We start from the raw sequence: 115,343 nt of genomic DNA, 5'->3' as shown, positions 1-115,343 counted from the left end.
AAAGACACTTGATTACATATTGGTGAAGGTAAAAGATTGGACAGCGCAAGATGAAGCTCGTTACCAGCTCGGTAGCTTAGGTATGAAGGCGATGGAAAATATAAAAGTAGATGGATTCTTGCAGTTTACTTTGAAATCATTTATGAATATTGTAGATGAAGATAAAATTGGCGGCATTTTGCAGAAGTTTATCATTAGTAATATTAACAGCTTACAAGAGGCTGATAATAGCACAAGACAACTTATATTAGCGAAGATTCGTCAAGAAATTATCAATGTAAAAGAAAATGAAGCCTTATTACAGGAATTAGAAAATTGGAAAGAAAAGTGGATTGCGAATTGGAATGCTACTGACAAAATAAAAGAGATGCTAGAGCAAGTACAACAAAGAGCAGTTGCTTTTGTAAATAATGAAGAATTTGCTGATAAATATGTTATTCCATTTTTACAAAAACAAATGAACAAAATAAAAGAAGATGAACAAACTGTTCAAAAAATAGAGGAGTGGTTACAAAAGCAAGTTGTTACACTTGTGGAAAAGAACCATTCGAAAATCGGTAAGCTTGTACAAGAAAATCTTGATAAGTTAGATGATAAAACGTTAATCGAAATGATTGAAAATAATGTCGGTAAAGATTTACAGTGGATCCGAGTAAACGGGGCGGTTTGCGGATTTATGATTGGATTAGTGTTAGAAGGAATTAAAGCGATTATATGAGAAAAACCTTCCGCAATTGCGGAAGGTTTTTTATTTTTCGAGAACACTCATATTCAAATTATAAGCTTTCTCAATATTTAACTTGTACGTCCCATTTCCAGTTTTAATCGAATTTTTATACCAATGTTCTTGGTTGTTTAATTCTGGATGTTCTTCTGAAGAAGTATTTTCGTTTTTCGTTAAATCTTCTACTTGTTCCCAAGGTGTGCTTCCATGTGTTTCTTTTTGATTTGTTACTGCTGTTAAAGATACATCACTCTCTTGTGCAAGATGGACAGACACTCTTGAGCTTTCCTGTACAAACCAATTATTTTGTAATTGACCTGGATAAAGAGATAGTTCGTTATTTGAAGCACGGATTTCCACATTTTTATTTTGCGGAAGAACAAGCGTTGGTTTCACCTGTGGTGCTGAATTAAATAACGTATGCTGAACAGGTAATGATTTTAAAGTGATATACATCGTTTCTCCAGCCGTTTGAACTGAAAGGAAATCATCTTGTTTTAAATTGAGTTTTTCATTTGCTTTCGTCGTCATTTCATAAGTTCCCAAAAGGTGAATTTGATTTGTATTATTTCCCTCTATCGTTAGAGGCTGATGACCTGCATCTACTACGATTTTTTTGATAGATTCAGGTATATCAAATTGTCCGTCTGGAATATTACTCGTTTGCCTCGTTGTGTTAATAGAGTGACGAACTTCTTCTAGTAATCCAGTTGATAATAAACAGTAAAAAGCAATTCCGACGCTTCCTAAAACACCGATAAAGAAAATACTAAAAATATCATATTTAATAAATGATTGTTCCTTCTTAGAAAATAGAAGGTATAGTAAAACTTCAGCTCCAAGTATGATAAGTAAAACTGGCCACCATGCAGTTAGTGTATCTAATACTTGAATTCCTTTTACGACTGAAAATAGTAAAAAGCATCCTAACGATATAATAGAAAGACCCATTGAGAATGTTCCAACACGCCAAGTCCTCATTCGCTTGTCCCACCTTTGTTTTCTTTATTTCCAAGTAACAATTTAAAGCCGCCGCCAATTAAAAGGAGTGCAACGATAGATGTCTGGAAATAGCGATAATATAGTTCACTAAGATGAATATTAAATATAGTTACAAAATAATCATTCAAAATAGGAAGGACTGTTTGATTTAATAAATAATAACCACCGAGTGTAATTAATCCGATACCGATCCATCTTTGATGATTTATAAAATAATCGATAATGGGTTCGTCTTGTACTCGTTCTTTTCCGTATTTTGCTGTTTGCTGTAACGCATCAAAAAAGCTATAGAACCAAATGATTGGTACTAAAAATAAAAACGCAGAAAGTCTTAATAAGTCGAGTAAATAAATAGATAGTAAAAAGGCTGCCATAAGCTGAAGACCACGGCGTTGTAAACCTAAATACATATGACCTGCTCCAGGGAACATCGCTAAAATAGAAGCAAATGTTTTACTTTTCTTTCCTTGCTCTCGATGTTCTTCAAACTCTTCGAAAATAGTACGATCATCTAGTTGCTCGCCACGTTCTTTTTTCTGGAGTTGCTGAACAACATCGAAGAAATTGTAAATCCATAAAACAGGTAATGTAATAAGGAAGATAAGAAAACTTTCTTGCGATGTTAAAAGTGCAACGAAAATAATCATACTTCCGATTCCTGTGCAAGCTACTAAAAACGTAAGACCACGTTGCATAAGTCCTAATTGGAAATGGCCAAGTCCAGGGATGATAGATAGGAGAATGATATAAAATCGTTCGCTCTCTTTAGAGGAATTTATCAATTCTCCAGCTTCTTGTTTTTTCGTTTGTTTTATAATGGTGATAACTAAATCTAGTAAGTTAATTACCCATAGAACAGCTAGTAAAAATAGAGAAAGAAAAGCAATATCACGTTCTCTTACTACTATGGTACAGAATACTGCAAAGGAGAATAGAAATAAAGATCCTCCGCTATATAAAATAAACCGTCCTAGCTTTTTTAAGTATAAATGTCCAAGCCCAGGAATTAGCCCTAATACAAGTGCTAAAAAGGGATTTTTATTCATGCTTTGAACCTCCGTCCTTTTTCGATGTGTCTACCGATTTGTTTACAATTTGTTGTGAAATAGAAGACTCGTTATGTTTTGAAGATTTCTCTAAATTTGATGTCGCTGTAAAAATATACTGAAATAAACCACTTACCATAAAAATAATTGTAGCCGCAGTCGCAATTATGTAATGAATGATCGTGCGCTTTAGTGAGGTTGTTTTTATATTTTCATTAGACTGTAGCGTTTCAAAATTAATTTGCGTCATAACTTCGTTCGTAAATGAATCATCATTTATCATTGGAAGGTTTTCATGTTGTTCATCAATACTTTCCATATAAAGTGTTAAACAATGATCACATTCGTAAAGATGTTCTTCCATAGATTCACGTTCATTGCCTTCTATAAAAGCTAATGTATAATTGCGCCAATCTTCTTTTGAATAATGCATCATAGAAACTCTTCCTCCTTCCAATGTTTTTTAATCCATTTTCGTGCCCGATACAGTTTCATTTCAACTGTTTTCACTTCGATGTTTTCCTGTAAAGCAATTTCTTGATAGCTTTTTTCTTCTAAGTAATGTGCGAGAACGACGTCACGGTAATTTTCCGGAAGTTCTCTCAGTTTTTGAGCGATGAGTGATTTTTGCTCTTTCGTCAATAATAAATCCTCAATATTATGAGAGGATTTTATATTTCCCTCAGTTTCTTTACATAAGGAGAGTTCTTCGTTTTCTCTAGCTTTCTTCCTCTTATAATCAATAGCGTGATTGGTGGCAATACGCGCCATCCACGTTTTTAATCCGCGAAATTGATAATTAGGGAGAGAGGCGTGAATTTTTACGAATACTTCTTGTGTAACATCTTTCGCATCTTCTTCATGTCTTAAAATAGAAAAGATAACTTGGAAAATATAATGACGATATGTTTGCACAAGGATACGAAAAGCATGTTCGCTTCCTTGTTGTGCTTTTTCAATTAATTGTTTTTCCTCAATGGGTCTCTCCCTCCTTTTTGACGCATTCTATTATATAGACGTAAAGAATGATAAGTCACCCTACACATTTTATAAAAAAAGAATAATATATTTTTTGTAGGAGAGCTAGATGAAAAAAGGTGTGAAAAAATGGTAAAGAGAAGTATATAATGAGCAAGTGGGAAATGTTACACGTAGAAAGGATGTGAATGTTAGTAGGAGGAAGGTCCATACTAACAAACATGAAAATTACAATATTGATAGCAGATGATAACTCTTTTATTAGAGAGGGCATGAAAATTATTTTAAATACATACGAAGAGTTTGAAGTAGTAGATACAGTAAATGATGGGAAGGAAGCAGTGGAGTATTGCAAAAAGAACGACGTTGATATCGCTCTATTAGATGTTCGCATGCCAAATATGAACGGGGTAGAGGCGACGAAATTCATTTGTGAAGAGACGAAAACAAAACCGCTTATTTTAACGACGTTTGATGATGATGAATATATTTTGGATGCAGTAAAAAACGGAGCTAAAGGTTATTTATTAAAAAATAACGATCCGGAGCGGATTCGTGATGCGATAAAAGGAGTATATAACGGTCAAACTGTTATGCAAGATGTTGTCCTCGATAAAATTAAGTCTAATTTAATGGAAAGTAAAGAGGAAGAATGTAAAATTGATAAGAGTCTTTTCACAGAAAGGGAGCTTAGTATTATCGCATTAATTGCAAAAGGTTTCTCAAATAAAGAAATTTCGAAACAGCTTTTTATATCTGAGGGAACAATTGCAAATTATATTACGTCAGTTTTAGGGAAAACTGGACTTGAACATCGCACACAAATTGCGATTTATTACTTAACAGGGAAAGTAGATTAATGATATGGAATTTTGGTTAACTGTAAGTAAATTAATTGTCTTTTTATATATTGTGTTTAGTTATATTTACGCAAATGTAGCAAATTTACCGTGGGTTATATTTACTTTACTTATTTACCTCTCTGTAAACGTAATGATTTCTATATTTAAAAAAGATACGTATAAAAAAATATTAATCTGTATGTCCATTGGCGTAGTTATGTTATTTACATGGAGGATTCATCCATTTTTTATTTTGTTTTTACCTTTGAACTTATACGAAATTATATTCTATTACATAGAAAAGAATTGGCCACGCTTTGTCATTATGATGCTCCCAATTACAATTGCAGATGAAAGTATTCGAATGACTTATGGATTAATTGTTGCATTTTCTTTTCTCGTTTTAACTATTGCAGATCGATATATATCGCGTGTAGTAAAGCTTGAATCGCAAAATGATAAGATGCGAAAAGATATGCAACGACTTACGAAAAGCTTACATGAAAATAAAGAGTACATAAGACAATCAGAATACACGTTTAAGCTAGAAGAGAGAAATCGGTTATCACAAGAAATTCATGATAAAATTGGCCACTCGATGACGGGTGCATTAATTCAAATGGAAGCAGCAAAAAGGTTAATGGAAATAGATAAAGAAAAATCTGCGGAGTTATTACAAAATGCAATTCACATTTCAAAAGATGGAATTGAAAGTATTCGCATTACATTAAAAAATATGAAGCCACCAACTGAGCAAATTGGCATTCATCGTATGAAATTATTCATAGAGGAATTTGCCGGTAAGAATGATGTGAATATTCCTTTTGTATACAAAGGGAACTTAGATATGATTTCTCCCATTCAGTGGAAAATTATCGGTGAGAATGTTACAGAAGCACTAACAAATGCAATGAAATATGCTGATGCGACAGTCATTTCTATAGATATTCATGTACTTAACAAGATGGTAAAGGTACAAGTGAAGGATAACGGAAAAGGGGTAGCTCTTGTTAAAAAAGGTCTCGGTATTATGGGGATGGAGGAGCGAACGGCGTCTGTAAACGGAAAAATTATTGTAGATGGGACAAGTGGTTTTTCAGTAACGATGTTGTTGCCAATATAAAGAGAATGGTACGAGGATGAACCATCTCATATGAAAAAAGTGAATATTCTCATGTGAAAAGAATGAACTTCTGCACTGAGCAGGTTCATTCTTTTTGTTTATACTAAAAGCAGAGAAACCGAAATAGGGGTGAAAATGATGAATACATTAGAAATTAAAAATTTAACGAAAAAATTTGGTGATTTCATCGCAGTTGATAATATGTCTTTATCTATTAAAGAAGGAGAAATATTTGGCTTTTTAGGATCAAATGGTGCTGGTAAGAGTACAACGATAAATATGATTGCTGGTTTGTTAAGAAGTAATGAAGGTGAAATTAGCATACTAGGAAAAAATATAAAGAAACATAATCGATTTGCAAAGATGAATATCGGTATTGTTCCACAAGATATTGCGATTTATGAAGAGTTAACTGCCTATGAAAATGTGAAATTCTTTGCTGGATTGTACGGATTACGAGGAGCTGAATTAAAAGCTAGGGTAGAGGAAGCTCTTCAATTTGTAGGACTTAGTGATAAACAGAAAAGCTATCCGAAGAACTTTTCTGGTGGGATGAAAAGAAGATTAAATATTGCTTGTGCAATTGCACATAGACCGAAGTTAATTATTATGGATGAACCGACAGTTGGAATTGATCCGCAGTCAAGGAACTATATTCTTCAGTCTGTCCGGAAGTTAAATGAAATGGGAAGCACTATTATTTACACGAGCCACTACATGGAAGAAGTAGAAGAGATTTGTACGAAAATCGCAATTGTCGACCACGGTAAAGTGATTGCAGAAGGTACGAAAGAACAGTTAAAAGCGATTATTACAGATACGAAAGATATTTGGATTGAAGTGAAGTCAGTAGAAAATTTAGATGTAGAAAAGTTAAAAGAGATAAACGGTGTGAAAGCTGTTCAGATTGAAGAGAACGTAATCAAGGTAAACTCGGATGCAGGATTAAATAATTTAAATCAAATTATTCAGCATTTCATTAATCATGACATTGAAATTCGTTCGTTAGAGGAGCAGGCTCCAAACTTAGAAACAGTATTTCTTACGTTAACCGGAAGAAACTTACGAGATAAATAAAAGGTAAATGAAGAAAAGGTAAAGGGAGGTTCATCAATTGAACATCTTCAATATTGCAATTATGCATATTAAAAGAGATTTCAGAGACGTAAGAACTTTAGTTTTTATGTTAGCATTTCCGATTGTGCTTATGCTTGTGTTAGGAACAGCGTTAACCAACGCATTTAATAGTGATAGTCATTCGATTAAAGATATACAAGTGCTATATAAAGATGAAGCGAGTAGCACGTTTTCTCAATCATTTGAAGCATTTACGAAAGAAGTGGATAAATCAGGTATTCATTTTAAAAAAGCTTCCGAAGGTATAGATGGGAAAGAAGAAGTGAAGAAAAATAAATATGCTGCTTATGTAGAGTTAAATAAAGATGGTGCAAAATTTTACGGAAGTGACAAAAGTAGTATTGAGGGGAGTATTGTGGAAGGAATGCTTACAACATTTGTTGATAAGTACAATGTAGCGGTCGAAGTTGCAAAAGTAGATCCTACTAAGGTGAGCACAGTTATTTCAAACGGAAATCATAATGATTATATAAAAGAAACATCCTTACAAGCTGCGAAAAAACCAGGTTCTATGGATTACTATGCGGTTGTAATGACAACGATGATTGCACTATATGCTGCGATGGGAGCGAGTTCTTTAATTCGAGGAGAACGAATACGTAAAACAGGAGATCGTCTCATTGCTGCACCTATAAGTAAAGCTGAAATATTCATTGGAAAAGTACTTGGTAGCCTAGTAGCAAATGCCCTGTGCATATTACTCGTCATGTTATTTAGTAAATTTGTTTTTCAAGCGAATTGGGGCGACCATCTTGGAATCATATTTCTTATTTTATTAACACAAGTCTTTCTAGCAATTAGCTTCGGTTTAGGAATCGGATATATTACGAAAACAGCTGAAGCGTCTAGGGCAATTATTATGGTTGTTGTGCAATTAGCTTCTATTTTTGGAGGTGCATATTTCGTAATAGAAGAAAATTTCGTTACGAATTTATCACCATTAACTTGGGCAAATACAGCTGTTATGAAAATTATTTATGCAAATGATGTAGGGGCAGCATTATCAGTCATTTCTTTAAACCTTGGAATTTCAGCACTCTTTTTATTAATTGCAATTATTGCATTACGTAGACGGGAGGGGCTATAGTATGAAGGATATTTTATGGCTCATACAAAAAACGTTATCTGTGCTTTTGAAAAATAAAAAAAGTTTACTCATTATAATTAGCTTGCCGATAATAGGGACGCTCATTTCCTTCTCGATATATGGAAATGCAGGGCAAGGAACGTTAAATATCGGGATTGTAAATAAAGAAAATGAGCCGATAACAAATGATACGATAAAGTTTTTAGAAGGATTAAATCATGTGAATGTGAGTAAGGTTAAGGAGTCTGAAGTAGAAGATAAACTCACTTCCAAAAAACTTGATGGAGTTATTACATTGGATTCTGGTTTTTCAAAAAGTGTTCGAGAAGGGAAACCAGAGCATATTGAAATTTCATCGATTAAAGGTGATCAAGTAACAGGATTTATAAAATCATATTTATATAATTATATTGATAATATAGCAGCTATTAGTAAAGTAGCAGGAACAGATCAAAGTACATTCGACAATATGTACGCAGGGTATCAAAAAGGTTCATTTAAAATGAAAACTGAGACGCTAGAAGATACTTCGAAAAATAAAGATATGACAAATCAAACGATGGGTTACCTTATTATGTTTATGCTGTTTTCAGCAGCTAACTTATCAGGTCATATTTTAAAAGAAAAAGAGAATAGAACGTACTTTAGACTATTATCAACGCCGATAGATGGGAAGAAGTTCATATTATCTAATGTCGGGGTAAATATGATAATACTAACAGTACAAATTTTGATTACAATCCTATTCCTGACGAATGTTTTTCATACGGATATCAATATGTCTTTCATAGTGATGATGGGCGTACTAATGCTATTTGCATTAATCGCAATTGGAATATCATTAGTCCTTGTAGCTTTTTCGAAAAACTCAGCATCGGCAAATGCGATGCAAAATATGATCATTGTACCAACATGCTTACTTGCGGGATGTTATTTCCCATATGATATTATGCCAAGTGCAGTACAAAAAGTAGCTAATTTTCTTCCACAGCGCTGGTTGTTAGATACGATATCAAAACTACAGCAAGGAATTCCATTCTCTGAGTTGTATTTAAACATTTTAATTTTATTCGCTTTCGCGATTGCATTCTTCTTAATTGCGATTTATAAGTTTGGAAGAAATAATGATGCGAGGAATTTTGTTTAATGTGAAAAGGATGTGACGTTAAGTCACATCCTTTTTTGTATGAAGCATGAAATCTAAACTTGAATGACAAAATAGAAAGGTGGAAAGAAAATGATCGGAAGGAAATCAAAATGATTAAAAAAATATTGCGAGTTACTTCTATTGCTATTGCTATTTTCGTTTTTATTTTAATATGGATGCATATCGATGTTACCTTAGGTAGGAAAATGGAAGCTGGGAAAAACATGCCGACAGAGTATGCGCCTCATTATAGTGACTTTCAATTATATGTAGAAGGGAAGCCTTTTTATAAACAATTATTTACTGATATAAGAGAAGCTAAAAGCTCCATCTACACTTATTTCTTCATTTTGTCGGATGATAAAAGTAGCCATACTTTTTTAAACTTATTAAAAGAGAAGGCAAAAGAAGGATTAAACGTCTATTTATCAGTTGATCGCATGAATGATTTATCATTTGAAAGAAAGGTGATAAATGAATTGCGGGAAAGTGGTGTACATTTTACATATAGTAGAAAACCTACATTACCATTCGGATTTTATTCACTTCACCATCGTAATCATCGCCGTATTACGACGATTGATGGAGAAATTGGCTATACAGGCGGATTTAATATAGGAGATGAGTACTTAGGGAAAGATAAGCGATTTGGATATTGGCGTGATTATCATGTGCGGCTTAAAGGAGAAGGAGCAAAAGATTTAGAACAGCAATTCGCTTTAGATTGGAAACGAGATACGAAAGAAGAGATAAAGAGGAGTACGAATAAAGCTAGTAAAGGGAATACATTACATACTATGACTAGTTACAATGGGCATTACGTTGCTGAAAAATATATAGAGCTCATAAAACAAGCTCAGCACTCCATTGTAATTGCAACACCGTATTTTATAGCGAAAAATAAAGAATCTATGAATGCTTTAATCGCGGCGCAAAAGCGTGGTGTTACAGTAAAAATACTTTGGTCATATAAACCGGATCTACCTCTTATAAAAGAAGCGGCGTATCCATACATACGTCAAGCTGTTAATAATGGGATTACTGTATATGGTTATAAAAAAGGAATGTTCCATGGTAAATTAATGCTTATTGATAATGAATTAACCGTTATTGGTACAACAAACTTTACTTCGCGTAGCTTCAATATAAATGATGAAATGAATTTTTATATTTATGGTGGTCCTATTGTAGGACAAGTTAATAAGGCGTTAACAGAGGATTTTCATGATTCGAAAGAAATGACGAAAGAGTTTTTTGAAAAGTTATCTTTTTGGGAGCGTTGTAAGGAGAAAGTGGCAGGATTGGTTGACTTCTATTTGTGATGATGAATTAGGAAAGGGTGCCTACAAAAGGCACCCTTTTTGGTGGGGAATTATTATTTTTCATGCACCAGCATCGTAACATCATCATTGATCAACGTCCCCACATGTTCGCCTAAACATATTTTCTTCATGACCCCAGGCTCATCAAAGTTAAAGACATGCGTTGGTAAATTGTAGTCTCTGGCAAGCAGTAATGCCGCTTGATCCATGACTTGTATATTTTGTCTAACGACATCATTATAGTTTAGTTTGCTGTACATTTTTGCTGATTTATTATGCTTTGGATCACTTGTAAAGACGCCATCTACCCCTTGTTTTGCGACTAATATGGCATCACTATTCATCTCGATGGCTCTTTGTACACTTGGATAATCTGTTGTCACGAACGGTTGGCCGTTTCCGCCTCCAAAGATAACGATATAGCCGTTATCTAAATGGTGGACTGCACGCAAGCGAATGTATGGTTCAGCTACTGCATTAAATGGAATGGAAGTCATAACGCGTACTTCTCTATTTGTTTTACTTGTTAAAACACCGCGAAGCATTAAGCTGTTAATGATTGTACCTAACGTACCGATATTATCAGCTTCCACGCGATCGATTCCCCATTCTTCAGCTAGATGCCCCCTAAAAATGTTACCGCCACCGATGACGATGGATACTTCGATACCTAAATCAACAATAGATAAAATTTCGTTTGCGATATGTTCTAATCGTTTGGAGTTAAAGCTATTTCCAGTTTGATCGGCAAGTGCACCGCCGCTTAATTTAATTAAGACACGTTTATATGGTCTCATAACAATTCCCCCTATATAGATCGCAATAAAAAAGGAACAAAGGCGAATGCCTTTGTTCCTTTTTAAGAAAATGAAAAAGAAAAGAAGAAGATAGGACGAATTGCTTTGTATAGTTTTTCATAACATCCACTCCTTTTCATTTTGATTTGTTTTAAGTATATATCTTTTTGATTATACGAAACAATCTGATTACTTATCAAGTTTATTTTATCGTTTTTTAACAAAATGGTGTCAATGAAAAAAAGAAGAAAAATATTTGAATTTTTTGTGACGAACTTGTAGGTTTTTGTATGATTTTGTAGGTTCGCTTATAAGATGTGTGAGTAGCTTTTATAAATTCAAATTGAAAGCGTTCGCATGAAGGGGATGAACATAAATGAAAAAATTCGGATTGGCAACACAAATTTTTGTCGCGCTTGTTTTAGGGATTGTAGTAGGGGCAGTCTTTTATGGCAATAAAACAGCGATTTCTTATATCACACCAATTGGGGATATATTTATTCACTTAATTAAGATGATTGTAGTACCAATTGTTATTTCAGCATTAATTGTTGCGGTAGCTGGTGTAGGAGATATGAAAAAGCTTGGGAAACTGGGCGGTAAGACAATTCTTTATTTCGAAATTATTACGACGATTGCTATTTTAATGGGATTACTTGCAGCGAATATATTCCAACCAGGTACTGGTGTTGATATGAGTAATTTACAGCAAAGTGATATTTCTTCTTATAAACAAACAGCAGATGCAACGGAGAAGAAAGGTTTTGCTGAGACAATTGTTCACATTGTACCGAAAAACGTATTTGAATCGATTGCACAAGGTGACCTATTACCGATTATATTCTTCTCAGTATTATTCGGCTTAGGAGTTGCGGCAATTGGGGAAAAAGGAAAGCCTGTTTTTAACTTCTTTGAAGGCGTACTCGAAGCAATGTTTTGGGTTACAAATCAAGTTATGAAATTTGCACCATTTGGTGTATTCGCATTAATTGCCGTTACAGTTGCAAAATTTGGTGTAGCAACATTACTTCCGCTAGGAAAACTAGTGCTAGCTGTATACGTAACTGTTATACTATTCGTTGTGATTGTATTAGGTATTAATGCACGAATGGTTGGAGTAAACATTTTTACATTAATAAAAATTTTAAAAGAAGAACTGATTCTTTCGTTTACGACAGCAAGTTCAGAAGCTGTTTTACCTAATATAATGAGAAAAATGGAAGAGTTCGGTTGTCCAAAGGCAGTTGCCTCTTTCGTAATTCCGACAGGTTATACATTTAACTTGACTGGATCGGCTATTTATCAAGCGTTAGCGGCATTGTTTGTTGCCCAAATGTACGGTGTGCACATGTCACTGACAGAGCAAATAACGTTATTATTCGTTCTCATGTTAACATCCAAAGGTATGGCGGGAGTTCCAGGTGCATCGTTCGTTGTTGTATTAGCAACGTTAGGTTCAATGGGGTTACCACTAGAAGGTATCGCGTTAATTGCGGGAATTGACCGCATTTTAGATATGATTCGCTCATCTGTCAATGTATTAGGGAATGCATTAGCGGCCATTGTTATGTCGAAGTGGGAAGGCGAATTCGATAATGAGAAAGCAAAACAATATGTAGAAACAGTCAAAGAAACAAAAGCAGCATAAGAAATCGTTAAGGAGTGAATAATCATGGCAACATTAACTGAAGTTAAAAATGGTGTTCGAATTGAAAAAGATTTTTTAGGTGAAAAAGAAGTACCAAACTATGCATACTACGGCGTACAAACGATGCGTGCAGTTGAAAACTTCCCGATTACAGGATACAAAATCCATGAAGGCTTAATTAGAGCGTTCGCAATTGTAAAAAAAGCAGCAGCACTTGCGAATACAGATGTAGGAAGATTGGAATTGAACAAGGGTGGCGCAATCGCAGAGGCTGCTCAAGAAATTCTTGATGGAAAATGGCATGATCATTTCATCGTAGATCCAATTCAGGGCGGAGCAGGTACTTCAATGAACATGAATGCAAATGAAGTCATTGCCAATCGTGCTCTTGAATTATTAGGAATGGAAAAGGGAGACTATCACTATATTAGTCCAAATAGTCATGTAAACATGGCGCAATCAACAAACGATGCATTCCCAACAGCGATTCATATCGCTACATTAAACGCATTAGAAGGTTTATTACAAACGATGGGTTATATGCACGATGTATTTGAATTAAAAGCAGAACAGTTCGATCATGTGATTAAAATGGGTCGTACACATTTACAAGATGCTGTGCCAATTCGTCTTGGACAAGAGTTTAAAGCATACTCTCGTGTACTTGAACGTGATATGAAACGAATTCAGCAATCACGTCAACACTTATATGAAGTGAACATGGGAGCAACTGCAGTTGGTACAGGCTTAAATGCAGATCCAGAATATATTGAAGCAGTTGTAAAACATTTAGCTGCAATCAGTGAATTACCGCTAGTTGGTGCAGAAGATTTAGTGGATGCGACACAAAATACGGATGCTTATACTGAAGTATCTGCAGCACTTAAAGTATGTATGATGAATATGTCTAAAATTGCGAATGACCTTCGCTTAATGGCATCAGGTCCACGTGTTGGTTTAGCAGAAATTATGTTACCAGCTCGTCAGCCAGGTTCATCTATTATGCCAGGGAAAGTAAACCCTGTTATGCCAGAAGTTATTAACCAAATTGCGTTCCAAGTAATTGGTAATGACCATACAATTTGCCTTGCTTCAGAAGCAGGACAATTGGAATTAAACGTTATGGAACCAGTACTTGTTTTCAACTTACTGCAATCAATTAGCATTATGAATAACGGTTTCCGTGCCTTTACAGATAATTGCTTAAAAGGAATTGAAGCGAATGAAGATCGCTTAAAAGAGTATGTTGAGAAAAGTGTAGGAATTATTACAGCCGTGAACCCTCATATCGGTTATGAAGCTGCAGCTCGCGTTGCGAAAGAAGCAATCGCGACAGGGCAATCCGTTCGAGAACTTTGTGTGAAAAATGGTGTACTGTCACAAGAAGACTTAGAGTTAATTCTAGATCCATTCGAAATGACACATCCAGGGATTGCAGGAGCAACTCTTTTAAAGAAAAATTAAAAGAAGAGGGGGGACAAGCCCCTCTTTTTTGTTTACAATATAGAAATGCTATATGAATAGAGGTAGGGATGTTATGAGCAAGTTTACAGTAGCTTCTAATGGTGCATTAGAAACAACATTAAGAGGAGCAGAAGTATTATCAACACCACTTTTAAATAAAGGGGTAGCCTTCACACAAAATGAAAGAGAAGAGTTAGGTTTAAAAGGGTTATTACCGCCAGCGGTTTTAACGTTAGAAGAACAGGCACGCCGAGCATACGAACAATTTAGTTCGCAGCCGGATGATTTATTAAAGAATGTATACTTAACTGCGTTACATGATCGAAATGAAGTATTATTTTATCGTATATTAACAGATCATTTACGTGAAATGTTACCGATTGTATATACACCAACTGTCGGTGTAGCAATTCAAAGGTATAGTCATGAATATCGTAAACCACGTGGTATTTACTTATCAATTAACGACCCATCAGGTATTGAAGAAGCGTTTGCCAATATCGGTGCAACAGCTGAAAATATTGATTTAGTCGTTGTAACAGATGGAGAAGGTATATTAGGAATTGGTGATTGGGGTGTTGGCGGTATTAATATCGCAATCGGAAAATTAGCTGTTTACACTGCCGCAGTTGGAATCGATCCTAGCCGCGTATTACCGGTAATTTTAGATGTAGGTACAAACCGTGAGGAACTATTAAACAATCCATTTTATATTGGAAATCGTCACCCTCGTATAACAGGTGAAGCTTACGATGAATTTATTGATACGTTTGTACAAGCGGTAAATAAACAATTCCCGAAAGCACTTTTACATTGGGAAGACTTTAGCTCTCGTAACGCACGAAAAATTTTAGATAAATACCGTCATGACGTTTGTACGTTTAATGATGATATTCAAGGTACAGGTGCAGTTTCACTTGCGGCAGTATTATCGGCAGTGAAAGCTTCTGGTGTACCGCTAAGTGAACACCGCGTTGTTGTATTTGGTGCTGGTACGGCTGGAATCGGTATCGCAGATCAAGTTAGAGATGCGATGGTCCGCGTAGGTGTATCTGAAGAAGAATCATATAAGCGTTTCTGGTGTATTGATCGTAACGGGTTAGTTACAGATAATATGGAAGATCTTCTTGATTTCCAAATTCCGTACGCAAGAAAAGAAGCAGAAGTAAGTGAGTGGAAAGAAAATGATGTGATCGGACTTGCTGAAGTTGTGAAACATGTAAAACCGACAATTTTAATTGGTACATCTACTGTTGCAGGTGCATTTAAAGAAGAGATTATTAAAGAAATGGCTTCTCACGTAGAAAGACCAATCATTTTACCAATGTCGAATCCGACGCCACTTGCTGAAGCAAAACCAGCAGATTTAATCGAGTGGACAGAAGGAAGAGCGTTAGTTGCAACAGGAAGTCCATTTGAACCAGTTACATATAACGGTGTAACGTATGTGATTGGACAATCAAATAATGCACTTATTTTCCCAGGGCTTGGTCTTGGAACAATTGTAGTACGAGCAAGCGTCATGACGGATGGAATGTTCGCAGCGGCTGCTGAAGCAGTTGCAAGTATGGTAGATACAAGTCAGCCAGGAGCACCTATTTTACCAGAGGTCGAAGAATTACGTAATATCTCAGAAATGGTTGCAATTGAAGTAGCGAAAGTTGCAGTTGCAGAAGGTGTTGCAAGAGTGAACTTAAGTGATAACGATATCAAGATGGCAGTGAAAGAAGCAATGTGGAAGCCAGAGTATCGCCAAATAAAAGCGGTAGAAAAGGTTAGAATATAGAAAAAAAGCCCGTTTATAACAATAAGCGGGCTTTCGCTTTTACTACTGAAAAAAGTATAGGAAGTGTCACCTTTGAATTGGAATCAATTATGGAAGAAAGATATGTCCCTTTTAATTATATTAATGGTCGTTGTTCCGATTGCTGGGGAGCTGAACTTTCATCCCTTTAATGATACGTTTCGAGTTAGCTTCGGTACACCGCTATTCTTCTTTTTATTATTATTTTTAAGAAGAGTACCAGCAGGAGTTGCAGGTATTCTTGTTGGTATATCTGTAGTCTTATTTCGAGTATGTCTTGACTGGATCATGCAAGGTTCATTTCATATGACAGAATCATTTTATTTGCGTTATCCTGTGTTCTTCTATTATTTTATTTATGGCAGTCTTTTTTCGCTTTGCAGGGTAAATAAGTTCCACCAGAAACCAATCATTATTGGATGCCTTGGAATTTCAATTGAAATTGTTGCAAGTATGTCAGAACTTGCGTTTTATCACATGTTAGTACTCGGTACAACAATAACGATTTCTGAAGTAAATAAACTTATTATTATTGCTATTTTTCGTAGTTTCTTTGCACTTGGTTTTTTAAATATGATGAATTTATATGAAACGAAATTAAAAGAATCGCAAGTTCGAAAAGAAAATGAAAATATGTTAATGCATCTTTCTAATTTATATGTGGAATCTGTTCATTTGAAAAAGACGTTACAAAATGCGGAGTTAATTACACAAGAAGCATATCAACTATATCGAAATTTACAAGTAAACGCTGATTCAAGTAGTAAAACAGCATTGAAAATAGCAGGGGAAGTGCATGAAATAAAAAAGGATAATCAAAGGATATTTGCAGGATTATCTAAACTGTTATTAGATAAAAATGTGGCTGAATATGTAGAAGGACATGAGTTAGCAGAAATGATTGTTAGAATAAATGAAAAGTATGCTGAAATGCTAGCAAAGGATATACGTTTTTCTAAACATATAGAAGGTGAGCATGCTGCATACCACGTGTATACAGTTCTATCAATTTTTAACAATTTAGTTTCGAATGCAGTTGAAGCAATTGAAGATAAAGGTGTCGTTATTATTAAGCTATATAAAAGAGATCAACATATATTTTTTGAAGTAATTGACGATGGGCCTGGTATTGCACAAAAGTATAAGAAATTAGTATTTAAGCCAGGATTTACTTCCAAGTATGATCAAACGGGAACGCCGTCAACTGGTATTGGGCTTTCTTACATAAATGAAATGGTAACAGAGCTAGGCGGAGAAGTCAGATTAGAAGACCGAGAAAATAAAAGAGGATGTAAGTTTATCGTTTGTTTACCGGAGGGTAGTTTAAAGCGGGAAGGGGAATAGATTTGTTTTATTATATCGTAGACGATGATGAAGTTTTTCGTTCAATGCTTTCGCAAATTATTGAAGATGGAGATCTTGGAGAAGTAATTGGTGAGGCGGATGACGGAGCTTTTATTGAAGCGGATCAACTAAATTTTAAAAAAGTAGATATTTTATTTATTGATTTGTTGATGCCGATGAGGGACGGAATTGAAACAGTTCGTCACATTGCGTCAACTTTCACGGGGAAAATTATTATGATTTCTCAAGTGGAATCGAAGCAGCTTATAGGTGAGGCATATACACTTGGTGTAGAATATTATATTACAAAACCATTAAACAAAATCGAAGTTGTATCTGTTGTACGCAAAGTGATAGAGCGTATTAGATTGGAGCGTTCTATACATGATATTCAAAAATCATTGAATAACGTGTTTCAGTGGGAAAAACCGCAATTGCGTACTGAACCAGTACAAGAAGGAAAAAAGATAGGGGATTTAGGGCGCTTTTTACTATCAGAACTCGGTATTGCGGGAGAGAATGGAAGTAAAGATTTACTTAGTATGCTGGAATATTTATATGGTCAAGAAAAGGCACAGACATTTGACTTTGGCTTTCCTGCGTTAAAAGAAATTTTTCATCATATTACGATAAGGAAATTAGGGGATATAGCTTTAGAGGCGGATATTGATAAAGAGAAAAAAGCGTCTGAACAAAGAGTACGTCGAGCTATTTATCAGTCGTTAAATCATTTGGCTTCTTTAGGACTAACAGACTTTTCAAATCCAAAATTTGAAAGCTATGCTCCAAAATTTTTCGATTTCACTGTAGTTAGAAAACGGATGACAGAAATGACGAAAGATGAACTTGCATCTTCTGGTCATACGCGAATTAATACAAAGAAGTTTATTCAAGTGTTGTATTTTGAGGCGAAGAGGTTGATGGAGATAGAGTGAAGAAGATGCTTATAAATAAGCATCTTTTTTGTTAAATCAACATTTTATATTTTCTCGTGGAGCATGTAAAATGTTAAGTAAGAGAAAATGGTTTTATATTAAGGAAGTGTCAAAGCGATGAGTTTCACATTGAATAAATCGATTATTAAAGAAGTGTGCGGAGAGACCTCATATAAAAGAGGTGAAGCCTATTATAAATCAAATAAAGTGATAATAAATCATTATGATGAAAATAAAGAAATTTGCGAGGCGACAGTAAAAGGGAACGAGGATTTCCAGGTTACAGTAGAAAAAGCTAAAAAGGGTGATGTTGTTGCAAAATGTAGTTGTCCTTCATTAGCGTCTTTTCAAACGTACTGTCAACATGTTGCAGCAGTATTAATACAAATAAACTATAATCAACAAACAGGTGGAATGAGCTCCACTAGTAACAGAAATGATCAATTGACAAGTGGTATGTTTCAGCTGTTTGCAGACAAACCACTGAGGCCAAAAAGTAAACAATACCGTTTTGATACACGTGAAATATTAGATGTTGAGTTTATATGTACACCAGTAGCTACGAGAAGTGGTGGTGCTCTTCTTGGAATTCAATTGAAACTTGCCAAGGTGTATTTCATAAATCATATTAGAGAGTTTCTTTCTAAGGTGGAGAAAAGAGAGTCTTTTCATTGTTCAAATGAATTTACATATACACCAGATGTACATAGTTTTAAACAAGAAACGGATGCAATTATTCAGCAGCTCATTAAAATGTATCATAACGAAAAAATGTATGAGGATGCGCTAGAAGTACATGCGAAACAAGATGAAAGTATGATATTTATACCACCAGCTTCATGGAAAGATATGCTCTCTTCACTTTCTAAAGTTGAATATGTACAGCTGAAACAAAATAAACAACTGTTTCAGGGATTACAAGTTTCAAAAGGTTTGTTGCCGTTACACTTTGAATTTACGAAGGGAAATAATGGCGGATTTACACTTCATATAGATGGTCTAAATCGTGTACAAGTTATGGATATGTATAACAATGCACTTTATGGTGGGAAATTATATCACTTACACATTGAAGATTGTATGCGACTTATTGAATTACAAAAGATGATGAGTCGCTCAAATAGTAATCAGTTTTATATTCCAGAAAGTAAGATGGAACATTTCGTCGCGAAAGTTGTACCAGGATTAATGAAGCTCGGAACGGTACACATTGATGAAGTAATATCGGATCGTGTTGAAACACCTTCGCTAAAAGCGAAATTGTATTTAGACCGCGTGAAAAATCGCTTATTAGCAGGTCTTGAATTTCACTATGGGAACGTCATGATTAATCCGCTAGAAGAGGATGGACAGCCGTCTGTTTTTAATCGTGATGAGAAAAAAGAAAAAGAGATTTTAGACATTATGAGTGAAAGTGCCTTTGCAAAAACAGAAGGCGGTTACTTTATGCATAATGAAGAAGCTGAGTATAACTTTTTATATCACGTCGTGCCAACATTAAAAGGTTTAGTTAATATTTATGCGACGACAGCAATCAAATTGCGAATTAGTAAAGGGGATGCAGTTCCTCTTATTAGAGTGAGAAGAAAAGAAAGAATTGATTGGTTGTCATTTCGTTTTGATATAAAAGGAATACCAGAAGCAGAAATTAAAGGTGTATTAGCGGCCCTTGAAGAGAAACGTAAATATTATCGATTGGCGAACGGTTCGTTTTTGTCGCTAGAGAGTAAAGAGTTTAATGAAATTAATCAGTTTATAAAAGAATCAGGTATTCGGAAAGAATTTTTACATGGAGAAGAGGTAAATGTTCCGCTTATTCGGAGTGTAAAATGGATGAACGGACTTCACGAAGGCAATGTTTTAAGTTTGGATGATTCAGTTCAAGAGTTAGTAGAAAACATTCAAAACCCGAAAAAATTAAAGTTTGCTGTGCCAAATACTTTAAATGCAGAAATGAGAAAGTATCAAGTATATGGGTTCGAATGGATGAAAACACTTGCTCATTACCGTTTTGGCGGTATTTTAGCAGATGATATGGGACTTGGAAAAACGTTGCAAAGCATTGCTTTTATAGATTCTGTTTTGACTGAGATTCGAGAAAAGAAACTGCCAATATTAGTCGTTTCACCATCATCTCTTGTTTATAATTGGTTTAGTGAATTGAAAAAATTCGCCCCGCATATTAGAGCAGTTATTGCAGATGGAAACCAAGCAGAGCGCCGGAAAATTTTGAAAGATATAACGGAATTTGATGTCGTAATCACGTCATATCCATTACTGAGAAGAGATATAAGATTATATGCAAGACCATTTCATACACTATTTCTTGATGAAGCACAGGCGTTTAAAAACCCTACAACGCAAACGGCAAGAGCTGTGAAAACAATTCAAGCTGAATACCGTTTCGGACTAACTGGTACACCTGTAGAAAATTCATTAGAAGAGCTATGGTCTATCTTCCATGTCGTCTTCCCGGAATTATTACCAGGAAGAAAAGAGTTCGGTGATTTAAGGCGTGAAGATATAGCGAAGCGAGTGAAACCATTCGTATTAAGACGATTAAAAGGGGACGTATTAAATGAGTTGCCAGAGAAAATAGAGCACTTACAATCATCGGAGTTATTACCCGATCAAAAGAGTCTCTATGCTGCTTATTTAGCGAAGTTAAGGGAAGAAACGTTAAAGCATTTAGACAAAGACACGTTACGTAAAAATAAAATTAGAATTTTAGCTGGTTTAACGAGATTGCGACAAATTTGTTGTCATCCCGCTTTATTTGTTGATGATTACAAAGGAAGTTCAGCTAAATTTGAACAACTGTTAGAGATTTTAGAGGAATGTAGAAGTACAGGGAAGAGAATATTAATTTTTTCTCAATTTACGAAGATGCTTTCCATTATTGGTCGTGAGTTAAATCGACAAGCAATTCCATACTTTTATTTAGACGGGAGTACACCAACGCAGGATCGTGTAGAGCTGTGCGATCGGTTTAACGAAGGAGAAGGAGATCTATTTCTCATTTCTTTAAAAGCTGGTGGTACCGGACTTAATTTAACTGGTGCAGATACAGTAATATTATATGATTTATGGTGGAATCCAGCTGTTGAACAACAAGCGGCCGATAGGGCGTATCGAATGGGACAAAAAAATACAGTGCAAGTTATAAAGCTAGTAGCTCAGGGAACAATTGAGGAGAAAATGCATGAACTGCAAGAAAGTAAGAAAAATTTAATCGCTGAAGTGATTGAGCCGGGAGAAGAGAAATTGTCCTCAATCACAGAGGAAGAAATTCGAGATATTTTAATGATTTAATATAAAAAAGCTATGCCTTCAAATTTATGAGGGCATAGCTTTTTTGTTGTAATAATTATATTTTGTTTTGTACAAAGTAAAGAAATCAAATGTTATTTAAATTACTTCTTTGTACCTTTACTTTTGTATGGTTTGGCAGCTGCCTTTTTCTTTGCACTTGATTGCCAACGGTTCCATCCTTTACTTCCTGTACCTTGTCCTACACCTTTTTTCGGTTTTGCTTTCGTTTTACTCATATGATCACTCCGTTATATAAAAATCTTATTTGATAATAGTCAATGATTTAGAAAATACTCTTTATAAATGACTATGATTGCTTTAAGTAAAAATAAACTGCTTGAATGCTATAGTATAACATGAATTTGCAAGTAAACTGAAAGGAATTATAAAGAAAATGAAAATAATAAGAAATACTGCAGATTCTATATTCCGAACGATCACATTAATTGTTGTGTATACGTTAGTTTCGGTCAGTGAAACATTTTTTGGATTGACGAGGCAGAAAAAGTAAAGATGTTAAATTAACAACAATCAATAAAGCCGTAAAATAAAGAATTGAAAAACATTTTAAAACTTTTTGTTGACTTTCTTTATTTTTTGTATAGAATAATCATTAATAAAATGTTTCAGAGATGTGACAACAAAACGACTATGAAAGGACGAGTAGTAGTAGGACGTAGTTTAAGCGAGTCAGGGGTGGTGTGAGCCTGATACGAAGCCTATTATGAAGAACCTCCTGGAGTTGCTAACCGAAATCCTTTATAGGAAAGTAGACTTAGCCGGGAACTTCGCCGTTACAAGAAGAACAGTATCGAGATATTTCATCTCCGTATTGTATAAGTGAGCAACCTCTGTTGCTAATTTGGGTGGTACCGCGGAACCAAAGCCTTTCGTCCCAGTTTTTTGGGAAAGAAGGGCTTTTTTTGTTGGCTTCTTTTCACAACATCCAAACATTTTAGGAGGAAACCACCATGTATCAATCATTAATGACAGTAAGAGAGACTCAAATCGCAATTAAGGAAGTTAAAACATTCTTCGAGGACCAATTAGCAAAACGCCTTGAACTATTCCGCGTATCTGCACCATTATTCGTAACGAAAAAATCAGGATTAAACGATCACCTAAACGGTGTAGAACGTCCAATTGAATTTGATATGTTACATTCAGGAGAAGAATTAGAAATTGTTCATTCACTAGCGAAATGGAAACGATTTGCATTACATGAATACGGATATGAAGCTGGTGAAGGTTTATATACAAACATGAACGCGATTCGTCGTGATGAAGAACTTGATGCAACGCATTCCATTTATGTTGACCAATGGGATTGGGAAAAAATCGTTCAAAAAGAATGGCGTACTGTTGAATACTTACAAAAAACAGTACAAACAATTTATGGAATATTCAAAGATTTAGAAGATCACTTATTTGAAAAATATCCGTTCCTTGGAAAGTATTTACCGGAAGAAATTGTTTTCGTTACTTCTCAAGAATTAGAAGATAAATATCCAGAATTAACACCGAAAGATCGTGAACATGCAATTGCAAAAGAACACGGTGCAGTCTTCATTATCGGAATTGGTGATGCACTTCGTTCAGGTGAAAAGCATGACGGACGCGCAGCTGATTATGACGATTGGAAATTAAACGGTGACATTTTATTCTGGCACCCAGTACTACAATCTTCATTTGAGTTATCATCAATGGGAATTCGTGTTGATAGTAAATCGCTTGATGAGCAGTTAACGAAAACTGGTGAAGACTTCAAACGTGAGTATGATTTCCATAAAGGTATATTAGAAGACGTACTACCATTAACAATCGGCGGTGGCATTGGACAATCAAGAATGTGCATGTACTTCTTACGTAAAGCACATATCGGTGAAGTTCAATCTTCTGTATGGCCTGACGATTTACGTGCAGCTTGTAAAAAAGAAAACATTCATCTGTTTTAATAGAAGTGAGGGAATAGCTTAAATATAGAGCTATTCCCTCTTTTTTAAATTGTGTAAACGAATGGTTTACAGAGAGTTTTACTAATGGTTTCTTTCATTTATATCTCTTTTTATGTAATAATTTGTTAAAGGAGGGGACGTTATGAGCATAGGAAAGCAGCTAAAAAAACTACGAGAATCAAAGGGATTTTCGCAAGAGGATGTTGCTAAAAAGATTGGTGTGACGAGGCAAGCAGTGTACAAATGGGAAAATGATAAAAGTTATCCTGATATGGATAATCTAATTTTACTAAGCGAAATGTACAATGTTACGCTTGATGAGTTAATAAAAGGGAAACAGAATATTAAAGAAAAAATACATATTGATGAAGAAGATGAGGATTTTGAGAAAGAGAATGATTTTGGTTTTTATATTGGGTTTGGATTGCTAATTATGAGTGCATTCATTGATTATGAAGGAATACAAGTATTTGTATTAGGAGTTGCACTATTCATGATGGTTTTTTATTCGAATGTGAAGAAAGTTATTTTGAATGAATATAGATCGTTTTTTCAAGAGAAAGAGCGAAAAGATATATGTGATAAAAAGTGAGAAGAGTTAGTTATATTTCCTAGGAAAGGGTATAACGAATATTTTCATTGTATTATAATGATTTTGGGATATCGGTAATATGAAAGCTATTTGGGTAGATCCTTGAAATCTATATGTAAAATGATAATAAAGTTATTTAATTTTAAAAGCTCAAACAAGCATAACCCCGTTCTAAAGCTAGGACGGGGTTCAAAATATAATAATAAAATCGCTTAAGAGTCTACGTTTTATTCAATGATAGTGCCTTTTTATAAAACGTCACTTGCTTATTTATTACCGAGTTCTTCCGCTAAACCGATTAAAATCCCTTCGACTCCACGAATGTAGCAGAGACGATACGAGTTCTCGTACTGAACTACTTCGCCAACGAGCTCTGCACCATGCTTAGTGAGTCTGGATACCATTTCGTCAATATCTTGAACGGTGAACATGACGCGTAGATAACCGAGGGCGTTTACAGGAGCTTTTCGGTGATCTGCTATAGTAGGAGGGGTGAGAAATCGCGAAAGTTCAATTCGGCTGTGGCCATCTGGAGTGACCATCATAGCAATCTCTACGCACTGAGAACCGAGTCCAGTTACGCGACCAGCCCATTCACCTTCGACATTGGCTCGACCTTCGAGATTCAAGCCAATCTCCCCAAAGAAAGAGATTGCGTCATCAAGGGATTCTACAACGATGCTGACATTGTCCATTCGTAGTAATTTGTTTTTTGCCATAGTCTTATCTCCTTATGTATAAAAGTTCATTATTTAATCATCCTCATAATTATACTACTAAGTAGTTACAAATTCCTTTCAGTCAAAAACACCTTGTCACAGTATAGGAAAAATTGACAAGGTGTTTTTTTATATGTCATATAGCATCTTGTTAACGAACAGCTTTTATTTAATAGGAAGGAAGTAGATTAATATGATTTTTTTATAAGTGTTACTGAGCATATCAAATTAGCTCATTTGCACTAAAGGCTCAATTTTCGCCATAAATGATTGATGCAGTGCCTCAACACCTGTTACTAAATGAAGGCGGTCAATAACGACAGACACTTTAATTTCTGATGTACTTACCATTTTAATATGAATATCTTCTTCTTTTAAAGTAGTAAACATATTTGCAGCGACACCAGGGTTAGATACCATGCCAGATCCTACGATTGATACTTTTGCTAAATGATTTTCATATTCTACTGCTTCATAGTGAAGTGCCTCTTGATTTTGTTCCAATACTTCTAATGTTTCTCTTAAATCATTAGAATGGATGGAGAAGGAGAGATGAACAGTTCCTTCATTTGTAATACTTTGAATGATGATATCTACATTAATATGTGCCGCTGCTAATGTAGAGAAAACAGTTGAAAGTGAACCTTGTTCTAATCCTTTCACTGTGATGCGTGTAATATTATCTTCAAATGCAATACCTTTAACGATTGATTGTTGTTCCATGTTACATTCTCCTTTTACAATTGTTCCGTTTTCTTGTTCCATACTTGAGCGAACTTCTAAAATGACATTATGATTTTTAGCAAACTCAACAGCACGCGGGTGTAATACACCAGCACCGAGGTTTGCAAGTTCTAACATTTCGTCATAAGAAATTTCATCTAATTTATAAGCATCTTTTACAACTCGTGGATCCGTCGTATATACGCCGGTCACATCTGTGTAAATATCACATTTTTTTGCGTTTAGTGCAGCAGCTAATGCGACAGCAGTTGTATCAGAACCGCCTCGTCCAAGCGTTGTAATTTCAAAATCTTCACTGACTCCTTGGAAACCAGCTACAATAACAATCGTGCCTTTAGTAAGATAAGACTGAATTCGATCTGTATTAATTTCAGTAATCCGTGCACTACTATGTACAGATTCTGTCGTAATACCAGCTTGCCATCCTGTTAATGAAATCGCGTTATACCCTTTTGCTTGTAGTGCCATCGTTAATAATGAAATAGTTACTTGCTCTCCTGTCGATAGAAGTATATCCATTTCGCGTTTACTTGGATTTTCTGTAATTGCGTTAGCAAGTGCGACAAGTTCATCCGTGCTTTTTCCCATTGCTGAAACGACAGAGACAACGCTATGACCTCGTTCATATTCTTCAATAATTAAATTTGCTACATGTTGAATGCGCTCGACGCTCCCGACAGAAGTGCCACCAAATTTTTGAACAATTGTTTCCATTGCAAATTCCTTCTTTCGTCTATTTTTAAGAATAGATTAGGAAATATATAGATCCCAATACTCCTGTAGTTACCAGAAAGACAAACAAAAAACACCATCTCAAATAAGTGAGGATGGTGCTGTTACAGGAAAAGGGAAACAGAAAACGGAGCTAATAAAAAAACCGCCAAAAAAGGAATATCATAAAAAATGATATCTCTTTTTTGTAGATAGCTCTTCATACATACACGTCTGTACATATGACAGTTCTGTTTCTATTCGAAAACAGCCCCAATTGATAAATGCAGAGAAATTTATCAATTTCGGCAATACTTCCTTTCATCTAAGTTCATAGACATCTCTGTGTCTCCATTAGAATACTCATAAGTATTGCAACCTCTATCTCACGTTTTAGGCGAGAGTGTTTGATTTATGAAGTTGTTGGTAACATTTGTTTTATAATAATTTAAATTTTTCGGGGAATCAAGTGTTTTATATATATTTTAAAAATTCTTTCTTTTTTCTGAGGAAGTTTGTGAAAAATGTAGCAAAATAAATTCATTGCATGTACATTAAACTTATAGTGCATAGGAGGTGGGGAGAATGAAAAGGAAACAGCCTATTTATGTTGCGACAAAAATGAACACGACGATGGGGAAATTATGGGAATATATGCAAGAACCAGATATACATACAGAGTGGGATGCTCGCTTTACTGAAATTTCGTATTTAGAGAAAAAAGAAGGAGAACCACAGAAGTTTTTGTATAAAACAAAGATTGGATTTGGGTTTGAAATAGCTGGAGAAGGGGAATCAATAGGTGAAATAAGAAAAGATATTTTAATGCAGTTATGCAATTGGATGGAAACGAAAATGAAATTGTAGATTATTTTGGCGAACCACATTTACTCGTTTCTACACTGCATTTTCATATCGATGAGTTAGGGGCAATGCATATTTCTTCAAAGAAACAATGGTTTTATATGTTTGGAAGAAAAATGCCGTTACCAAAATTTTTGTATGGTGAAGCAAAAATTGTTGAAAGTTATGATGCAACACTACAGTGTTTTCGAATTCATGTACAAGTACGAAACCCGTTAATTGGCTCGCTTTTTTCATATAAGGGAACATTTGTGGAAAGGAAATAAACGATATGAAAAATATAATATTTGGGCTTGCTTGTTATGTTGTTTTTCTAATATATGAGTGGTCGAATATAAATCCTGTTGAAGCAATTATATTATTATCTGTTTTATTATTTATACCAATGTCACTTTGTATTAGTGATAAAAGAAAAAGAGATGGATCGTATTTATTATTTTATAAATTCGTATCGTTTTTATATCCAATCGCAGCAATTTGTGCAATGCTAGCTTTCGTCACAAATTACAATGTATTTGCGCTAGTTTGGTTTGTATATACAGGAATTGTTGCGTTATTTGGTGTAAGTAGATTGCTAGAAAGAGGATGGAAGCCGTTAGAAGAGATCGCCATAGATAGTGCGTTTATTTATTTGTTTTTAGGTGGTTTTTGGTTTTTTGCTTCAGTAGCAAAACTTTCAATTATGCATTTTAGCTCTGACATTGTTTTACTCACAGCAGCGCATTTTCATTATTCGGCGTTTCTATTGCCATTATCAGCTGGTTTAACAGGGAGAAAAAGAGAAAAGAGAAGTAAAGTATATGATGCTATTATGTTTATCATCATGATTTCACCAATGACAGTTGCAATAGGAATTACATACTCGAGAATATTTGAATTTTTTGCAGTGCTCCTATATTTATGTGCGATTTATGGATATGGATTTTACGTTTGGAGAGCAAAATTTAATGCTATCAGTGCAAAGATTCTTTTAATCGTTTCGTCTAGTACACTCATGGTTACAATTATGTTCTCACTTATATACTCATACGGGAATTTGAAGCATGTAATGACGATTACAATTGCTCAAATGGTTTGGATTCACGGTGTTGTCAACGGAATTGGAGTAGCGTTACCGGCATTTGTCGGCTGGATGATCGAAAAGAGTGTTCCGAATTATAAATACTATGGGAAACCAATGAGTAAATTAAGAGGAAGTGTGGCAATTGGTGAGGCTTTTTTATATAGCGGCAATTTAGTAGGCAGTAAGGAATACAACGGTTTAGTTGATCAAATAACTGATTTTCATAGTGAGTCATTTGACGTGACGAAGGTACCTTTAAGTATTATTCGTTTTTATGAAAATACAACAGAGTATGAGTTGCAATCAAATATTAAATGGGCTCGTTGGTTCCGCCTATTTGCATTTTGTTATGAGAAAATGAGCAAGCATGTAGGACAAATACATTTAGGAATGGGCGACAAGTGGGAAACGATGCATGGCTCTATCATTGGTGTAATGGATGAGGAAGATGGAAGAGAGAATGTAAGGGCTTGGCTAAGGAAAAATGAAGCAGGTGAATCTATTTTTGTAGCTCTTTATTCAAAGCATACAGATAAGGATGAGACATATATGAATATCGCCTTGCCTTTACCTTATTCGAATATGACTGGTATTTTGAGGCTATGTAATGATAATCATGATTTAATCATTACTAGTAAGTTAAGAGAAAATGGCCAGGGAGATGAGGGGATTTATTTACATACTCGGTTCTTAACAATCCGTTTACCGTTAGCAGAGACTTTCATCATTACAGAGGGTAAGGATAAAATGTTAACAGCTCATCATAGCATGTGGCTATTTGGACTTGAATTTTTACATATTCATTATAAGATTGAAAAAATTGCACAGAAGTAAGAAAGGCTTGGATGGGTTTCCAAGCTTTTTTATGTATGGGTAATTGTCATAGAAATTTGTTTATTTAGCTCATTATCCCAAACACGTTGAATTTCAAAAGTGCCTGTTTCAAAAAATAATGGGAATCTTTCTTTAAACCAAGTTTGCATAGGTAGCTTTAGTGCTGTATCGATTGGTATCCATAAGAAAGAATAAGCCCTAAAGAAATTAGGACTTATTCTTCATTAAATACAAATGTTTGTTTCATTTTTTTACCTTCATTTACCGGATGGCCGTTATAAGAGAAATTCTTTTCTTCCCAAGTGATCACAACCTTAAAATTATGACTATTAAAGTCTAATGGGAATACCATGTAGTCAAAGCTTGTATGACTTTTAGAAATATTTTCATTAGGTGTAGTAGGTTTAAAGGTAGCTTTAGAGGTAGGATTGTTATCAAGTATTTCCACAGATACATTTGATACATCATGACCGATGTTTTTTACGAGTAAACTATACGTATCAAATACACCTTGTTTTGGCTGGATTGCTTGCTTGTTTGGATTATGGGATTTATCAATTTCGACATACCATTGTTTAGACTTTGACGCAATCGGCAGTGACTGAAATGTGTAAGCACTAGCTTGCATTGGTAGTGCTAAACATATAAGCGTAAAGAGAGTTAATATTTTTCGTTTCATTTTTTTTAGAGCTCCCATTCTTTAATGGATTTACTTGTTATTATCTTCTTTTTACGAGTTAATATACCATATAATGTAAAGTGGTTGTTGTGAGTAGTGAATCAAAATCTTATTCACTACTCTTATAGCTAGCATAATTACGTATGAAGTAAGAAAGAATAAATTTGTTTTTTCTATACTTAGATTACTGCCCTTTTTAAAAGGGCTATTTTTACGTTTTAACAAAAAGAATATACTAAGAATTCAGTATAAATTATTTATTTTAATGTAGTTAAATGTGCTTGTATATGTGAAATTAGAGAGGGAAGCTGTGTAGAGATGTTTCTACACAGCTATTTAGGATATGAAAAAATTACCAAAAATATGTTAAAATAACATTGTCATACAACAAGGGGGATTTGTTTTATGGAAAATGGACATCTTGCTAAAGTAGACTTAACGAAAAAAATTGAATCAAAATCTCAGTACAATAAGAAATTAGAAAAATATCAAAGGCGCTTATTAGCATTAAAACAAATTTTGAAAGAAGAAAAAATCGCGGTTATGCTTGTTATGGAAGGATGGGATGCGGCTGGTAAAGGTGGGGCAATTAAGCGGGTGACGGAACATCTTGACCCACGTGGGTTCCAAGTAGATCCAATTGGAGCGCCTGCACCTCATGAAAAACGTTACCATTATTTGCAACGTTTCTGGCGTAAAATTCCACAGTACGGGCAAATTACTATTTTTGATCGCTCATGGTACGGTCGTGTGTTAGTTGAGCGTGTTGAAGGTTTTGCTACAAAGGAAGAGTGGATGAGAGCATATGATGAGATTAATGATTTTGAAAAACGACTAACAGATGACCATTACATAATAGGGAAGTTCTTCTATCATATAAGTAAAGAGGAACAGTTAAAGAGATTTAAAGATAGAGAGAAAAATCCTTTGAAAAGATGGAAAATTACAGACGAAGATTGGCGTAATCGTGAAAAATGGGATGAATATGTTGAAGCAATGGAAGACATGTTTGAAAAAACAAGTAAGCCAAATGCGAAGTGGCATATTATTGAAAGTAACGATAAATTGTATGCCCGTGTGAAAACGTTAAAAATCATTATTTCATTCATTGAGGATTATTTCTTAGAACATGGTATAGAATTGCCTTCTTATTATTATGAAATGAAAGAGGATATTGAAGTTTTGCAAGATGTAGGTGTTAAAGAGTAAAAAAGAAAATGGTCCTGTGAATTGGTGAAACCAAATTATGGGGCTTTTTTATTTAGAAACATTTTACAATTAACAGAATAAGGTATATAATCAATAATCATATTAACATTGTTAATATGATTATTGATTATATACTATGTGGGGGTTTTACTTTGAAGGGAAGAGATGTTGTTTTAGGTTTATTAATGGAAAAGGAATTGTCTGGTTACGATATTAAAATTGTGTTTGAAGACGTATTTACTCATTTTTTTGATGGAAGTTTTGGAATGATTTATCCAACGTTACGACAATTGGAGAATGAAGGGAAAATAAAAAAAGAGGTTGTCATGCAAGAGGGAAAACCGAATAAGAAAATGTACTTTATTACAGATGAGGGGCGTGAAGAATTTTATCAATACATGCAGACACCTGTAGAGAAGGATGTTTTACGTTCGGATTTTTTAATGAGAATGTATTTTGGTAACTATAGTGATGATGTAACAATAAAAAAATGGATTAAAGATGAAATTGAAAGAAAAGAAGCGTACATTGCAGATCTTCGATTGAAATATGAAAAGTGGAGAGTAGGTATTACTTTCGTCGAAGAAATTTCACTAGATGTAGGTATTGCATCGTATAGTGCACAAGTGGAGACTTTGAAGAAAAAATTAGAAGAGTTAGAGGCGAAAGAAAACAATAAAACAGAAGAATGAAAAACGCGTTCACAATAAATAAAGGGGTATATAAAGATGGAGCAATCAAAGGGTATTAAGATTGTCTTTTTAATGTGTCTAGGTATCTTTCTTTGTATGATTGATACGACAATTATGAATATAGCTTTACCGGCAATACAATCGAGTGTAAATACTTCGTTAGAAAAGATGTCTTGGGTATTAAATGTTTATACAATGACGATTGCAGTACTTGCCATTCCGTTAGGGCGGATAGCTGATATCTTTGGAAAAGCAAAGATGTATATTCTTGGTCTGGTGATTTTTGGTGGTGGATCGGTACTTTGCGCTTTTGCTAATACAGGTGATTTTCTTATTTTTTCTCGTTTTATACAAAGTATTGGGGCAGCGATTTTATTTCCAACAAGTATGGTAATTGGTGTATCAGCTATGCCATTAGCTAAAAGGCATGTTGCGCTTGCGATTTTAGGAGTAACACAAGGATTGTCAGCTGCTATGGGACCAGTAATAGGTGGAATTATTACGCAAAATTTAGGATGGAGATGGGTGTTCTTCGTTAATGTTCCGGTTTGTATAATAGGAATCGTGTTATGTTGCATCATGCTACAAATAAAAAATGAAGAACGTATTATTTCAAAAATAGATTGGATAGGACTACTATTAAGTAGCACAGCAATTTTTTCATTTACTCTCATATTAGTAAAAGGTAATACATGGGGATGGCAAAGTAATATTGCTTTGTCTTGTTATGCAATTAGCACTATTTCTCTTATTCTATTTGTTTTAGTAGAACGAAAGATTCATAATCCAATGGTGAATTTAAAGTTATTTCAAGATCGAATGTTTGTCGGAGCGTCTATCGTTGTTATATTAAGTAATTTATTTTTAATTGGAGTTACTGTATTGCTTCCAACGTTCTTGACGAAACTACAAGGTCGAACGGAAATTGAAGCGGCTTTTTTAGTGACACCTATTTCAGCAATGATATTTTTTGTCTCACCAGTTGCAGCAACTTTAATTAAAAAACTCGGAAAAGTAACTATTATTTTGTCAGGATTTCTTATTATGGGGCTTTCCTACTATTGGTTGCAAATGATTGATGTGCATTCAACAAATATAGAAATTATTATTCCATGTATGATATTAGGTGTTGGATATGGTTTAGTAGTGGGGCCAATTACAGTTTTAAGTGCGTCTTCGTTTGAAGGAGAATTGTTAACTGCTTCTCAAAGTGTTGTATCAATGTTACGACAAGTCGGAATTGTATTGGCAGTCGCAATATTTGTCTCTAACTTAACTCACAATTTAACTGTAAATAAAGAAAAAGTATATCGTTATGCAGAAGAAAAGGTGCGTACTATTCATGTGAATAGTACTGAGCAAACTGAAATTTTACAAATGACTAAAGAGAAAATAGAGAATCAAAGTTTAGAGTCGAATATAAATAAGAAACAAAATGCAATGACAATGGGATTAAGTAAAGAGAAAAAGGAAGAATTGATTCGCGACAAGACGGATGAAATATTAAGAAAAGTTCCAGTAGAATATAGAGATGTAAAAAGAGAAGAAGTTATGAGGCAAGTGACAAAAGAAGTTGAAAAACAAGAGGAAAGTATAAAGAAAGAGGTACTCACATTTTCAAATGATGTGAATCATTATGCCAAGAATCAGATGGCTATGAGTTTTACAGATTTATATAAAGCAAGTGTGCCAATTATTTTAATTTGTGCTTTCGTAAGTTTGTTGTTTTGGGAAGGGAAAGCTTTGAGTAAAAAGAGAAGGGGAAGATTAGTAGAAGAAGCGTAAAGAAAAACAGGCTATAGCAGCCTGTTTTTTTCATTGTTTTCTCCTTGCATATTGTGAATAGTAGTATTTTTAATATAGCATGGGATAAGTCGAGTATGATTAGAAAGTTTTTTAGAATGAAAGGAAGGAATGGAAAATGCCATTGAATATGTAACGTTATACATAGTACATTAACAAGAGGGATTAATTTTAAAAGGAGGATGGGGAATTGCTAGATAAGGCAGGGGCTTTAATAGATAATCATGTGTACACAGAAGAAGAGCAACAAAAACTATACAAACGAACGTTAATAATCGTCAGCATTTCACAAATGTTTGGCGGTGCAGGACTAGCTGCTGGTATTACAGTGGGAGCACTTCTTGCGCAGCAAATGCTTGGAACAGATGCATTTGCAGGATTACCAACTGCTATGTTTACATTAGGATCGGCATTCGCAGCTTTCATAGTAGGGAAGCTTTCGCAACGATATGGACGCCGGATAGGTCTTGCAACAGGGTTTATAGTAGGCGGATTTGGAGCAATTGGTGTTGTAATGGCAGCTTTAACAAATAGTATTATTCTTTTACTTATTTCTTTACTTATATATGGTGCCGGTACAGCCACGAATCTACAAGCTCGTTATGCAGGTACAGATTTAGCAGATAAGAAGCAGAGAGCAACGGCTGTTAGTATTACGATGGTAATGACGACTTTCGGTGCAGTTGCAGGACCAAATTTAGTAGGGGTAATGGGAAGTTTTGCTCATTCAATTGGAGTTCCTAAACTTGCAGGTCCGTTCATACTATCGGCAGCAGCATTTATACTGGCGGGTCTAGTTCTTTTTGTTATGCTTCGTCCAGATCCTTTGATTATTGCTAACATAATAGAAAGATATAAACAGGAACATACATATAAAGGACAACCAATAACAGAAGAAGCGAAAGAAAATAAACGAGGTATTACAGTTGGAGCAATCGTAATGATACTTACGCAAATAGTGATGGTTGCGATTATGACGATGACGCCAGTTCATATGGGACACCACGGTCACGGTTTAAGTGCAGTAGGACTTGTGATAGGTTTTCATGTAGGTGCAATGTATCTTCCATCTCTCGTTACAGGAATGTTAATTGATAAAATTGGCCGAACTACAATGAGCATAGCTGGTGGAGTGATTTTACTTGCAGCGGGTGTCATAGCTGCGACAGCGCCAAGTGATTCTTTATTATTATTAATCGTTGCTCTGTCTTTACTTGGGCTAGGATGGAACCTCGGATTGATAAGTGGTACAGCACAAATCGTTGATTCCACAACACCGTCTACACGTGCTAAAACACAAGGGAAAATAGATGTTTTTATTGCGCTAGCTGGAGCTTCTGGTGGAGCAATGTCAGGTATGGTAGTAGCGAATTCAAGTTATGCGGCATTGTCATTGGCTGGAGGGGTGTTAGCGTTATTACTTATTCCTGTTGTGATATGGTCTCGAAAAGGGGCAAGAAATTAAATGAAAAAGAGGTTCTAGTTACTGACTAGAGCCTCTTTTTATACACTTAAATTAAATTCCACTCTACAATAAGCCCTAAATACGTAAGTCCGCCACCAAATCCGTATAGTAAAAGTGTGTCTCCGTTATTTAATTTCCCTTCTTTTATAGCTAAATTTAAAGCGAGTGGAATGGTGACTGAAGAGGTATTCCCCATATATTCCACGCTCGTTAATGTTTTTTGTATTGGAATTTGAGATTTTTCGCAAATAGATTCGATCATTCGTAAGTTAGCGCTGTGGGGTATGAACCAGTCTATATCATCTACTTGCATATTTACGGTATGTAATAAATTTTTTATGCCTTTTGGTACTGTGCGTGTTGCCCATTTATATACTTCTCTTCCATTTTGAACGATTTTTTCATTTGTTTGCAGTGGTGTGCCATTCATAGTAGTAGATAAGTTTGTTCTATATAGATGAATGCCGCCATCACCGTTTGTTCCCATGTGAGCAGCGATAAAGCTTTGGGTGTTTTCATCTCTTTCTAATAAAATAGCTCCAGCACCATCACCGAATAAAATACAGGTCGTTCTATCGGTATAATCAGTAACTTTAGATAATGTCTCTGTCGCTACGACAAGTACTTTTTCATGTGATCCAGAAGTGATTAAGCTATTACCGATGTGTAGTCCATATGTAAAACCAGCACAAGTTGCATTTAAATCAAAAGCTAGTGTATGAGGTATGTTGAAGTATTGTTGTATTTGGCAAGCAACACTAGGGAAAACGTAATCAGCAGTAGTAGTAGCGACAATGATACAGTCGACATCTTCTAAGTTTTTCTTATATGTTGTACATAAATTTTCAATTGCTTTAATGGCTAAGTTTGAGGAGTATTCTTCGTCGCTAGCGATTCTTCTTTCCTTCATTCCTGTTCTTTGTACAATCCATTCATCATTCGTATGGACCATCTTTTCTAAATCGTTATTAGACAATATTTGATCTGGAACATAAGTACCAATTGCAGTAATACGAGATTTAGAATGCATAGGAACATCTCCTAACTTTTATTTTTATAACCTGATACTAATATTAGGTTATAAAAATGTCAATAAAGATTTTTGTTGTATTAAAACGATAATACTTAACTTACTATGAAGGAATTTGGCGAGTGCTGTAAAAATAATATACGAGAAGTTTCTAAAATTGATAATTGCTTTTGTTATTTTTATTGTGAGAAAAATTCGCAAAAAATGACGATTAAAGTAAAAATATAAAGATTTTCTTTAGTGTGATATAGGTTGTTAAACCTTGTGAAAGCGAATTACTTATGCTACACTTTATGTAACTTAAAATGAACGGAGGGGCTTCCTTTGATCTTAATCAGATTACGTCTCAATACTTTGTGCCAATAATTGAATAGCGCTCAAAGGCTCTGTCTGTGTACAGAGTGAACGGGATTGGTCTGCCTATTTTAAAGGAACCCTTTATTAAGCTTATATGTGAAAAAGAGGGAGGGACGAATACGCCCTCTTTTTGTTTTGCCTTTATAAATAGAATGGGATTGTATAAGTGAACACTTACTGTGGATACGTATACAATCTTGGGACTTTTTGACTATAAAATAGGATGAAAGCATAGCTTTCTTCTATTTCTTTGGTGAACCCTTATCCGTTTACGAAAACACAGGCAGCGACCTGTGTTTTTTATTTTACGTAATCGAAATGGAGGAATAAATATATGGAAGAAGTATTACAAAGAGCAGTTTTAGTTGGAGTAAATTTAGGTAATGAAGATGATTTTGCATATTCGATGGAAGAGTTAACAAATCTTGCGGAAGCTTGTGATGTAGAGGTAATTGGGCAAGTAATGCAAAATTTACAACGAGTAAATCCATCGCATTATATCGGAAAAGGAAAGATTGAAGAAGTTGCAGCGTATGTACAAGAAATAGATGCGAATATGGTTATCTTTAATGATGAATTATCTCCTTCACAAATTCGAAATTTAGAAGAGGATTTAGATTGTAAGGTAATTGATCGTACCATTTTAATTTTAGATATTTTTGCGCAACGTGCGAAAACGAAAGAAGCACAGCTACAAGTAGAAGTAGCACACCTTCAGTATATGATGCCTCGTTTAATCGGTCTTCGTGAATCGTTAGGGAGACAGAGCGGCGGCGTTGGTACGAAAAATAAAGGTGTCGGTGAAAAGAAGTTAGAGTTAGACCGTCGTAAAATTGAAGAACAAATTTCAGTTTTGAATAAAGATTTAGAAGCGCTCGTTGCCCAGCGTCAAACGCAGCGGAAGCAGCGTAAGAAAAATGAAATACCTGTTGTAGCATTAGTAGGTTATACGAATGCAGGAAAGTCAACGACGATGAATGCAATGCTTGAAATTTATAATGGTACAGAAGAAAAACAAGTATTTGAAAAAGATATGTTATTTGCGACGTTAGAAACATCTGTACGAAATATTGATTTGCCAGATAATAAATCATTTTTATTAACAGATACAGTTGGATTTGTAAGTAAATTACCACATCATCTTGTGAAGGCGTTCCGTTCAACGTTAGAAGAAGTAGCGGAAGCAGACCTACTTATTCACGTTGTAGATTACGCAAATCCAAATTATGAACAATTAATTGATATTACAAATGAAACGTTAAAGAAAATTGGAGTAGAAAATATTCCAACGATCTATGCTTATAATAAATCAGATATGGTAGATGTTGAAATTCCGAAAGTGCAAGAAGATCGCGTTTATTTATCAGCGAAGAAACATGTTGGAATTGAAGAACTTGTAGAAATGATTGGCTCACACATCTATAAAGAATATACGAAGTGTGAAATGTTAATTCCATATGATCAAGGACAGGTAGTTTCGTATTTCAATAATCATGCACACGTTTTATCTACGAGTTACGAAAACGAAGGTACCAAATTACAAATAGAATGTAAGACGAGTGATTATGAGAAGTATAAGCATTTTGCAATTTAATGTAAGAGGCAACCCAGTATGTGATTGGGTTGTCTTTTTTTTGTACTGTTTTACCGCTGAAAGTTACAAGGATGCAAGCCAATGACGGGAGTTAAGTTATATTTCTGGAAAAAGAAATGAAAGCAGTATAGAATAGAAATGTTTCAAAAGTCAGAATTTATTACACCTACTGTAATAAATATATATTTTGTACAGAAAGGGGAGATTCACATATGCAGGCAGTTTCACACAAAAAAACTGTAGAAACACCGACAATATATCGAATTTTATTTGCGATTAGCTTTGGGCATTTTTTAAATGATTCGATGCAAGCAGTTGTGCCGGCGTTGTTTCCTATTTTGGAAAAAACGATGAATTTATCCTATATGCAAGTAGGGTGGATTGCGTTTGCATTAAATATGACGTCATCGATTATGCAACCGGTGTTTGGTATGTATTCAGATAAGAAGCCGTCACCATTTTTATTACCACTCGGCATGTTTTCAAGTATGCTTGGAATGATTGGACTCGCGTTTGCACCAAACTTTATTATTGTTATTATTTCTGTTTTATTTATTGGTTTAGGTTCCGCGGTCTTTCATCCAGAAGGCGCTCGTGTTGCGTATATGGCGGCAGGTGCAAAACGAGGGTTAGCGCAAGCAATTTATCAAGTTGGGGGAAACACGGGGAATTCTCTAGCTCCTATTTTTACAGCGCTAATTTTCGTTCCACTCGGTCAAATTGGTTCATTAGGTTTTACAGCATTTGCAGCAGTAGGAATTGTATTATTAATTTTCGTATCGAATTGGTACAAAAATGAATTAGCAACGGGTGCTGTAAGAAGGAAGAAGAGGGCTGCACTTGAGGCGGAAAATGCAATTGTAAGTACACACATTAAATTCGTTATTATACTTCTTGTTTTTCTTACTTTTGTACGCTCTTGGTACGGTGCTGGTATCGGGAATTTCTATCAATTTTACTTAATAGAGCATTACGGTTTATCTATAAAAAATGCCCAGTATTTCGTATTCGCATTTATGATTGCTGGTGTGTTAGGAACTTTCTTCGGAGGACCGTTAGCAGATCGATTTGGTAAGAAAAATATCATCGTATTTTCAATGTTAGGTTCAGCGCCACTTGCACTGTTATTACCACATGTCTCACTTGTGTGGGTCGTACCGTTATTTTTATGTATCGGTTTTATTAGTTCAAGTAGTTTTAGTGTAATTGTTGTATATGCACAAGAGCTTGTACCTGGAAAAGTGGGAATGGTGTCAGGATTAATCGTAGGTCTTGCGTTTGGACTTGGAGCATTAGGTGCTGTAGTTCTTGGGAAATTAGCAGATATATATAGCCTGCAATTTATTATGCTATTATGTAGTTGTCTACCATTAATTGGACTCACTTCATGGTTACTGCCAAGTGATAAGAAAACGATAGAATAGGGGATGCGCTATGAAATTGTGTGAAAACGTTACGGAATTAATAGGAGATACACCTGTCGTCCGATTATCTAAATTTATTCCGGAAGACGCAGCAGATGTGTATGTGAAACTAGAAATGTTTAATCCATCGCGCAGTGTGAAAGACCGTGCTGCTTATAATTTACTTCACGTTGCAGAAGAAAATGGTCTCATCAAACCAGGAGATACAATTATTGAACCGACAAGCGGGAATACAGGGATTGGTTTAGCGATGAATGCAGCAGCTAAAGGGTATAAAGCGATTTTAATTATGCCAGATAATATGTCAAAAGAGCGTATTAATTTATTGAAAGCATACGGAGCAGAAGTAGTTTTAACACCAGCAGAACAAAGAATGCCAGGAGCAATTGCGAAGGCGTTAGAATTGCAAAAGCAAATACCGAATAGTTTTATTCCGCAACAATTTGAAAACCCAGCTAATCCGAATATTCACCGTTATACGACTGCGCTTGAAATTTACGAACAAATGGATGGAGAGCTGGACGCTTTTGTTGCAACGGCAGGAACAGGCGGAACGATTACAGGGACTGGTGAAACGTTAAAAGAGAAATTACCAAACTTATATATTGCAGTAGTGGAACCGAAAGGATCACCCGTTTTATCAGGTGGTGTGCCAGGTCCTCATAAACTAGTAGGAACAAGCCCAGGGTTTATCCCGAAAAACTTAAATACAGAAGTGTATAACGAAATTATTCAAATTGCAGACGAAGAGGCTTTAACGACAATGAGAAACTTAGCTAGACAAGAGGGATTATTAGTTGGGCCGTCTTCTGGAGCATCTGTTTATGCTGCAATCATGATAGCGAAACGTCTAGGCGCTGGTAAAAAAGTTTTATGTATTGCGCCTGATACAGGTGAACGTTATTTGAGCATGGGGTTATTTGAATAAAAAGGATAGAAACACCTTAATAGTGAATAGCTGCTATTAAGGTGTTTGTTTTATGGAATGAAGAGGGGGAGAAGAACAATGAAACTATTAAAACCAACCCATGAATATAGTGAGCATATTACAGCGTATAGACACGCGTTTTTACACTCAGGGGAACAACCACATGGAAGTAGTTCTTTACAAAACTTTGATTCTCTTGATGAATGGTTTGAAAAAGTGAGTAAACAAGAACTAGGAGAAAATTTACTAGCTAATCGAGTGCCATCTAGTCAGTTTTTAAGTTTTGAAAAAGAGGAACTTATAGGTTTTGTGAATATTAGACATAGATTAAATCCAGAATTATTACGGGAAAGCGGTCATATTGGATATAGTGTCCATCCAAATAAACGTCGCCACGGTTACGCTACGAAACAACTACAACTTGCATTAGCTGAAGCACAAAAATTAGGATTGCAGAAAGTATTAATAACTTGTGATAAATCCAATATCGGTTCTGCTAAAACGATTCAAAAGGTTGGCGGTGTGTTAGAAAATGAAATAGTTTCTTCTCGTACTGGTGAAGTTATTCAGCGCTTTTGGATAGAAATATGATGTAGTAGGAATTTGAAAAGGTAATGCAAGCTGTAATATCGAAATAGATAAATGAAATATAGGGGATTACTGCAATTTTAGGGGGAAATGAAATGGGATTAAAAGAGAAAGCAATAGAGATGTCAGAGATCTATAGGCAAAATCCGAAAGTAGAAGCCATTATTTTAGCGGGTTCAGTAGCTAGAAAGCTTGAAGATGAACATTCAGATATAGAATTACATATTTTATGGTCAACACCGCCAGAAGATGAGGATCGTAGGGCCCCTATTCATCATATTGATGGGACAATATTATCGTATTATCCGTATGAGGAAGAAGAATGGTCGGAAACGTATTTAACGAAAGAGGGAATTAAATTAGAGATTAGTAACTTTTTAACAGAGACAGTAGAGAAAGTGATTTCGGATGTGGTGGATCAATATGATATAAGTTATGAAAAACAATGTATTGTATCATCCGTTCATGATGGTGTTAGTTTGTATGGAGAAGAGAAAGTGAATGAATTAAAAGATAGAGTAGTGGTATATCCAGATGAACTAGTAAAACGAATGATTTCAGAAAATCTATGGTTAAGTAATCGTTGGCACAATCGAAAGGCGCTTTTAAAACGGAAAGATTGGCTTATGCTTTATGATGTTATTTGCGAAGTACAAAGGAACGTATTCGGTGTTTTATTTGGTTTGAATAAAATGTATGTACATCATCCAGCGTTTAAATGGATGCCTAATAATGTGGAACGAATGACTATTAAACCTGAAAATTTATATGAACGTATGGCGGACACATTAATAGGGAGTCCAGAAAATAGTGTGCAGGAGTTAGAGTTGCTAATAGAAGAAGTGTTGCAACAAGTTCATACATACGCGCCAGGAGTAAATGTGGATGAGCAAGAAAAATCGATTTTTTATTTTGTGAAATAGAAAACAGTAATAAGGGGGAAGTTATGGGTTTTTTTAATAGGTTTTTTAAAAAAGTTGAAAAAGTAAATGAGCAAGAAGCCACTCTTCATGAATTAAGTGAAGAATTGTATGTTGAATCACCGGTAGAGGAAGCGACTAGTTACTGGGTATCAATGGCACAAAATATAATTGTTAATGCTGTAAAGGCGGCTGACAATGATGTGGAACGTGCCTTCGTATTATTGAATTTGAAGAAAGGTGAGGCTTCATTTGATATTTTCTATCAAATAAATGGGCAATTGTATTTCTGGGATCAGCTAGAAAATGAGACGATAAGAAATAGAATTCAGAACGAGTTGTTACCGCAAGCTCCAGAAGTTTCAAATGCAGTAAATGAGCAATTTCATGAAGCTGATCACCCTATAATTTCGTTTGCGCAATTGCAGTTTGAATGGGAAACGAAAGCCTGGTTTTCACATATAATTTGGGAAGATAACCTTGCTGCTCAATTGCCCAAAACTCAAATTCTAAATGAATGGTTTCGTGTAATTAAAGAAGAAACGAAAAATAGACCACTGGATAGTGATGCGAAATTTTCTTGGTATCCATCAAACTCTTAAAAAATTAATACAGAGAGACAGGTTATGTTTCTAGATGATTTGTATTATTGAATAAGTATCAATAATACGTAATTCTTTTTCTATTGCCTGTTAGAATTCGTTATGTACTAATCCACTTGTTTTCTAAACTAAAAACTTATATTTCGAATTTTGAAATAGATTGTAATACATAAAAATTCGAAATATAAGTTGACACTATTTTTAATGTGTGATAAAAATGATAGTAATCAATTCGGAAAATAATATTTGGGCAATGAAAGGGTATAGTAGTGAATATCTCCCTATTTCAGAGAGCTGATGGTTGGTGTGAATCAGTATATAGATTATTCATGAAGTTCGTCCTGGAGCATCTTTCATAAATCTCGCATTATGAGGAAATGAAAGACGGTAGTTTATACCGTTATCAAATAAAGTGGTGAAGATTTTTTCACAACTAGGGTGGTACCGCGATATTTATCGTCCCTACGTATTTACGTAGGGACGTTTTTTATTTAGGTCCTAACTTTGGTGTGTCTTCATAACTAGGGTGGTACCGCGATATTTTATCGTCCCTACGTTTTTGCGTAGGGGCGTTTTTATTTAGGTGGTTTCTTAGTGTTCTTCACAACTAGGGTGGTACCGCGATATTTTTGTCGTCCCTACGTATTTACGTAGGGACGTTTTTTTATTAGGGAGGAAGTGAACGTATTAGAAAAGAGTATTGATAGAACAATATAAATACCGAATTGTAACAAAGAAAAAGAGATAGAGAGGAGATTAACAAATGAATTCACAGCAATGGACATCGAAATTAGGTTTCGTATTAGCTGCAGCAGGTTCGGCAATTGGTCTTGGAGCGATTTGGAAATTCCCATATATGGCCGGCATTGGAGGAGGCGGAGCGTTCTTCCTAATTTTCATCGGTTTCACATTATTAATTGGTTTACCGCTATTATTAGCTGAATTTGTTATTGGAAGAAGTACACAAAAAGAGGCTGTCGATGCATATAGAGAGATTGCTCCTAAAACGTTATGGCCTTGGTTAGGTAAATTAGGAATTGTAACATGTTTCATATTACTTTCTTTCTACAGTGTTGTAGGAGGCTGGATTTTATTATATTTATGGAATGCAATTACAGGTAGACTATGGGAAGGAAATGGAGCATACGAAGCTACGTTTGGTGAAATCATTTCCAATCCATATTTAGCAGTTGGATCACAGCTATTATTCATCCTTATTACTATTTTCATCGTAAGTAAAGGTGTACAAAATGGTGTTGAAAAAGTAAATAAATATTTCATGCCAGCATTATTCGTTTTATTCTTTGTATTAATCGTTCGTGCACTTACATTAGATGGTGCTGGAGAAGGCGTTCGTTTCTTCTTACAACCTGATTTCTCACATGTAACATCAGAAGTTATATTATACGCAATGGGGCAATCGTTCTTCTCATTATCTGTCGGGGTAGCCGTTATGGTAACGTATAGCTCATACTTACCGAAAGAAGAAAGCTTACCACGTTCAGCATTTTCTATCGTAGCCTTAACTCTTGTTATTACATTACTTGCAGGACTTGCAATTTTCCCAGTTGTGTTCGCATTTGGAATGGAACCATCTCAAGGGCCGGGACTATTATTTATCGTGTTGCCAGCTATTTTCAGTAAAATGGCGTTCGGAAAATTATTCTTCATTGTTTTCTTATTACTATTCTTCTTCGCTACGATTACATCAGCAATTTCGATGTTAGAAATTAGTGTTGCATCGTTAACATCAAAAGGTAAAGGGAAACGTGAAAAAATGGCCTTAATCGTAGGGTTATTAATCTTCGTTGTTGGGGTACCATCAGCATTATCATTCGGTATATTAAGTGATCTGAAGATTTTCGGAAAGACAGTCTTCGATTTAGCGGACTATGCAGTAAGTAACGTTTTAATGCCACTTGGTGTATTATTAGTTTCTATCTTTGTTCCTTTAAAAATGAAGAAAGATGTATTAATGAAAGAGCTAGGTGTAAGTAAAAATAAAGGATACAAACTATTTGTGTTATGGTTATTCTTACTTCGTTATATCGCACCAATTGCGATTATTATCGTATTCTTAAATGTACTTGGCATTATATAAAAAGAAAGGTAGCGTATCATACATAGATACGCTACCTTTTTATTTTGCTCTTTTTTGCAATTCATTTACTGTTACGAACTGATAGCCCTTCTTAGATAAAGAATCTAAAATACCTTCAATCGTTTTAAAATTTTCATTAGACTCATCATACATAGAATGCAGTAAAATGATAGAACCTGGTTTTACATTTTTATTAACATATTCAATTTTATCAGCTGCAGATTTATAAAAAGTATCGGGCTCAAGATCCCATATAATGGTTTCGATATTATTTTTATTTAAATAATAGGGTAGTCCAATTAATTTTTTTCCGTTAGGGGGCCTAAAATCAATTTTGTCTGTAAATCCTGTTTGGCGGATTAATGAATTCGTTTTTTCTATTTCATCTTTAATAAAAGAAGGTGTTTTGAAAACCATTCTATTATGAGAATATGTATGGTTTCCAAGTTGGTGCCCAGATTGCGCGATAGCTTCTCCTAACGATAAATTTTGCTCTAATTCATTTCCAATTAAAAAGAAAGTAGCTTTAGCGTTGTATTTATCTAGTAGCGGTAATATTTGTTTTACATTGTTAGTAGGGCCATCATCAAAAGTTAAAGCAATCACTTTTTCATTTGTTTCTACGCGTTGTGTTAAAGCTCCAAATAATTGAAAGCTTCTTGCGTTCATCAATTTGTATGTTCCGAATAATGCCGTGATAATAAAGAATAGTGTAACGATTGTAATGATAATTTTTTTCTTCATAATGTAACCTCACAATGATTTTTAATTCAGTTAAAAAGTATTATATCAAACTAAGTAATTTCGTGCTTTAAGAAGGGTGTGGATGCAAGGAGAAGGAATTTATCATATAATAAAATGCAAAAGGTATATTAGGAGGTGTTTATATGGCGATTATAATTCAATTGCCAGACACTGCAACGTCTCATGCAAAGCCAAGTATGGAAATGGCGATACTTTGCGTGAGGTAGACAAGTAATATACAATCGCCTATATGAGCTCGTATCATTTTTTATATTTGGCTTTGCACCTTATTGAAATGAACCATAAAAAATAAGGGGCGAGCAGAAATGAAATACGTAAAAGCTAATGCTGTTTTACCAGAGAGTTTAATTACTGAAATTCAAAAGTATATACAAGGTGAAACAATTTACATTCCGAAACAAGAAACGAAACATTATAAATGGGGTACACGATCTGGCGGAAGAAAACAACTAGATGAAAGAAATAAAGCAATTAAAGAAGCGTTTAAAAGTGGGATTGCTATTCATCAACTTGCAGAAGAATATTTTCTTTCTGGGGAAACGATTAAAAAGATTGTGTATTCTAAATAAGAGGAAAAGAGTCTGATTCATATATTACTTTGAATCAGACTCTTTTTGTTTTATGTGTATTGGATATATGAGGTGTGAACGGGCATGATAATAGAAAAAATGTGCCGTTTTTTTATTAAATGGTATACAGAGCACTTGAAAAGTAGAAAGGTGAACATATATGAATCATATTGGACAAATAACGATAGAGCTTTTAGTTGGTTTTTTTGTTCTATTAATTGCTACAAAAATATTAGGGAAAACACAAATATCTCAGCTAACGCCATTTGATTTTATTTCTGCAATCGTCCTAGGTGAGCTCGTTGGAAATTCAATATATGATCCTAAAATTAAAGTATGGTCTATTTTATATTCAGTATTTGTTTGGGTAATTTTAATTTATACTATAGAAGTGATAACACAAAAAGTAAGAGGAACAAGAAGGTTTTTTGAAGGATATCCTTCAATTATTATTCGTAACGGAAAGATTGATCGTGAACAATTAAGCGTAAATCATTTGGATATAAACCAATTACAACAAATGCTTAGGCAACAAAAAGATATATTTTCAATCCGAGAAGTTGAATATATGATATTGGAACCGAACGGAAACATAAGCGTTCTGAAAAAAAGTAAATACGAATCTCCTACTATAAATGATTTAAGTTTAAAACATAAGCCTGTATACTTACCAATTTCATTAATTAGTGATGGAAAAGTAGTTAAGGATAATTTGAGGGAAGCGGGATTTGATGAAGGATGGCTTTATAAACAAATAAAGCAAAAAGGAATTACTAAATTTGAAGACGTATTATATGCGGAATGGAAAACAGATGATGGCTTCTTTTGTCAGGAAATGCAGCGGTAGAGAATAAGTGATATATGTAATGTTTGTTTCTAAGTTATCTTTTACATATCAAAAAACGTAATCATTGTATACAATAAAACTAGATCAACAATTTGTATGGAGTGATAAAGATGGAAGCGTTTATTAGAAGTGATCAATATAATTTTATAAAATCACAAGCTTATATTTTAGCAAACGGGCATGCAACGGCAAATGATAGAGGTGTAATTCAAGCGTTAAAATCGCTTGCGATTGAAAAGATAATACATGTATTTGAGAATTTAACGGATGAACAGAAAGAGTTAATTGATACGGTATTAACAGTTCAAAATAGAGAAGATGCAGAATCATTTTTAATGAAAATAAATCCGTATGTAATTCCGTTTCAAGAAGTTACAGCACAAACATTAAAAAAATTATTTCCTAAAGCGAAAAAGTTAAAACTTCCTGATATGGAAGAAATGGATATGAAAGAAATATCTTATTTAAGCTGGATTGATAAGGGGTCAAGCAGGAAATTTATTATAGCGAAAAATGATAAAAATAAATTTGTTGGTCTGCAAGGAACGTTCCAAAGTTTAAATAAAAAAAGCATTTGTTCGTTATGTCATGGACATGAAGAAGTAGGAATGTTTTTAGTTGAAATTAAAGGCGATGTACCAGGAACTTTCGTTAAAAAGGGAAACTACATTTGCAAAGATGGTGTAGCTTGCAATCAGAATATGAAATCGCTAGATAAATTGAACGATTTTATTGAACGCTTGAAGAAATAACGAGAAAACCTCTAGTATTTAAACTGGAGGTTTTTATTTTTTGAAGAAGTAAAATAAGCTTTCTTTGTAAATGTAGATTTATAATGAAATTTGATAAAAATATCTATTATGATACAGTTGCTTATATGCAAGGAGGTAAAACATGGATTACCTTTTATCGAAAGAAAAAGTGAAACGATGGCCTAAAGATACGATAGCGGCGGGGCGTTGTCATACAGTTGGCCTGAAATCGGATGGCACGGTAGTAGCGGTGGGCCGGAATAAAGAAGGGGAATGTAATGTAAGTGGCTGGCGAGATATTGAAGCAGTCGCAGTGGGCAATGTTCATATGGCAACGAACACGGGTAATGCTCATACAATCGGTCTTACATGTGACAGTACTGCGGTAGCAGTGGGTTGGAATAAGCATGAACAATGTGATGTAAACGATTGGCATAATATTGTAGCGGTTGCGGCAGGGTGGCGTCGTACTATTGGCCTGAAATCGGATGGCACGGTAGTAGCGGTGGGCCGAAATAAAGAAGGAGAATGCAATGTAAGCAGTTGGCAAGGTATTGTGGCAGTCACAGCGGGTGACTGGCATACAGTCGGTCTTAAATTGGACGGCACATTGACGACTGTGGGGAATAATCGATATGGTCAATGCAATGTAAGTAGCTGGCGAGGTATTGTAGCGGTCAAGGCTGGGTATCTTCATACTGTTGGTCTTAAACGAGACGGTACGGTGACAGCAGTGGGGAATGATAAACATAACCAGTGTGATGTAAGTGGCTGGCGAGATATTGTAGCAATAGCGGCTGGTACGAATCATACAATCGGACTTAAATCAAACGGTACCGTGGTGGCAGTGGGTTGGAATGAGTATGGTCAATGTAACGTAAGTGATTGGAGAGATATTGTAGCGATAGCGGCTGGTTGTGCACATACAGTCGGACTAAAATCAGACGGCACGGTGATCGCGGTAGGTAATAATGAATTTGGCCAATGCGATGTAGGTAGCTGGCGCGACATTCGGTTGCCTGGCAAATAGTCAATTTACAATAAATCATTAGTAATAGTATTCTATTTTAGGAGTAATTATGGAATAGGATATGTAGAAAATAATTAAACTTAAATCTGCTGAATAAGAATCTCTTTTGAAAAGGGATTCTTATTATTTTTCATAAAATGAGGGTGTAAATGGAATTTTTGAACAAATTTTATTTCAAAATTACAGTAGAAGATATAAATTAAAAAGTATAGAGGAGATAAAGGAATGCTTAAAAGGTTTTTACTTTCTTTACCGGATGTTTTACTTATATGTATCGTTCTCTACATAATGTACACAAATTCTTTTAGTTTTGGACAGATGCTAGTAATTTCCATTGCAATCGGAATTATTGGTGGTCTTGCTATTAGAATTTGTAAGGATGTATTCACGTATATAAGATGGACAATTAAACAAAGAAAAAATTGAATATGTTTAATAGTTATTAGGAGGGAATGAAATGACTAAGAAAAAGAATAGAGTGAAAAACGAGATAGTACTTTGGTCACTAACAGCAATTGTTTTATTAATTGTATGGTACTTTTATCAAAAATAAAAACGCATCGTACTCAAAAAGCACGATGCGTTTTTATTATTTTTTTTGCCAATTTTCTTTTATAAAGTCTTCACGACCAGATTCCTTTTGCTCAGTAGCATATTTCTCTGGATTCTTTTTATAGAAATGTTGGTGGTATTCCTCTGCTTCGTAAAAAGGTGCAGCAGGACGAATTTCAGTCACGATTGGATCTTTAAACATACCGCTTTCTGCAAGAGCTTGTTTTGATTTTTCAGCAAGCCCTTTTTGTGTTTCGTTATGATAAAAAATAGCGGTACGATAAGATGGACCACGGTCAAAAAATTGTCCGCCATCATCAGTTGGATCGATTTGTGGCCAATATAAGTCTAGTAATTTCTGATAAGGAAAAATAGAAGGATCGAATGTAATTTGAACAACTTCTAAATGTCCAGATGTTCCAGCTTTTACTTGTTCATATGTTGGGTTTTCTACATGACCTCCTGCATAGCCAGAAAGTACTTTATGAATACCAGGAAGTTCATCAAATGGTTTTACCATGCACCAAAAGCAACCGCCTGCGAAGGTTGCGAGTTCGTATGTTTTTTCGGACATTGCTGTAATCCTCCTAAATGTATATGTTTTATATAGTATTATATAAATTGTTTTATTGCGCAATAAAAAAGATTTGAAAATATATGTTTTTTATAAACAAGATCCTCCGCTCACATCAATTAATTGTCCAGTAACCCAGCGGCTGTCTGGAGAAGCAAGGAATGCAGCAGTATCGGCAATGTCTTCTACTTCACCTAAGCGATTGAAAGCGGAAATAGTAGTAGCGTACTGCTTCATCATCGGGTCGCTCAAGAGTTCTGCATTCATATCTGTTTTAATAAATCCTGGAAGTATTGCATTCACCGTTATTCCTCGTGCTCCAAGCTGTTTTGCTAGTGTAAAAGTCATTGTATTAATAGCGCCTTTCGTCATACTATATGCAACAAAATCAGGTAAAGAAATGCGGGTGGCAGCGGATGAAATATTAATAATTCGGCTATTGTCACGTAAACGTGGTAGTGCTAGTTGAATGATAAAGAATGGAGCTTTTGCATTTACTGAAACCATTCTATCAAAAAATTGTTCAGTCGTTTCTTCAATAAAAGCACCAGGACCAATGCCAGCATTGTTTATTAAAATATCAAATTGTGTTTCACCAGTGCGTATTTGTAATTCAGTATCTAAAGCGTTATAAAGGTTTTCTACACCGTGTAAGGATTCTAAATTTGCGCAGATAGAAAAAGCTTGGCCACCATCTGATCGAATTTCATGAACAGTTTCTTCAGCGTCATCTTTTCGATTACCGTAATGAACAGCAACCAATGCACCGTCATTTGCTAAACGTTTAGCGATTGCTCGTCCAATTCCTCGGCTTGCTCCTGTAACTAACGCTACTTTCCCTTTTAACATAGTTTCCTCATCTCCTCATAAACTTTATAAGTTTTTCTTTATGTAGTAATGCAAACATACTTAAGTAATATATGAGTGTATGTAAGTAATACATTCCAATTTTGATTTGAGAAAAAATAAATAGAATGAATTTTGATTTTTTTGAAAAAACATGTTGACAAGGAAAAGAGCAACGTCCTATAATACGTGTAACAAATAAAAGTTAATTAAGAATTTTCTAACTTTATATGTTGTATATGCAAAGAAGAGGAAAGTAGATGATTATGATCGTTTCAGAGAGCTACTCCAAGGCTGTGAGGGTAGTAACAATCGAATCATTGAAGATCACCTCGGAGCATCGCTTGCGAAAGGGAAACTGAGTAGAGGGCGGCGGCATCGTCTCCGGTAAAAGGACGGAGGTCTGATTGGACCTACAAAGCTTATATTTCGTGAGAAGTATAAGGAAGCTGAGTGGTAACGCGAAACTCTCGCCTCAGCAATCAAAGCTACTAAATTGTAGTAGTTGATTGCTGAGGCGAGAGTTTTTATTTTTAAAAATAGAAGAAGAGAATGCGTAGAAGAGGAGAGTAAATGATAAAGATTGTTTCAGAGAGCTGCCCCGAGGCTGTGAGGGTGGTAACAATTCACTCATTGAAAATCACCTTGGAGCACTACTTTTGAAAACTAGTAAAAAGTAGCGGGGTTGTTCCCGATAGAAAAACAAAAGTCTAATTGGACTTGCAGAGCTTATATTTCGTGAGAAGTATAAGGAAGCTGAGTGGTACCACGATTCCCTCGTCTCAGCAATGGATTGCTACAAGTATGTAAGTAATCGATTGTTGAGACGAGTATGTTTTTAAGATTTATATACTGAATATTCTGTTAAAAATACTCATCTCAGCAATCGATGTAGAAATAGATTGCAAAAAATAGAGGAAAAAAGAGGAGCGATGTGAGATGGGAAACCAGTACATTTACATGAATGGGGAATTTGTAGAAAAAGAAAAGGCAGTTGTTTCAGTATATGATCACGGTTTTTTATACGGAGACGGTGTATTTGAAGGGATTCGTAGTTACGGAGGAAATGTATTTTGTTTAAAAGAACATGTGAAACGATTGTATGAATCAGCGAAATCTATTTTACTAACAATTCCAATGACGGTAGAAGAAATGGAAGAAGCAGTTTTACATACACTCCAAAAAAACGAATATACTGATGCTTACATTCGCTTAATTGTCTCAAGAGGAAAAGGTGACTTAGGGCTCGATCCGAGAAGTTGTGTGAAGCCGAGCGTAATTATCATTGCAGAACAATTAAAGTTATTCCCACAAGAATTTTATGATAATGGGCTAAGCGTTGTATCGGTTGCATCAAGACGTAATACGCCAGATGCGTTAGATCCACGTATTAAGTCAATGAATTATTTAAATAACGTACTTGTAAAAATTGAAGCAGCACAAGCAGGAGTGTTAGAGGCTCTTATGTTAAATCAACAAGGATATGTTTGTGAAGGTTCTGGTGATAATGTTTTCGTTGTGAAAGATGGAAAAGTATTAACCCCGCCATCCTATTTAGGAGCATTAGAAGGTATTACGAGAAATAGTGTTATCGAGCTATGTGAGCGACTGAGTATTCCGTGTGAGGAAAGACCGTTCAATCGCCATGATGTATATGTAGCGGATGAAGTATTTTTAACAGGAACAGCAGCGGAGTTAATTCCAGTTGTAAAAGTTGATTCCAGAGAAATTGGAGATGGGAAACCAGGAAGTGTAACGAAACAATTGACCGAAGAATTTAAAAAATTAACGAGAGAAAGAGGAGTACGTGTTCCCGGGCTGACGGAAAGCTTAGCGTAAATAAGGAGAGGAGTTAATGGAAATGAAGCAGCAGTATACAGCGTATGAGAAATTACAGTATGAAGAAATGACAGGCGCTGGGCACGTGATTCAATGTTTGAAGAAATTGGGTGTAACGACCGTTTTCGGCTATCCAGGCGGAGCGATTTTACCAGTATACGATGCGTTATACGAAAGTGGTTTGAAACATGTTTTAACTCGTCATGAACAAGCTGCCATTCATGCGGCTGAAGGATATGCGAGAGCTTCTGGAAAGGTTGGGGTAGTCTTTGCTACCTCTGGCCCAGGGGCGACAAATTTAGTTACGGGTTTAGCAGACGCTTATATGGATTCGATTCCTTTAGTTGTCATTACCGGGCAAGTTGCAACGCCTTTAATTGGTAAAGATGGATTTCAAGAAGCGGATGTTGTCGGAATTACAGTACCTGTTACGAAGCATAATTACCAGGTTCGTGATGTGAATCATGTATCACGAATTGTGCAAGAAGCTTTTTATATCGCCAAAAGCGGGCGCCCGGGACCAGTATTAATTGATATTCCAAAAGATGTTCAAAATGCAAAAGTCACCAGTTTCTTTAATGAAGAAGTTGATATTCCGGGGTACAAACCAGAACTTGTACCAGACAGCATGAAACTTAGAGAGGTGGCTAAAGCAATTTCAAAATCTAAGCGTCCACTTCTTTATATTGGAGGAGGTGTCATTCATTCAGGTGGATCCGATGAACTCTTCGAATTCGCAAGGGAGAACCGTATTCCAGTCGTTTCAACTTTAATGGGACTTGGTGCATATCCACCGGATGATCCATTGTTTCTAGGGATGCTTGGTATGCATGGGACATACGCTGCTAATATGGCGGTAACAGAATGTGATTTACTACTTGCATTAGGTGTTCGCTTCGATGATCGTGTAACAGGAAAATTAGAACTTTTTTCTCCAAACTCGAAAAAAGTACATATTGATATTGATTCTTCTGAGTTTCATAAAAATGTAACTGTAGAACATCCGATTGTTGGTGATGTAAAAAAAGCGTTACACATGCTGTTACATATGTCTATTTATACACAAACAGACGAATGGCTTCAGAAAGTAAAGACATGGAAAGAAGAATATCCACTTTCTTATAAGCAAAAAGAATCTGAGTTAAAACCACAGCATGTGATCAACTTAGTAAGTGAATTAACGAATGGTGAAGCGATTGTCACAACAGAAGTAGGTCAGCATCAAATGTGGGCTGCTCACTTCTATAAAGCAAGAAAACCTCGGACGTTCCTTACCTCTGGAGGATTAGGAACAATGGGGTTTGGTTTTCCAGCAGCAATTGGTGCTCAGCTAGCTAAAAAAGAAGAACTTGTCATTTGTATTGCAGGTGACGCTTCTTTTCAAATGAACATTCAAGAACTACAAACAATTGCTGAAAATAACATCCCTGTAAAAGTATTTATCATAAATAACAAATTTTTAGGGATGGTAAGGCAATGGCAAGAAATGTTTTATGAAAATCGTTTATCAGAATCAAAAATTGGATCACCAGATTTTGTGAAAGTAGCAGAAGCTTATGGAGTAAAGGGATTAAGAGCAACAAATTCAACCGAGGCAAAACAAGTGATGTTAGAAGCATTTGCTCACGAAGGTCCTGTCGTAGTTGATTTTTGTGTAGAAGAAGGTGAAAACGTATTTCCGATGGTTCCGCCAAACAAAGGGAATAACGAAATGATTATGAAGAGGTGGGAAGAATGAGTCATACTTTTTCACTCGTTATTCATAACGAGCCAAGCGTCTTATTACGTATAAGTGGGATTTTTGCTCGGCGTGGTTATTATATTTCTTCTTTACATTTAAAAGAAAGAGATACTAGTGGTGTTTCTGAAATGAAACTCACAGCAGTTTGTACTGAAAATGAAGCGACATTACTTGTTAGTCAGTTGAAAAAATTAATTGATGTTCTGCAAGTAAATAAATTATAAGGAGTGTATGGAATATGAAAACATATTATGAAAAAGATGCAAATGTAGAGTTATTACAAGGAAAAACTGTTGCAGTAGTTGGTTATGGATCACAAGGTCATGCGCAAGCACAAAATTTACGTGATTCTGGTGTAGAGGTTGTAGTTGGTGTTCGTCCTGGTAAGTCGTATGAAGTAGCGAAAGCGGATGGATTTGAAGTAATGTCTGTTTCAGAAGCGGTTCGAACCGCACAAGTTGTACAAATGTTATTGCCAGATGAACAGCAAGCTCATGTGTATAAAGCAGAGGTAGAAGAGAATCTTCGTGAAGGACAAATGTTACTTTTCTCACATGGATTTAACATTCACTTCGGACAAATTAATCCGCCAAGTTACGTAGATGTAGCGATGGTCGCGCCAAAAAGTCCAGGTCATCTCGTTCGCCGTGTATTTCAAGAAGGAAATGGTGTTCCAGCATTAGTCGCAGTGCATCAAGATGCGACGGGAACAGCGCTACATGTAGCACTGGCGTATGCAAAAGGTGTAGGGTGTACACGTGCGGGGGTAATTGAAACGACATTCCAAGAAGAAACCGAAACGGATTTATTCGGTGAGCAAGCTGTACTTTGCGGCGGGGTAACTGCACTTGTGAAGGCCGGGTTCGAAACGTTAACGGAAGGTGGATATCGTCCTGAAATTGCATACTTTGAATGTTTGCATGAATTAAAGCTAATTGTTGACTTAATGTACGAAGGTGGATTAACGACTATGCGCCATTCTATTTCAGATACGGCAGAGTTTGGAGATTATGTAACAGGATCGAGAATTGTTACAGATGAAACGAAGAAAGAAATGAAGCGTGTTCTGACAGAAATTCAGCAAGGTGAATTTGCGAAGAAATGGATTTTAGAAAATCAAGCAGGGCGTCCGACGTATAACGCAATGAAAAAAGCAGAACAAAATCATCAATTAGAAAAAGTGGGAGCAGAGCTTCGTGAAATGATGAGCTGGATTCATGCACCGAAAGAATTAGTAAAGAAATAGAGTAAGAGAGTATAAATGAAAAATATGTAAGAGGGGATTTGACAAGATGAGAAGTGACATGATTAAAAAAGGTTTTGATAAAGCACCGCACCGTAGTTTATTAAAAGCAACTGGTTTGAAAGATGAAGATTTTGATAAACCTTTCATAGCGATTTGTAATTCTTTTATTGAAATTATTCCAGGGCATAAACACTTGAACGAGTTTGGGAAACTTGTAAAAGAGGCAGTTCGCGCGGCAGGTATGGTACCATTCGAATTCAATACAATTGGAGTTGACGATGGTATTGCGATGGGACATATCGGTATGCGTTATTCTCTTCCGAGTCGTGAAATTATTGCAGATTCAGTAGAAACGGTTGTAAATGCACACTGGTTTGACGGCATGATTTGTATCCCAAACTGTGACAAAATTACACCAGGTATGATGATGGCTGCACTACGTATTAATATTCCGACTGTGTTTGTTTCAGGCGGCCCGATGGCAGCAGGAAAAACATCTAAAGGGGAAGTTGTTGATCTGAGTTCCGTTTTTGAAGGAGTAGGAGCTTATCAATCTGGGAAAATTTCAGAAGAAGAATTAAAAGATATTGAAGATCATGGCTGTCCATCTTGTGGCTCTTGTTCGGGTATGTTTACCGCGAACTCTATGAATTGTTTATGTGAAGTGTTAGGTTTAGCTCTTCCTGGTAACGGGAGTATTTTAGCAATTGATCCAAGACGCGAAGAGTTAATTAAACAAGCAGCAGAGAAATTGAAAATTTTAATTGAAAGAGATATTAAGCCGCGTGATATTGTAACAGAAGAAGCAATTGACGATGCTTTTGCACTTGATATGGCGATGGGCGGATCAACGAATACAGTATTACATACGCTAGCACTCGCACAAGAGGCAGGACTAGATTATGATATGAACCGTATTGATGCAGTTTCAAGACGTGTACCTCATTTATGTAAAGTAAGTCCAGCCTCAAATTGGCATATGGAAGATATTGATCGTGCGGGCGGGATTAGTGCAATTTTGAAAGAGATGAGCCGGAAAGAAGGAGTACTTCATCTTGATCGAATAACTGCTACTGGGCAAACATTAAGAGAAAATATTGCTGAGGCAGAGATTAAAGATAAGGAAGTTATTCACTCTCTCGAAAACCCTCATAGTGAGGAAGGAGGATTGCGTATATTAAAAGGCAACCTTGCGAAAGATGGAGCAGTTATTAAAAGCGGTGCAACAGAAGTAAAGCGTTTTGAAGGACCTTGCGTTATTTTTAATTCACAAGATGAGGCACTTGCTGGCATTATGCTTGGGAAAGTGAAAAAAGGAGATGTAGTTGTCATTCGTTATGAAGGACCAAGAGGTGGCCCTGGTATGCCAGAAATGTTAGCACCAACATCAGCAATTGCTGGAATGGGATTAGGTGCTGAGGTTGCATTATTAACAGATGGACGTTTTTCTGGAGCTTCACGTGGAATTTCAGTAGGACATATTTCACCAGAAGCAGCAGCGGGCGGGATGATTGCACTTCTTGAACAAGGGGATATTGTATGTATTGATGTTGAAGAACGCTTGCTAGAAGTAAGGGTGAGTGATGAGGAATTAGAAAAGCGTAAAAAAGAATGGAAACGACCAGAACCGAAAGTGAAAACTGGCTGGCTTGGACGTTATGCACAAATGGTAACATCGGCGAATACAGGGGCTGTTCTGAAAATCCCGAATTTTGATTGAGCCAATTTAAAAAAGATAAGGATGATATATAATGGTGCAAAAGGTAAAGGAGAGAGTGAAAATTGAAGATATCTTAATGGCCCATAATTGCCTGAAAGATATCGTTATTAAAACACCGTTACAACGTGATACAGTTTTATCTGAGAAATATGATTGTGACGTTTATGTAAAACGAGAAGACTTACAATTAATTCGCTCTTTCAAAATTCGTGGTGCATACAATTTGATTCAAAGTTTACCGAAAGAAAAGTTACAAAACGGTGTTGTTTGTGCAAGTGCTGGTAATCATGCGCAAGGAGTTGCTTATACGTGTAATTTATTGAAGATTCCGTCAAAAATATTTATGCCCACCACAACACCGAAACAAAAAGTATCACAAGTACAATTTTTCGGTGGTGATTTCGCAGAGATTGTATTAGTTGGTGATACATTCGATAGCTCTTTCCAAGAAGCACAGTGTTATTGTGAAGAAAATAGAATGACATTTGTTCATCCGTTTGATGATCCGTATGTAGTTGCTGGTCAAGGGACAGTGGCAGTTGAAATTATGCATGATATGGAGAAACCGGTTGATTATATCTTTACAGCAATCGGTGGTGGTGGATTAGCATCAGGAGTTGGTACATATGTAAAAGGTGTTAGTCCTACTACAAAGGTTATTGGTGTAGAGCCAATGGGAGCTGCATCTATGAAAGAGGCTTTTCTTCAAAATGAAAATGTAGCATTGGAGAAAATAGATAGCTTTGTTGATGGGGCAGCTGTTAAAAAAGTAGGAAAGTTAACATTTGAAACTTGTAAAGATGTAATTGACGATATTATTTTAGTACCAGAGGGGAAAGTTTGTACGACGATTTTAGAACTATATAAGAAAAATGCGATTGTAGCTGAACCGGCTGGTGCACTCTCTATTGCAGCGCTTGATTTATATAGAGATGAAATAAAAGGTAAAACAGTTGTATGTACGCTAAGTGGTGGAAATAATGATATTGATAGAATGCAAGAAATGAAAGAGCGTTCGCTCATTTATGAAGGACTGAAACATTACTTTATCATTGAATTTCCGCAGCGTTCAGGTGCGCTAAGAGAATTTCTTGATAAAGGATTAGGACCAGAAGATGACATTACGCGCTTTGAGTATATTAAGAAACATAATAAAGAAAATGGTCCAGCATTAGTCGGCGTAGAATTAAAACATAAAGAAGATTATGAGCAATTAATTACTCGCTTTAAAGAAAATAATATTCAATTTATGGAACTTAATAAAAACCCTGTTTTGTTTGATTTGCTTATTTAATAGAAGGAAAGAGTTAGAATGTAAATAAAAAAGATAGATACAAGCGAGGGAATATAGTGCTTGTTCTATCTTTTTTATAGTTAAACTAGGTACTCATTAAATTCAAGAAGAATAAAGCTAGCTAACCAAAAGAGTATCGCAATACGAATGATTACATACATTGTAAATTCAAAAGGAGTAAGATTTCTCTCTCGCTTTATTTTTTTAAATAGTCTCACAGAATAAAAGGAACATAAAAGTAGAACTGCTATAGAAATTTTATAAACGTTCTCTAACAAACTTACATTTTCTAATAAGTCTTTCAGCATGTTTATCACCTATTCTGTAAAGTATATTACAGAGAAATAGATCTTGAGCTGTCTAGTTTCGTTTGTTTTTTATTTTCCCTGTATCATCAATTTCTACATCAGTTGAAATTGTTTGTAAATATTGAAGAGCTTTTTTCTTTTCTCCCTCATTTACAGGGGAAACTTGGTTGTTGCGAATGATATAAGGATTGAATGACATTTGGACATCCTTTCCTTTAAAAGTTAAAGTTAATACGCCAGTTTCAGCGCTTTTCCCATTCACATAACTCGGGAATAAAAAGTTACCTAATGAGTAAGCGATAGGAACTTTATTATAATACTCAAACCCTTGTAACCAATGTGGATGGCTTCCGACAATTGCGTTAGCTCCTGCTTCAACCATTTTAGGTACATATTGCTTTTGGTATTCTACCGGACGATTTGATTTTTCAACGCCCCAATGCATATAGACGATTAAATAGTCTGCATCTTGTTTTTGTTCTTTAATTGTTTTTGTTACAAGATTTAAATCATAGCCATTCGCAACGCCAGGTTTATTCTCACCAGCTACCCAATTAGAATCAGGCATAAATCGAACGAAGGAAAGAAATTTAAACTTTTTTCCTTTTACGGTCATTTCTCGTGCTGTATATGCATCTTTCGCATTTTTTCCGGCTCCAATGTAAGGGAACTTTAATTTTTCTACGTGAGAAATCGTATCTAATAATCCATCTTGCCCATAATCAAGTGTGTGGTTATTCCCAATATTTACGATGTCATATCCAGTGTTTTTAATAGCTTGTAGTGTAGATGGATCACTTTTAATCCAAAACAGTTGCCCAGGTGCTTTCTTTTCTTTCGTTGTAAATGCCGACTCTAAATTCACAAAAGAAATATCAGCTTTTTTTATTTCTTCTTTTACATGTTGGAATGGGTAATCAGCCCCATTCTTTTCGATTATAGGACGTAATTGCCAATCGAACATTGTATCACCAGAGAAGGTGAGTGTGATTTCTTGGTCTTCTATTTTCTTTTCGCTTTTTGAAGCGGTTTTACTAGATTTGTTTTGCAAATCGGGTTTGTCTTTTGCTTTTGAAATAAAAGAGTAATTGATTAATAAAACAATCGGTGTAATGAAAAAGGCTATTAACAAAAATCGTTTTAGTAAAGTTTTCATATATACCTTCCCTTTTAATATTATCCCGCAATTAAATTAACACTGAATCTATTAAAGGTAATTAAAGTTACAAAAAATAGCGGGTTATGTAGTGGAAAACATTTGTTAATATTCTCAATATTAAGTTAACATATAGATAACCTGTAAATCAATGTATAAACCAAAATATAGAAATAAAGAATTCGAAGGGTGAAGAATGAGAAATGGTTATATTAGGAGCAGTTGTAAATGGAATTTGTATTATATTTGGTACTTTACTTGGTAAATTATTTAGTAGGATTCCAGAAAGTATGAAAGGGACGATAATGCACGCAATCGGTTTAGCGGTTACTGTGCTTGGGCTTCAAATGGCATTAAAAAGTGAAAACTTTCTTGTTGTCATACTGAGTTTAGTGATTGGTACGGTAATTGGAGAATGGTTACAATTAGAAGAAAAGTTAAAACATTTAGGGGATTGGCTAGAAAATAAAGTTGGATCGAAAGGGAAAGGTAGTATATCAGAAGGTTTTGTAACAGCTACTTTAATTTTTGCAATTGGCGCGATGGGGATACTTGGTGCACTTGACAGTGGGATTCGCGGAAATCATGATATTTTATTTACAAAGGCGATTATCGATGGATTTATTTCTATTATATTAACGACAACTCTAGGAATTGGCGTAGTATTTTCGGCGATTCCAGTTGTTTTATATGAAGGTGGTATTGCAGTTTTTGCAACACAAATTAATAGTTTTGTCCCGAAAGAATTAATGAACCAATTTATAGTGGAGATGACGGCTACGGGCGGCATTATGATATCTGCTATTGGATTGAACTTGCTTAGTATTATTAAAATCAAGGTGGCAAATTTACTTCCAGGTATATTGGTAGTGGGTGTAATTGTTTCAATTATTTATGGTTACGGTTTAATGGATTATTAACCAACTTCATTTAGTGGGAGTTGGTTTTATTATGAAAAAAATGTGGGATTGTAGTGATTTTCACTAGAAAATAGCGGGTTTTGTAGTAAATCTTACATATAAAGCAAATTACTAAACTTTTTACAAGAAAGGGTGTAGAATGGGTATCTAAAGAAAGAAGGTGTGAAAATGGCCAGCTGGAAACGGAATTTAATGATTTGTTGGCTAGGTTGTTTTACCACTGCAGCCGGTATGAGTTTAGTAATTCCTTTCTTATCTTTTTATATTGAGGAATTAGGAGTAACTGGCACTTCAAGCATTGCACAGTGGTCGGGACTTGCATTTGGTGTAACATTTTTAATGGGTGCGATCGTATCACCAATATGGGGGAAGCTTGGTGATATACATGGACGGAAATTGATGCTTATTCGCGCTAGCCTCGGTATGGCGATTATTATGACGCTTATGGGGTTTGTAACGGATGTGTATCAACTAGTCGCACTAAGATTTTTAATGGGAGCAGTATCTGGTTTCCTTTCAACAGCGATGACATTTATTGCAGCAGAAACTCCGAAAGAACATTCAGGTTGGGCGATTTCCACAATTTCAACTGGTGGTGTGAGCGGTTCGTTACTTGGCCCGTTACTTGGAGGTTATTTGTCTGAGTTAATTGGAATGCGTCATGTCTTTCTTGTTACAGGAGCTTTTTTATTCCTTTCCTTTCTCATCGTTTTTTTCTTCCTGCATGAAGAAAATCACTCTGCTCAAGCAAAAAAAACACAGCCGAAAAAAGTATGGACGATGGTCCCAGCGAAGCATTTAATTATTAGTTTATTTGTAACAACATTTATTATTCAACTTGCTAATATGTCAGTTCAACCCATTGTTACATTGTACGTGAAAAATTTAGTAGGTCCTCATGCTGCACATATTGAAACAATTGCGGGAGCAGTTATGTCAGCGACAGGATTAGCAGTTATTTTGGCAGCACCAAGACTAGGAAGATTATCAGATCATATCGGTCCTCAAAAAACGTTAGTTGTAGCGTTATTTGCAGCAGGAATTATTTTTATCCCGCAAGCATTTGTAACCTCAGCTTGGCAACTATTAATTCTTCGGTTTTTATTAGGTATCGCACAAGCAGGATTATTGCCTTCCGTACAAACTCTACTAAAACAACATACACCAACCCATGTTACGGGACGAATATTTGGATATAATCAGTCGTTTCAGTTTTTAGGAAATATGATTGGTCCAGTGCTCGGGGGACAAATTGCAGCGCATGCAGGCTTCCAATATGTTTTCCTCTCTACATCATCACTATTATTTATTGCGTGTATTTGGGTTTATTTTCATAATAAGAACGAAGAAGTATCAGAGAAACAACGTTTGGAAGTTAGTTAACTAAGTGAATGAAAAAGAAAAAGGATGAAGCAACATGTGCTTCATCCTTTTTCTTTAAAATCGAAGACAGAGATAACTTAATGTACCAAGCTCATAACTACGGTGAATGACTTCACCGCTATTCTCGCCACTTCCCATTGCAATAAACAAAGGAACAAAATGCTCTGCTCTTGGTACTGCTAATTGTGCATGAGGAGCATTATTCTCCCAATTAAACAATGCATCTTTATCGTTATTCTGTATATGTTTAATAATCCAATCATCAAATTCAATTGCCCATTTTTCAGGAGTAGTTTGATTCCATTTCAGTGCTCGTAAATTATGAACGGTAACGCCACTACCGATTACTAAAATATCTTCTTGTCCGAGTCCTTTAAGTGCTTCTCCAATTTCAAATTGTTCTTTTGCAGAAAGGAATGGATTTACTGATATTTGCACGACAGGAATACTTGCTTCTGGATACATGCGGTGCAGGAGTGTCCATGAACCATGATCTAAACCTCTCGTCATATTATGATGGACTGGAATACCTTTGTTTCTAAATTTTGTTTCTAACATAGATGCAATGCTAGAAGAGCCTTTCGCACGATATTTGATTTCGTATAACTCAGGGGGGAAACCTCCAAAATCATAAATTGTTTCATACTCGTTATCTGATGAGGAAATCGTTAATACTTCACTTTCCCAGTGAGCAGTAAAAATAACAATTGCTTTCGGTTTATATGTTTCTCCAAGTGTTTTTAAAAATCGTGTATAGTCTGTATCTTGAATAGCGAGCATAGGCGAACCATGTGCTAAAAATAGTGATGGCATCATAATAGTAGAAACCTCCTAAAAATTATATAATTACTTTATGTAAGTAACTATATAATTTTATTTTCGATTCGTCAAGAGATTAGTTTGAAAGCAAGTCTGAAAAATACATCATTTGTCATAATGAAAGCAATTACATATAATATAAAATAAGAAAAGTGAATGGATATTCATTTTTCTTAAAGGTATACATAATAAATTTGGGGGCTGACGAAATGAATGTACAGGAAAGTTTCGTTACGGCATTGGATGGATCGGAAATTTATTTGCGTAAATGGTTACCAGAAGGAGATCCGAGAGGAATTATTCAAATTGCACATGGCATGACAGAGCATGCAGGGGTGTATACAGAATTTGTAGATGCTTTATTGGAAGCAGGGTATGGTGTTTATGCGCATGATCATAAAGGACATGGGAAAACAGTAAAAAAAGAAGAAGATTATGGTCATTTTGAACCAAATATAGGGTGGAATCAAGTTGTATCGGATGTTATCTTTGTTTCAGAAAGGATAAAAGAAGAGCAGTCAAGTCCTTTGTTTTTACTTGGACATAGTATGGGTTCTTTTTTATCAAGACGTGCTGTACAACTTAGGGGTGAACTATACGATGGATTTCTGATTTCAGGAACAGGTGGAAATCCAGGGCTTTTAGGAGCTATTGGTCATAAAGTAGCAACAATCGAAATGAAATTGCGCGGGGCAAAAACGAAAAGTCCAATGTTAAACTTTTTATCTTTCGGAAACTTCAATTCGAACTTTAAGCCAAATCGTACAAAATTTGATTGGTTATCTTCAGATAATAATCAAGTTGATAAATATATTGCGGATCCGTTATGTGGTTTCATTTGTACGACGAGTTTTTACCGAGAATTATTTTCTGGAGTATTAGAAGTAAATAAACTAGAAGAATACAAGAAGACGCCAAAGAATCTTCCAATACATATATTCTCTGGTGATCGTGATCCTGTTGGCGATATGGGGAAAGGTGTAAAAGAAGTATATGAAAACTATAAAAAATGTGGTGTGAAAGACGTGACACTACGTTTATATGAAAATGGTAGACATGAAATGTTTCATGAAGTAAATAAGGATGAAGTATTTAAAGATTTAATTTCGTGGTTAGATGCGCATAATGGATAAGAAAAACCTCACTTCATGCTGAAGTGAGGTTTTTTGAAAAACTGGAGGTATGGTTATGAGTGAATTTGTAAATAAAGAATATGTAGAAATAAATTTTCAAGATGTTAAGAATAATTTCTAATCAACCTTTTTATAAAGCAACAGATGCCTGTTCATAATAGTAGTATAATAGTGAATGAGGTGTTAATAGAATGGAAGATAGAACGTTAGGTTTATTACTAGATGTTGTTGGGGAATTATTTTCAGATGAAATTTCAATTGCTGTTTCGAATACGAAAGAATATATTTACTATCGGCCAAGTAAACGAATTGATTTAAAGATTAGTGTCGGGGATCCTATAAAGGAAGGAACGATTGCTCATAAAGCGATGGTGATGAATCAAAAAACCTCTGAGTTTATTAATCGGGATGTTTTTGGTATTCCTTATCATGGAATGGCTGTACCATTTTCAAACAATGGAAAGCTTGAAGGGTGCGTAACGGCAATTTATCCAGCTTTAACGGATGGAAAGTCAGTTGTTACTTTAAAAACAACAGACGGCTGGATTCCGGTTCCTTTTTCAAAGGTTATGTATTTAGAGGCTAAAGATAAAAAGACGTATGTGAATTCAGAAGAGTTATCAGGAACACATAAATACTCTCTGCAAGAATTCGAATACTTGCTTCCGAAAGATTCATTTATTAGATGTCACCGTTCGTTTATTGTAAATGTTAATCATATTAAAGCGATTTATCCTGATACCCATTCTACTTTTGTACTTTCAATGGATAATGGTGAGAGAGTACCAGTTAGTCAATCATACGCTAGTTATTTCCGTAAACTTCTAGGATTCTAAATTTTTCTGCTTTAGAACCTAGATTTGCTGTTCTGTCTGAATTTTCGGCATTGTATACTAAAATCCCTATTTTGATAGTGTTAATGTGTAAAATAATTATGAATATTCAATGAGAGAGGGATTACATATGGAGAACAATTTAGATAGAATCAGAGATCAACGTCTAAAAGATCGGGTAGTTACACCTGAAGAAGCAGCTTCCTGGATTCAAAGTGGAATGACTTTAGGCTTAAGTGGGTTTACACGTGCAGGTGATGTAAAAGCAGTCCCATTTGCGCTTGTAAACCGAGTTAAGAATGATGAATCTTTTAAAGTAAATGTTTATACTGGGGCTTCTTTAGGATCGGATGTAGACAAATTATTTGCTGAGGCAGGAATTTTAGGGAAAAGATTACCTTTCCAAGCTGACGCGACTATGCGAAAAGGAATTAATAACGGAGACTTTTTATTTGTGGATCAACACTTGTCTCATACAGCAGAGTTACTCCGTGCTGACGTTCTGGATATAGATTTCGCCATTTTGGAAGCGGTTGCGATTACAGAGGACGGAATGATTATTCCAACCACTTCAATTGGAAATTCCTTAGCGTTTTCCTTAAATGCTAAGTCTATTATTATTGAAATGAATATGGCTCAATCCGCGCAATTAGAGGGGCTACATGATCTATATGAACCAGGTAAACAAGGGGAGAGGCTTCCAATTCCGCTTGTGAAAACAGATGACCGAATTGGAACAATCGGTATTCCAATTGATCCTGAAAAAGTAAAGGGAATTGTGTTTACGAATCAATTGGATTCGCCATCGACAATTGTTCCTCCGGATGAAGAAACTGTTATTATGGCACAGCATTTAATAGAATTCCTTCGAGAAGAAGTCAAAGTAGGCCGATTAACAAATCGTTTAGCGCCGTTACAATCAGGAATTGGTTCAGTGGCTAACGCCGTATTGCATGGAATGTTAGATTCAGAATTTGAAGATTTAGAAGTATATTCCGAGGTTTTACAAGATGCAGTTTTTGATCTTATGGATGCTGGAAAAGTCAATTTTGCTTCTTGTTGTTCTATCACGCTTTCTGAAGAGAAAATGCAACAAGTATTTTCTAACTTTGAAAAATATCGTGACAAATTAATGATGCGTCCACAAGAGATTTCCAATCATCCTGAAATTATTCGTCGCCTTGGATTAATCTCAATTAATACTGCATTAGAATTAGATATATACGGAAATGTTAACTCTACTCACGTTTTAGGTACAAAAATGATGAATGGTATTGGTGGGTCTGGCGATTTTGCAAGAAATGCCCGCCTAGCTATCTTTGTTACTAAATCGATTGCGAAAGGTGGTAACATTTCAAGCATCGTTCCTTTCGTTTCTCATGTAGACCATACTGAACATGATGTAGATGTTATCGTCACTGAACAGGGGTATGCTGACTTAAGGGGACTTGCGCCAAGAGAAAGAGTGGAACTTATTATTGAGAATTGCGTACATCCAATGTATCGTGCCCAGCTACGAGCTTATTACGAAGAAGCAAAAATAAGAGGTGGACAAACTCCTCATATTTTAGAAAAAGCTTTTTCTTGGCATACGAACTATGCTAAAAATGGAACAATGCTTGAAGCGGTAGTAGAAACTGTATAGGTTTGTATCGTACGAAATAGTAAAACGAATGAGTGAGCTTGAAGATTAAATTTTAGAAAAAGAGAACGCCAACTTTTAGGGATGGCGTTCTTTTTCTTTAAAAAAATTGTTGAAAATCGTACTGATTATAATAAAGATTTATAAAATTAATTTCTAATTTATGGAAATTAAAGGTTTTTTGAAGTGCTTTCCGAATCAATTTAGTAGTGTACATATTGAAAGTGAGGAAAAAGAATCATGAAGATAAGAGAAGCATTATTAAGTGAAGCAAATGAATTAAGTGAACTCGCACTACATTCAAAAGCAACGTGGAATTATAGTGAAGAATTCATACTTGCTTGTAAGGAAGATTTAACAATTACGGAAGAGTACATAAAAAATAATTTTGTATATGTTTTAGAAAACGATAATGCGAAGATTGGTTTTTTCTCATTTTTACGTAATGATAAAGCTCTCGATTTCTTGTACATTCATCCTCATTACAAAGGAAAAGGTTACGGGAAAATACTTTGGGAGTATGTAATAGAAAAAGCCAATGAACTAGGATTAAAAAGTTTTACAATTGATAGTGATCCGAATGCAAAAGGATATTACTTGAAAATGGGAGCACAGTTAATAGGAGAGACACCATCAACGGTCTTTAAGGGTCGTGTACTGCCTCTTTTGAAATATGATGTGTAAAACTATTAATAGTAGGGGAAGATTAGAATGGATGATGTAAAGGAAAAAAGAATATATGAAGCACTAATAAAATCGTGGTCGATTGAAACGAGTTCAAAGTGGACAATTGAAAACCCAGCAAAGGGACAATGTGGTGTTACAGCTCTTGTCGTTCAAGACATATACGGAGGAGAAATTAAAAAGACAAAAGTAAGAGAGGTATGGCACTTTTATAACTTTATAGATGGGCAGAGATTTGATTTTACAGAGACTCAATTCAATGGGAAATTGAATTATATGGATGAAAAGTCAAATCGGGAAGAAGCATTTGCAGATACAAATGAAAAACAATATAGCATTTTGAAGGGAAAAATAACGAAAGAATTAAAATTATCTTTTGACTCTTAATCTTTAATAAGTTACTATAATGGTGGTAACTTCATTAAAGGGAACTTCATAGAGTTGAAAGGGGAAATACTTTTGAAAACAACTTATGTAAACGCTACAATTGTAACGATGAATGAACAAAACGAAGTGATAGAAAATGGATATATCATTGTAGAAAATGATCAAATTATAGATGTAAAGAGCGGAGAATTTGCAAATGATTTTGAAGTAGATGAAGTAATTGACATGAAAGGAAAGTGGGTTTTACCAGGGCTTGTAAATACACATACACACGTTGTAATGAGTCTCCTAAGAGGTATTGGAGATGATATGTTATTACAGCCATGGCTTGAGACGAGAATTTGGCCACTGGAAAGTCAATTTACTCCCCAAATTGCGGTCGCTAGTACGGAATTAGGATTACTTGAGATGGTGAAAAGTGGTACAACATCATTCTCTGACATGTTTAATCCAATTGGAGTAGATCAAGACGCAATTATGGAAACGGTATCAAGGAGCGGGATGCGAGCTGCTGTTTCAAGGACTTTATTTAGCTTCGGAACGAAAGACGATGAAAAGAAAGCGATTGAAGAAGCTGAGAAATATGTGAAGCGTTATTATAAAGAAAGTGGCATGTTAACTACGATGGTTGCACCACATAGTCCATATACATGTAGTACAGAATTGTTAGAAGAGTGTGCTCGTATTGCAGTAGAGAATCAAACAATGGTTCATATCCACCTTTCTGAAACAGAGCGTGAAGTACGTGATATTGAAGCACAGTACGGAAAACGTCCAGTAGAATATGCAGCGAGCTGCGGATTGTTTAAACGCCCAACAGTTATTGCACACGGTGTAGTATTAAATGATGATGAGCGTGCATTTTTAGCAGAACATGATGTTCGAGTAGCTCATAATCCGAATAGTAATTTAAAACTAGGTTCTGGTATAGCGAATGTAAAAGCGATGCTAGAAGCAGGAATAAAAGTAGGAATTGCAACAGATAGTGTTGCATCTAACAATAATTTAGACATGTTTGAAGAAATGCGCATAGCGACTTTATTACAAAAAGGTATTCACCAAGACGCAACAGCATTACCAGTTGAAACAGCTCTTTCTCTTGCGACAAAAGGAGCTGCGGAAGTAATCGGGATGAAACAAACAGGGTCACTAGAAGCTGGTAAGTGTGCTGATTTTATTACGATTGACCCGTCTAACAAGCCGCATCTACAACCAGCAGATGAAGTGTTATCACACCTTGTATATGCTGCGAGTGGTAAAGATATAAGCGATGTAATTATTAACGGAAAACGTGTCGTTTGGAATGGTGAATGTAAAACGTTAGATGAAGAGCGTATTATATTTGAAGCAAGTCGTTATAAACGAGGTTTACAAAGATAACTTTTTTAGGCTGTGGAGAGAATCTTCTCCACAGCCTATTTCTAATTTGTAAACCTCACTATATTTTTTAAAACTTTGCAACAGAAGTGATAATGCTAACACTACTCAAAAAATTAGATGTTGACGCTAGTTTTAGAGTACATTGATAGTTAGGACATGTATTTATTTTTGGTTTTTAATAAACTTATTGTATTATTGTGTATTAAATGAACTATTAAGGCGATTAAAGGTAAAGCAGCTCCAATGAGTAAAGTTACTTCACTATTAAATTTATAGTAAGTATAACTTCCAATCCATGAACCAAAGGCTCCTCCCAAAAAGAAAATAGTCATATATAATCCATTAAGTCTGTTTCTTATCTCGGGATTCAAACCAAAGATAATTTTTTGACCTAATAATAAATTTCCTGCTACACCAATATCAATGCAGATACCTGAGATAAGAATTAAAATTATGCTAAATAGTGAATGATCTTGAACAAAGAATAATAGTACGATCGATAATAGTACGAGTGCCATTGATACATTAGTCATTGTAAAAATATAACCTTTATCTGCTATTTTACCAATAGTAGGAGTTAATAAAGCTCCAGCAATTGCAACAAAGCCAAATAATGCAATTTCATTATTTGAAAAATGTAATGGCTCTGATCTTAATAAAATTGGAATAGCTGTCCAATAAAGGCTAAATGCAGCAAATAAACATGCGTGATAAAAAGCTCTTTGTTGTAAAGGAGAAGTATTTATTAGTAGCTTTACCATAGAAGTTATTAAATTTGGATATGTCATGTTACTAGTTGAGATAACTTCATAGTTGGGTAAAAATTTTAGAATTAACAGTAATACGGTAACTAGGGTTATTAATGAAAAAAGAAATACCATTCTCCAGCCAAACCACTCTGTTATTCCGATAGATAATGGGCGAGCAATCATAATCCCAATCAATAAACCACTCATCACTTTACCCACATATTTACCTGCCTCTTCAATTGGCACGATTCTCATTGTTAGTGGAACTAACATTTGAGCTGCACAGGCCCCAATGCCAATTATAGTTGTTAATAGTAAAAAAATAATTCCGTTTGTCGAAATTAGCGTACCAATTAATGAAAAAATAGTTAGCCCGATAAGAATTCCTATTATTTTCTTACTTTTCAATAAGTCAGCGATCGGTACGATAAAAAATAACCCCAATCCATACCCAATTTGTGTCAAAGTAGTGAGCAATCCAGATAAATCAGAAGAAATGTTCAGATCTTTTGCAATGAATTGTACAATTGGTTGTGCATAATAAATATTTGCAGCAAGTGAACCACAACTAATTGCTAAAATAAATATTAGAAAATTTGTCTTTTTAGTCAATTTTATCATTCCTTTTATTTATTTTGGTACGTTCGTTCCAGAAACTTTAAAAAAGAAAGACTATAGGTCTGCAATAGTCTTATCCACTAGATGATAGGCTAAATCTTTCTCTTTTTTATATCTGGACATTAAATTAATGCTATGATTTAAACTTAATAAAGAATATGCCATTAATTCAGAGTTAGCATCTTGTGAGATTTCTCCTTTCTTTTTTCCTTCTTCAATGACTTGTTTAAATACTTTATCAAGTTCATTAAAATCATTTATAAGTATTTCTTCTATGGAAGGATCAATATGTCCAATAAGCAGTGAAGAGTTGGTTATAATACAACTTTTTGGAATGTGATCTGAATAGCATTTTTCAATATGTTTATAAAAAAAGGATTTAAGTGAGGCTTTCGTGTTTATACCACTAAAAAGTAATTGTCTCTTTTTATAGCTATAGTTTTTATAATGTTCTAAAACCAGTTTAAATAATTCATCCTTATCTCCAAAACTATCGTAGAGAGTAGAGCGACTTATACCCATCGTTTCAATAAGATCTGATATATATGTAGCATCATAACCTTTTTCCCAGAATAAATGCATAGCTTTATTTAAAGCGTGTTCTTTGTTAAAACTAATACTTCTACCCAATTTATAACACCTCCATTCATGTAACTTAGTATAAATATTCCGGAACGATAAGTCCAGAATATTCGTCTTAATTTCCGAAAGTTTTGTAAAATATCCGTAAATGTTAATTTGGTATTGTGGTATTTAGATGCTATAAAATAGAAAGTATGTATTGAAGCGACAATTAAATTCGATTTTATTGATGAAAAGTTGAGCTCCTATTAGTTTATATGTTTTTTTCGTTAAAAATCGAAAAGATTCCAAGGTAATCCATATCCTTTTAAAAGGATAGTTTTTTTCTTGAACGAATAAATATTCAAAAGAATGTCGCATCTTTCTGTTAGTATTTCTGCTATAATATATTACGCTTTATAATATTTTATATTTAAGGAGAACAACTCATGAAGCGAAAAAAGAGCCATTTAATGGTAATGGCACTTGTTACATCTTTATTATTAACAGCTTGTAATAATAAAGCGGATAAAAGTGACATAGAGGTTAAAAAACAAGTGTTAAATGTAACAGTATCAGAAGAAATTCCTTCTCTGGACACTGTGAAAACAACAGATGGTACATCAGCACACATTATGCAGAATATATTTGAAGGGTTATATGTATTAAACGATCAAGATCAGCCTACTCCAGCCATAGCAAAATCGTTTAAAAGAAGTGAAGATGGTAAGAAATATACATTTGACTTGCGTAAAGATGCAAAATGGTCAAATGGGGATAATGTAACAGCAAATGATTTTATATTTGCTTGGAAACGTGCAATTAACCCTGAAACAGCCTCTCAATATGCGTCCATGCTCTTTTATGTAAAAAATGCGAAAGAGATCAATAAGGGAACAATGCCTCTTGATGCACTTGGGGTTAAAGCGATAAATAATTATACGTTAGAAGTTGAACTCGAACAGCCAGTTCCGTATTTTTTACAGTTGTTAGCGCTACCTATATACTTACCACAGCATGAATCATTTTTGAAAGAACAAGGAAACAATTATGCATTGGAACCTAGTAATCTCATATATAACGGTCCATTTGTATTAGAAAAATGGAAGCATGAACAAGAGTTTCAATTAAAGAAAAATACTACATATTGGGATCGAAAGAAAGTGAAATTAGATGAAATAAACTTTCATATCCTAAAGGATACAATGACAGCTGTAAATTTATATGAAGCCGGAGATTTGGATCGAGTACCTATTAATTCGCAAGTTGTAGACAAGTATAAAGGGAATAAGGAATTACATATGTCGAGTGATCCTGGAATTGCTATGCTTCGTTTTAATGAAAAAAATAACGCGTTAGCAAATAAAAAGGTACGTCAATCTATTTCATTAGCGTTAAATAAAGATGATTTCGTTGCTCACTTTATTAATAACGGAGCAAAACCTGCAAGTGGACTTGTACCAGTTGGTCATGTAAATGAAGTGACTGGTAAAGATTTTAGAAAAGAAAATGGAGATATTTCCTCATATGATTTGCAAAATGCGAAAAAACTTTGGGAAGAAGCGAAAAAAGAGCTTGGGGTAGAACAAGTAAACCTAGAGTTCTTAACGTTCGAACAAGATAATGCAATACGTATGGCAGAATATATAAAAGGTGATTTAGAGAAGAATTTGCAAGGGTTAACGATACAAATTAAACAACAGCCATTTAAGCAAAAATTACAGTTAGAACAAATAGGTGATTACGATATAACTATGGCAAATTGGGGACCTGACTATAAAGACCCAATTAGTTATTTAGAGTTATTTACGACAGGGAATCCGAATAATAAAATGAATTATTCTAATGTTCGTTACGATGAATTAATAAAGAAAGCGAAAACGGATTTTGTACTAGATACGGAAAAACGATGGGAAGCGTTGCGAGAAGCCGAGCAGGTATTATTAGAAGATGCTGCGGTGGCGCCGCTTTATCATATTGGCTCAGCATATGTACAAAAGGATTATGTAAAAGGAATTGAAAAGCATCAATTTGGTGGTATTTATACTTATAAGAATGCTTATATTGCTAATGAATAAATACAAAAAACCTTACTTTTTAAAAGTAAGGTTTTTTACACATGAATTCTATTAAATCGATTTTAATAAAGCGTAAAAATTCGTATCATATGGGATATCATTTTGATACATATAATTTTTTAGAACGCCTTCTTTTTCAAAACCTAATTTTAATAATACTTTATTGGAAGCTTTATTTTCAAGAAATACAATTGCCCCGATCCGCTTTAAATGAATCGTATGGAAACCGTATGATATAACCTCAGAAACAGCTTCAGTCGCATAGCCTTTTCCCCAGTGTTCAGGCAAAAAGGCATAACTTATATTGGCTCGTTTATGCTCAGAAGACCAATCGTGAAAACCAATGGTACCGATGAGTTCTTTCTTGTCTTTTAATTCGATTCCCCATTTTATACCGTTTCTTGCATTGTAACTCAACTTAAAGTTATGAATGATTTGTTTCACTTGATCAACATCTTGTAACGGTTTTTGGCCATAATAGCGCAGTACATTAGTATTAGAAAAGCATTGTAGTATACGCGGTGCATCTTCTTCGGTAAGTTCTCTTAAAATAAGTCTTTCAGTTTTTAATAAAGGAAACATATTTTCGCTCCTTTTCACATGAAAATAGAATGTATTTGTTATTATATAATTTAATCTGAAAATAAAGATTATTCAAGACGTAAGGGAATTATTGTCTGGAAATAGATTATATAATTTATCTTAAAAAGAGTTTATAGGATTAATACAAATAATGAATTGAAAAAGGGTATTCCAAATAAAAATTGGAATACCCTTTTTTCATTACCCTACAAATGTTTGATACAGTAAGAAGATATTTAAAACGATAACGAGAGCAGCAATTATCCATGCGATAAATGTTGTTATACGGTGGTTAACGAGTGCACCCATAATCTTTTTATTACTTGTAAACATAATAAGTGGTACAAGTGCAAATGCAATACCGAATGATAAGACGACTTGACTCATAACTAGAGCGTAAGTTGGATTTACACCTAAAGCGATAATAACTAGTGGTGGAATCATTGTAATAAATCGGCGTAAATATAACGGAATATGCATGCGAATGAATCCTTGCATAATAATATCGCCTGACATTGTACCGACAGAAGAGCTTGATAAACCGGCTGATAACAAACCAATTCCAAACAAAGCAGCTGATATAGGACCTACTAAGTTGGTAAATTGAGTGTAAGCAACATCTAAATCTTCAACATGCATACCATTTTTAAAAAATAGTGCAGCTGCAACAATTAACATACTCGCATTAATTGCTCCAGCGATAACCATTGCAATAATAATATCGATAAATTCGAAACGAAAAATCTTTTTCTTTTGTTCGTCAGTTGTTCCGACCACGCGGCGTTGTGTTAATGCAGAATGCAAGTATATTGCATGCGGCATAACTGTCGCACCTAAAATCCCTGCTGCAAGTAATATACTGTCTACACCTTGGAATTTTGGAATAAATAGTCCTGAAAGAAGGGGACTTAATTCTGGTTTTGCATAAAAAACTTGAATCCCAAAAGCGATTACTACAATGAAAATCATTCCTGTAATAATAGCTTCTAGTGGACGAAATCCTCTACGTTGAAATTCAAGGATAATAAATGATCCGGCTGCTGTAATTAAAGCGGCAGGTAGCATCGGGATTCCAAATAGTAAGTAAAGCCCCAATGCAGCTCCAATAAATTCCGCTAAATCTGTAGCCATAATAACTAGTTCACCTTGTATCCATAAGCCGATAGACACAGGCTTTGGAAAGTTTTCACGAGCTATTTCGGGTAAATTGTTTCCTGTAGCAATTCCTAATTTAGCCGATAAAGTTTGGATTAATACAGCCATTAAGTTAGAAGCGAGTATAACCCATAATAGTAAATATCCATATTGTGAACCAGCTGCGATATTTGTAGCAAAGTTGCCAGGATCAATATAAGCAACGGACGCGATAAAAGCGGGTCCTAAAAATGGTAACAGTCTTTTCCAGCCTTTTGTTTCTCCACTTAAAGCTAAGTGAGCTGATTGTACAGTTGTACTTTCAGAAGGGAGATGTTTATCTTTTGTTATATCTTTATTCATAGTAGTTTTCCCCTTTAAAATGTTAACTTGATGAAATTATTGTATTTATTCTTACTCATTATTTCAATACATTTAAATATGTTATGTGATAATTTCATTTGAACACGAAAGTTTCCTTAATGCAAATTATATGCCTTTATGCAATGGATGGTGTGATAATGTAAAATGAATTGGGAGTTTATGGTGTGATGACATGGGGAAACATAGTGAATTAAAGGGCTGTTTTTGAAATTTATGTGAACATAAAGCTGATAATACAGCATATTAATTGATGGAATTGCAATTGTATGATATATAATATATTGGGATTACAACATAACCATAGTGTTATGATGTGTAATCTTGTTTTTTATTTTTGTTAACTGATAGAAAATAGTATAAAGAAAAGAAAATGGGATTCATTTTCTTATTATATATGTTTTGATATGAACGTTAACTTATACATGATTTTAAAAATTAGATAGGTGGTAGAAATACATTGGCAACTACAAAACCATACAGAGTATTACTATATTACATGTACACAACAATTGAAAACCCAGAAGAATTTGCTGCAGAGCATTTAGCATTTTGTAATTCACTTGAATTAAAAGGAAGAATTCTTGTAGCAAAAGAAGGTATTAACGGAACTTGTTCTGGAACTGTAGAGCAAACAGAGAAATACATGGAAGCAATGAATAATGATCCACGTTTTGATGGTATCGTATTTAAAATAGATGAAGAAGAAGGGCATGCATTCAAGAAAATGCACGTACGTCCTCGTCCAGAATTAGTTACACTTCGTCTAGAAGATGACATTAACCCACACGAAATAACTGGGAAGTATTTAGAGCCAAAAGATTTTTATGAGGCAATGAAACAAGAAGATACAGTTATCATTGATGCACGAAATGATTATGAGTTTGATTTAGGACACTTCAAAGGCGCGATTAAACCTGATATCGAATCATTCCGTGAATTACCAGATTGGATTAGAGAAAACAAAGAAACACTTGAAGGTAAAAAGATTTTAACATACTGTACAGGTGGAATTCGTTGTGAGAAATTCTCTGGTTGGTTAGTTCGTGAAGGTTATGAAGATGTAAGTCAGCTTCACGGCGGAATTGTAACGTACGGAAAAGATCCAGAAGTACAAGGTGAGCTTTGGGATGGGCAATGTTACGTGTTTGATGAACGTATCGCTGTTCCAGTAAACCAAAAAGAACATGTTATCGTTGGTAAAGATCACTTTACAGGTGAACCATGTGAGCGCTATGTAAACTGTTCAAATCCAGAATGTAATAAGAAAATTTTATGTTCTGAAGAAAACGAAGCGAAATATTTACGTGCATGTTCTCATGAATGTCGTGTAAGTCCACGTAACCGCTACGTAATACAACATGAATTAACGGAAGAGCAAGTAGCTACTGCATTAGAGAAAATCGAAGCAGGGAAGTAAGCTGAATTCGTTTAATAAAAAAAGGTACTCCAAGTTTTATTTTGGAGTACCCTTTTTTATTATCCAGTCCTGTCATTTGTCGGTAAGTCGATATATTTAAAAAATCGCTGATATATCTTAAAAATCACTGATATATTTCGAGTTGCGCCGATATAATCGGAAAATCGCTAATAAAAATTTCATTTACTGCAGCACACCAAGAATTTGAAAATAACCTTCTTTAGTTTTTATCCTCTTTTTCTTTTACAGCAGACAGTACCGTTTGTTTTACCCAAGCTTTTCTTTGTTTATGCTGTAGACCCCATTGGTATAAACTTTGGGCTCCTAAAATAAGTGAAATGACAATGCCGCTAATCGCAATTAATAGAGCGAAAAATTCAAGAGGTGACGATATTTTGTTTGAATCGGTGTTTCTTAAAAGGTCGATCATAGTAAACCCTAACATTTGGCCCACTACAGAGTAGAGCGTTAAAATTAATAATAAAAGGCTATCTTTTTTAGAGGCGACATTTTCTTGATATTTAAACAAACTATCAAGATTTTGTTTCGCATTCGAGTATAGAACCTCAATATTAAAAAGTTTTCTTAAGCGAAAGAAAATATCTTCACTTTGTGATTGGGATACTAATTCTAAAGAAAAATAATTAGCAGTGAACGAATTGATCGAATAAATTAATTTCTCTATTTCATTAGTATCTTGTTCAATGTTTAGCTCAGCATAGGCGTTTGCCATTTTTAATAAAACAATTTTATGAAATAGGTTTAATAATAAAGCGTAATAAAATTCTCCGAACATTTGACTAGCAAGTTTAGAGATTTCGCGTTCTCCTTCATTTGTTACACATGTAAAAATATGTTCTTCCATTATGAAATAACGATTTGGAGCCCATCTCTGGTAAGCGTGTTTTTTTAAATAGTCATGAATGTAAGGAAGGTTATTTGCACTCACATAGGGCTTACCATCACTTGTTAATCCGGAAAGACTAGAAGTACGATAAACATCTACTTCATTAAGTTCCATACCTTCTTTTAGTGACAATAAAGTTTGAACGTACATTCTTTGGTCTTCAAAGAAAGGGAAGGTTTGAAAGTATGAACTTCTTAATCTCTTCTTTTCAAAGAAATCAGTTACACCATGAAATAAATAACCAAAAATGAATTTTTCAACTTGGGAATACTTCTTTCCGTTACATTCAATACAAATAGTCTCATTTGTATCATTTTTAGTTTCAAGTACACGGAAGCGAGCAGCGAATTCGATTGCTTCAGATAAAGTCATGTTTGGAGCAGTGTTTACTTCTGTTCGAATTGTTAAGAAGCCAAGTTCATAAGGACAAAGTGTTACATCAATAGAGTGTATCTTGAATGGAATTGAAATAAGGTTTGTTGTTAAATGTCCAGTTAAGTTAAGGTCCTTTGAATAACGTTGCAAGCCCTTTTGATGCTCTGAATGAGGAAAGAGAATTTTATTTGTAAATGAAAGATAGTATGCTTCCATATTTTGATGTGAAACTTTAAACTCCCCATAATATGTATTTTCATCATCGAGATGATCGAGCCGAAAAGGACGAAAATCGTTTTTTTGTAAGAAAGGGAACATATTTTGTTCATATCCAGCTTTAAACGAAAACGGGAATATAAATTGGAATATAGCTGTTGCTACACCTTTTTCCTCAATTGATTGTATTGCCTCCATCTACATTGTGTCCTTTCCATATATGCTATAGAAACAACATGCCCAAATTTATTTGAAAATAACCACTCTTTTATACTCAATTGAGAGTGAAAATTCAGCTTATTTATCAGGGAACATGTATAATGTTATGTATACTAAAAGTTATAAAATTGTATTTTGAAAAGGGGGATGCTGTATGCGGATTTTAGTATTAGGCGCTGGTGGAGTCGGAGGATTTTTTGGTGGCAGATTAGTCGAGAAGGGAGAAGATGTCACGTTTCTTGTTCGTAGTAAACGGAAAAAACAATTAGAGGAAAGAGGACTTGTAATCCGAAGTGTTAACGGGGATTTTTCCTTCCGACCGAAATTAATAACGAAAGAAGAGCGAACTTCTCCATTTGATGTCATTTTATTTTCAACAAAAGCGTATCACTTAAACGAGGCAATTCAAGATTTGAAGCCGTTTGTTGGCGAAAATACTGTAATCATTCCATTGTTAAATGGTATCGCTCATTTATCGCTATTACAAAAAGAATTCGGCGAAGAAAAAGTAATTGGCGGTTTATGCTTTATCGAGACGACGTTAAACAATCAAGGAGAAATTGTACAAACTAGCGCTGCCAACAGACTTGTGTTTGGAGAAATTAAGTCTCAAAATTCAGAGAGAGTAAAGCATATTTCTAAAGCATTTTCAGGTACGAAATCTAGTTTTGTTTTAAGTGAAAATATTACGCAAGATATGTGGCATAAATATTTATTTATTACTGTAATGTCAGGTGTGACAACGTTAATGCGTGCACCAATTGGACCAATCCGTGAAAGTGAAGGCGGCCGTGATTTTATCCGTAATGTGTTTGAGGAATCTGTACAAATCATGAGAGTATTAGGAGCTCCAGTAAAGGCTAATATTGCCCAGGAACATATGAAAACGATTGATAAAATTTCGTATGATATGAAGTCATCAATGCAACGTGATATGGAAAAGGGTTCGTTTATTGAAGGGAAGCACTTGCAAGGATATTTACTGGATGTAGCAGAGAAATTTTCTATAGCGGCACCATTATTAGAATCTATATATCAAAATTTAAAGGTGTATGAAGAGATGACCTTTAACAAATCTGTAATAGAATTAGATGTATGAAAAAATAAAAAAGATAGCAATATATAAGTGTATTGCTATCTTTTTTATTTTTTTGTATGACAAATTATTTATTTCTTTTCGTTCTATCTGTCAAATTTATTTCCTGTTCACGTTTACCATATAACTGATTAATTTCATTTGCTACTGCATCTAAATATGAATCGGAAAAAATAGGCTTCTTTTCTTTAGACATATGGGTCTCCTTTGCGGATTTTTAATATTCATTATGTATATTTCTCAGCGGATTATGCGCAATCATTTTAATTTTTTTCTTATTAAAAATTTTTGTTTACTTTTTGAAAATAAAGGAGTATTATAATCCACAGTTTCAATTTTCTAAATCGCTGAAACCGCATGGTACGGGGGACCCGTTTTTACGGATTAGTACATAATCCGATGGGGTGAATCCTTGAAAAAGGTAGGGCTACTCATAGGCCCGAATCCGACAGCTAACCTCGTAAGCGTTATATTGAGAAGGAAGGTGGAGCTTGTGCGACAAAAAAAATAATGTCTACAAGTCTATTTCGCTATGGCTTGTAGACATTTTTTGTTTTCTGAAGAAATAGTTTACTGGCTGTAACAAGCAGAAAAGTTCGTACAAAATTATTGGAGAGTGGACAGCATTGGTTTCATCTATTAAAAGATTTTTAATTGGAAGACCGTTAAAATCAACAGAGCTTGGAGAACAAAAGCTTAATAAAACGAAAGCTTTAGCTATTTTATCTTCTGACGCATTGTCATCAGTTGCTTACGGTCCAGAACAAATTTTAATTGCTTTAGCAGGTGTGGGAGCGATCGCTTATTGGTATTCCATTCCGATCGCTGTTGGGGTATTAGTATTATTGACAGCCCTTATTTTATCTTATCGTCAAATTATTTTTGCTTATCCGCATGGCGGGGGAGCGTATGTTGTATCAAAAGAAAATTTAGGGATGAATCCAGGCTTAATTGCTGGAGGATCTTTATTAGTCGACTATATTTTAACTGTTGCGGTAAGTGTATCTGCAGGTACAGATGCGCTAACATCTGCTTTTCCTAGTTTACATGCACATAATGTAATCATTGCGATTATATTTGTTATATTTATTACGATCTTAAATTTAAGAGGAGTAACGGAATCAGCTTCTGTTTTAGCATATCCTGTTTATTTATTTGTTTTAGCCCTATTTATATTAATTGGTGTAGGCATATATAATATTTTGACTGGTCACGTTTCACCAACTTTACACACGCCGATCGGAACGCCGGTTGCGGGTATTAGTTTGTTTTTACTGTTAAGAGCATTTGCATCAGGTAGTTCTGCTTTAACAGGTGTTGAAGCAATTTCAAACGCAATTCCGAACTTTAAAGATCCTGCGCCAAACAATGCTGCAAAAACATTGCTTGCAATGGGTGCATTACTTGCTGTGTTATTTTCAGGAATTGTATTTTTAGCTTATTATTACGGAGTGACGCCGAGTAAAGAAGTAACAGTTGTTTCTCAAATTGCTGAACAAACATTTGGACGTAATTTCATGTACTATTTCATACAAGGTACAACAGCTTTAATATTAATTCTCGCAGCTAATACAGGCTATTCTGCATTTCCTTTATTAGCGGTTAACCTCGCAAAAGATAAATTCATACCGAGAATGTTTACGATTAGAGGAGACCGTCTAGGTTACTCAAACGGTATTATAATACTTGGAGTTGCTTCGATTATTTTAATTGTAGCTTTCCAAGGACAAACAGAACATTTAATTCCGTTATATGCAGTAGGGGTATTTATTCCATTTACACTTTCTCAAACAGGGATGGTATTAAAGTGGCTTCGCGAAAAACCTGAAGGATGGGTTTTAAAATTAACGGTTAATTTAATTGGTGCAGTTATTAGTTTTATCGTAATGAGCATGTTCTTTTTAACTAAATTTGCACAAGTTTGGTCGATTCTTATTTTCTTACCTGCTATTATCTTCTTGTTTCATCGAATTAAGAAGCATTATGATGCAGTGGGTGATCAATTAAGTTTAAAAACTTGTGAACCTCTTATTCCAATTGAGGGGAATGTAATTGTCGTTCCTGTAGCAGGTATGACGCATGTAGTAGAAAATTCATTGAACTATGCGAAATCTCTTTCGGCAGATCAAGTTATCGCTGTATATGTTGCTTTTGACAGAGAAGAGGAAAAGAAATTTGAAGAGAAATGGAAGGTGTGGCAACCTGAAGTAAGGCTTGTTACATTACATTCTCATTATAGAAGTATTATTCAGCCGCTAACGAAGTTCATTGATACAGTGCAATATAAGGCAAGTGAATCGAATTACCGCGTTACGGTCGTTATACCACAGTTCATTCCGAAAAAAGGTTGGCATAACATTCTTCATAATCAATCCAGTTTACTCATACGTGCGTATTTACTTTATAAAAGAAATGTTGTTATTACGACAGTTCCATATCATTTGAAAAAATAAGAAGATTTTTGAAGGATAGCTTCGTGAAAATGAAGCTATCCTTTTTGTGTATATGCTATGCATAATTGCATATGGATTTAAAAATTATATTAATATAATTTTATCGGTTATTTGCAAGTAGTGTTTTCTGTTGTGATATATAGATATTTCAATCGATAAAGTGAATCGGATTATATTTTGAAATAAGGACATGAAAGCTTGAAAATAAAGGGAATGAAAATACTTCTTTACGTTATATAAACAGCTGTGTTTAAATGACCTTACAGTACAAAACATATATGAAAACAAAACGAAATTTCATATTTACGCATGTTGTTTAGTTTAAAATGAATAATATTTTTAAGTAATATATTCACTATGTGAATGTGAGAATTTCGATGAAATAGAAAATTTATACAATGTTATTCATACTAAACACATATGAAAAATAATAAAATGTTTTGTGACGATAAGTAAGTACTGTAGCAATACGAGAGAGGTGGTTCATACATGGATCACGGTGAGAACGTTCTCTATTTTAATCATCTCAAATTATGGGCAAGAAAATAGAATAATAAAATGCGATAGTAATAGTTGCTAATACATAGGAGGAGTTAAAGTGAAAAAGACTTTAATTACAGGGTTATTGGTTACAGCAGTATCTACGAGTTGCTTCATTCCTGTAAGCGCTTACGCTAAGGAGGGGCAAACAGAAGTGAAAACAGTATATGCGCAAAATGTAATTGCTCCAAATACATTATCCAATTCAATTAGAATGTTAGGATCACAATCACCGCTTATTCAAGCATACGGATTAATTATCTTGCAACAGCCAGACATTAAGGTAAATGCGATGAGTAGCTTAACGAATCATCAAAAGTTTGCAAAGGCGAATGTAAGAGAATGGATTGATGAATATAATCCGAAGCTAATTGACTTAAATCAAGAAATGATGAGATACAGCACTAGATTTAATAGCTATTATAGTAAGCTCTATGAACTAGCAGGAAACGTAAATGAAGATCAGCAAGCAAAAGCAGATTTTATGAGTGCATATGGAAAATTACAATTGCAAGTACAAAGCATCCAAGAGAGTATGGAGCAAGATTTATTAGAGTTAAATCGATTTAAAACAGTATTAGACAAAGATAGTAACAACTTATCAATTAAAGCCGATGAAGCAATAAAAACACTGCAAGGATCAAGTGGAGATATTGTGAAATTAAGAGAAGATATTAAAAGAATTCAAGGGGAAATTCAAGCTGAACTAACTACTATTTTGAATAGACCTCAAGAAATCATTAAAGGTTCTATTAATATCGGTAAACAAGTATTTACAATCACAAATCAAACTGCACAAACGAAAACAATCGATTTTGTTTCTATCGGTACTTTAAGTAATGAAATTGTAAATGCTGCAGATAGTCAAACGAGAGAAGCAGCTCTTCGCATTCAACAAAAGCAAAAAGAGTTATTACCACTTATTCAAAAGTTATCACAAACTGAAGCAGAGGCGACTCAAATTACATTCGTTGAAGATCAAGTAAATAGCTTTACAGAATTAATTGATCGTCAAATTACAACTTTAGAAACGTTATTAACGGATTGGAAAGTTTTAAATAATAATATGATTCAAATTCAAACAAATGTTGAAGAAGGCACGTATACAGACAGTAGTTTACTTCAAAAACATTTCAATCAAATTAAAAAAGTAAGTGATGAAATGAATAAGCAAACAAATCAATTTGAAGATTACGTTACAAACGTTGAAGTACATTAAACAGAAAAATAATTAGCGATATAGGGAGAGAAGAAAAATGACAAAAAAACCTTATAAAGTAATGGCTCTATCAGCACTTATGGCAGTATTTGCAGCAGGAAATATTATGCCGGCTCATACGTATGCAGCTGAAAGTACAGTGAAACAAGCTCCAGTTCATGCGGTAGCAAAAGCTTATAATGACTATGAAGAATACTCATTAGGACCAGAAGGCTTGAAAGATGCAATGGAAAGAACAGGTTCAAATGCTTTAGTAATGGATCTGTACGCTTTAACAATTATTAAACAAGGTAATGTTAACTTTGGAAATGTATCGTCTGTTGATGCGGCTTTAAAAGGGAAAGTAATTCAGCACCAAGATACAGCTAGAGGAAATGCGAAGCAATGGTTAGATGTATTAAAACCACAGCTTATTTCAACAAATCAAAATATCATTAACTACAATACGAAATTCCAAAACTATTATGATACTTTAGTTGCTGCAGTTGATGCAAAGGATAAAGCGACTCTTACGAAAGGCTTAACTAGATTATCAAGTAGTATTAATGAAAATAAAGCACAAGTGGATCAGTTAGTAGAAGACTTAAAGAAATTCCGAAATAAAATGACTTCGGATACGCAAAACTTCAAGGGTGATGCAAATCAAATTACATCTATATTAGCTAGTCAAGATGCAGGGATTCCGCTTCTGCAAAATCAAATTACAACGTACAATGAAGCAATTAGTAAATATAATGCAATTATTATCGGTTCATCTGTTGCGACAGCTCTAGGACCAATTGCAATTATCGGTGGTGCAGTAGTTATTGCTACGGGCGCAGGAACACCGCTAGGAGTAGCATTAATTGCAGGTGGTGCAGCAGCTGTAGGCGGTGGTACAGCTGGAATCGTATTAGCGAAGAAAGAGCTTGATAATGCACAAGCAGAAATTCAAAAGATAACAGGACAAGTTACAACTGCGCAATTAGAAGTAGCAGGATTAACGAACATTAAAACACAAACAGAGTATTTAACAAATACAATTGATACTGCAATTACAGCGTTACAAAATATTTCAAACCAATGGTACACAATGGGATCAAAATACAATTCTTTACTTCAAAATGTAGATTCTATTAGTCCAAACGACCTAGTTTTCATTAAAGAAGATTTAAACATTGCGAAAGATAGCTGGAAAAACATTAAAGACTATGCAGAAAAGATTTATGCTGAAGATATTAAAGTAGTAGATACGAAAAAAGCATAATCGAATACGAATCGTTAGAGCGTTAAGTGTTGATGAATGATTTGAAGCTCCTGTTCAGTTGTGAGCAGGAGCTTTTGATATCCTTATAAAGAGAATAGGTGAAAAATATGCAGAAACGATTTTATAAAAAATGTCTTTTAGCGGTAATGATTGCTGGGGTGGCAACAAGTAACGCATTTCCTTTACATCCTTTTGCAGCAGAACAAAATGTAAAGGTGCTACAAGAAAATGTGAAAAACTATTCTCTTGGACCAGCTGGATTCCAAGATGTAATGGCACAAACGACATCAAGTATATTTGCAATGGATTCATATGCAAAATTAATTCAAAATCAACAAGAGACGGATTTAAGTAAAATAAGTTCGATTAATAGTGAATTTAAAGGGAATATGATTCAGCATCAAAGAGATGCAAAAGTTAATGCAGCATATTGGTTAAATAATATGAAGCCTCAAATTATGAAAACGGATCAAAATATTATAAATTACAATAATACTTTTCAATCGTATTATAATGACATGTTAATAGCGATTGATCAAAAGGATAGCGGAAAATTAAAAGCGGATTTAGAAAAGTTGTATGCGGATATTGTAAAGAATCAAAATGAGGTAGATGTATTATTAGGGAATTTGAAAGCTTTTCGCGATAGAATGGCGAAAGATACAAATAGTTTCAAAGAGGATACAAATCAGTTAACAGCGATATTGGCAAGTACGAATGCTGGTATTCCAGCTTTAGAGCAACAAATAAATACATATAACGATTCAATTAAAAAGAGTAATGATATGGTCATTGCTGGTGGCGTACTTTGCATAGCATTAATAACATGTCTTGCTGGCGGGCCAATGATTGCGGTTGCGAAAAAAGATATCGCAAATGCAGAAAGAGAAATCGCTAATTTAAAAGATAGAATTTCAGGAGCGCAAGCAGAAGTCTTAATTTTGACTGATGTAAAAAATAAAACAACAAACATGACAGAAACAATTGATGCAGCAATTACAGCACTACAAAACATATCAAATCAATGGTATACAGTAGGTGCAAAATATAATAATTTACTACAAAACGTAAAAGGAATTTCTCCAGAAGAGTTTACGTTTATAAAAGAAGATTTACATACAGCGAAAGATAGCTGGAAAGATGTAAAGGATTATACAGAAAAATTACATGAAGGTGTGGCAAAGTAAACAGTGGACTAGTTCTGCTGTTTATTTTTTTATCCTGTTTTTTGTGAGAGTTGAACTTGCAATTATATATAAGTTTGTCATGTATTTTTATATTTTTTATAAATTCTAAAAGGACATTCCCTATTGTTGGTATGATAGACAGAAACTGTTTTTTTAGAACAGGAGACAATAAATAGGGAAAATAACATTAGGATTATTAGTTATATTTCTACTTATATTTATGTACATGTCTTTAGTAGGAGATGAGAATAAGGGTTCCTTAACTCCTAATCTGATTTCAAAGGAAAAATATTTAGAAATTGATTCTGTTGCTGGAGGTACATTTAGAGATTATGGTCAAGAAGCATAAGCAGTGTTTGAAAAACTAAGTAGTCAGAAAAATGTTGAAACAAAAAAGATTTTTTGAGGAAGAAATTTTTGAAGAATCATTATAGACTTTTACTTTATTAGTATTAACTGAAACTTATTCACTTAATTTCCTATCAGAAATTATAAAGTGAAAACAGAACATGAAATACGCAAAAAATATCACAGGGCAGATCCTCAAAATATTTCAAAATCCACCCTGTGATCATATACTCATTTACAAGTGAAAATAATTAATACCCTAAAATATCTACTTCAGCTGCTGAAGCAAATCCATTCTGTCCTTTCGTTACTTCCACTTTTACATACTTTGCAGTAACTGGGGTAAATGTTGCCGTTTTCTTATCACTATTATTTTCCCATGTTCCTGATGATATTTTGTCATACGTAATGCCATCTACACTCGTATAAATATTGTAAGTTAAAATACGGCCATTTTCTGACCAATCTTGCCTTGGAAGATATGCCAATTGTGAAATGGTACGTGTATCACCAAGTTCTAGTGTCAAATTGTAAGGATATTGATTTGGTGTCCAAGTACTATGCCAAAATGTATCTGTTTTTCCATCTATCGCCTTACTAGCTGAGCCCGTTGATTCCTCACTATTTGCACTTGCCTTCATTATTTTTTTTGACAATACAGCAAGTGGTTTAACAGGTTTAGCATCCGTCGCTTCCCATATAGGTGCAATTAATGTTGGGGTGTTTAAAGCTTCTACTTTTTGTCTCGTTTCTTGTGTTGCTTTCAATCCCCATTTATCAAAGAATGGCAGTACATTTTGTTTTGCTATTTTCGATGTATTGTAAATAAATGCCTGTATTTTATCCTCGTCTGTTTTGGGAAGTTGATCTTCAGGTATCTCACGATATAATTTGTGGAGATTTGGATAAAAATCATCCCCATATGCCAAATGAAGTTGCCAAAGCATAACAAGTTTTACAAACAGGTCGTCAATATTTTTATATTCTTTATTTGTTTGGTTTAAATACGCAAAAGCTCTATTATAATCTCCCTCTGTATCTAAACGTGTTGGTATATTTGGGTATATTTTCTTGAATGCAGCTAATGAATATAGATTATTCGTTACTTCACCCATACCTCTTAAATCATTCCACGTCCATGGATATTGTTGTCGTGCATGTCCCGCTTCATGCATTTGTCCCCATCCAAACTCATTTACATTTAAAGTACTTTTGATAGCTTCACCAGCAGTCGTAAAGACGGCTCCATCCCAACTTGCATACATGCCCCAACTTTGTGCGTTAGGATTTTCTACAAAGGCCCAAATACGACGAGTTGAACGATGTAAAGGATTAGGATCCGTTTCAGATAGCCCTGCTAACTTGTCTTGCGCTCGAATCATATCATCATATTTATTTAATAGGGGCACAGGATCTTGATTTACAATATATTTATTGGCACTATCACGAGTTACAGTTAGTACGGCTCGTTCTGATTTCAATTGTACTGCATGTGCATTTGGATAGTTGTTCATCATGGCAATCCAGTCAGCTTTTGTGTGTTTCCCTAATACAAAGAAAGGAATAGGACTACCGCCTTGCGTTACTTGCACCTTAACTGTTCCTGTGCTTTGAAAATTATCTAACCCTAATACGCCGCCGTTTGGTGAAGAGATAGTATTAGAGCCTGGAGAAAGATCAATTTCTTTTCCCCATTCTTTATCATATTGATGTGTCCCAATAATGGCTCTAATCTTTTGCGTTCCTGATACTGTAATTGTAACCTGTTCATTAGGTTTCACATATATGCCTGTTGGCATATAATTTTTTTGCTCACTTCTTTTTTCTCTTTTTGCTTCATCCCAAAAACTTCCTGTACCTGGAAGGTCAAACTCTCTTTGTTCAAATTGAGTTGCAGTTTGTGCAGTTTCTGCATGCACATCTAAATTGTTTGACATAATAGGTGCAAATAACGTGGTTGCTAAAATAGCGGATGTTGCAAACACCTTTATAGTTTTTTGTAATCTACAATTCTTTCTGCTGTCCATATAGATCAGTCCTTTCGTTCAAATTCATTAATTACTTATATACGAAATATCAGCTTTTTCATTAATGCCGAAAGTGGATTTTTTAAATTTGCACTTATTAAAAAATTTTGATGATATTTTTAGATGAGTAAAAAAAGCATAGTAACATTTCAAGTTCTCTTCCTGATTAATTTAGAAACACATTACCTTCATTGATTTTTTTAATCACTCCTCCAAGTAAACATTTAAGATAAATGTCCTATCTCAAAGCTCCTTTCCTAATTTTGGGATTACGAATTAAGTATAATTCAAAAATAAAGTTATACAATTGAGAAAAATTAAAATGTTAAAAATTTACACTCTCGCAAAATTTTTAACATTTACTAAAAAATATTTGTTATAGAGAGGAGATTCACATACCCATCAAGCTAAACTTTTGAAATATCCCCAAAACTAAAATTCTATCTCTTCATAATTACTCATAAAAATCCGGTTCAGTTTTCTCGTTTTGTGGCAACAATTAAACTCTTAACTTGATGGGCATGTGGTGTTACCTCTAGGAGATATCTTCATCTAGATAGGATAATATAAACATGAAAAAAGATTGGTAAAGTGGAAACATGTTTGTTTATTGGCAAAATGAATAAAAAGATAGCCCTCTTGCAGATAAATGTAGGGGGTATTTTTGAGCAGTAATTTCGTATCCATGTGTGCGTAAAAATCTTTTCGTTATCGCTCCCTTTGATAGAATCCATGTTCATATAGTTTTTTTTACCCAATTTTTTAAAAATTAAATTTTACGACTTGATAATTCGTTTGAAATGATTTAATCTTATATCAAATGATATGTTTATCTATCAAAAATAACTTTATAAAGAGAAAGGAGTGATTGAGAATGTTAAACGCCACATTGATGGAAAGCCTTTAGGTGCAGCAACATTGAAAAGATTGGGAAGAAATGAGTGAGCTTTCACAATAAAGAACTCTATAATTTGTTGTAGTGTTTGATACCTTCGATTAGATTTTTTGAAAAAAAACCAATATTATTTGAATCAAAGTTTAGAAAGTAAATATATGAGTAGTAGAAAAAATCCATTAGTTGTTATCATGTCTTGATGAAAAATGTAAAAAATAGGAAAGAGAAATTCTGAGAAAACCTGTTCAGAAAGTATGGTATGAAAGCAGGTTAGTGAGGGGAATTCAAAACCAATTTGATAAAAGCGAGGTAAATAATATGACTTTTGAAGAAAAATTACAAGCATATGCAGAACTTACGGTGAAAATCGGTGTCAATATTCAACCAGGGCAATACTTATTAGTCAATACATCAGTAGATACATTGGATTTCGCCCGTATAGTTGTCAAAGAGGCTTATAAGGCTGGGGCAGGGCGTGTTCATGTTAATTTTTCGGATGAAGAAATGGAACGTGCGTACTTTGATCATGCCTCAGATGAAGAATTTAATCGCTTCCCAGAGTGGATAGTTAAAATGAATGATGAGCTAATCGAACGTAAAGGAGCACTATTAATGATAGATGCTACAGATCCTGATAAATTTACAGGTATTTCATCTGATCGTCTAGTTACCTATCAAAAGGTAGCAGGAGCTGCTCTGAGAAACAATCGCAACGCCGTAATGAAGGATTCAATAGCTTGGTCGATGGTAGCAGTTCCTTCACCAAAGTGGGCATCGAAGGTGTTCCCGGATTTAGCAGCTGAGGATCAAGTACCAGCATTATGGGAGGCTATTTTTAAAGCTGTTCGTATTGGTGAAGGCAATGCTATTGAAAAATGGCGTGAACATGTAGAGAATTTAGAATCTCGTGCGGTCCTACTGAACAATAAAAAATATATGAAGCTTCACTATACAGCGCCAGGAACTGATTTAACAATTGCATTAGCACCACAGCATAAATGGATTACTGGAGGTGGTAAAACTCCTGATGATACTATCTTTATGGCTAATATGCCGACAGAAGAGGTGTATACGTTACCGATGAAACAAGGGGTAAATGGCTATGTAAGTAATACAAAACCATTAATTTATCAAGGAAATATTATTGACGGCTTTAAACTTACATTTGAAGAAGGAAAAATTGTTAAAGCTGAAGCACAGGTAGGACATGATTTATTACAGGAGCTTATTAATGTGGATGAAGGCTCTTGCTATTTAGGTGAAGTAGCACTTGTACCACATGAATCACCAATTTCAGCATCGGGAATTTTATATTTTAATACATTGTTTGATGAAAATGCATCGAATCATTTAGCGATTGGTAAAGCTTATCCAACTTGCTTAGAGGGTGGAAGAGATTTAGAAAACGATCAGCTTGAAACGTTAGGTGCAAATATTTCAGTAACACATGAGGACTTTATGATTGGTAGCAGAGAGATGGACATCGACGGTATTCTATCAGATGGAACTGTAGAACCAATTTTCCGTAAAGGTAGCTGGGCATTTTAAGTTTTTAATTTGAATAAAGGAGTAGAGTGGATGAAACGATTAGCATAATCGGTGCAACTATATAGGTGTTTCATCTGCTTTTGCTCAAACTGAAAACTACCTCTTTAATTAGAAGTAAAATGCATGCAAAGGAGATATGCCAATGAATTTCTGGGAAGTTGTTTTGATAGTTTTGAATTTTAGTCTATTAAGTTGGATACTGTTAGTAGGAAGAGAAACGAAAAAGTGGTCTAAATTAGCTACTTTGGTTGCCGTTGTAATGGTTACAGTTCAGCTATTGGCAGAAGGTTTTAGATGGCAGATGATTCCGGCATATGTATCCCCAGTTATCTTAATTTTATGCTATTTATTAACGGTGCGGAAAAAGGGCTTTAGAAGTTGGGGTATATTCATAGTTAAGGCTTCGTTGCTATGTATCTATTTGTCTGTAGCAGTTGCGCTACCCTTACTTATGCCAGTATTTTCATTTGAAGAACCAACTGGCCCACATAGGGTCGGTACGAAGGTATATCATTGGATTGATCATCAGAGAAATGAACCATATTCGAAAAATCCAACCGATCGGCGCGAACTGATGGTGCAAATTTGGTATCCTGCAGCTGAAAAAAGCAAGGGGGATCCAGAACCTTATATTCGTAACATAAATGAGCTCTCCAAGGGATTGGAAAAAACATTGTCCATTCCTGCATTTGCATTCAGCCACATGGAATTGGTAAAGTCTCATTCGTTTATGGATTTACAACTCTCAGACTCAGAGAATCACTATCCCATATTACTTTTCTCTCATGGTTTTAATGGTTTTCGTAATCAAAACACGTTTCAAGTTGAGGAGTTGGCTAGTCAAGGGTACATTGTTCTAAGTATCGATCATACCTTTGATGCTGCAGCTACCGTCTTTCCAGATGGTCGAACTGCTTACGTACAGCCCATCAATTTAACTGATGAAGGGGATAGTCACATAAAATTATGGGAGGAAGATGTCAGCTTTGTCCTTAATCAGATAGAAAAACTTAACCAAAATGATGAGACCGGCTTCTTTACAGGAAGACTGGATACATCGCGAATTGGAATGTTTGGCCACTCTTACGGTGGAGCTACCGCAACACAAATACTTGCAAAAGATTCTCGTGTCAAAGCAGCTATCAATATGGATGGTACATTGTATGGAGAATTTTTTCCTGAAAGTGGAATTGGAAAACCGTTTCTGCTCATGAGTGCAGAAGAGCCTGATGAAGCAGATCCCTATGAAGTGAGGGAGCGATACGGACGTGGGTTAGCTGGTGGTGGTATGTCAATGCTCATTCCTCATACGGATCATACAAGCTTCACTGATTTACATTTGTTCTCCCCTGTGTTGCAGAGCCCAGGTGAAAATCCAAAGGAAGTTCATCGTATTATCAACGAATTCAGTCTGGCATTTTTTGACCAGTATGTAAAACAGAAGGATGACGGCTCCACCCTTAAAAGGCTGATGACCAAATACCCGGAAGTGAATTTTAAGGAAAACCGATAACTTTATGCAGAAAGTAACTTCATTATAAAATATTCAGTAATTAAATGAAGTGCAAACGGATTTAATAAAAGTAGAAAAATTACTGTAATTATTAATTCGCCATGAAAAATCCAGATAAGGTAATCATTTTCTCTACTAAGAAAGCGATTCGTACCATTTCCTTTGGCTTTTGTATTTATTACATTAAAGAATTTAATTTCTTCATCGTTATCTAAATAATGAAATGCTAAAAATGAAACATTCAAAGTACTATCAGTTTCAGTAATATAATTCTTTTTGAAAAGCTACATTCAGCAGCTGGACACTTTATTTTAAATTGTTTATTATAATATCAAATGATATATTCATCTATCAAAAATGACGACTTTATACAGAAAAAGGAGAGATTGACGATGAAGAAAGACTTGTCAGCGTTGAAGGAAGCGAGATTTAATGCAATTCTTGATTCGGCTACTATATTGCTTGTTGAAAATCCTACTGCTTCGATGAATGAAATTGCGGAATATGCGGGAATTGGAATTGCTACACTCCATCGCTACGTCGAAAGCAGGGAGAAATTGATGCTGTTCTTGGGCCATCGGGCTATCCAACTGGTAAGTGATACTGTAAACCAGATTCCACTGGATGAGGAAAGAAGTGAAAACTATATCCCGGAACTCATTGAAGCGTTAATCCCTTTAGGTGACAAAATCTATTTTCTAGGTCATGATGCATCTGTATTTAACAACAAAGAATTAGGTGAAGCAGAAGAGAAGCTGAGGGAACCCTTACGACGCGTTATTGAACTGTTACAACAAAGAGGTTACTTTCAGCAAACGGTTAGTAGCGAATGGATTTTAAATACGCTTTATGCTCTGCTTTTCCATACCTGGGAACAGGTACATGAAGGAAATGTGGCTAAAAAATCTGCCGCAGAGCTTGTTTTAAATACATTTTATTATGGTTTCAAAGCTAAGGATGAGTTGAGAGGAGAGTGAACTGATTTAAATCTATGATAATTAATATCAATAATATAGAAAGTGAAAAGGAGCAATAGAAAATGAATCAAATCTCTATTGTAAAGGCTGTTCATCAGTCCATGGTCGGCGCCCAGCTAAATGTAATGGCATTGGAATACATGGCGTTTCCGCTTGCAGGATCTGAGGAGAAGAACACAGTCGAAGGGATATTTTGTAGGCTATGGCGGCAGGGGAACAACCGTTTTAGTCATCAATACGCCTATGAAGCTCAAATGGACGGGAAAACTTTAGGGATGATTACTTGCTATCCCATACCCGTCTTAAATCGTCTTGCCTGGCCCACTTTGAAACAACTGCTTTCGTTCCGAAAGCTGGGGTTTGTTGTTTATAACATTCTGAATATCAAAATGCTTTATTCCATGTTTACCTTGAAGGAGGGAGAAGATGACGAGTTTCACATCGGAACAATTGCCTTACTGCCCGAAAGTCGAGGACTAGGGATAGGTACCAGACTACTTGAGTTTGCCGAGGAACAAGCTTCGCTGCAAGGCTTTTCCAAATGCTCTCTGACAGTAAAGAAAGAGAACCAACTTGCAATTAAATTGTATCAGAGGATAGGCTACCAGATTACAGGTGAAATCAATAAACCAAAGTTATCGTTGTACAGAATGGTCAAAAACGTAGAACCTTACAACCGTTTATAAAAAAGTTGTACAGTATTAGGGTAACGCCACATGCCCATAAACTTAAGGATTCAAAATTACCCCAAATCGAAAAAATGGACTTTTTGCACAAGTTAACACAAGATTTTTAGCTTGATAGTGATGGGGCCTCTATATAAAAAAACACAGTTTACACTCAAACTGTGTTTTTCGACGTACAATGATTTATCAACATCTCTTTATTCTTTAAAATCTGCAACAGAACCAGGATTCCCCCTCAAAGTATAAATTCGAAGGGGAACCGTTTTTTTATTTACTTATATACGTACAGCTGTACCACTGACAGCAACCATTAACATTCCATCACGAACAACTTCGTAATCTACGTCAATACCAACGATAGCGTTCGCACCTTTTTCTTTTGCAAGTTCTTTCATTTCGCCCATTGCAATATCACGAGCGTCTTTTAGCTTACTTTCATAAGCACCAACACGGCCACCGACAACATCACGAACGGAAGCGAATACATCGCGGACAATATTTGCACCCATAATAGCTTCACCATTTACAATATCAATATACTCAATAATCTCTTTACCTTGAATTCCAGAAGTTGTTGTTACAATCATGACTGACACTCTCCTAATATATTATAATTTTTGATTAGCTTTCTTATGCCATAGAAAAAGTATTTTTGGCACTAGAAACAAGTCTAGTTTCTTACAGAATGAAACCAAGGCAATTGTTTAACATGTGTATCGCTATAACATATGCAATGGATCTTTTAGAAATAAGATAAGCCGCAGTAAGTATCAACGATCCAGGTAAATAAATAGCAATATCCGAAAGTTGGTTCGTATGAAGAAGTGTAAAAATCATAATCGAAATGATAGATGCAATAGCAGTACCAATATGGTAAGAAAAACGATTTATTAATATGTGGCGAAACACAATTTCTTCAAGTATTGGACCCAGAATACCAAATACAAGCAATGTAAATACAAGAGGTACCTCTGCACCAGTTTCAAGGAGCTGCTCTTGGTTCTCTGGTTGACCAGTTGCTAGAAAATACATAACACACTGTTCCACAATTAACGTAAATAAAACTACCATAGGAATACTTACTATTTTCAAAATTGTCTTCTCTTTAAAATAAGTAAAACTTTCAATAATTTCTTTCCTAAAGCAAATGATTCCTACAATAGCAGGTACAGTAAAACCGATGGCACTAAGAACAAATTCTGATTCAACTAAATTGACATTAGCTAAAAGTGATATGCCAAATAGTATGTACAAGCCAATTTGAAATGGTACAAACAGTGTAAAGATTATTAGCATAATGATTTCTTTTTTATTCATTTTTATAAAGTTCACTGTATTGCCCCCATAATTAAATTACCTATAATTTTTGATTTTTCTTTCTGCATAACGCTCTCCTTCTAAATATATTTATATAAGATTCTAAACCGGACGGTTCGGTCCGAATCGAAATCTAATGATACTACAAGTTTCTAGTTTTTTAAACCCTTTTTATAAAGTATTAACAAAATCAAAATGGAAAAAAGCAAATATATTTATATTTCAGTTGCTTTGTTACAATTTAATTCCAGTAATCATTAATGGTTAATCTTTTATAGAATGAAGTGAAAGTGGGGGTAGTTCAAACAATTTAGCTAAACATATTAATAAAAATTATATATAATAATCATATGTCTATACGTTAAAATTAACTATATATTTTTACAACTCTACGATTTTAGATAAAATTAGTTGTATAATATGACTGAATTAAACAATTGGTCATGTTATTTTGACAGAAAATTCACTTAAGTTATATAGGTAATACAATTTGATTAACTTCTTTTCAAACTGTATTGTTTGAGGTTTCCATAAGATAGGAATTGATAAGATATTTCTGTTCCAAACTTATTTATACTTACAAAAAAATTAAGAAAATAGAGGGTAAACATTACCTAGAATATTAGGATCGTTTTCATTAGGAGGATTACAAAGCATGACTAAAGTTGATAAGGTTAAAGAAAAAATTATTGAAACATCTTTATATTTATTTAATACTAATGGGATAACTCGCACATCCATCCAGGATATAATGACAGCTACTGAACTACCTAAAGGATCTATTTATCGTAGATTCAAAAGTAAAGAAGAAATTGTCCTTGCTGCCTACGACAAAAGTGGTGAGATTATGTGGAGTCATTTTCATAAAGCAATGGAAAATAAAAAGACAGCAATTGATAAAATCCTTGCAATTTTCCTTGTATATCAAGATGCAGCTAATAATCCTCCTATTGCTGGAGGCTGTCCATTACTTAATAGTGCCATTGAAAGTACTGGAGTATTTCCAGAATTACAAAAAGCAGCAGCAAAAGGTTATGATGATACAGTAATGTTAATGGCTTCTCTCATAAAAGAAGGAATAGAGAAACAAGAATTTAAAGAAGATGTAGACATTATATCACTCGCTTCCTTTCTTGCATCTTCAATGGAGGGGGCTATTATGGCAAGTCGAGTATCTAACGATAATATACACCATCATTATTTTATTGAACAAATAAAACATCATCTTTTCTCCTATTCTAAATAAGTGAGAACTTGCATTGCTTTCATTTAACTTTTATAGACTTAAATTGAATAAACACCCCTCATAAACAGTATCTTCTGTTTATGAGGGGTGTTTGAATAGTTTTTAGACGATGGTTTATGTTTCTTATTGAACGGTTTCATTGTATATAATAAGTGGAATAAAAGTTCAGTTAGATAAAATTCGGTAGTCGAATTTTTTTGCATAAAGCTGTATAATGCTTGTAACGAAAGGGAAATACAGGAAGGGATTTGTAATGAGTTACTATGGAAAAAGATAAACAACAATTAAGCGTTGAAGTTGCAAGATTATATTATCAATCAGATTATAGTCAGCAAGAAATTGCTAACAAATTAAATATTTCAAGACCGACGATTTCTAGATTGTTAAAGTACGCGAAAGAAAAAGGGTTTGTTCAAATTAGCATCGCCGATCCATTTGCGGATTTAGATAACGTTGGGAATTTACTGAAAGAAAAGTACAACTTGTTAGAGGCACATGTTGTGTTTTCTCCAGTACCGGAATATGCAACGATTACAGAGTATATAAGTAAATATGCTGCTGAGTATATGGAAAAGACGGTTAAAAACGGTGATATTGTTGGTGTAAGCTGGGGAATGACGATGTATGAAATTGCTAGAAAAATCGTACCGCAACATGTAAAAGGGGTAGAGGTTGTCCAGCTAAAAGGTGGCATTAGTCATTCGAGTGTAAATACATATGCGAATGAGACGATAGCTTTATTTGCAGATGCTTTTCAAACGACGCCAAGAAATCTACCTCTTCCAGTTATATTTGATAATGCAGTGACAAAAGAATTAGTAGAGCAGGATCGACATATTCATCACATTATCGAAATGGGGAAACAAGCGAATATTGCAGTTTTCACTGTAGGAACAGTGCGAGACGAAGCGCTGTTATTCCGATTAGGTTATTTCGATAAGGATGAAACAAGTTTACTCAAAAAACAATCAGTCGGTGACATTTGTTCACGTTTCTTTGATGGAGACGGAAATATTAGTAGCGAAGAGATTAATCAGCGTACAATTGGAATTGAGTTAGAGGAACTGAAATTAAAGAAACGCTCTATTTTAGTTGCAGGTGGTAATAGAAAAATAAAAGCAATTGATGGTGCGTTACGTGGCGGGTATGCAAATGTATTAATTATCGATCAGCATACAGCAAAAGAACTGTTACATTATCAAAAAGGTTAGAAATAAAAGGAGTTCTCAAAATGTTAATTTTGAGAACTCCTTTTATTTTGTTATGTATGAATGATAGGAGTCTTTTTTGAACACAAATTGCCTTTTTAAAAATAATTATGGATATGGAGATACATACTACCATTGTTAACATAGAAAATTTGATTATATATGAAGTGTTCTTTGTTAGAATGCGCTTTATTTACTACAAGAAAATGCCTTTTAAAAAAGAATGAACAAAATTTCAAAAGTGTATTTACATTTGTTCAACTAAGAGTTAGAATGAAGTTGTTAAAAGATATGAGGAGTGAAGATAATGAACATTGCAAAGTTAATTGACCATACAATTTTAAAAGCTAATACTACTAAAGAAGATGTTATGAAAGTAATCGAAGAAGCAAAGGAATATAAATTCGCTTCTGTTTGTATTAACCCAACATGGGTAAAATTAGCGGCTGATGAACTAGCTGGACATGATGTAGACGTTTGTACTGTAATCGGTTTCCCATTAGGAGCAAGCACTACTGAAACAAAAGCATTTGAAACAAAAGATGCTATCGCAAAAGGTGCAACTGAAGTTGATATGGTAATCAACGTAGGCGCTTTAAAAGATGGTGATAACGAATTTGTTGAAAAAGACATTTATGAAGTAGTACAAGCAGCAAAAGGAAAAGCTCTTGTAAAAGTAATCATTGAAACTTGCCTATTAACAGATGAAGAGAAAGTACGTGCTTGTGAATTATCAGTAAAAGCTGGTGCTGATTTCGTAAAAACTTCAACTGGATTCTCAACTGGCGGAGCAACTGCTGAAGATATCGCATTAATGCGTAAAACAGTAGGACCAAACGTTGGTGTAAAAGCATCTGGCGGTGTTCGTACACGTGAAGATGCAGACAAAATGGTAGCTGCTGGAGCTTCTCGCGTTGGAGCAAGTGCTAGTGTTGCAATCGTATTAAATGATGCAAAAGGTGCTACAGATAACTACTAATCGATAAAAGCTTAAAGCAATAGATATACGTTTAAAGTATATCTATTGCTTTAATAATTGAAAAAAATGTAAGCGGATACGAATGGGAGGAAACGGCTTATGAAATACTTAATCGGTGTTTTTGGCCTCGTATTGATTTTAGGTATCGCTTGGCTTGCTAGTAATGATAGAAAGAAAGTCAAATATCGTCCAATCATAACGATGGTTATATTACAATTCATTTTGGGGTTTCTATTATTAAATACAAGTGTAGGGAATATATTAATTAGCGGAATAGCAGATGGTTTTGGAGAGCTATTAAAATATGCCGCTGACGGTGTGAATTTCGTATTTGGTGGATTAGTAAATCAAAAAGAGTTTTCGTTCTTTTTAAGTGTATTAATGCCAATCGTATTTATATCAGCCTTAATAGGTATTTTGCAACATATTAAAGTATTACCTATTATTGTAAAATCTATCGGTCTAGCATTAAGTAAAGTAAATGGAATGGGGAAACTAGAATCATATAACGCTGTTGCATCTGCGATTTTAGGACAATCTGAAGTATTTATTTCAGTTAAGAAACAACTAGGGTTATTGCCAGAGAAAAGAATGTATACATTATGTGCATCAGCAATGTCTACAGTTTCTATGTCTATCGTTGGATCATATATGGTGTTATTAAAACCACAATATGTTGTAACCGCTTTAGTGCTTAACTTATTCGGTGGTTTCATCATTGCTTCTATCATTAACCCATATGAAGTTACTGAGGAAGAAGATATGTTAGAAGTACAAGAAGAAGAGAAGAAGACCTTCTTTGAAGTATTAGGGGAATACATTATTGATGGATTTAAAGTTGCGATTACAGTAGCAGCTATGTTAGTCGGTTTCGTTGCTCTTATCGCATTCATTAATGCAGTATTTAAAGGTGTAATCGGTATTTCATTCCAAGAAATTCTTGGTTATGCATTTGCACCATTTGCATTTATTATGGGTGTACCTTGGCATGAAGCAGTTAATGCCGGAAATATTATGGCAACAAAATTAGTATCAAATGAATTTGTCGCTATGACAGATTTAGCACAAGGAAACTTTAATTTCTCAGATAGAACGACAGCGATTATCTCTGTATTCTTAGTTTCATTTGCAAACTTCTCTTCAATTGGGATTATTGCAGGGGCAGTTAAGAGCTTAAATGAAAAGCAAGGGAATGTAGTCGCAAGATTTGGTTTGAAATTACTATTCGGTGCAACATTAGTAAGTTTCTTATCAGCAACAATCGTTGGCTTATTATTTTAATAGATTTATATAATATAAAAAGGAATGGTGATTGTAATGAGAATGGTAGATATTATTGCAAAAAAACGTGACGGCAAAGAATTAACGACTGAAGAAATCAAATTCTTTATTAATGGATATACAGACGGAAGTATTCCTGATTATCAAGTGAGTGCGCTTGCAATGGCAATCTTCTTTAAAGATATGACAGATCGCGAACGTGCAGATTTAACGATGGCGATGGTTGAGTCTGGAGAAACGATCGACTTATCAGCAATTGAAGGAATTAAAGTAGACAAACATTCAACTGGCGGTGTTGGTGATACAACAACATTAGTATTAGGACCGTTAGTAGCTGCTTTAGATGTACCAGTAGCAAAAATGTCTGGTCGTGGTTTAGGACATACAGGCGGAACAATTGATAAATTAGAAGCGGTAGAAGGATTCCACGTTGAAATTACGAAAGAACAATTCATTGATATTGTAAACCGTGACAAAGTAGCTGTTATTGGACAAACAGGAAACTTAACACCTGCAGATAAAAAGATTTATGCATTACGCGACGTAACAGGAACTGTTAACTCAATTCCTTTAATCGCAAGTTCAATTATGAGTAAAAAAATTGCAGCTGGTGCTGACGCAATCGTACTTGATGTAAAAACAGGTGCTGGTGCATTTATGAAAACAGAAGAAGATGCAAAAGAATTAGCACATGCAATGGTACGTATCGGAAATAACGTAGGACGTCAAACAATGGCAGTTATTTCAGATATGTCACAACCTCTTGGATTTGCGATTGGTAATGCTCTAGAAGTGAAAGAAGCGATTGATACGTTAAAAGGTGAAGGTCCAGAAGATTTAACAGAATTAGTACTTGTATTAGGAAGTCAAATGGTCGTACTTGCGAAAAAAGCAAATACGTTAGAAGAAGCTCGTGAAATGCTAATTGAAGTGATGAAAAACGGAAAAGCAACTGCGAAATTTAAAGAGTTCTTAAGCAATCAAGGCGGAGATAGCTCAATTGTAGACAATCCAGAAAAAATGCCACAAGCGAAGTATGTAATTGATGTACCTGCAAAAACTTCAGGTGTTATTTCTAACATTGTTGCAGATGAGATTGGTATTGCAGCTATGTTACTTGGTGCAGGTCGTGCAACGAAGGAAGATGAAATCGATTTAGCAGTAGGATTAATGTTACGTAAAAAAGTTGGCGATGCAGTAAAAGAAGGCGAGCCGTTCGTAACAATCTACGCAAATCGTGAAAATGTAGAAGATGTAAAAGCAAAAATTTATGAGAACATCTCTATCGCTGAAACAGCAGTGGCTCCTAAATTAGTTCATACAGTTATTACTGACTAATGATCATTTCATTTACTTTGAGGGGGAAATAATATGGATAAGAAAAAATATATTGAAGAAGCAAACAAGATGTTATCGAAAGCGTATATTCCGTATTCTAAATTTCCTGTTGGCGCAGCGTTAGTTACGAAAGAAGGGAAAATCTATACTGGTTGTAATATAGAAAATGCTTCTTATGGTTTATGTAACTGTGCAGAAAGAACAGCAATATTTAAAGCGGTATCAGAAGGGGAGCGCGATTTTAGTTACTTAGTTATTACAGGAGAAACTGATGGACCGATTTCACCATGTGGTGCGTGTAGACAAGTAATTGCTGAATTCTGTGATCCGAAAATGCCTGTATTACTAACGAATGTAAAAGGTGATGAAAAAGAAGTGACTGTTGAGCAATTACTTCCAGGTGCTTTCACAATTGACGATTTAAAATAAGTTAAAAAGCCATTTTGCAATTATTAATTGCAGAATGGCTTTTTTGTTCATATTCCGTTCATAAACTTTGCGTAAAATGATTGCAGCGAATATGGAAAGTTTACAGCAGGAGGAATATAATGAAGAAATTCTATAATGCGGCATGTAGTTACTTATTGGTTTATGATTTTGCTAAAAAAGTCATTTAAATAGATAGGAGTGGAAAGTATGATAGCACTTTTATCAAGTGTCATAGCGGTTTGTATGGCTGTTGGGGTAATGTTTCTACGTTTTAAAGCAGCGAAAAAGCCGGTAACGAAAAAGAAAATTATATTACCACCAATTTTTATGAGTACAGGCGCGATGATGTACTTTTTACCAGATTTTCGATTAACATCGTTAGAAATAGTCGAGGCAATTAGTATAGGGATTATTTTCTCTATTTTTCTTATTAAAACAACTAAGTTCGAAATAAAAGGCGAACATATATTTATGAAACCGTCTAAAGCATTCATATTCATTTTAGTAGGCTTATTAGCTGTACGCGTGGCATTAAAGTCATATTTAAGCCAATCAATTGATTTGGCAGAGTTAAGCGGCATGTTTTTCTTACTAGCATTTGCGATGATTGTGTCGTGGAGAATTGCGATGTATCGCTCGTTTACTAAATTAGAAAAGACAATAAACAGAGCTGGAATTTCTATATAGGAAATCCAGCTCTGTTTATGTTTTATTGAAATTCTTTAGCGCGGAACTCATTTGCTTAATTTTAAACGTATTTGAGCATCTTGTAATGCAACTGGTGTAACGTTAAGACCATTCGAATCAACAATTTTTGTATTTAATAAAATGGAATCTAGGCTTCCACGAAATGTTTCTGTATAGTTTTGACGTAACATTTGTTGTTCTTGTTTTTCATCAACTGTTAATCCAGATGTTCTTTCTTTTTTTGATAATTCATTAATACGGAATAAAATGTTTTGCATTTGTTTTCACCTCTAGTTAGAATTAATTACATTAGTTACTTACTAATGTATAGTTATTTTAACCTATCTTTCATTAAGTGTCAACGTCTATAAAAATTTCTTTTTTGTAAGAGCATGGAGTGAAAAAGGATGTGAATAACTTAATGATACTTGAAATAGAAAAGACGTTAATATACAATACCGTAGTAGGGTATAAAATTAGTTGTTTTACATTATGAAAGAAATGAGCACAAAGGAGTATGTAATAATGAATGCAGTAATTTCAAAGAAAGAAACAATCATCTCATATACGATTGCTATTTTATTTATTTTAGCCATGGTAACAGCGGGTGTGTTATTAAATGATCCGGAAGTTATTCTGCCGGAAATAGCAGCGATGGCAATTGCTTTATGGGCGTATCGTGAGCCAGGATGGTTAAGGCAACCAGAAAAAATCTTCATTGCACCTTCAATAACAGCTGTGATTGGTTTTATGGTGAATCAAATGGATATTGCTTATTTAGGGAAAGTAAGTTTAACGCTTGTATTCATGATGCTTTTTTTACGTGTAATTCAATCCAATTTAGCACCATCTATTGCGACAGGTTTATTACCATTAGTAACAAATGCGACGGAATGGTCATTTGTTATCGCGGTATTCGCTTTAACATTTATTTTAATGGTTGGTGTTCTTATATTTAAATTGAATAACGGTATTAAGCGAAAAGTGCAAATACAGTATAAATATATGACTGTATTTCTCATACTAAATTTCGTATGGATTAGTTTATGTTGGATAACTGGTTATGAACAATTAGCAGTTATTCCACCAATATTAGTTGTTGTATATGAATCACTTCAAAAGCCGATGTACAATGAAAAAATGGCTTTTAAACAAATAGTAGTATTAACTACATCTGCAACTGTTGGAACAATATTGTACTTTGCGATTGATTCATGGATTGTAGTCACTTTATTAAATATGATATTAATGCTTATTTTATTAAAAATTGCTGGTGTACGTATTCTAGCAGTGTATGCATTTCCATTATTGCCGCTCGTATTTCCAGATGGAATGATAAAGATGTTACCAGTAGCTTCATTTGTTGCGGGAGTATTTTTATTTGGTGCAGTACTACTGTATAAAAAGTGGGAGATGAAGCAAAAGGGCATGGCAATGTAGATAGAGTAAAGATAGCTTTTAATTAGTAAAATAAATAGACACCTGTGAGTGTCTATTTATTTTATGAAAAATTTAGTTTAATTCATTTAAGTAATGAACAAGTTCCGATGCTTTAGAGAAAAATGGAGAATGATCAGCTTCTAAAGTAATAATTTTCTTGCAAGGTGTTTCTGTATTCATTCGGCGCTGAAAATCAATTGGAATCGCTCTATCTAGAGTCGTTTCAATATAAATGCGATCTATGGCTCCAAAGTTTTCTTCAGATATTTTCAGCTCTTGTTGGAAGGGTCCTAATGGTTGAGGACGCATTTGATTAAAAGATGCTTCTTTAATAGAACCGTCTTCTGTAGCATTTAAAAATGTTTGTTCAATTAGATTAGGTATAAGTTCAGCAGTCAAGTCATTTTCATTTATAGTGAATTGCGGGCCATCTTCTCCGTCTAATTTACTACCAAGACTTTCTCCATTTCGTGGTAAGAAAGCACAAAGATATACTAATTTATCGATTTTATTTGGTATAAGTTCAGCAGTTTGAGTAATAACGATTCCACCCATACTATGTCCAACAAGAATAACCTTTTCATTTTGTTGATTTATATTAGCTGTTACTGCATCAACATAGGAATCTAACGTTATATTTTGTGAAGGAGTTGTATCTTTCCCACTTCCAGGTAAGTCTAGTGTAATAACAGTGTGACCTAAAGCCTCTAGTTGAGGTTTTACTAATTCCCATGCCCATTCACCTTGCCATGCTCCATGTACTAAAATGTAAGTACTCATTTAATCAACACTCCTCTAGGGTATATAAGTTTCATCTATTTGTAATATTGATGATGTATACTCAGTGTAAATGAAGTGGTTTCATAAATATAATGAAGGTTATTTATAGATGATATAAATATATTTTATATAAGGAGAACAGAATGAATGTTTTTGATTTTAAAGTCTTTACATATGTGGCTCGTTTAAATAGTATTAGTCTGGCAGCAAAGGAATTACATATGACACAGCCAGCAATAACCCATATTATTAACAAATTAGAGAAACGATATGCTATAACGTTATTTGATCGCTCTAGACAAGGAACGATTCTAACTGAAAATGGCAAAGAATTTTTAGTTGGTGTGAATCGACTTCTAATGGAGTATGAAAAACTTGAGGAAACAGCTTTCCAGTTGAAGAATAAAAGCTTGTATAAAATTGTACTAGCTACGTATCCTTCCGTTACTGTATATTGTTTGGCGGAGTGTATTCAACTAGGGAATATTGATCATAGTCAATATGTACTTGCAGTTCGAGAAGGAAGCTATCAAGAAGTGTTAGATTGGCTATCATCAGGTAGTGCAGATTTTTCTATTTCTATAAAAGAAAATTTAATACAAGGATTTCATTATGATGTCATTGGTGAAGATCCGTATGTTATGGTTTCTTCAAAAAAAGTTCTGCCTAACCTTACTATTAATGATATAAAAAATTATCCTTTTATTATGCCACTTTCTGGTTGCAAAGAAGTGCTCGAACCGTATTTGATGAAAAATGAAATAACAGTTAATAAAGTGATGGAGTCAGAATCAATTAGTTCAGCATTAGCACTTACTATACAAGTTAATGGCATAACAATCGTTCCGTTATCAGGACTACATAAGCAAATTATTCATGACTTCATTGTACAGCCGATAGAAATTACAATTCCACGACAACTTATTATGCAATGGTCACCTAAAAAAGAGAATGACCCGCTGTTTCTCGCGTTTGTTAAGAATTTATTAGCTCAACTACAGCAAAAGAAAAAATGAATATAATATTACAAAAGATAAGCTCATTTCACTAGAGCTTATCTTTTGTATGTATTACCAATAAAGAGCAGTATCATAAAATCCGATTAAAATAAGGAGAAAACCAGCTATACGCTGAATGCTATTTCCTATTTTCCTACTCTTCTTTAGTAATGCCCCGTTTAATCCCAGATAGGAGATGAAGGACATTAATACGACGATAGGAAGCGCAGTTCCTATCGAAAAGAACGTTGGAAACAAGTACCCGTAATTAAATGATAAAGATAAAGGGATTAACGTTCCAAAAAATAGAACGAACATAGTCGGACAAAAAGCTAAGGAAAAGAAGAATCCGAGTAAAAATGAACCAACTTCATTTTGATTTCGTATAAATTTAATCGAGAAGAAATATCTTCTTTTTATAATACCTGACAACAGTAGCCCCATTAAAATTAATAGGGGTCCCATCATTTTTCGTAACCATGGAAAATACAAAGTCAATATTTGCTGAATCTCTTTTCCTAAAAACCATACTAATAGTCCAAGCGTCGTAAAAGCCATTATTTTTCCTAAAATGAATAAAAGTATATGTTTCCATACATGTCCCTTTTGTAAAGATTGGTTGCTATAAAGTGTAATAGCACTAATGTTTCCTGTTAATTGGCAAGGAGCAAGGGTACCTACTATGCCTAATAAAAACGAAAATAAAAGAGGTACAGATTTCGTAGCATTCGCGGCATCCATTAAAGGAGACATGAGTTGATAGCTCCATTCACTTATTGTTGAAAACACGTTATATTCACCCTTCTACTTAAATTGGAATGTTCCTTCATTAGCAATCTGCTTCCACGTATTACCCTCATCTGTAGAGAGGAATACATTTGATTTCATTGTAGCAAATACGATTTCGGCTGAATTTTGAGGGTTTTGTGAAATATACATAATTGCATCTTTAGAATCTAAAGGTGGAATTTGTATGTTTGTTTCTTCATTTGTAGCAATTGATTTCTTCGTTACGATTTGCTTATTAATAGGGGCGTAAATAACATCTTCATTACTTAATGTAATTGCGGTCGATTCAAGTGATTTAGCGAATAGTTCAAATGTATTTCCGTAATCTGTAGATAAGTAAACACCGTCTTTAGCACTTACCGCGACTACACTAGATTGATTCGGATGTACTGAAAAGGAATGAATCGTACTTGAAAGACCTTTTAACTTACTATTTTTCCATTCTTGTCCGTTGTTCGTACTGAAATAAAAACCTTGTTGTAATTTAGAATTAGGGCGTTCGTTGTATAAATAAATTGCTTCCGTATTATATCCGACAGCAAGGTTATGAAAATCGGATTCTCCATAAAACGCTAGCTTTTCAAGGGTATTACCGCCATCAGAACTTTTCAATAATCCTAAAGGATTTTTTAAATTTGCACCTGGTTCAGGGTGACCACTGGCAAAGAATCCGTTCTTCGTTGCCTGAAATCCCATATAATCATGTAGCTCAGTCTTAGTTTTAAACCATTTTCCATTTTGATAAACTTTTATCCCGCTATGAGTGGCGATAGAAATCCCAGACATATTTCCTGCATAACCAATTCCGTGAATGTGCTCGATTTTTCCAGATGTAATTTCTTTATAGAAGTCTTGCGGACTCGTATTTGCTGTTTCTGTATTTTTTGGTTGAGATTGCGCCGTTTCGTTCTTCACTGGTGCTGTTTCGAAGTTGCTAGAACATCCAGAAATTATTAATAAAGAAGTAATTGCTAAACCTGTTGCTACATAATGTTTCAAATTTGTAGACCCCTTTCCTATACATGAGATTTTAAGTATATGGAATAAATATCAAGAAATTGTGGAGTGATATGCATAATTTAGCGTGGAAGGGGCCCTAGTAATGAAAATTCTCCTTTTGCTATGAGTATAATTAATTGACGAAAAATTATAACAATAATAGAATGAATTGTATTGATGATTAGTTTCACAAGCATACATAGAACACTAGGGGGATTATTATGAAATCAACATTTTTTGCTCAAAATAGAGAAAGACTAACGAAAACATTACCTGATGAATCCGTTACGATTTTATTTGCGGGACAAGCACCGCATATGTCAGCTGATGCACATTATAAATTTGTACCGAATCGTAATTTTTACTACTTAACGGGAATCGATGAACCAAATGTTATTTTTATGCTGAAAAAGTTTGGGAATAGTGTAGAAGAGACACTTTTCATTGAAAAATCAGATCCAGTAATGGAAAAATGGGTTGGGAAGACAGTTTCTAGCGAAGAAGCAGAGGGAATTTCAGGTATAAAGAAAGTTTTATATTTAGATAGCTTTGAAAAAGCAGTATCAAATATACTCTTTACAGAAAATGCGAAGCATCTATATTTAGATATAGAACGTCGTGAGTGGAATGGTACGGAGACAAAAACATTAGCGTTTGCTAAACATGTAAGAGAACAATACCCACATGTAACAATTGGTAATGTATATCCGAACATTTGTGAATTACGAGTTTTTAAAACCGAGGAAGAAATTGAAATTATTAAAGAAGCGATTGCTATAACGAAAGACGGTATTTACAACGTACTTAAGCATGCAAAAGCAGACATGATGGAGTATGAATTAGAAGCTCAATTTGATTTTACACTGAAATCATCTGGCATTAAGCATCATGCGTTCAATACAATTTTGGCAAGTGGTAAAAATGCTACAGTTCTTCATTATGAAGATAATGATGCACAAATTCAAAATGGTGATTTAGTATTGCTAGATTTAGGTGCTCAAAAAGACTACTATAACGCTGATATTAGTTATACATTCCCGGCAAATGGAATATTCTCTAGTCGTCAAAAACAAATTTATAATATTGTATTAAAAGCATTAAAAGAAACAACAGAGATTATTAAGCCGGGATTAAAGTTCGCTGCATTAAATGAGCATACAAAAAAGGTACTGGCAGAAGAGTGTAAAGCAATTGGTTTAATTCAAGAAGATGAAGAGTTATCAAAATACTATTATCATGGTGTCAGCCATTTCCTTGGTTTAGATACACATGATGTAGGAACATATAAAGATAGAATGTTAGAAGAAGGTATGGTTATAACAATTGAACCTGGTCTTTATATTGAAGAAGAATCAATTGGAATTCGTATTGAAGATGACATTCTTGTAACGAAAGACGGGTATGAAAACTTGTCAAAAGATATCATTAGAGAAGTTGAAGAAATTGAAGAATTTATGAGTGTAAATAATGAACATGTAAAAGGAAACCAAGCTGTAGTTAAATAATAAAAGAGTCATCACTAATTTATTTGAACTTTATCTCGAATCGTGGACAATTAAAAAATCCATGATTCGGGATAGGGTTCTTTTCTTCGAAATACTAATCTTTAATTATTAATCCTAATAAAGTAGCAAACTGAACAGCTTGATATGTTGATACTTTACATCCTCTTAAATCGTTCACTGAAACTGTAAGTGTATCAAAGGTAGAAGAACTAATATCTATCCCCTTCAGTGATGTCTGATCAAAATTAGCTTCATCAAGACTACATAATTGGAATTCAACTTTTTTAAGTTTACAGTCAAAAAAATCTGCATTATTTAATGAAGTTTCATTAAATATAATTTTTTCTAGTTTAGAATTCCCAAATGCTGCTAAATTCAAAATTGAATTCTCAAATTTAACATTTCCTAAGCTAGATTCTGCAAAATTAACCCCGATTAATTTACTGTTTTTAAATTCGACTCTATGAACAGAAGAATTGCTTAAATTAACATTTGATAAATCGCAGTTTTCAAAACAAACATCTGTAATATCAATATTGCTAAAGTCTGTATTAGTGAATTTACAATTCTTTATCACTGCATCATACAATCGCACTCTATCTACAGATTCATTTTCGAAAGTGGAGTCTATAATTTCACACACTTCTAATGTTGGATCTTCTTCATAAAAAATATCTTGAAAATTCTTTGAAGATAACTCTGGTGAAATTTTTGGTCTATCAATTTTCATCGTATATCAATCCTCTTCTATTTGATATATTTGTGTAATTTGAGTCCATTGTCTGTAAAGAACATTAGTTCTTATTATACAAAAATCTAAGTTCTTTTGTGAAGAGCATTTTAGCTACATTTTTCTTATTTAATAATAGCAGTGTTATTGTTTCTTAAGAAATAACGTCAAAACAAATACGAGAACGGCTAATATAGTCGCTACAAGGAAAGCATTTTGTATTTCTAAAATATTCGCCTCTTGTAATGTCTCCGCTTTTAGTAATCTTCCAATTAGCTTACGTAAGATTTAATTACATCTCCTTATTTTCTTGAAAATCAACTTCTATAATGATTTTGAAAAAGAAAAAGGAGGGATTTTCCATGAAGCGATTTGTATTAGTAGCCATTACAGTCTCTGTAATATTTTTAATTGCTGCCTGTTCTGTGACGACAAATACAACAAATGATCATAAAAATATGAATGATAAAAAAACACTACAGACTGAAACAGCTACAACACCATTGAAGGTTGAAAAAGGACCAGAAGTTACTTTAATAGCGAAAGAAGAAAAGCAAAAATTAAGTAACGGTGTTATTGTTCCAGTCTGGACATTTAATGGCTCATCTCCTGGTCCAGAAATTCGGGTGAAAAAAGGTAAAAAGGTGAAAGTGACATTAAAAAATGAATTATCTGTACCAGTATCCATTCATTGGCATGGATATCCTGTCCCAAATAACATGGATGGAATTCCAGGCGTGACACAAGATGCAGTTGAACCAGGAAAAAGTTTCACTTACGAATTTGAAGCGAACGTACCAGGAACGTACTGGTATCACTCGCATCAAGATTCTGTAAATCAATTAGATAGAGGTTTGTATGGAGCGCTCATTGTAGAAGATACAAAGGAAAAATATGATAAAGATTACACATTAATGTTGGATGAATGGGTTACAGATAAAGAAGAAATTAAAAAGCAGTTAAAAGAAATGACAAAAGGGCAAATAGGTAATAAATCTAAAGGTGATGAAAATACGAAAAAGAATGACGATAAGAACGGCATGGATCATTCCGGTATGGACATGGGCAGTGATCAAAAAGACTCTGGCAATATGACAGGAATGGACCATGGAAATATGAAGATGGAAGGTCATGATATGAGTATGTATGATTTATTCACAATCAATGGAAAAAGCGGTGATTTAGTAGTGCCATTGAAAGTGAATAAGGGAGATAAAGTTCGTCTTCGACTCGTTAATGCTGGTTATCTATCACATGATATACATGTTCACGGTCATGATATAAAAGTAATTGCGACAGATGGTCAACCAATAAACGATCCAAAAGTTATAAAGGATAAAGTAATTTCAATCGCACCGGGTGAACGTTATGATATTGAATTTACTGCTAATAATCCTGGGAAATGGTATGTTGAAGACCATTCAAAAAATAAAGGTGCAAAAGGAATGAAAGCTGTTATTGAGTATGATGGCAGCAAAGAGATGAAAGATAAAACAGACGAAAAAGAAAAATTACCGAAAGTAGATATAATGAAATATGGTACTAAAAAATTAGGTAGTTTCACGTTAAATCAAGAGTATACTGCCACATATAATATGGACTTAAATACGCAAATGAATGGAAATGAAATGGTATATACAATTAACGGAAAGGTATTTCCGGATATTGACCCAATTCAAGTGAAAAAGGGTGATTTAGTAAAAGTGAGATTGGTAAATCGTTCTAAAATGGATGATCACCCAATGCATTTACACGGACACTTTTTCCAGGTGTTGAGTAAAGATGGAAAACCGATAGAAGGTTCTCCAATTGTAAAAGATACATTGAACTTAAAACCGGGTGAAGAATATGAAGTAGCCTTTGTAGCAGACAATCCGGGTGAGTGGATGTTCCACTGTCACGATTTACACCATGCTTCAGCAGGGATGGTAACGGAAGTGAACTATACAGATTATAAATCTGACTATGTTCCAAACCAAAACATTCCTAATAAGCCAGAATAATAGGAAGCAGTTATCCTATGGATAGCTGCTTATTCATTTTTGTTGCAAGTACTAATGTATATGTTGATTATGCCCAGGTGAAGGAGTATGATTTGGAAATGTCGCGAATACGGCAACGATAATTACTACACTAATTGAAAGTAATAACAAAAAACGCTGTTGGATAAAAGTAGAAAAGTTCTCCGATAATAATTGAATCACACAGAACATAGTAATCGTTATAGTAAGTAAAAGGCTAATGAACAATATACTATGAGCTTGTTGAGCGTTTAACATTTCTGTAATCATTGCTCCCATCATACTTGCCATTAATCCAGAGAACATTCCTTCTAAAGCAGTATATAGGTGAAAACGTAGACCGATTAAGAAACCGATAAAACCACTAATTAAAATAGCAAGCAAAGTAGAATATAGTAATTCCCCCTTAAAGAGAATGCCTAAGTAAAAACCAATACTTAAACCGATACTCATACTAAAAGACATAATAAATACCATATACTCCATTAGGGTACCCTTACGTTTAGAAATATAGGATGTAATAAGAATCGAGGTACAGCAAAGTGTTAAGGTAGTTAACGTATAAGCAAACATTATGATACCTCCTTGTCCTATCGTTCATTTCATCATATGTTTATATGGAGGGTACTTATGCTTATTAATATCTGCATATTATCTGCACAATTTCATAGATGTAAGCAAAGGAACGCTTGATTTTTTAGGGCGTCTTTTTTAATTATAAGCATGTGAAAGAAATTGTTATATTATGAGTTTCTATTGTGAAGGCATAAAGAATAAGCGTATAATATTATAGGTCTCCCATTTGCGAGACAAACCGCGAATGATAAATAAGATTGTTGTTTTATCATCGCTTCTAAACATATAGACAATGAAAGTAACACTGGAATACAGATAGGGAGTTATAAAATGAAATTAATTATTGCCGAGAAACCAGATCAAGGGTTGGCTCTTGTTTCACAGTTTAAATATCGCCGGAAAGATGGATATTTAGAGGTAGAAGCGAATGAGTTATTTCCAAATGGAGCGTACTGTACATGGGCAATTGGTCATTTGACGCAGTTATGTAATCCAGAGCATTATCACGCAGAGTGGAAAAAATGGTCACTTAATACATTACCGATGATTCCAGAACGTTTTCAATTTGAAGTAACAAAGTCAAAGTATAAGCAATTTAACGTAGTGAAACAGCTGTTACATAATCCTCAGGTAACAGAAATTATTCACGCGGGCGATGCTGGGCGTGAAGGGGAACTGATTGTACGAAATATTATTAATCTTTGTAACGTGCAAAAGCCGATGAAACGTCTATGGATTTCATCTTTAACGAAGCAAGCTATTTACCAAGGATTTAAAAATCTACTTGATGAATCAGATACAATTAATACGTATTACGAAGCATACACAAGATCTTGCGCTGACTGGGTTGTTGGTATGAATGCATCACGTGTCTTTAGTATTTTGTTAAAGAAAAAAGGAATGAATGATGTATTTTCTGCTGGTCGTGTCCAAACACCAACGTTAGCATTGATTGTAAAGCGAGAGAAAGAAATTGAAAACTTTAAGTCAGAGCCTTTCTGGGAAGTGTTTGCAACCTTTAATATAGAAGGAAAGAAATATGACGGAAAATGGGAAAAGGATAATGAATCCCGCTTAAAAGACCCTGATATGGCGAATAAAATTGCGGCATTTTGCCAAGGGAAACCGGCTGTTGTGAAGGAAATGAAAACGGAGCGTAAAGAGTTTCAGCCGCCGCTTTTATTTAACTTATCATCACTGCAAGCAACGGCAAATAAAGCCTTTAAGTTTTCACCGAAAAAGACGCTTGATATAACGCAAGCACTCTATCAAAAAGGGATTGTTTCTTATCCACGTTCAGATTCTAACTATGTTACACAAGGAGAAGCAGCGACGTTCCCTGATATTTTACAGAAGTTAAGTCAGTTTGATGAATATAAAGGCTTATTACCGGCTCCGGTTGAATCCATTATGAATAACAAGCGTTATGTAAATGAAAAGAAAGTAACAGATCACTACGCAATTATTCCGACAGAGCAAGTTACAAACCCAAGCAGACTATCAGGTGATGAAAAGAAAATATACGATATGATCGTAAGAAGGCTTATTGCAGCTCATTATGAAGTTGCAATCTTTGACTATACAACGATTGTAACGCTTGTAGATGAACGTGCTGAATTCATTTCAAAAGGAAAACAGCAAATTCAAGAAGGTTGGCGTAAAGTTATTTTCCAAGACGATAAAGATGACGAAACCATTCTTCCAATTGTAGCTGAAGGCGAAGAAGGAAAAGTTGTAAAGGTGAAAGTGAAAGAAGGAAAAACACAGCCACCGAAGCGCTATACAGAAGGACAACTTATTACGTTAATGAAAACAGCTGGTAAGTATTTAGAGAATGAAGAGCTGGAGAAAGTATTAAAGAAAACAGAAGGTTTAGGTACGGAAGCGACTCGCGCAGGTATTATTACGATGCTGAAAGACCGTAAGTATATAGATGTAAAGAAAAACCAAGTGTATGCGACTGATAAAGGAAAAGTATTAATTACCGCAATTGGTGATAAAATACTAGCTTCACCGGAAATGACTGCGAAATGGGAACAACGTCTTGCGGAAATTGGTGAAGGTACAGCTTCACCAGCTACATTTATGGAACAGACGAAAAAGCTATCAGCTAAAATTATTGAAGACGCAGTGGAAATGTCTGAGAAGTGGGATTTCACGGGACTACATGTTGAATCGATTGAACGGAAAGGATCGAAATTTACAACGGGTAAAAAGGTTGGTAGCTGTAAAAAATGTGATGGTGATGTAATTGATAAGTCAACGTTTTACGGTTGTTCTAACTATAATACAACGCAATGTGATTTTACCATTTCAAAGAAGATATTAAGTAAAACAATTTCGCAAAAGAATATGACAAAGCTCTTAAAAGGTGAAAAGACTGATTTAATTAAAGGTTTTAAAAAGGGCGAGAAAACGTTTGATGCGAAATTAGAGTGGAAAGATAATAAGATTAATTTTGTATTTGAGAATTAATTTGTTAAAAGAGCATGACATAAAACTGTCATGCTCTTTTGTTTTTCTTTTATTTAAAATTTAACGATAAAAAAAATCCTTTAAATAATAATTTTTTATTGTAAAACGATAAATTTTGTATTAAAATCAAAATCATAATAAATGAGTGAGGTGCTTTTGTTAAAAGGTAACAACCTTATTTTTAAAATTAGAGGAGGTATAACTATGAACATTAACAATTTGATTGTTAAAAATATGGATAACCCCCATGAGTTGGAGAAGATGTATAGAAAAGATCCGAAAGCTTTTAAAAAAGCATTCTCACAAGCATGGGACCAAAACCCTGATTCCCAGGTTCTAGGTGCTTGGTATGAAAGGTTGCATTTCAAGGAGAAAGTAAATAAAGAAAAAACATCTTTGTTTCAAAAAGGTTTCTTATTCATGGGCCTTTTAGCTATTCTGGCCGGCATAAGCACCAGGATCATTTTCCACTTTGTTGAGCAGGAAGCAATTGCTCCAATTAACTTGGCTTTTGGTGTAATTCCCTTTATTGCTGCTTATTTTGTTTACAATAATACTCCCAAA

101 protein-coding genes, 3 pseudogenes, 2 riboswitches and 3 other annotated features (2 of these 109 running past the window's edge) are annotated in these 115,343 nt (G+C 34.6%); of the genes and pseudogenes, 72 read left to right on the top strand and 32 right to left on the bottom strand.

What is annotated here, in order from left to right; genetic code table 11:
• Positions 1 to 718: the 3' portion of a DUF445 domain-containing protein gene (locus tag AC1Q8L_RS03550; RefSeq protein ID WP_000058308.1), read on the top strand. The gene continues 530 nt to the left of window position 1, outside the view; the window shows 718 of its 1,248 coding nt (coding positions 531–1,248); its start codon lies off the left edge, out of view; its stop codon occupies positions 716 to 718.
• A 30-nt stretch (positions 719 to 748) separates the two neighbouring features.
• Here AC1Q8L_RS03550 and exsE read toward each other — a convergent pair whose 3' ends face one another.
• From exsE to AC1Q8L_RS03530, 4 genes are read right to left on the bottom strand one after another with little or no spacing between them, the layout of a single operon-like run.
• Positions 749 to 1,705: an exosporium protein ExsE gene (gene exsE / locus AC1Q8L_RS03545; protein ID WP_001261423.1), complete on the bottom strand. Its 957-nt coding sequence runs from the start codon at positions 1,703 to 1,705 to the stop codon at positions 749 to 751.
• Complete coding sequence (locus AC1Q8L_RS03540; RefSeq protein WP_001039116.1) at positions 1,702 to 2,772, bottom strand: hypothetical protein; 1,071 nt, start codon at positions 2,770 to 2,772, stop codon at positions 1,702 to 1,704. Before AC1Q8L_RS03540 ends, exsE begins: the two co-directional genes overlap by 4 nt.
• Positions 2,765 to 3,208 (bottom strand): hypothetical protein, encoded by a 444-nt coding sequence (locus tag AC1Q8L_RS03535; protein WP_000972334.1) that lies wholly within the window; start codon positions 3,206 to 3,208, stop codon positions 2,765 to 2,767. Before AC1Q8L_RS03535 ends, AC1Q8L_RS03540 begins: the two co-directional genes overlap by 8 nt.
• Positions 3,205 to 3,687, bottom strand: a complete 483-nt coding sequence (locus AC1Q8L_RS03530) for an RNA polymerase sigma factor (protein ID WP_001195478.1) — start codon at positions 3,685 to 3,687, stop codon at positions 3,205 to 3,207. The genes AC1Q8L_RS03535 and AC1Q8L_RS03530 overlap by 4 nt, the downstream gene beginning before the upstream one ends.
• Positions 3,688 to 3,971: 284 nt before the next feature.
• On the opposite strand from AC1Q8L_RS03530, the gene AC1Q8L_RS03525 reads away from it, so the two are divergent.
• The 6 genes from AC1Q8L_RS03525 (at position 3,972) to cls (ending at position 10,408) form a co-directional block, all read left to right on the top strand.
• Positions 3,972 to 4,610: a response regulator transcription factor gene (locus tag AC1Q8L_RS03525; RefSeq protein ID WP_000704780.1), complete on the top strand. Its 639-nt coding sequence runs from the start codon at positions 3,972 to 3,974 to the stop codon at positions 4,608 to 4,610.
• A 4-nt stretch (positions 4,611 to 4,614) separates the two neighbouring features.
• The gene (locus AC1Q8L_RS03520; RefSeq protein ID WP_000397686.1) at positions 4,615 to 5,715 is read left to right on the top strand and encodes a sensor histidine kinase; all 1,101 of its coding nucleotides are present in this window, start codon (positions 4,615 to 4,617) and stop codon (positions 5,713 to 5,715) included.
• A gap of 138 nt (positions 5,716 to 5,853) precedes the next feature.
• A complete protein-coding gene (locus tag AC1Q8L_RS03515) occupies positions 5,854 to 6,792 on the top strand; it encodes an ABC transporter ATP-binding protein (protein WP_001093820.1) in 939 nt (312 codons plus the stop codon).
• Positions 6,793 to 6,829: 37 nt separating this feature from the next.
• On the top strand, positions 6,830 to 7,939 hold the full coding sequence (locus AC1Q8L_RS03510) for an ABC transporter permease (protein WP_001020153.1): 1,110 nt from the start codon (positions 6,830 to 6,832) through the stop codon (positions 7,937 to 7,939).
• 1 nt (position 7,940) lies between these two features.
• The gene (locus tag AC1Q8L_RS03505; protein WP_000651886.1) at positions 7,941 to 9,086 is read left to right on the top strand and encodes an ABC transporter permease; all 1,146 of its coding nucleotides are present in this window, start codon (positions 7,941 to 7,943) and stop codon (positions 9,084 to 9,086) included.
• A 110-nt stretch (positions 9,087 to 9,196) separates the two neighbouring features.
• Positions 9,197 to 10,408, top strand: coding sequence for a cardiolipin synthase (cls, locus tag AC1Q8L_RS03500; RefSeq protein ID WP_000591897.1), 1,212 nt, complete (start codon positions 9,197 to 9,199; stop codon positions 10,406 to 10,408).
• A 53-nt stretch (positions 10,409 to 10,461) separates the two neighbouring features.
• Here cls and pyrH read toward each other — a convergent pair whose 3' ends face one another.
• On the bottom strand, positions 10,462 to 11,205 hold the full coding sequence (pyrH, locus tag AC1Q8L_RS03495; protein ID WP_001248061.1) for a UMP kinase: 744 nt from the start codon (positions 11,203 to 11,205) through the stop codon (positions 10,462 to 10,464).
• Positions 11,206 to 11,581: 376 nt separating this feature from the next.
• Here pyrH and AC1Q8L_RS03490 point away from each other — a divergent pair, with 376 nt between their 5' ends.
• The 6 genes from AC1Q8L_RS03490 (at position 11,582) to AC1Q8L_RS03465 (ending at position 21,712) form a co-directional block, all read left to right on the top strand.
• The gene (locus AC1Q8L_RS03490) at positions 11,582 to 12,853 is read left to right on the top strand and encodes a cation:dicarboxylate symporter family transporter (RefSeq protein ID WP_000713291.1); all 1,272 of its coding nucleotides are present in this window, start codon (positions 11,582 to 11,584) and stop codon (positions 12,851 to 12,853) included.
• A 24-nt stretch (positions 12,854 to 12,877) separates the two neighbouring features.
• The gene (gene aspA / locus AC1Q8L_RS03485; RefSeq protein WP_000224194.1) at positions 12,878 to 14,317 is read left to right on the top strand and encodes an aspartate ammonia-lyase; all 1,440 of its coding nucleotides are present in this window, start codon (positions 12,878 to 12,880) and stop codon (positions 14,315 to 14,317) included.
• Between the two features lie 73 nt (positions 14,318 to 14,390).
• A complete protein-coding gene (gene malS / locus AC1Q8L_RS03480; protein ID WP_000033285.1) occupies positions 14,391 to 16,103 on the top strand; it encodes an oxaloacetate-decarboxylating malate dehydrogenase in 1,713 nt (570 codons plus the stop codon).
• Between the two features lie 63 nt (positions 16,104 to 16,166).
• Complete coding sequence (locus AC1Q8L_RS03475) at positions 16,167 to 17,465, top strand: ATP-binding protein (protein ID WP_080017571.1); 1,299 nt, start codon at positions 16,167 to 16,169, stop codon at positions 17,463 to 17,465.
• Between the two features lie 2 nt (positions 17,466 to 17,467).
• Positions 17,468 to 18,400 (top strand): response regulator, encoded by a 933-nt coding sequence (locus AC1Q8L_RS03470; protein ID WP_000500299.1) that lies wholly within the window; start codon positions 17,468 to 17,470, stop codon positions 18,398 to 18,400.
• Positions 18,401 to 18,517: 117 nt separating this feature from the next.
• Complete coding sequence (locus AC1Q8L_RS03465) at positions 18,518 to 21,712, top strand: DEAD/DEAH box helicase (RefSeq protein WP_098311806.1); 3,195 nt, start codon at positions 18,518 to 18,520, stop codon at positions 21,710 to 21,712.
• A 101-nt stretch (positions 21,713 to 21,813) separates the two neighbouring features.
• Here the strand turns inward: AC1Q8L_RS03465 and AC1Q8L_RS03460 are convergent, their stop codons facing one another.
• Positions 21,814 to 21,948 carry a DUF3934 domain-containing protein gene (locus AC1Q8L_RS03460; RefSeq protein WP_000047588.1) on the bottom strand — a complete coding sequence of 45 codons (135 nt, stop codon included), beginning with the start codon at positions 21,946 to 21,948 and terminating at the stop codon, positions 21,814 to 21,816.
• 406 nt (positions 21,949 to 22,354) lie between these two features.
• Positions 22,355 to 22,613 (top strand) — a binding site (T-box leader).
• A gap of 70 nt (positions 22,614 to 22,683) precedes the next feature.
• Here AC1Q8L_RS03460 and asnA point away from each other — a divergent pair.
• Positions 22,684 to 23,667 carry an aspartate--ammonia ligase gene (asnA, locus tag AC1Q8L_RS03455; RefSeq protein ID WP_000284916.1) on the top strand — a complete coding sequence of 328 codons (984 nt, stop codon included), beginning with the start codon at positions 22,684 to 22,686 and terminating at the stop codon, positions 23,665 to 23,667.
• 142 nt (positions 23,668 to 23,809) lie between these two features.
• On the top strand, positions 23,810 to 24,259 hold the full coding sequence (locus AC1Q8L_RS03450) for a helix-turn-helix domain-containing protein (protein WP_492339403.1): 450 nt from the start codon (positions 23,810 to 23,812) through the stop codon (positions 24,257 to 24,259).
• Positions 24,260 to 24,525: 266 nt separating this feature from the next.
• Here the strand turns inward: AC1Q8L_RS03450 and AC1Q8L_RS03445 are convergent, their stop codons facing one another.
• Both AC1Q8L_RS03445 and AC1Q8L_RS03440 read right to left on the bottom strand, forming a co-directional pair.
• Positions 24,526 to 24,978: a VOC family protein gene (locus tag AC1Q8L_RS03445; protein ID WP_001107254.1), complete on the bottom strand. Its 453-nt coding sequence runs from the start codon at positions 24,976 to 24,978 to the stop codon at positions 24,526 to 24,528.
• Between the two features lie 228 nt (positions 24,979 to 25,206).
• Positions 25,207 to 26,436: an aspartate kinase gene (locus AC1Q8L_RS03440; protein ID WP_000448066.1), complete on the bottom strand. Its 1,230-nt coding sequence runs from the start codon at positions 26,434 to 26,436 to the stop codon at positions 25,207 to 25,209.
• 202 nt (positions 26,437 to 26,638) lie between these two features.
• Positions 26,639 to 26,825, bottom strand: a riboswitch (Lysine riboswitch).
• Positions 26,826 to 27,018: 193 nt separating this feature from the next.
• Between AC1Q8L_RS03440 and AC1Q8L_RS03435 the strand changes: the two are divergent.
• The 3 genes and pseudogenes from AC1Q8L_RS03435 to AC1Q8L_RS03425 form a co-directional block, all read left to right on the top strand.
• Positions 27,019 to 27,297, top strand: a pseudogene (locus AC1Q8L_RS03435) (hypothetical protein); the annotation flags it as partial.
• Positions 27,240 to 27,563: pseudogene (locus tag AC1Q8L_RS03430) on the top strand (DUF4166 domain-containing protein); the annotation flags it as partial. The pseudogenes AC1Q8L_RS03435 and AC1Q8L_RS03430, both read left to right, overlap by 58 nt.
• Before the next feature lie 5 nt (positions 27,564 to 27,568).
• Positions 27,569 to 29,194, top strand: a complete 1,626-nt coding sequence (locus AC1Q8L_RS03425) for a YndJ family protein (RefSeq protein ID WP_025118510.1) — start codon at positions 27,569 to 27,571, stop codon at positions 29,192 to 29,194.
• 29 nt (positions 29,195 to 29,223) lie between these two features.
• Here the strand turns inward: AC1Q8L_RS03425 and AC1Q8L_RS03420 are convergent.
• Both AC1Q8L_RS03420 and AC1Q8L_RS03415 read right to left on the bottom strand, forming a co-directional pair.
• Positions 29,224 to 29,379, bottom strand: a pseudogene (locus tag AC1Q8L_RS03420) (DNA mismatch repair protein MutT); the annotation flags it as partial.
• 29 nt (positions 29,380 to 29,408) lie between these two features.
• Positions 29,409 to 29,873 carry a YozF family protein gene (locus tag AC1Q8L_RS03415; protein ID WP_000823332.1) on the bottom strand — a complete coding sequence of 155 codons (465 nt, stop codon included), beginning with the start codon at positions 29,871 to 29,873 and terminating at the stop codon, positions 29,409 to 29,411.
• Positions 29,874 to 30,278: 405 nt separating this feature from the next.
• Here AC1Q8L_RS03415 and AC1Q8L_RS03410 point away from each other — a divergent pair, with 405 nt between their 5' ends.
• The 4 genes from AC1Q8L_RS03410 to AC1Q8L_RS03395 all read left to right on the top strand — a co-directional run bounded on the left by AC1Q8L_RS03410 (position 30,279) and on the right by AC1Q8L_RS03395 (position 35,042).
• A complete protein-coding gene (locus AC1Q8L_RS03410) occupies positions 30,279 to 31,082 on the top strand; it encodes a polyphosphate kinase 2 family protein (RefSeq protein WP_492339402.1) in 804 nt (267 codons plus the stop codon).
• Between the two features lie 152 nt (positions 31,083 to 31,234).
• A complete protein-coding gene (locus AC1Q8L_RS03405; protein WP_000678333.1) occupies positions 31,235 to 31,774 on the top strand; it encodes a PadR family transcriptional regulator in 540 nt (179 codons plus the stop codon).
• A gap of 36 nt (positions 31,775 to 31,810) precedes the next feature.
• A complete protein-coding gene (locus tag AC1Q8L_RS03400; RefSeq protein WP_000438116.1) occupies positions 31,811 to 33,559 on the top strand; it encodes an MDR family MFS transporter in 1,749 nt (582 codons plus the stop codon).
• Positions 33,560 to 33,767: 208 nt separating this feature from the next.
• Positions 33,768 to 35,042, top strand: coding sequence for an MFS transporter (locus AC1Q8L_RS03395; protein ID WP_000884503.1), 1,275 nt, complete (start codon positions 33,768 to 33,770; stop codon positions 35,040 to 35,042).
• Between the two features lie 46 nt (positions 35,043 to 35,088).
• Here the strand turns inward: AC1Q8L_RS03395 and AC1Q8L_RS03390 are convergent, their stop codons facing one another.
• Entirely contained in the window at positions 35,089 to 36,072 is a 984-nt protein-coding gene (locus AC1Q8L_RS03390) for a ketoacyl-ACP synthase III (protein WP_000555751.1), read from the bottom strand.
• 691 nt (positions 36,073 to 36,763) lie between these two features.
• Here AC1Q8L_RS03390 and hflX point away from each other — a divergent pair.
• The 7 genes from hflX to AC1Q8L_RS03355 all read left to right on the top strand — a co-directional run bounded on the left by hflX (position 36,764) and on the right by AC1Q8L_RS03355 (position 44,586).
• Complete coding sequence (hflX, locus tag AC1Q8L_RS03385; RefSeq protein WP_000393275.1) at positions 36,764 to 38,023, top strand: GTPase HflX; 1,260 nt, start codon at positions 36,764 to 36,766, stop codon at positions 38,021 to 38,023.
• Positions 38,024 to 38,235: 212 nt separating this feature from the next.
• Entirely contained in the window at positions 38,236 to 39,447 is a 1,212-nt protein-coding gene (locus AC1Q8L_RS03380; RefSeq protein WP_001149399.1) for an MFS transporter, read from the top strand.
• A 10-nt stretch (positions 39,448 to 39,457) separates the two neighbouring features.
• Positions 39,458 to 40,375 (top strand): cysteine synthase A, encoded by a 918-nt coding sequence (cysK, locus tag AC1Q8L_RS03375; RefSeq protein WP_000762271.1) that lies wholly within the window; start codon positions 39,458 to 39,460, stop codon positions 40,373 to 40,375.
• A 78-nt stretch (positions 40,376 to 40,453) separates the two neighbouring features.
• Positions 40,454 to 40,966: a GNAT family N-acetyltransferase gene (locus tag AC1Q8L_RS03370; RefSeq protein WP_000771301.1), complete on the top strand. Its 513-nt coding sequence runs from the start codon at positions 40,454 to 40,456 to the stop codon at positions 40,964 to 40,966.
• A gap of 92 nt (positions 40,967 to 41,058) precedes the next feature.
• On the top strand, positions 41,059 to 41,886 hold the full coding sequence (locus tag AC1Q8L_RS03365; RefSeq protein ID WP_000523201.1) for a DUF4037 domain-containing protein: 828 nt from the start codon (positions 41,059 to 41,061) through the stop codon (positions 41,884 to 41,886).
• A gap of 23 nt (positions 41,887 to 41,909) precedes the next feature.
• Positions 41,910 to 42,485 carry a hypothetical protein gene (locus AC1Q8L_RS03360; protein WP_000505541.1) on the top strand — a complete coding sequence of 192 codons (576 nt, stop codon included), beginning with the start codon at positions 41,910 to 41,912 and terminating at the stop codon, positions 42,483 to 42,485.
• Positions 42,486 to 42,729: 244 nt separating this feature from the next.
• Positions 42,730 to 42,952 (top strand) — a binding site (T-box leader).
• Positions 42,953 to 43,248: 296 nt separating this feature from the next.
• A complete protein-coding gene (locus AC1Q8L_RS03355) occupies positions 43,249 to 44,586 on the top strand; it encodes a sodium-dependent transporter (protein WP_001088187.1) in 1,338 nt (445 codons plus the stop codon).
• Positions 44,587 to 44,625: 39 nt separating this feature from the next.
• On the opposite strand, the gene AC1Q8L_RS03350 is transcribed toward AC1Q8L_RS03355, so the two are convergent.
• The gene (locus AC1Q8L_RS03350) at positions 44,626 to 45,330 is read right to left on the bottom strand and encodes a polysaccharide deacetylase family protein (protein ID WP_000726855.1); all 705 of its coding nucleotides are present in this window, start codon (positions 45,328 to 45,330) and stop codon (positions 44,626 to 44,628) included.
• Between the two features lie 326 nt (positions 45,331 to 45,656).
• Here AC1Q8L_RS03350 and AC1Q8L_RS03345 point away from each other — a divergent pair, with 326 nt between their 5' ends.
• From AC1Q8L_RS03345 to AC1Q8L_RS03325, 5 genes are all read left to right on the top strand, one after another.
• Positions 45,657 to 45,920 (top strand): CD3324 family protein, encoded by a 264-nt coding sequence (locus tag AC1Q8L_RS03345; protein WP_000878325.1) that lies wholly within the window; start codon positions 45,657 to 45,659, stop codon positions 45,918 to 45,920.
• A gap of 160 nt (positions 45,921 to 46,080) precedes the next feature.
• Complete coding sequence (locus tag AC1Q8L_RS03340; protein ID WP_001015543.1) at positions 46,081 to 46,767, top strand: DUF421 domain-containing protein; 687 nt, start codon at positions 46,081 to 46,083, stop codon at positions 46,765 to 46,767.
• A gap of 110 nt (positions 46,768 to 46,877) precedes the next feature.
• On the top strand, positions 46,878 to 47,519 hold the full coding sequence (locus AC1Q8L_RS03335) for a FusB/FusC family EF-G-binding protein (protein ID WP_000387074.1): 642 nt from the start codon (positions 46,878 to 46,880) through the stop codon (positions 47,517 to 47,519).
• A gap of 142 nt (positions 47,520 to 47,661) precedes the next feature.
• Positions 47,662 to 48,549 carry an RCC1 domain-containing protein gene (locus AC1Q8L_RS03330; protein WP_025118568.1) on the top strand — a complete coding sequence of 296 codons (888 nt, stop codon included), beginning with the start codon at positions 47,662 to 47,664 and terminating at the stop codon, positions 48,547 to 48,549.
• A gap of 225 nt (positions 48,550 to 48,774) precedes the next feature.
• Positions 48,775 to 48,975 carry a hypothetical protein gene (locus tag AC1Q8L_RS03325; protein ID WP_000919314.1) on the top strand — a complete coding sequence of 67 codons (201 nt, stop codon included), beginning with the start codon at positions 48,775 to 48,777 and terminating at the stop codon, positions 48,973 to 48,975.
• Positions 48,976 to 49,138: 163 nt separating this feature from the next.
• Here the strand turns inward: AC1Q8L_RS03325 and msrA are convergent, their stop codons facing one another.
• On the bottom strand, positions 49,139 to 49,675 hold the full coding sequence (msrA, locus tag AC1Q8L_RS03320; protein WP_001291883.1) for a peptide-methionine (S)-S-oxide reductase MsrA: 537 nt from the start codon (positions 49,673 to 49,675) through the stop codon (positions 49,139 to 49,141).
• 90 nt (positions 49,676 to 49,765) lie between these two features.
• On the bottom strand, positions 49,766 to 50,524 hold the full coding sequence (locus AC1Q8L_RS03315; protein WP_098311645.1) for an SDR family oxidoreductase: 759 nt from the start codon (positions 50,522 to 50,524) through the stop codon (positions 49,766 to 49,768).
• Between the two features lie 545 nt (positions 50,525 to 51,069).
• Positions 51,070 to 51,309 (top strand) — a binding site (T-box leader).
• A gap of 151 nt (positions 51,310 to 51,460) precedes the next feature.
• On the opposite strand from AC1Q8L_RS03315, the gene ilvE reads away from it, so the two are divergent.
• The 6 genes from ilvE to ilvA are packed head-to-tail and all read left to right on the top strand — an operon-like array spanning position 51,461 to position 58,361.
• Positions 51,461 to 52,360 carry a branched-chain-amino-acid transaminase gene (gene ilvE, locus AC1Q8L_RS03310; protein WP_098311646.1) on the top strand — a complete coding sequence of 300 codons (900 nt, stop codon included), beginning with the start codon at positions 51,461 to 51,463 and terminating at the stop codon, positions 52,358 to 52,360.
• A gap of 22 nt (positions 52,361 to 52,382) precedes the next feature.
• Positions 52,383 to 54,098 (top strand): acetolactate synthase large subunit, encoded by a 1,716-nt coding sequence (gene ilvB / locus AC1Q8L_RS03305; protein ID WP_002153104.1) that lies wholly within the window; start codon positions 52,383 to 52,385, stop codon positions 54,096 to 54,098.
• Positions 54,095 to 54,325, top strand: a complete 231-nt coding sequence (locus AC1Q8L_RS03300; protein ID WP_000019909.1) for an ACT domain-containing protein — start codon at positions 54,095 to 54,097, stop codon at positions 54,323 to 54,325. Before ilvB ends, AC1Q8L_RS03300 begins: the two co-directional genes overlap by 4 nt.
• A gap of 14 nt (positions 54,326 to 54,339) precedes the next feature.
• Complete coding sequence (locus AC1Q8L_RS03295) at positions 54,340 to 55,347, top strand: ketol-acid reductoisomerase (protein ID WP_000861143.1); 1,008 nt, start codon at positions 54,340 to 54,342, stop codon at positions 55,345 to 55,347.
• Positions 55,348 to 55,393: 46 nt separating this feature from the next.
• The gene (ilvD, locus tag AC1Q8L_RS03290) at positions 55,394 to 57,067 is read left to right on the top strand and encodes a dihydroxy-acid dehydratase (RefSeq protein WP_001255815.1); all 1,674 of its coding nucleotides are present in this window, start codon (positions 55,394 to 55,396) and stop codon (positions 57,065 to 57,067) included.
• A 31-nt stretch (positions 57,068 to 57,098) separates the two neighbouring features.
• A complete protein-coding gene (gene ilvA / locus AC1Q8L_RS03285; protein ID WP_000250317.1) occupies positions 57,099 to 58,361 on the top strand; it encodes a threonine ammonia-lyase IlvA in 1,263 nt (420 codons plus the stop codon).
• A gap of 80 nt (positions 58,362 to 58,441) precedes the next feature.
• On the opposite strand, the gene AC1Q8L_RS03280 is transcribed toward ilvA, so the two are convergent.
• Together AC1Q8L_RS03280 and AC1Q8L_RS03275 are read right to left on the bottom strand one after the other, a co-directional pair.
• Positions 58,442 to 58,669, bottom strand: coding sequence for a hypothetical protein (locus tag AC1Q8L_RS03280; RefSeq protein ID WP_000910229.1), 228 nt, complete (start codon positions 58,667 to 58,669; stop codon positions 58,442 to 58,444).
• A 52-nt stretch (positions 58,670 to 58,721) separates the two neighbouring features.
• Complete coding sequence (locus tag AC1Q8L_RS03275) at positions 58,722 to 59,825, bottom strand: CapA family protein (RefSeq protein ID WP_000854539.1); 1,104 nt, start codon at positions 59,823 to 59,825, stop codon at positions 58,722 to 58,724.
• Positions 59,826 to 60,028: 203 nt separating this feature from the next.
• Between AC1Q8L_RS03275 and AC1Q8L_RS03270 the strand changes: the two genes are divergently transcribed.
• Positions 60,029 to 60,745 (top strand): DUF554 domain-containing protein, encoded by a 717-nt coding sequence (locus tag AC1Q8L_RS03270; RefSeq protein WP_000236031.1) that lies wholly within the window; start codon positions 60,029 to 60,031, stop codon positions 60,743 to 60,745.
• A 168-nt stretch (positions 60,746 to 60,913) separates the two neighbouring features.
• Positions 60,914 to 62,128 (top strand): multidrug efflux MFS transporter, encoded by a 1,215-nt coding sequence (locus AC1Q8L_RS03265; protein WP_000179298.1) that lies wholly within the window; start codon positions 60,914 to 60,916, stop codon positions 62,126 to 62,128.
• A 54-nt stretch (positions 62,129 to 62,182) separates the two neighbouring features.
• Here the strand turns inward: AC1Q8L_RS03265 and AC1Q8L_RS03260 are convergent, their stop codons facing one another.
• Positions 62,183 to 62,944: a DODA-type extradiol aromatic ring-opening family dioxygenase gene (locus AC1Q8L_RS03260; RefSeq protein ID WP_000982913.1), complete on the bottom strand. Its 762-nt coding sequence runs from the start codon at positions 62,942 to 62,944 to the stop codon at positions 62,183 to 62,185.
• A 212-nt stretch (positions 62,945 to 63,156) separates the two neighbouring features.
• On the opposite strand from AC1Q8L_RS03260, the gene AC1Q8L_RS03255 reads away from it, so the two are divergent.
• From AC1Q8L_RS03255 to AC1Q8L_RS03230, 6 genes are all read left to right on the top strand, one after another.
• Complete coding sequence (locus AC1Q8L_RS03255; protein ID WP_001102582.1) at positions 63,157 to 64,080, top strand: alpha/beta hydrolase; 924 nt, start codon at positions 63,157 to 63,159, stop codon at positions 64,078 to 64,080.
• Between the two features lie 191 nt (positions 64,081 to 64,271).
• Positions 64,272 to 64,916, top strand: a complete 645-nt coding sequence (locus AC1Q8L_RS03250) for a LytTR family DNA-binding domain-containing protein (protein WP_000390209.1) — start codon at positions 64,272 to 64,274, stop codon at positions 64,914 to 64,916.
• A 127-nt stretch (positions 64,917 to 65,043) separates the two neighbouring features.
• On the top strand, positions 65,044 to 66,558 hold the full coding sequence (gene scpC / locus AC1Q8L_RS03245; protein WP_000429813.1) for a succinyl-CoA:acetate CoA-transferase ScpC: 1,515 nt from the start codon (positions 65,044 to 65,046) through the stop codon (positions 66,556 to 66,558).
• Positions 66,559 to 66,795: 237 nt separating this feature from the next.
• On the top strand, positions 66,796 to 67,239 hold the full coding sequence (locus tag AC1Q8L_RS03240; RefSeq protein ID WP_000701896.1) for a GNAT family N-acetyltransferase: 444 nt from the start codon (positions 66,796 to 66,798) through the stop codon (positions 67,237 to 67,239).
• A 27-nt stretch (positions 67,240 to 67,266) separates the two neighbouring features.
• Entirely contained in the window at positions 67,267 to 67,626 is a 360-nt protein-coding gene (locus AC1Q8L_RS03235) for a YunG family protein (RefSeq protein WP_000342909.1), read from the top strand.
• Between the two features lie 54 nt (positions 67,627 to 67,680).
• Positions 67,681 to 69,006, top strand: coding sequence for a bifunctional S-methyl-5'-thioadenosine deaminase/S-adenosylhomocysteine deaminase (locus AC1Q8L_RS03230; RefSeq protein ID WP_002153101.1), 1,326 nt, complete (start codon positions 67,681 to 67,683; stop codon positions 69,004 to 69,006).
• A gap of 149 nt (positions 69,007 to 69,155) precedes the next feature.
• On the opposite strand, the gene AC1Q8L_RS03225 is transcribed toward AC1Q8L_RS03230, so the two are convergent.
• Complete coding sequence (locus AC1Q8L_RS03225) at positions 69,156 to 70,376, bottom strand: MFS transporter (protein WP_080017572.1); 1,221 nt, start codon at positions 70,374 to 70,376, stop codon at positions 69,156 to 69,158.
• Positions 70,377 to 70,427: 51 nt separating this feature from the next.
• Positions 70,428 to 71,003 (bottom strand): TetR/AcrR family transcriptional regulator, encoded by a 576-nt coding sequence (locus AC1Q8L_RS03220; RefSeq protein ID WP_000533753.1) that lies wholly within the window; start codon positions 71,001 to 71,003, stop codon positions 70,428 to 70,430.
• 380 nt (positions 71,004 to 71,383) lie between these two features.
• On the opposite strand from AC1Q8L_RS03220, the gene AC1Q8L_RS03215 reads away from it, so the two are divergent.
• The gene (locus AC1Q8L_RS03215) at positions 71,384 to 73,012 is read left to right on the top strand and encodes a peptide ABC transporter substrate-binding protein (RefSeq protein ID WP_000823499.1); all 1,629 of its coding nucleotides are present in this window, start codon (positions 71,384 to 71,386) and stop codon (positions 73,010 to 73,012) included.
• A 51-nt stretch (positions 73,013 to 73,063) separates the two neighbouring features.
• On the opposite strand, the gene AC1Q8L_RS03210 is transcribed toward AC1Q8L_RS03215, so the two are convergent.
• Both AC1Q8L_RS03210 and AC1Q8L_RS03205 read right to left on the bottom strand, forming a co-directional pair.
• Positions 73,064 to 73,594 (bottom strand): GNAT family N-acetyltransferase, encoded by a 531-nt coding sequence (locus tag AC1Q8L_RS03210; RefSeq protein ID WP_000484222.1) that lies wholly within the window; start codon positions 73,592 to 73,594, stop codon positions 73,064 to 73,066.
• A gap of 201 nt (positions 73,595 to 73,795) precedes the next feature.
• Positions 73,796 to 75,091 carry an Nramp family divalent metal transporter gene (locus AC1Q8L_RS03205; RefSeq protein WP_001030687.1) on the bottom strand — a complete coding sequence of 432 codons (1,296 nt, stop codon included), beginning with the start codon at positions 75,089 to 75,091 and terminating at the stop codon, positions 73,796 to 73,798.
• Positions 75,092 to 75,569: 478 nt separating this feature from the next.
• Here AC1Q8L_RS03205 and trhO point away from each other — a divergent pair, with 478 nt between their 5' ends.
• Positions 75,570 to 76,529 (top strand): oxygen-dependent tRNA uridine(34) hydroxylase TrhO, encoded by a 960-nt coding sequence (gene trhO / locus AC1Q8L_RS03200; protein WP_000246225.1) that lies wholly within the window; start codon positions 75,570 to 75,572, stop codon positions 76,527 to 76,529.
• Positions 76,530 to 76,749: 220 nt separating this feature from the next.
• On the opposite strand, the gene AC1Q8L_RS03195 is transcribed toward trhO, so the two are convergent.
• Entirely contained in the window at positions 76,750 to 78,225 is a 1,476-nt protein-coding gene (locus AC1Q8L_RS03195; RefSeq protein WP_000387440.1) for a hypothetical protein, read from the bottom strand.
• Between the two features lie 175 nt (positions 78,226 to 78,400).
• Between AC1Q8L_RS03195 and panE the strand changes: the two genes are divergently transcribed.
• Positions 78,401 to 79,345: a 2-dehydropantoate 2-reductase gene (gene panE / locus AC1Q8L_RS03190; protein WP_001221913.1), complete on the top strand. Its 945-nt coding sequence runs from the start codon at positions 78,401 to 78,403 to the stop codon at positions 79,343 to 79,345.
• Between the two features lie 64 nt (positions 79,346 to 79,409).
• Here panE and AC1Q8L_RS03185 read toward each other — a convergent pair whose 3' ends face one another.
• Positions 79,410 to 79,538 carry a hypothetical protein gene (locus AC1Q8L_RS03185; RefSeq protein ID WP_000031873.1) on the bottom strand — a complete coding sequence of 43 codons (129 nt, stop codon included), beginning with the start codon at positions 79,536 to 79,538 and terminating at the stop codon, positions 79,410 to 79,412.
• Positions 79,539 to 79,677: 139 nt separating this feature from the next.
• A riboswitch (cyclic di-AMP (ydaO/yuaA leader) is annotated at positions 79,678 to 79,824 on the top strand.
• A 144-nt stretch (positions 79,825 to 79,968) separates the two neighbouring features.
• On the opposite strand from AC1Q8L_RS03185, the gene AC1Q8L_RS03180 reads away from it, so the two are divergent.
• The 4 genes from AC1Q8L_RS03180 to nheC all read left to right on the top strand — a co-directional run bounded on the left by AC1Q8L_RS03180 (position 79,969) and on the right by nheC (position 85,987).
• Positions 79,969 to 81,795 carry an APC family permease gene (locus AC1Q8L_RS03180; protein ID WP_000254901.1) on the top strand — a complete coding sequence of 609 codons (1,827 nt, stop codon included), beginning with the start codon at positions 79,969 to 79,971 and terminating at the stop codon, positions 81,793 to 81,795.
• A gap of 598 nt (positions 81,796 to 82,393) precedes the next feature.
• Positions 82,394 to 83,554 carry a non-hemolytic enterotoxin NHE subunit A gene (gene nheA / locus AC1Q8L_RS03175; RefSeq protein ID WP_000751828.1) on the top strand — a complete coding sequence of 387 codons (1,161 nt, stop codon included), beginning with the start codon at positions 82,394 to 82,396 and terminating at the stop codon, positions 83,552 to 83,554.
• Positions 83,555 to 83,591: 37 nt separating this feature from the next.
• Positions 83,592 to 84,800, top strand: a complete 1,209-nt coding sequence (nheB, locus tag AC1Q8L_RS03170) for a non-hemolytic enterotoxin NHE subunit B (protein ID WP_000162968.1) — start codon at positions 83,592 to 83,594, stop codon at positions 84,798 to 84,800.
• Positions 84,801 to 84,907: 107 nt separating this feature from the next.
• On the top strand, positions 84,908 to 85,987 hold the full coding sequence (gene nheC, locus AC1Q8L_RS03165; protein ID WP_001171985.1) for a non-hemolytic enterotoxin NHE subunit C: 1,080 nt from the start codon (positions 84,908 to 84,910) through the stop codon (positions 85,985 to 85,987).
• A 599-nt stretch (positions 85,988 to 86,586) separates the two neighbouring features.
• On the opposite strand, the gene AC1Q8L_RS03160 is transcribed toward nheC, so the two are convergent.
• Positions 86,587 to 88,362 (bottom strand): M60 family metallopeptidase, encoded by a 1,776-nt coding sequence (locus AC1Q8L_RS03160; protein ID WP_000378337.1) that lies wholly within the window; start codon positions 88,360 to 88,362, stop codon positions 86,587 to 86,589.
• A 1,213-nt stretch (positions 88,363 to 89,575) separates the two neighbouring features.
• On the opposite strand from AC1Q8L_RS03160, the gene AC1Q8L_RS03155 reads away from it, so the two are divergent.
• From AC1Q8L_RS03155 to AC1Q8L_RS03140, 4 genes are all read left to right on the top strand, one after another.
• Positions 89,576 to 90,805 carry an aminopeptidase gene (locus AC1Q8L_RS03155; protein ID WP_000141976.1) on the top strand — a complete coding sequence of 410 codons (1,230 nt, stop codon included), beginning with the start codon at positions 89,576 to 89,578 and terminating at the stop codon, positions 90,803 to 90,805.
• A 142-nt stretch (positions 90,806 to 90,947) separates the two neighbouring features.
• Positions 90,948 to 92,318 (top strand): alpha/beta hydrolase family protein, encoded by a 1,371-nt coding sequence (locus AC1Q8L_RS03150; RefSeq protein ID WP_001012289.1) that lies wholly within the window; start codon positions 90,948 to 90,950, stop codon positions 92,316 to 92,318.
• Positions 92,319 to 92,710: 392 nt separating this feature from the next.
• Entirely contained in the window at positions 92,711 to 93,295 is a 585-nt protein-coding gene (locus tag AC1Q8L_RS03145) for a TetR/AcrR family transcriptional regulator (protein WP_000710980.1), read from the top strand.
• 62 nt (positions 93,296 to 93,357) lie between these two features.
• Positions 93,358 to 93,981: a GNAT family N-acetyltransferase gene (locus tag AC1Q8L_RS03140; RefSeq protein ID WP_016513017.1), complete on the top strand. Its 624-nt coding sequence runs from the start codon at positions 93,358 to 93,360 to the stop codon at positions 93,979 to 93,981.
• 275 nt (positions 93,982 to 94,256) lie between these two features.
• Here AC1Q8L_RS03140 and AC1Q8L_RS03135 read toward each other — a convergent pair whose 3' ends face one another.
• Positions 94,257 to 94,568, bottom strand: coding sequence for a heavy metal-binding domain-containing protein (locus AC1Q8L_RS03135; protein ID WP_000637518.1), 312 nt, complete (start codon positions 94,566 to 94,568; stop codon positions 94,257 to 94,259).
• A gap of 91 nt (positions 94,569 to 94,659) precedes the next feature.
• Positions 94,660 to 95,313 (bottom strand): CPBP family intramembrane glutamic endopeptidase, encoded by a 654-nt coding sequence (locus AC1Q8L_RS03130; RefSeq protein WP_001009301.1) that lies wholly within the window; start codon positions 95,311 to 95,313, stop codon positions 94,660 to 94,662.
• A gap of 640 nt (positions 95,314 to 95,953) precedes the next feature.
• Between AC1Q8L_RS03130 and AC1Q8L_RS03125 the strand changes: the two genes are divergently transcribed.
• From AC1Q8L_RS03125 to AC1Q8L_RS03095, 7 genes are all read left to right on the top strand, one after another.
• Positions 95,954 to 96,544, top strand: coding sequence for a TetR/AcrR family transcriptional regulator (locus tag AC1Q8L_RS03125; protein WP_000169649.1), 591 nt, complete (start codon positions 95,954 to 95,956; stop codon positions 96,542 to 96,544).
• A 263-nt stretch (positions 96,545 to 96,807) separates the two neighbouring features.
• Positions 96,808 to 97,755, top strand: coding sequence for a DNA-binding transcriptional repressor DeoR (gene deoR, locus AC1Q8L_RS03120; protein ID WP_000409787.1), 948 nt, complete (start codon positions 96,808 to 96,810; stop codon positions 97,753 to 97,755).
• Between the two features lie 304 nt (positions 97,756 to 98,059).
• Complete coding sequence (gene deoC, locus AC1Q8L_RS03115; RefSeq protein ID WP_001017440.1) at positions 98,060 to 98,731, top strand: deoxyribose-phosphate aldolase; 672 nt, start codon at positions 98,060 to 98,062, stop codon at positions 98,729 to 98,731.
• Between the two features lie 99 nt (positions 98,732 to 98,830).
• A complete protein-coding gene (locus AC1Q8L_RS03110; RefSeq protein ID WP_000876188.1) occupies positions 98,831 to 100,012 on the top strand; it encodes a NupC/NupG family nucleoside CNT transporter in 1,182 nt (393 codons plus the stop codon).
• A gap of 36 nt (positions 100,013 to 100,048) precedes the next feature.
• Entirely contained in the window at positions 100,049 to 101,350 is a 1,302-nt protein-coding gene (locus AC1Q8L_RS03105) for a pyrimidine-nucleoside phosphorylase (RefSeq protein ID WP_002093946.1), read from the top strand.
• Between the two features lie 33 nt (positions 101,351 to 101,383).
• Positions 101,384 to 101,779 carry a cytidine deaminase gene (locus tag AC1Q8L_RS03100; RefSeq protein WP_000358533.1) on the top strand — a complete coding sequence of 132 codons (396 nt, stop codon included), beginning with the start codon at positions 101,384 to 101,386 and terminating at the stop codon, positions 101,777 to 101,779.
• A gap of 207 nt (positions 101,780 to 101,986) precedes the next feature.
• Positions 101,987 to 102,466 (top strand): CcdC family protein, encoded by a 480-nt coding sequence (locus tag AC1Q8L_RS03095; RefSeq protein WP_000561069.1) that lies wholly within the window; start codon positions 101,987 to 101,989, stop codon positions 102,464 to 102,466.
• A gap of 47 nt (positions 102,467 to 102,513) precedes the next feature.
• On the opposite strand, the gene AC1Q8L_RS03090 is transcribed toward AC1Q8L_RS03095, so the two are convergent.
• The gene (locus AC1Q8L_RS03090; RefSeq protein ID WP_001179618.1) at positions 102,514 to 102,744 is read right to left on the bottom strand and encodes a DUF896 domain-containing protein; all 231 of its coding nucleotides are present in this window, start codon (positions 102,742 to 102,744) and stop codon (positions 102,514 to 102,516) included.
• Positions 102,745 to 102,991: 247 nt separating this feature from the next.
• Between AC1Q8L_RS03090 and AC1Q8L_RS03085 the strand changes: the two genes are divergently transcribed.
• The gene (locus tag AC1Q8L_RS03085; RefSeq protein WP_000994722.1) at positions 102,992 to 103,906 is read left to right on the top strand and encodes a membrane protein; all 915 of its coding nucleotides are present in this window, start codon (positions 102,992 to 102,994) and stop codon (positions 103,904 to 103,906) included.
• A 72-nt stretch (positions 103,907 to 103,978) separates the two neighbouring features.
• Here AC1Q8L_RS03085 and AC1Q8L_RS03080 read toward each other — a convergent pair whose 3' ends face one another.
• Positions 103,979 to 104,686: an alpha/beta fold hydrolase gene (locus tag AC1Q8L_RS03080; RefSeq protein WP_000109165.1), complete on the bottom strand. Its 708-nt coding sequence runs from the start codon at positions 104,684 to 104,686 to the stop codon at positions 103,979 to 103,981.
• Positions 104,687 to 104,829: 143 nt separating this feature from the next.
• Between AC1Q8L_RS03080 and AC1Q8L_RS03075 the strand changes: the two genes are divergently transcribed.
• A complete protein-coding gene (locus AC1Q8L_RS03075; RefSeq protein ID WP_001100327.1) occupies positions 104,830 to 105,702 on the top strand; it encodes a LysR family transcriptional regulator in 873 nt (290 codons plus the stop codon).
• A gap of 54 nt (positions 105,703 to 105,756) precedes the next feature.
• On the opposite strand, the gene AC1Q8L_RS03070 is transcribed toward AC1Q8L_RS03075, so the two are convergent.
• Positions 105,757 to 106,473: an urease accessory protein UreH domain-containing protein gene (locus AC1Q8L_RS03070; RefSeq protein ID WP_219993459.1), complete on the bottom strand. Its 717-nt coding sequence runs from the start codon at positions 106,471 to 106,473 to the stop codon at positions 105,757 to 105,759.
• A 15-nt stretch (positions 106,474 to 106,488) separates the two neighbouring features.
• A complete protein-coding gene (locus tag AC1Q8L_RS03065; protein WP_000683841.1) occupies positions 106,489 to 107,472 on the bottom strand; it encodes a F510_1955 family glycosylhydrolase in 984 nt (327 codons plus the stop codon).
• Positions 107,473 to 107,693: 221 nt separating this feature from the next.
• On the opposite strand from AC1Q8L_RS03065, the gene AC1Q8L_RS03060 reads away from it, so the two are divergent.
• Positions 107,694 to 108,977, top strand: a complete 1,284-nt coding sequence (locus AC1Q8L_RS03060; RefSeq protein ID WP_000842978.1) for an aminopeptidase P family protein — start codon at positions 107,694 to 107,696, stop codon at positions 108,975 to 108,977.
• A gap of 94 nt (positions 108,978 to 109,071) precedes the next feature.
• Here the strand turns inward: AC1Q8L_RS03060 and AC1Q8L_RS03055 are convergent, their stop codons facing one another.
• Positions 109,072 to 109,707, bottom strand: a complete 636-nt coding sequence (locus AC1Q8L_RS03055; RefSeq protein WP_000687268.1) for a pentapeptide repeat-containing protein — start codon at positions 109,705 to 109,707, stop codon at positions 109,072 to 109,074.
• Between the two features lie 362 nt (positions 109,708 to 110,069).
• On the opposite strand from AC1Q8L_RS03055, the gene AC1Q8L_RS03050 reads away from it, so the two are divergent.
• Positions 110,070 to 111,710 carry a multicopper oxidase family protein gene (locus AC1Q8L_RS03050; protein ID WP_000820042.1) on the top strand — a complete coding sequence of 547 codons (1,641 nt, stop codon included), beginning with the start codon at positions 110,070 to 110,072 and terminating at the stop codon, positions 111,708 to 111,710.
• 51 nt (positions 111,711 to 111,761) lie between these two features.
• On the opposite strand, the gene AC1Q8L_RS03045 is transcribed toward AC1Q8L_RS03050, so the two are convergent.
• On the bottom strand, positions 111,762 to 112,301 hold the full coding sequence (locus AC1Q8L_RS03045) for a hypothetical protein (protein ID WP_000458540.1): 540 nt from the start codon (positions 112,299 to 112,301) through the stop codon (positions 111,762 to 111,764).
• A 333-nt stretch (positions 112,302 to 112,634) separates the two neighbouring features.
• Between AC1Q8L_RS03045 and topB the strand changes: the two genes are divergently transcribed.
• Both topB and AC1Q8L_RS03035 read left to right on the top strand, forming a co-directional pair.
• Positions 112,635 to 114,779: a DNA topoisomerase III gene (gene topB, locus AC1Q8L_RS03040; RefSeq protein WP_000766771.1), complete on the top strand. Its 2,145-nt coding sequence runs from the start codon at positions 112,635 to 112,637 to the stop codon at positions 114,777 to 114,779.
• Between the two features lie 204 nt (positions 114,780 to 114,983).
• On the top strand, positions 114,984 to 115,343 hold the 5' end (the start) of the coding sequence (locus AC1Q8L_RS03035; protein WP_001024718.1) for a DUF4153 domain-containing protein. Its footprint extends 888 nt past the window's final position; only the first 360 of its 1,248 coding nucleotides appear in the window; it begins with the start codon at positions 114,984 to 114,986; its stop codon lies beyond the right edge, outside the window.

It is taken from the genome of Bacillus sp. GW823-FHT06A11, from assembly GCF_058795355.1.
The sequence above is the reverse complement of the archived record's forward strand: the minus strand, read 5'-3'. Positions and strand labels throughout refer to the sequence as shown.

What these genes read in the sequence shown, in the direction of transcription:
- AC1Q8L_RS03260 (WP_000982913.1), bottom strand. Translation starts at nt 62,944, where the DNA reads ATGATGCCATCACTATTTTTAGCACATGGTTCGCCTATGCTCGCTATT.
- exsE (WP_001261423.1), bottom strand. Translation starts at nt 1,705, where the DNA reads ATGAGGACTTGGCGTGTTGGAACATTCTCAATGGGTCTTTCTATTATA.
- AC1Q8L_RS03440 (WP_000448066.1), bottom strand. Translation starts at nt 26,436, where the DNA reads ATGGAAACAATTGTTCAAAAATTTGGTGGCACTTCTGTCGGGAGCGTC.
- AC1Q8L_RS03045 (WP_000458540.1), bottom strand. Translation starts at nt 112,301, where the DNA reads ATGTTTGCTTATACGTTAACTACCTTAACACTTTGCTGTACCTCGATT.
- AC1Q8L_RS03390 (WP_000555751.1), bottom strand. Translation starts at nt 36,072, where the DNA reads ATGCATTCTAAATCTCGTATTACTGCAATTGGTACTTATGTTCCAGAT.
- AC1Q8L_RS03235 (WP_000342909.1), top strand. Translation starts at nt 67,267, where the DNA reads ATGGATGATGTAAAGGAAAAAAGAATATATGAAGCACTAATAAAATCG.
- deoR (WP_000409787.1), top strand. Translation starts at nt 96,808, where the DNA reads ATGGAAAAAGATAAACAACAATTAAGCGTTGAAGTTGCAAGATTATAT.
- AC1Q8L_RS03215 (WP_000823499.1), top strand. Translation starts at nt 71,384, where the DNA reads ATGAAGCGAAAAAAGAGCCATTTAATGGTAATGGCACTTGTTACATCT.
- msrA (WP_001291883.1), bottom strand. Translation starts at nt 49,675, where the DNA reads ATGTCCGAAAAAACATACGAACTCGCAACCTTCGCAGGCGGTTGCTTT.
- AC1Q8L_RS03450 (WP_492339403.1), top strand. Translation starts at nt 23,810, where the DNA reads ATGAGCATAGGAAAGCAGCTAAAAAAACTACGAGAATCAAAGGGATTT.
- AC1Q8L_RS03340 (WP_001015543.1), top strand. Translation starts at nt 46,081, where the DNA reads ATGAATCATATTGGACAAATAACGATAGAGCTTTTAGTTGGTTTTTTT.
- AC1Q8L_RS03185 (WP_000031873.1), bottom strand. Translation starts at nt 79,538, where the DNA reads ATGTCTAAAGAAAAGAAGCCTATTTTTTCCGATTCATATTTAGATGCA.
- ilvB (WP_002153104.1), top strand. Translation starts at nt 52,383, where the DNA reads ATGAAGCAGCAGTATACAGCGTATGAGAAATTACAGTATGAAGAAATG.
- AC1Q8L_RS03415 (WP_000823332.1), bottom strand. Translation starts at nt 29,873, where the DNA reads ATGAAACGAAAAATATTAACTCTCTTTACGCTTATATGTTTAGCACTA.
- AC1Q8L_RS03295 (WP_000861143.1), top strand. Translation starts at nt 54,340, where the DNA reads ATGAAAACATATTATGAAAAAGATGCAAATGTAGAGTTATTACAAGGA.
- AC1Q8L_RS03465 (WP_098311806.1), top strand. Translation starts at nt 18,518, where the DNA reads ATGAGTTTCACATTGAATAAATCGATTATTAAAGAAGTGTGCGGAGAG.
- AC1Q8L_RS03365 (WP_000523201.1), top strand. Translation starts at nt 41,059, where the DNA reads ATGGGATTAAAAGAGAAAGCAATAGAGATGTCAGAGATCTATAGGCAA.
- AC1Q8L_RS03195 (WP_000387440.1), bottom strand. Translation starts at nt 78,225, where the DNA reads ATGGAGGCAATACAATCAATTGAGGAAAAAGGTGTAGCAACAGCTATA.
- nheB (WP_000162968.1), top strand. Translation starts at nt 83,592, where the DNA reads ATGACAAAAAAACCTTATAAAGTAATGGCTCTATCAGCACTTATGGCA.
- AC1Q8L_RS03535 (WP_000972334.1), bottom strand. Translation starts at nt 3,208, where the DNA reads ATGATGCATTATTCAAAAGAAGATTGGCGCAATTATACATTAGCTTTT.
- pyrH (WP_001248061.1), bottom strand. Translation starts at nt 11,205, where the DNA reads ATGAGACCATATAAACGTGTCTTAATTAAATTAAGCGGCGGTGCACTT.
- AC1Q8L_RS03080 (WP_000109165.1), bottom strand. Translation starts at nt 104,686, where the DNA reads ATGAGTACTTACATTTTAGTACATGGAGCATGGCAAGGTGAATGGGCA.
- AC1Q8L_RS03505 (WP_000651886.1), top strand. Translation starts at nt 7,941, where the DNA reads ATGAAGGATATTTTATGGCTCATACAAAAAACGTTATCTGTGCTTTTG.
- AC1Q8L_RS03100 (WP_000358533.1), top strand. Translation starts at nt 101,384, where the DNA reads ATGGATAAGAAAAAATATATTGAAGAAGCAAACAAGATGTTATCGAAA.
- AC1Q8L_RS03050 (WP_000820042.1), top strand. Translation starts at nt 110,070, where the DNA reads ATGAAGCGATTTGTATTAGTAGCCATTACAGTCTCTGTAATATTTTTA.
- scpC (WP_000429813.1), top strand. Translation starts at nt 65,044, where the DNA reads ATGGAGAACAATTTAGATAGAATCAGAGATCAACGTCTAAAAGATCGG.
- AC1Q8L_RS03135 (WP_000637518.1), bottom strand. Translation starts at nt 94,568, where the DNA reads ATGATTGTAACAACAACTTCTGGAATTCAAGGTAAAGAGATTATTGAG.
- AC1Q8L_RS03460 (WP_000047588.1), bottom strand. Translation starts at nt 21,948, where the DNA reads ATGAGTAAAACGAAAGCAAAACCGAAAAAAGGTGTAGGACAAGGTACA.
- AC1Q8L_RS03370 (WP_000771301.1), top strand. Translation starts at nt 40,454, where the DNA reads ATGAAACTATTAAAACCAACCCATGAATATAGTGAGCATATTACAGCG.
- AC1Q8L_RS03380 (WP_001149399.1), top strand. Translation starts at nt 38,236, where the DNA reads ATGCAGGCAGTTTCACACAAAAAAACTGTAGAAACACCGACAATATAT.
- AC1Q8L_RS03105 (WP_002093946.1), top strand. Translation starts at nt 100,049, where the DNA reads ATGAGAATGGTAGATATTATTGCAAAAAAACGTGACGGCAAAGAATTA.
- ilvD (WP_001255815.1), top strand. Translation starts at nt 55,394, where the DNA reads ATGAGAAGTGACATGATTAAAAAAGGTTTTGATAAAGCACCGCACCGT.
- AC1Q8L_RS03255 (WP_001102582.1), top strand. Translation starts at nt 63,157, where the DNA reads ATGAATGTACAGGAAAGTTTCGTTACGGCATTGGATGGATCGGAAATT.
- cls (WP_000591897.1), top strand. Translation starts at nt 9,197, where the DNA reads ATGATTAAAAAAATATTGCGAGTTACTTCTATTGCTATTGCTATTTTC.
- ilvA (WP_000250317.1), top strand. Translation starts at nt 57,099, where the DNA reads ATGGTGCAAAAGGTAAAGGAGAGAGTGAAAATTGAAGATATCTTAATG.
- ilvE (WP_098311646.1), top strand. Translation starts at nt 51,461, where the DNA reads ATGGGAAACCAGTACATTTACATGAATGGGGAATTTGTAGAAAAAGAA.
- hflX (WP_000393275.1), top strand. Translation starts at nt 36,764, where the DNA reads ATGGAAGAAGTATTACAAAGAGCAGTTTTAGTTGGAGTAAATTTAGGT.
- AC1Q8L_RS03060 (WP_000842978.1), top strand. Translation starts at nt 107,694, where the DNA reads ATGAAATCAACATTTTTTGCTCAAAATAGAGAAAGACTAACGAAAACA.
- nheC (WP_001171985.1), top strand. Translation starts at nt 84,908, where the DNA reads ATGCAGAAACGATTTTATAAAAAATGTCTTTTAGCGGTAATGATTGCT.
- AC1Q8L_RS03280 (WP_000910229.1), bottom strand. Translation starts at nt 58,669, where the DNA reads ATGCTGAAAGACTTATTAGAAAATGTAAGTTTGTTAGAGAACGTTTAT.
- AC1Q8L_RS03410 (WP_492339402.1), top strand. Translation starts at nt 30,279, where the DNA reads ATGGAAAATGGACATCTTGCTAAAGTAGACTTAACGAAAAAAATTGAA.
- AC1Q8L_RS03515 (WP_001093820.1), top strand. Translation starts at nt 5,854, where the DNA reads ATGAATACATTAGAAATTAAAAATTTAACGAAAAAATTTGGTGATTTC.
- AC1Q8L_RS03145 (WP_000710980.1), top strand. Translation starts at nt 92,711, where the DNA reads ATGAAGAAAGACTTGTCAGCGTTGAAGGAAGCGAGATTTAATGCAATT.
- AC1Q8L_RS03525 (WP_000704780.1), top strand. Translation starts at nt 3,972, where the DNA reads ATGAAAATTACAATATTGATAGCAGATGATAACTCTTTTATTAGAGAG.
- AC1Q8L_RS03540 (WP_001039116.1), bottom strand. Translation starts at nt 2,772, where the DNA reads ATGAATAAAAATCCCTTTTTAGCACTTGTATTAGGGCTAATTCCTGGG.
- AC1Q8L_RS03090 (WP_001179618.1), bottom strand. Translation starts at nt 102,744, where the DNA reads ATGCAAAACATTTTATTCCGTATTAATGAATTATCAAAAAAAGAAAGA.
- AC1Q8L_RS03345 (WP_000878325.1), top strand. Translation starts at nt 45,657, where the DNA reads ATGAAATACGTAAAAGCTAATGCTGTTTTACCAGAGAGTTTAATTACT.
- AC1Q8L_RS03275 (WP_000854539.1), bottom strand. Translation starts at nt 59,825, where the DNA reads ATGAAAACTTTACTAAAACGATTTTTGTTAATAGCCTTTTTCATTACA.
- AC1Q8L_RS03330 (WP_025118568.1), top strand. Translation starts at nt 47,662, where the DNA reads ATGGATTACCTTTTATCGAAAGAAAAAGTGAAACGATGGCCTAAAGAT.
- AC1Q8L_RS03085 (WP_000994722.1), top strand. Translation starts at nt 102,992, where the DNA reads ATGAATGCAGTAATTTCAAAGAAAGAAACAATCATCTCATATACGATT.
- AC1Q8L_RS03425 (WP_025118510.1), top strand. Translation starts at nt 27,569, where the DNA reads ATGAAAAATATAATATTTGGGCTTGCTTGTTATGTTGTTTTTCTAATA.
- AC1Q8L_RS03210 (WP_000484222.1), bottom strand. Translation starts at nt 73,594, where the DNA reads ATGTTTCCTTTATTAAAAACTGAAAGACTTATTTTAAGAGAACTTACC.
- AC1Q8L_RS03075 (WP_001100327.1), top strand. Translation starts at nt 104,830, where the DNA reads ATGAATGTTTTTGATTTTAAAGTCTTTACATATGTGGCTCGTTTAAAT.
- AC1Q8L_RS03125 (WP_000169649.1), top strand. Translation starts at nt 95,954, where the DNA reads ATGACTAAAGTTGATAAGGTTAAAGAAAAAATTATTGAAACATCTTTA.
- topB (WP_000766771.1), top strand. Translation starts at nt 112,635, where the DNA reads ATGAAATTAATTATTGCCGAGAAACCAGATCAAGGGTTGGCTCTTGTT.
- AC1Q8L_RS03110 (WP_000876188.1), top strand. Translation starts at nt 98,831, where the DNA reads ATGAAATACTTAATCGGTGTTTTTGGCCTCGTATTGATTTTAGGTATC.
- AC1Q8L_RS03335 (WP_000387074.1), top strand. Translation starts at nt 46,878, where the DNA reads ATGGAAGCGTTTATTAGAAGTGATCAATATAATTTTATAAAATCACAA.
- AC1Q8L_RS03490 (WP_000713291.1), top strand. Translation starts at nt 11,582, where the DNA reads ATGAAAAAATTCGGATTGGCAACACAAATTTTTGTCGCGCTTGTTTTA.
- AC1Q8L_RS03520 (WP_000397686.1), top strand. Translation starts at nt 4,615, where the DNA reads ATGGAATTTTGGTTAACTGTAAGTAAATTAATTGTCTTTTTATATATT.
- deoC (WP_001017440.1), top strand. Translation starts at nt 98,060, where the DNA reads ATGAACATTGCAAAGTTAATTGACCATACAATTTTAAAAGCTAATACT.
- AC1Q8L_RS03155 (WP_000141976.1), top strand. Translation starts at nt 89,576, where the DNA reads ATGACTTTTGAAGAAAAATTACAAGCATATGCAGAACTTACGGTGAAA.
- AC1Q8L_RS03265 (WP_000179298.1), top strand. Translation starts at nt 60,914, where the DNA reads ATGGCCAGCTGGAAACGGAATTTAATGATTTGTTGGCTAGGTTGTTTT.
- AC1Q8L_RS03160 (WP_000378337.1), bottom strand. Translation starts at nt 88,362, where the DNA reads ATGGACAGCAGAAAGAATTGTAGATTACAAAAAACTATAAAGGTGTTT.
- panE (WP_001221913.1), top strand. Translation starts at nt 78,401, where the DNA reads ATGCGGATTTTAGTATTAGGCGCTGGTGGAGTCGGAGGATTTTTTGGT.
- malS (WP_000033285.1), top strand. Translation starts at nt 14,391, where the DNA reads ATGAGCAAGTTTACAGTAGCTTCTAATGGTGCATTAGAAACAACATTA.
- AC1Q8L_RS03325 (WP_000919314.1), top strand. Translation starts at nt 48,775, where the DNA reads ATGCTTAAAAGGTTTTTACTTTCTTTACCGGATGTTTTACTTATATGT.
- AC1Q8L_RS03360 (WP_000505541.1), top strand. Translation starts at nt 41,910, where the DNA reads ATGGGTTTTTTTAATAGGTTTTTTAAAAAAGTTGAAAAAGTAAATGAG.
- AC1Q8L_RS03240 (WP_000701896.1), top strand. Translation starts at nt 66,796, where the DNA reads ATGAAGATAAGAGAAGCATTATTAAGTGAAGCAAATGAATTAAGTGAA.
- asnA (WP_000284916.1), top strand. Translation starts at nt 22,684, where the DNA reads ATGTATCAATCATTAATGACAGTAAGAGAGACTCAAATCGCAATTAAG.
- AC1Q8L_RS03400 (WP_000438116.1), top strand. Translation starts at nt 31,811, where the DNA reads ATGGAGCAATCAAAGGGTATTAAGATTGTCTTTTTAATGTGTCTAGGT.
- AC1Q8L_RS03355 (WP_001088187.1), top strand. Translation starts at nt 43,249, where the DNA reads ATGAATTCACAGCAATGGACATCGAAATTAGGTTTCGTATTAGCTGCA.
- AC1Q8L_RS03140 (WP_016513017.1), top strand. Translation starts at nt 93,358, where the DNA reads ATGAATCAAATCTCTATTGTAAAGGCTGTTCATCAGTCCATGGTCGGC.
- cysK (WP_000762271.1), top strand. Translation starts at nt 39,458, where the DNA reads ATGAAATTGTGTGAAAACGTTACGGAATTAATAGGAGATACACCTGTC.
- AC1Q8L_RS03315 (WP_098311645.1), bottom strand. Translation starts at nt 50,524, where the DNA reads ATGTTAAAAGGGAAAGTAGCGTTAGTTACAGGAGCAAGCCGAGGAATT.
- AC1Q8L_RS03150 (WP_001012289.1), top strand. Translation starts at nt 90,948, where the DNA reads ATGAATTTCTGGGAAGTTGTTTTGATAGTTTTGAATTTTAGTCTATTA.
- AC1Q8L_RS03445 (WP_001107254.1), bottom strand. Translation starts at nt 24,978, where the DNA reads ATGGCAAAAAACAAATTACTACGAATGGACAATGTCAGCATCGTTGTA.
- AC1Q8L_RS03205 (WP_001030687.1), bottom strand. Translation starts at nt 75,091, where the DNA reads ATGAATAAAGATATAACAAAAGATAAACATCTCCCTTCTGAAAGTACA.
- AC1Q8L_RS03055 (WP_000687268.1), bottom strand. Translation starts at nt 109,707, where the DNA reads ATGAAAATTGATAGACCAAAAATTTCACCAGAGTTATCTTCAAAGAAT.
- AC1Q8L_RS03300 (WP_000019909.1), top strand. Translation starts at nt 54,095, where the DNA reads ATGAGTCATACTTTTTCACTCGTTATTCATAACGAGCCAAGCGTCTTA.
- aspA (WP_000224194.1), top strand. Translation starts at nt 12,878, where the DNA reads ATGGCAACATTAACTGAAGTTAAAAATGGTGTTCGAATTGAAAAAGAT.
- AC1Q8L_RS03095 (WP_000561069.1), top strand. Translation starts at nt 101,987, where the DNA reads ATGATAGCACTTTTATCAAGTGTCATAGCGGTTTGTATGGCTGTTGGG.
- AC1Q8L_RS03270 (WP_000236031.1), top strand. Translation starts at nt 60,029, where the DNA reads ATGGTTATATTAGGAGCAGTTGTAAATGGAATTTGTATTATATTTGGT.
- AC1Q8L_RS03350 (WP_000726855.1), bottom strand. Translation starts at nt 45,330, where the DNA reads ATGAAGAAAAAAATTATCATTACAATCGTTACACTATTCTTTATTATC.
- AC1Q8L_RS03225 (WP_080017572.1), bottom strand. Translation starts at nt 70,376, where the DNA reads ATGATAAAATTGACTAAAAAGACAAATTTTCTAATATTTATTTTAGCA.
- AC1Q8L_RS03250 (WP_000390209.1), top strand. Translation starts at nt 64,272, where the DNA reads ATGGAAGATAGAACGTTAGGTTTATTACTAGATGTTGTTGGGGAATTA.